We start from the raw sequence: 115,343 nt of genomic DNA on the forward strand, positions 1-115,343 counted from the left end.
CGCGCAAAGCGCGATGCCGGGCCCAACAGGAGGAGGCGTTTCGTAAGAAACGTCGACGACTGGCGGGAGGGTTTGTGGTTAACCCAGTGCACCTTCGGCAGCAGTCCGCACAGCGCGAATATTGTCGCCATAGACCGACGGGTTTGAAACTGACCCGCCTTTAAAAACTGCTGATCCGGCGACCAACACGTCAGCGCCTGCAGCGGCCACCAGAGGCGCTGTTTTGGGATCAACACCGCCGTCGATTTCGATATGCACCGGCCGGTCGCCGATCATCTCGCGCAAACGTTGCACTTTTGCGGTCATGTCGATGAATTTTTGCCCCCCGAAGCCGGGGTTGACGGTCATGACGCACACCAGATCAGTCAGGTCCAACAGATGTTCGACGGCCTCGGCGGGCGTCCCGGGATTCAACGCGATCCCTGCTTTCATTCCCGCAGCGCGTATCGCCTGCAGCGTGCGGTGCGAATGCGGCCCCGCTTCGACGTGCGCGGTCAGCACATCAGCGCCCGCATCGGCATAGGCTTGAATATAAGGATCGACCGGAGTGATCATCAAATGCACATCCATGACGGTCTTAACATGTGGGCGAAACGCTTTGACCGCTGGGGGACCAAAAGTGAGGTTTGGGACAAAGTGGCCGTCCATCACGTCCACATGAACCCAATCCGCCCCTTGCGCTTCGATGGCCTGAATCTCCTGTCCGAAATTTGCGAAATCGGCTGACAGGATCGAGGGAGCGATCTTGATGGAACGGTCAAAGCTCATGACTGGCCTCATGTGGGTGTGCTGTTGCGGTGGCGTATACCCTCGACTCGCGTCAATGCATAGGCCTGACTGCGGTGAATCTGATCGATAGATTCAACATACTAACCCGCCAGTTCAAAGCCTGCTCAGGCGCGATAGAAAAGATATCGATCGGGCGCGATGGTCTCGGGGCCTTCAACCTGCGCAAAACCCGTCAACGGTTGCCCTGAAATCAACAACCCACCGGGTCGCATGACCTGTTTGATCAAAGGGCTGAGGCGTGCCGCTTCCGCAACATCTTCGGACTTGATCCCGCGGCCGAAATCGTAGTGCGCCAGCGCGATTGTTTGGCCTGCGTCCGCCAGTTTACGCAACATCGGCTCAGCCTCACCCTGCAGGAAATCCTGTGCCGGTGGCGTGCTGTCGGGATGACACTGCAAGACGCGATCCATCACCCATATACGCCGAGAGGGCAGGATCTCTCGCAGATGATCATAGGTACGTCCGTTACCTAGCCCCAGGTCCAGAACGTCCCCTTCCATGGTGCCGATCTGTGCGGCGGCCCAGTTTAGCCCATCGCGTTGCGCCGTCAGGCGGCGCAGCATGGAATCCAGTCGGCTCATTCGGGCTCTCCTTGCGAGTTCAGTTGCGTGGTGCGGTCCAGGGTGTGCCCGGTCCATCAAGCAGCCTGTGCAACAGATCCTGTGTAAACGTCCAGATGTCCTGATCATGGACCAGATGATGCGTCAACACCCCAAATGCTTCGGCATTGTCTGCGCGACCGGTGCGTCGGTCATGCAGCAGCTCAACTGTCTGTGCGATCAGTCTGTCAGGGTCGATTAAACCGCGCGTCCCCCGCCAGTCGATTGGATCGAGATGTGTGTTTATCTGCGCGAGGCCGGGCGCTGCGAGCAGTATCTTTCGGGGGGTCGCCGTCGACAGAACCCGATAGCCCAGCCCGTGAAGTTGCATGGCGACTTTGGAGTCGATCCGGTTCCATGGCGGAACAAACATCGGTCGCAGGTGCGCACCAAACAATTCTCGCAACCGGGACAATCCAGCCTCGGCATCTGCAACTACCGCTTCAAGGGGCCGGTGCAGGCGAAATTCGGCTTTCTTCTCGTCTGCAGGCGCGTGGTTCTGATGCGCCCAGCCATGCACAACCGGGATCAAAACAGATTGATCTGACACATACTCTGCAAGTGCCGCTTGCGCATCACGCGGGATCACAGCCAGATGGACGGGTAGGCCAAGCGTGCCCGACATGGCGGATAGCTTTTCAAGCTGCGGTGTCACCGCAACTGCATCGTCATCACGCCACCACAAGGGCAGGGCCAATCCTGCGTCCTGCCACTGCTGCAACTCGGATTGCAATGTGTGCCAATCAGGCCTCATCGGCTAGCCTCGTACAAGCTCTCTGCAATTTCCACCGACCGGCGTGCACCATCAAACCCGTTGGTCATAGGGGGGCGTTCAGCACCCGAAATGACATGCTCCAGCGCATTGGCCAGCGAGCCGGCGGTCAGGTCAGAACTGTTAAGCACCTCGATCCCGTTCAACTGCGAAAGAGATCGCGCGCGCAAAGATTGCTCAACCTCTTTGCCATCATCGAAGGGGATCAGAACCGCCGGGGTACCGCTTTGCAGCAGGTCCATGGCGGTGTTGTAACCGCACATGCTGACCGAGGCGGCGGCAAGCGGCAGCATTTGGCGAAAATCAGGGCGGACGGTTTCAAGAAGAACCGATAAACCCTCGGCCATTTGCGAAAGCTCGGCGATCCGCGCATTGGCATCCTGCCCGCCCACCAACAGGCGCCAGCGCCAGTTGGGCATCTTTCGGGCGGCCTCGATGGCCGCTTGAAAGATCGGCTGGCCGACCGATCCGCCACCTGCGCTGACCAATATCTCGCCCTGGCCTATGCCATCCGGATGACTTGGCGCAGCACTTGGGGCCACGAAACCGGTGTAATGCAGGCGCGATGCCAGTTGATCCGAGACAGGCCAACTGACTTCAAGTTCGGTGATCTTGGGGTCGGAATGGACCAGAACGCCGTCGTAAAACTCTGCGATAACCTCATCCGTTTGGGTTACCTTTGCGGGCTTCGATGGCGGCGCAAGAATGTCACGGATCGAACCAAGGATGACGGGTGGCCGAGGTAGGTCTCGTGCGGCTTTCAATGCAGATTTGAACTCCGCGGCCAAAGAGCGCCGCCCGAACGGATAAAGCTCGGTGATCAGAACCTGCGGCCCGAAGCTGCTTACCGCCTGCGTCAGGGCGTTTGTGCGCGCAGCGAAGTAGGCCAAGTCGGCCACAGCGCCATTCTGATCAAGCAGGCGGGTGAAATCGGTGCCATCAGACCGCAGCGGCGGTAAATTCAGTAATGATAATCCACGTGTGCCAAGCTGAGGCGCAGGCATGCCACCCGAGACTACAAACACCTCGTGGTCCTGTTCGGCGAACGCGCGCCCCAATGTAAGGGCCCGGCTAAGGTGTCCGGTCCCTAACAGATGGGTAACAACGATCATCACCTTCATGGTCAAACCTCACGCGCAATCAATCGAACCGGTTCGGGTTCAGGCCGCATTTCGTCCAGGTTTACGATAAACAGTCTGTTGCGCTTGATCTTAAACGGCGCGGGGCCGGCAAAATTCCAGCCCCAGGCCTTGGCCAATATCACCCTCATGATTCCGATGTGGCAGACCGCAAGATTGTCTCCCTGCAACTCGGTCAACCATGGATTAAGCCTTGCCCATAATTCAGCCGGGCTTTCACCGCCCGGTGGCCGATAATCCCAGCCCCAGTCTTCGATGTGGCGATAACCGCTGTCGGGGATTTCGATCAGTTCGGCACCGCGCCGTCCCTCCCAATCGCCCCAATTCATCTCAGTCAGCGCCTGAGATGTTTTGGGCGCTTTATCCGATACCAACTGCGCTGTTTCAGACGCGCGGCTTAGCGGGCTGGACCAGATTGATGCTGCGTTCCATGGCGAAGGAAGGCAATACCCCGCAAGTTCAGCCCGGGCGTCGGCATCCAGCGGAATGTCGCTGCGCCCTTGAATGCGACCCGCGCGATTCCAATCCGTGTGTCCATGTCGCAGAAGGGCGAGGCGGGTCATCGGTTTTTCTCCAACAATGGGCGCACAGTGGTCCAGAACCGCTCGGTGGCGGATGGCATCAGATGGCGGTGCGCGACATAGGCGCGGGCACGATTGCCCTCAGACTGGCTCAGGTCGGGATGGTCCAGAAACCTCTGTATACGCGCGGCCAACCCTTTGGCACCCGATACGGTATCGGGATGATCGGAAGGTATCAGCACATCACGAACACCGGGGCGATCTTGTGCTGCGACGGGAACGCCGCAGGCCTGGGCCTCAAGATAGACCATTCCATAGGCTTCGTTGACCCCGGGCCAAACGAACAAGGACGCCTGGCGGTACAGGGCCTGCAACGTGTCCCGATCCAGCTGACCCAGAAACCGGACACGAGGTCCGAACCGCGCCATCAGCGCCTCGACTTCCAATCGGGCCGGGCCATCGCCTACCACGTCCAACGCCCAATCCCCTGTCAGATGTTCCAGCGTGTCGGCCAGAATGGCGTACGAGGCCAGCTTGTCCCCCGGCCGCATCATGCCCACGGTCAGCATCGGCCCATCACGGGTCGAAACAGGGGGCAATTCCGTGATGGGAAGAAACGGAGGCAGTTCCACCAACGCCTGCGTACCGAACCTTTCCCGTTCTAACGTGATCAGGTCGTTGGCAGTGTGGTAGAAAATCACCTGCGCGCTGTCGCACGCGTCATGCGCCGCTTGCGCAAAATCAGCCCATGGGCCTGCAAGCCGGCTGGTGGCGCGGGTACTTTCCAGCTGCACATACGGGATGTCTCTTGCGCGGCTCACGGCCGGGCCGAGCAGATCGGGGGCCTTGTAGTAGTTGTGATAAGTCACCCACAGGTTCGTGTCAGAGGGCAGTTCCTCAGCCAGTCGTGCAGCCTCGGTCGTTGCTTTGCGACGTAATTCGTCCTGAAGTGCCCGGTCGCCTGCCTTGTCGTAAATCCGCAATTGCGAGGCCAGCTCAACAATGTCTCCCTGAGCGCCGAGGGCCTGCATCAGGTTGCGGGCCATTTCGCGATCACCCGAGGGCTTGGGACTGTCGGGGGACTTCATCGGTGCATAGAAAGCCACCCGCGCCATCAGGGCTCGTCCGCGCACAAGGCGCTGAGCCGCTCGGACAAGCGACGTATGCCCGGGTCCATCCGGAAGTCGGCGATCAACCGGTTATACGCGGCCTCAGCCATCTCGGCCGTTCTGGTCGGGTTCCGGGCGAGACCCGCAATAGCCGAGGCAAGAGAGGTCGGGTCATCTGCTGACAACTGACCGTGAATACCGGATTCAATGAACTCCGGGATGGCTGACACCGGCGTTGACAGGATCGGGAGGCGCTGGGACGCGGCTTCCATCAAAACATTGGGTAAACCATCGCGGTCGCCGTCGGCAGCAATTCTGCTGGGCAGGACAAACAGATCAGAGCGGCGCATCTCGGCAATGACTTCCGGTTGATCGCAAGCCCCCATCCACGTGATCCGATCGGAAATCCCTGCGGCATCGGCTTGTGCGCTCAACTCATCGCCCAGATTTCCGCCGCCGATATGGGTCCAATGCCAATTCAGCGATCTGGGGAGTAGCGCGAAAGCTTGGAGAAGCCGGTCAAAGCCCTTCTTTTCGACAAGACGCCCGACTGACAGCATGTGAAAGGGTGCATCCTCTGCACGCGAACACTGCTGGGGAGGTGCAGGAAACCGCGACAGGTCCAGCCCATGATAGATCAGTTCTACCCGCGCAGGATCATCAGCCAGTTCGCGCAGATGTGCGGCACCAATGGCAGTACAGGTTGCCCCGAAGATGGCGCCGTGAGAGGCCAGTTGCAGCTTTTCCCGCTTTTCCCAGTCTGGTGAGGTCCAGATATCTTTGGCATGCGCCGAAAAACTCCAGGGCAGGCCGCGCATGATAGACGCATAGCGGGCGACCGAAGACGGTGTGTGCATGAAATGCGCGTATAGCGCCTGCGTTTGATCGGGCAGCTCTGCGGCCAACACGCAAGCCTGGCCAAACCGGCGAATTCGGTTGTGAGTCGGGTCTCGGCGAAGGTCTTGCCGCCAGACCTGATAGGCTTGGGCGTATCCCGACAGACGAGAGGCAATCTTGCGCGCAGCCACCAGCCGTGCGGGCTCGTCATAAAGGTATTCCGGCAGGTAATGCACCTGCCCCATGAAGCGATCGTGCAGAGGATGGCGCTTGGTATCGGTCGGGTGGCGCAACGACCAGATATCGAAGCTGTGCCCTGCCTCCTGCAAGGCCACCAATTCTTGCGCGATGAACGTCTCGGACAGGCGCGGCCAGCCTTTGACCAGCACCGCCAGCTTGGGGGGTTCGCGCGTCATCCGGTGGCGCGCTCTTGTTCCGCGCCTAGCAGCGCGTTTATGCGATGAGTGACGTAGCTTAGCCCGTCCAACAACCCTGCGCGAATGGCCTGCGAAGGCAGCGGCTGATGGGGCAAGGCGCGGATCGCGCGGATCATTGCATCCGCTGTCAGACCGTCACGGTTTTCATCCAGCATGCGTACCAGACCCAGATCCTCGGCGCGCGAGGCACGAATCCATTGCTCCAGCCGCGGCGTCGTGCGCGGAACAATGACGGCGCGTTTGTCGAAGGACAAAACCTCGCAGAAGGTATTGTACCCGCCCATGCAGACCACACCGGCAGCGCCCGCGAACAGCGTTTCGATCTGCGATTCAAAGCCAACGGCGGTCACACGGCCATTTAGGGCGGCGACACGGGTTTCAAAATCTTCGCGTAGTTCGCCTGACAGGAAGGGCCCATAGACCAGCACAGCGCGGGGTGACAGATCCGGGTCTTTTTCATATGCGGACAGCACCAAATTGACCATCGCCTTGCCATCCCCGCCACCACCAGGGGTGATCAGGATATACGGTTGTTCTGGTGGCTCACCAACCGGCCCAAGATCGCGACGTAGATACCCTGTCCAATGAATGCGCTGTTGCGTTGCCGGGCTGAGGGGAAGGCCTTGTGTAGGATCGTAGACCGATCGCAACCCATATACCCAGATCTCATCATAGAATCGTTCAGTCGCCGAGATCGCGTCCTTACGCTCCCATTCGGCGGCTAGTACTTCGGGCTCATCCAGAACGTCGCGCAGGCCCAGAACCAATTTGGTTGAGCAGGAGTTTTCAAGATACTCAAGCGTCGGCAGCAGCTCACCGCGAAAACCGGTAGGCTCTTTGTCGACGATCAGCACATCGGGGTCGAACTGTTCGACAGATGTCTGGATCAGGCTTGCGCGCAACTCGGTCACATCATCGATGCCCATGCCGATGGTCTGCGAAGCATACGAGCCGTCGGCGCGTTTGGTGACCCCGGGTAGACGGACATGGTCAACCCGACGCGGAAAAGTAAACCGTCCGGCAATGGGTGAACCGGTCAATATGAGGGCCGAAGCGCGTTGATCGGCTTGTGTTATGGCCGCAGCCAGCGCGCGTGACCGGCGCAGGTGACCCAGGCCGAACGTGTCGTGACTATATAGCAGGATGCGCGGTGCGCGGCCGTGATTTTCGTTTTTGATTCCTAGGCTCATGCCTTCGCCTGTTTCGGTTCCGGTGCAACTCCGCGCGTCTGCACCTGATTATCGTAATTCTGCCAGACCTTCTTGCCAAAGGCACAGATTCCGCCGTCCAAATGCGCCAAACATTGCGAATTGGCAACAGCATAATGCCACCGCCGGCAACAGGCGCACCTTGCGATATGCAGGCCGATGGTTCTTCATGCACAAGCCAATTCCGAGACCGGACGCCTCAGGTGGTCATATTCAATTTTTGTTGTCTTGGAAACACTTTATCCCATCCATTGCGTCAGGAACACGGGCTCTCACGATGTTGACACCGCGTGTGCGGATGATTTGAACAGCCTTCTGAGGTTCTATAGTCTTGGACGCAGCTACGAATTGGATGCGATATACGATGAAAATGAATGTTCTGGCCGGGCTGATTTTGGTGATTTGGGCGGCGATGCTGGCCAGTGCAACCGACGCGGTTGCGCAAACTTCGCTTATTCCGGGATACCCAATAGGATCAAGCGAGGAAACCGGTTCTTCAAGCTCTGCCGCTGATAGCGATCTGGCGGCGGCCATTCGTTCCGCTTCCGAGGCGGGCGCAAGCGTAATCGTAATCGACAGCGCCGGGCAGGTTGTATCGGCAGCGGGCAATAGCGCCGACGCGACGCCAGAGGCAGATAGCATTGATCACATGGCTGAGGGTTCTCAGCTGATGAAGGCGCAAGAGCGGTTCTCAAAGTTCCGGGATTCCGTACGCTCGCGGATGGAGGCGCTGCCCTATTCGGTCTTTGAGGTCCAATACATCCTCAGACAGACCAGTCCGGACGGGCGGATTCAGACCTATGTCGAGGTGTTGGTCCTGAACGTGTTGTTCCTTTTGCTGGGGCGTTGGTTGTCGATCGAAATCTACGGCAAGCGCATCGCGAAGCGTTTGGTGGTTGCGCGCATCAAGGAAAACCCGGTTGGCTATCGTGAAAAGATGCCTTTCCTTGTGTATCGTTTCGTGATGGGCATTGGCGGAACGATCTTTGCCATGCTCATGGCGCTGATCGTTGGCTATCTGTTCTTTGGTGAAGCGGAAGACATATCAATCCAGTTTACCGTTACGGCAATCTTTACCGCATTCTTCCTCTCGCGCACCGTCTCGGACTTGTGGCGGATGGTTCTGTCGCCTTACCTCAGCCAGTATCGCTTGCCGCCTTTTTCAGACCGGGACGCCAAGCGCCTGTATGTTTGGGCGTCAGCACTGGCGACCTATGACATCTCGGTTGTTCTGTTCTCGACATGGGTCGCGGATTTTGGGCTGAACTATAACGTCTATGCCATGGTCTATGGTAGCCTGACGCTGATCGGGGCGCTGGGCAACATACTGATGATCCTGTTCAATGCACGCGCGATCTCGAACGCTATTCGTGGCGGGCGTGCTCCGGATCAGGTGTCTTGGATACTGAAGTTCATCTCTTTCGCCTGGGCGCCGGTTCTGGTGCTTTATATGGTGTTCAGCTGGTTCAAACTGGCCGTTGATCTGGTGCTTGAGGTTCAGGATTCGATCCCGATCGTGGCCAGCAGCTATGCCATCTTTATGTCCGTCGTCGTGGCCTACGGCGCGATGAACTATCTGCTTGAAAGGTATTTTGATCGCAATCGCAGAATTGAGGTGATGAATGCCGACGCAGAAGCGGCTGAGCAGATCGAGGATGAGCTGGTGGCTGATACGCCGCAGGCCGAAAAGCGCAAACACGCCATTCTGACGTACGAAGACCTTGCCCGTCGTGTGGCAGGCATTCTGGCCTTTGTGGTGGGTCTCTATGCGCTGGTAGTGATATGGAACCCGCAGGCCAATTGGTCGGATGACTTGCCTATCGAGCGGGCGCTGGATGTGATGGTGATCCTGTTTATGGGTTACATTCTGTTTCACTTCTTCCGCGTCTGGATCGATAGCAAGATCGCGGAAGAGACGGATGACGGCGGTGCTGAAGCCGAGCTGGGCGACGAAGGAGGCGAAGGCGGGCAGAGCCGTCTTGCAACTTTGTTGCCTCTGTTCCGCGGGGCCATTCTGGCTGTGGTCGTTGTGACCATCGCGCTGATTGTATTGATGGAACTGGGGATCAATGTCAGCCCGCTGTTTGCCGGTGCAGGTGTTGTGGGTCTGGCCGTTGGTTTCGGGTCGCAAACCTTGGTCCGCGACATCTTCTCGGGTGCGTTCTTCCTGATGGATGATGCTTTCCGAAAGGGTGAATACATCGACATTGGTGATGTAAAGGGGACGGTCGAAAAGATATCGGTCCGGTCCTTCCAACTGCGCCACCACCTTGGTGCGCTCAACACGATCCCATTTGGAGAGATCAAGGTTCTGACAAACTATTCCCGCGACTGGGTAATCATGAAGCTGCCGTTGCGGGTGACCTATGACACCGATGTCGAAAAGGTGCGGAAGCTGATCAAGAAGCTGGGTCAGGAGCTGCTGAGCGATCCGGTGATTGGTGATAACTTCATTCAGCCGCTGAAATCGCAGGGTGTGATCGAGATGCAGGATTCGGCGATGATTATCCGGGTTAAGTTCATGACCAAACCGGGTGATCAGTGGCTGGTGCGCAAGAAAGTCTATCAGGATATTCGTGAGCTGTTTGCCCGTGAAGGCATCCGGTTTGCGCATCGGGAAGTCACCGTGCGACTGGCGGATGACAAAGAGGCCGAGGACCTGACTCCCAAACAACGCGAGGCTGTCACAGGGGCCGTTCAGGCCGCGATTGACGAAGACTATCTGGACGATATCGGCCCCGGCGGTGGCGATGATCGCTAGGAGGGCCCCCGCCCCTTTGGTTTGCGTCTCTGGCGAGACGTCAACCAAAGCGTTGGGCCGGGCCGCGCGTCCCGCGCGGCGGCAGCTTTAAGCGGTAAGTGACGGCCAAGTGGGCTGCGAAGTTCCCAGTTTGGACGCAGGCAAAGCCCAGTGCATCTTTGCGGATCCAACGGTTAGCGCCGGCTTCAATCGATAGCCGGGCCCCCACCCGGAAGGTTCGAGCGCATCCGCATAATCGACAGGCAGCGACTCGGTAATTTCGTCACCGGGCTCGCTCTTGGCGAGGGTGACCAGCAATTCGGCGGTGCGCGCCAGCGAGAGCCGGGCATCCATGACGGCCTGACCGGATGCGGCTTCGGCGAGCGCCGAGAGCAGGGCGGCTGCCATCAAGTAGCCAGTTGCGTGATCCAGTGCCTGAACAGGCAACGGAGTTGGCTTGTCGGCCCCCGCCCAACCCATCCCTGCATGTGCGATTCCGGAACTCATCTGTACAAGGCTGTCAAAACCGCGGCGCGCTGCCCAAGGTCCTTGCCAGCCATAGGCGTCTAGCGTGACTTCAACCCTGTTGGGGGCGAGCTGATCCCGCGTGTTTTTACCCAGACCGAGTGCGTCCAAAGCGCCGGGCCGATACCCGTGGACAAGTATGTCCGCTTGGGCCAGCAGCTCTTGCAGTTTTGCTTTTCCATCGGGTGATTTCAGGTTCAGATAGGCGCAGTGCTTGCCGAGAGAAATGTCAGGAATGACGCCAGGTTCATCCCAGCCGGGTGGATCGATCCTCAGGACCTCGGCGCCAAAACCCGCAAGTGTTCGTGTCGAGACTGGCCCGGCCAGAATGCGGGTCAGATCGAGCACACGCAGCCCAGCAAGAGGTAGCGCGGCAGTCGCCTGAGGCCGATCACGTAGTTGAATATTGCGTGGCCCCTGCCATCCGATCAACGGCTCGCGGGCCAATATGCGTCCTTGCGGATGGTCATGCCACTCAGAGCGGCTGCGCATTGCGGCAGCGACACCGCCCTCGGCGACAATCGCGGCTTCCAGTTCAGAGATGCTCCAATCCCGAACCGCGCGCGATACCAGCGCACGGTCCGACGCGACTTGCAAAACGTTCAGGGCGGCGGCGCGATGACTGGGCAGGTTGGTGTGCAGCCTGATCCACCCATCAGATGCCTGATAGTCGCCAGCAATCGCGTCCCAAAGGCTGGGCATATCCCACCCTTCGGGTTTGAAGGAAAAGCCATACCACAAGGAGGCCAGTCGATGATCTACGGCCACCTCCGGAGGCGCTGGCGCCAGGTTCAAGGCTGTCACAAGGCGCGACAGCTCCTGCCCGACTGCCGCAAAACTGGCCGTCGCCAGTTCCGAGACCGCAAAGGCGCTGGGCCGCGCACCCGCCCCATTGACCCTGTAGGTGTCAGGTGAGGGGAGGGCGGACAGCAAGCTCATTGCTGATAGGGATCAAGGCTGTCGCGCAACCCGTCGCCAAGGAAGTTGAAGGCCAGCACGACGACGATGATTGGCAGCATCGGGATCGCGGTCCATGGATAGATTTCGATTGAGGCGAGGTTCTGCGCATCGTTCAGCATCACGCCCCAACTGACCGCCGGGGCCCGCAGTCCAAGGCCAAGGAAGCTGAGGGCGGTTTCGCCCAAGATCATCGCAGGGATTGATAGCGTGGCCGAGGCAATCAGATGCGACATGAAATTGGGTAGCAGGTGCTTTCGGATCACACGACCGGAACTTGCGCCCATCATCTCGGCCGCACGTACGTATTCCTCTTCCCTGAGAGACAGGAATTTTGCGCGGACAGATCGGGCAAGGCCTGGCCAATCGAGAATACCGAGGATGATCGAGATGATGAAGAATACCGCGACCGGGCTCCAATTTGATGGCACCGCGGCGGATAAGGCCAGCCAGAGGGGAAGTTCCGGCAGAGAGCGCAAGATTTCGATCACACGGTTGATGGTCCAGTCGATGCGCCCTCCGAAATACCCGGCCATTGACCCGAACAGGATGCCGAGGAAGAAGGATACCGAAATGCCGATCAGGCCCACTGTCAGCGACAGTTGCGCGCCATATAGGATGCGGCTGAATACATCGCGGCCCAGACGGTCCGAGCCCCACAGAAACAGCGTGGCCCCTTCGGGTGCGCAAAACAGGTGCGTATCGGATTTTATCAGGCCTGCGAGTTTGTATTCTGACCCTTCGCAGAAGAACCGGATTGGGCGCGGGTCTTCCGTGTCAGCGACGAATTTCCACTGGAAAGTTTCAAGGTCCGCCTCTGCAACTATTGGATAAACGTAGGGGCCGATGAACTTCCCCTCATGAAACCAGTTGACCGACTGGGGTGGAGCATACAGGTGTTCTCCGTTCCGGTCATTGGGGCCGTAGGGGGCAATAAAGCCCGCAAAAGGCAGCATCAAGTAGCAGAGCAGCAAGAAGAGGCCAGAAATCAGACCCAGCTTGTGGGTCCTGAACTTGCGCCAGACCAGCACCCAATTAGGGGCATCGAGATCTGCGCGCTCAAGCTGCTGAATAGAGGCCTGCGGGTCAAATGGTGCGTCGTCGACATAGCGACCATCGAGTTTATCGGTCATGCTTCGCGCCCCTCGTAACGAATGCGCGGATCAAGCATGACCAGCAGGATATCGGAAATCATGGTGCCGATCAGCGTCAGCAGAGCCACGAACATAAGAATGAAGGCCGACAGGAACTGGTCCTGCGTTTTCAAGGCAGTCAGCAGGGTCGGGCCGATTGTTTGCAGACCCAGAACTACCGAGACCAAAACCGACCCGGAAACCATCGAGGGCAGCAGGTTTCCAATGTCGGCGACAAACGGGTTGAAGGCCACGCGCAATGGGTACTTCGTCAGCATCCGCGATGGGGACATGCCCTTGGCGATTGCTGTTTCGACATAAGGTTTCCCTAGTTCATCCAGCATATTGGCGCGCAGGCGCTGCATCATGGCCGAAGCACCCGAGGTTCCGATGACGAAGGTCGGAACGATCAGGTGGACAAGGATGGATTTCAACTTGTCCCAACTCATCGGTTGTCCCTCAAAGGAAGGGTCCATCAGTCCGCCGATGGGCAGGTTGAAATAGCGATGGCCATAGTAGAACAGGATCAGCGCCAACAGGAAGTTCGGGGTCGCAAGACCCAGATAGCCTACAAAGGCCGAGGTATAGTCGATCCACGTCCGTGATCTGGCCGCAGCGATGACCCCCAATGGCAGAGCAACGGCATAGACGAATAGAATGGCGGCCAGATTGACCACAACCGTCAACCAGAGCGTATCGCCCACGATCTCGCGCACGGGGCGGTCAAATTCGAAGGACCAGCCATAATTGCCCTGTAACAGGCCCTCGAACCCATGCGGTCCGGGCCAGAAGCCCATCCAGATCAGGTACTGCTCGGGCAACGACCGGTCCAATGAGTATTCCTTGCGCAGAAACTCGGCCTTGGCGACACCGGCGGACTGTCCTGAAGCCTGCAGTTCGGCGATCTGGTTGCTGAGATAGTCGCCGGGGGGCAGGTTGATGATCACGAAAATCAGAACCGACACCACCAGCAATGTCAGTAGCATCGTGAAAAAGCGATACACCGCGTAGCGCAGCATGACCATTTAGCTGCTCCTGAATTAGTCGGCGAAGAAGAACTCGTCGGGACGGTGAATGCCGAAGTGTGCGCCGGGTTCCCATGCCCACATGGCCTGCTCAGGCACATTGCGCAGCCGGTTCGACACGACAATAGGCTGCGGTGCGCCGTTCAGGATGCCGATCGCATAAAGCTGGTCGGCGTGAATTTTCAGCATCTCAGACCAGACTGCGCCGCGTTCTTCATCCGTGGAGGCGATTTCCCAATCGTGGGCAAGCTTCATGAGAAGTTCGGCCTCGGGCATGTCTGGTGGTTCGCCCGACCCTCCATTTGTCTGATAGTATTGGCCCCATTTAGGCCACGCCAGAAAGACCTGATCGGTCGGGGCGAGATAGGCCGGCGATGTGTGGCTTTGCGGAATGCCGTCATCCCAGCCGAACCAGACCGACGCCATTGTATTGCCCGAGAAGACCCGGTTGCGCAGAATGTCTCGATCCAATGGTCGCATGACCAGTTCGACTCCGATCTCACGCCAGGTATCCGTGACGATCTGCAGGGCATTTTCAACCTCTTGCCGCTCACCTGCGGTTTCGATGATCAGCTCCATCGGACGCCCGTCGGGCAACAATCGGATACCATCTTTGTCACGCTCGGTCAGCCCAGCCTCATCAAGCAGAGCATTCGCCTTGTCGATGTCATACTGTGCCCAAGCCTGCGCATTCGCTTCGTCGTAGAAGGGCGATGCGGGCAGAACCGACATCGCGCCGGGTTGGGCCAGCTTGAAATAGAGCGCCTGATTGATCGTCTTGCGATCAATGGCGAGCGACAGTGCCCTGCGTACACGTACATCGCGCAGAACCTCGCGCCATGCATCGTCAGTGTAATTCAAATTGGGATAAATCGCGATCTGCGACGCGACGCCTGTTTTCCACAGAAGCGTCTTGTATCCACCTTCAGCCTCGCCCTTTTTCAAGATCGAGGCATCGCGGAATGCCAATCCGCGACCTTGCAAGTCAGTTTCACCCGCATTTGCTTTGGCCGCAACCAAACCCGGCGCGACGATTTCCATTTCGACTACGTCGATATAGGGCAGCTGAACCCCATTTGAATCCACCCGATGGTAATAAGGGTTACGGACAAAGTTGTGCCGGATTTTCTTGCCCGAACTTGCGTTGAGCCATGGCTGCAACGTCGGCAGTTCATGATTGTCGTACTTATATAGATTGTCCAACTTGTTATGCAGCGCCGCCCAGCTTTTTACCCGCGCATCTTCGACCTTGAATGCCAGTTCTTCGGGGTCTGCAAACTTCTCGTGATACTGCTTAAGGAACTCAGACGGTCGATAGATAAAGGGCGGCCGCGCCTGAGCAAGTGATTGCAGGAAATTCGGGTTGGGGTCATCCCATTCGAATACAACTGTTGTTTCGTCGGGGAAGGTGACGGTGGGTGTTTTGCCTTCAACCAGCAGGAAATCTGGTGGGCCTGAAGGGCTGAGCAATTCGTTGTTGGCCACATCCTCCCACCAATACTGGAAGTCTTCGGATGTGAACGCGGATCCGTTTGACCATTTGTGGCCGGGTCGCAGGTTCAAAGTAAATTTGCGATTGTCTTCGTTTTCGAAAGAAGCCAGCAAATCCGGGACGATGTTGTAATCCTGATCGAAGCCCACAAGCCTTGCGTAGCCATAGACCACCATTTGCCGAATGTCTTTGGACCGGGTGACCATCGTGCGCAGTGTACCGCCGGGTACGCCGAATTCGCGACCTTTGGCGGCTAAGTCCACGATCAGCGGATCTTGCGGAATACGTTCAGCAACCGGTGGCAGGTCGCCGCTTTCAACCTCGGTTTGCCAGAACGCGTTTTCCTGAAGATTAGACGGAATTTCTGCCACAGCGGGCAGCATTCCTGCGATGGCCAGCGACGCGGCCAGAATCAATCGGTGAGTGGTCTTAAACATGGCAACGTACCTTATGGCCGGGCTCCAACTCTACCAAAGAAGGTATCACGGAGTCGGAAAATCGAAAGGCGTCATCCCAACTGTCGGGAGAACCGGCACCTAACGCAACCAGTTTCAGATCAATCGGGCGATTGATATCTGGTTCCGGCTGGGCGGCAATCAGTGCCTTGGTATAGGGATGACGTGGATTGTAGAACAGAGTTTCGGGTGGGGCTTGTTCCACCACAAGACCCCGGCGCATGACGGCGACCTCGTCGGCAATGCGCGCGACGACGGCCAGATCATGTGAGATGAACAGGTAAGACAGGTTCAGACTGTCCTGCAGTTCTTCGAGCAGGGTCAAAATTTGCTCTTGAACGGATACATCCAGCGCCGAGGTTGGCTCGTCACAAACAATCAGCGCCGGGTCCAGCATCATCGCGCGGGCGATAGATAGGCGCTGTCGTTGTCCACCAGAAAACGCATGCGGATAGCGTTTGAGCATATCGGCATTCAGCCCGACCCGCTGCAACATCGCGGCCGCTTTGTCGCGCTGCTCTGCCACGGTGCCGAGGCGGTGTATCTCCAACGGCTCGGTCATGGCATCCTGAATGCGCATACGGGGGCTAAGAGAGCTATAGGGATCCTGAAACACCATTTGCGCCTTGCGCTGAAACGCGGTGCGTTCGGTCCGTGTCATACTGTGAACCGTTATCGGTTCGGAATCCCTTGTTGTTCTGAACAGAACTTCGCCGCCCGGGTCGGGCAGTTCAGCGCCCAGAGCGATTCTGGCAGCGGTTGTTTTGCCAGACCCGCTTTCGCCAACGATTGCAAGCGTCTTGCCGCGCGCCAGCTTCATATCTACGCCCCGGCAGGCATGGATCAGTTTGTCGGCTTTCCAACCTTTGCTCGATCGCATCGTGTAGGTCTTTGAGACCCCGGTCATCTGCAGAATTAGGTCCTCGTCGGGCATCGGTATGCCGACGGCATCCTGATCGGGTATCTCAGGCGCAGCGTCGAACAGCTGCTGCGTATAGGGGTGCGCCGGATCGTTCAGAATTGGTGCTGCCGGGCCAGCTTCCATCACGCGGCCTTTGTGCATGACCACCACCCGCTCGGCCATGTTAGCAACTACACCCAAGTCATGGGTAACAAGGATCAGCGCCATACCGGTTTCGCGCTGCAGCTCTTTGATCAGCCCAAGAACCTGCGCTTGGGTGGTAACATCCAGGGCTGTGGTTGGCTCGTCCGCGATGAGCAATTCAGGCTTGGACACCATGGCCATGGCAATCATGGCGCGCTGGCGCATGCCGCCGGACAGCTCGAACGGATAGCTGTCGTAGGCGCGGGCAGGGTCGGGGAAACCAACCCTCTCAAACTGGGTCAGAACTTCTTTGCGGGCCTGTGCATCGGATGCGCCGCGATGCAACCAAAGAACTTCGCTGACCTGATTTCCGATTTTGTGAAGCGGTGACAGAGATCGCATCGGTTCCTGAAAAATCATAGAAACCCGATTGCCGCGAATACCACGCATCTGTCTTTCACTCAGTTCGATCAGATTAGCGGTGCCTTTGGAATCGTTCAGCGTGATCGTTCCGCTACGAATCTGGGCGGTACGCGGCAGAATACGCAGTGCAGCGCGACAGGAAATCGTTTTTCCCGAACCGGATTCTCCAACCAATGCAAGTGTCTGCCCGGGTTCGACCTCGAAGCTGACATCTTGGACAACGGATGGACCCGTGCCAAAGCCGATGCTGAGATCCCGAACGGACAACAACGCACTCATGCGGGTTTTCCACCCGTCTGGCCGCTAGAAAACATCGGCTTTGTGAACTCCCTGTCTTTTTTGAACAGTTTCGCGCGGTTGGGGCGGCGTAGTCAAACACCTTCTTCACCCGAATTGTCGCGGAATCGTGAAACTCGGGCCGTATGGCTACACAAAGTCTTGAGTTTTTGCCATCAAAGGCGCAATCGCCCCCTGACTGGTGTCGAATGATTTTGAAAGAGGTGCCCCGTGTCCGAGCAACAAAGCCGATTGGATCTGTTCATTGACCGAATGGTCTCGCAACGTGCTTGTCTGGACTTTGCCATCGCGCAGACCACGGGGCAGCCTGGTCCGGTTTTTGAGCTGGGATTGGGAAATGGGCGCACATATCACCACATGATTAAGCACATTCAGGACCGTCCTGTTTATGTTTTTGAACGGGCCGTTGCGTCTCATCCCGATTCGACACCGCCCGATGATCTGGTGATTCTCGGTGATGTGCGCGAAACATTGCCTGCTTCGGTTACGCGATTTGGCGCGTCAGCCAGTCTGATCCATGCCGATCTTGGGGGACACAACCGGCAAAAGAATGATGCGTTTGCCCGCCTCGTCTCACCTTTGATCGAACCGCTTTTGGCGCGGGGCGGACTGATGGTTTCCAGCGATCGAATGTATTTCGAAACACTGACCGAGGTGCCGCTGCCTGCAGGCGCGGTGGAGGGACGTTGTTTCATCTACCGGCGTTGATCTGCCATAGGGTCACTGTGTGATCCGACTCGCGCTGTAGTACCGGGCCGGTCTAACGTCTGAGGCGTGAAGCTTTGGAGGGGACCGTCAAAAATGCTGTTCTACGATTGCTCGACCGCGCCAAGCCCGCGCCGCGCCCGGATGTTTATCGCGGAAAAGGGGCTGAAGATTGACACCCGCGATATCTCAATCGCCAAGGGTGAACAGCTTAGTGATGCTTTCCGGGCTGTGAACCCCGGTGCAACGATTCCTGTGCTTGTTACGGATCAAGGTACCACGCTCACAGAAAATCTTGGCATCGCCGCCTATCTCGAGGCGCGCTTTCCGGAACCTGCCTTGATGGGGCAAACGCCAGATGAAAAAGGCGAAATTCTGATGTGGAATGCCATCGCCGAACAACAATGTGGCGCACCAATCGCGGAAACATTGCGCAACACCCATCCTTCGTTCAAAGATCGCGCGATTACCGGGCCTGCAAACCACGCGCAAATCCCTGAACTAGCGCAGCGGGGGGCTGAGCGGGTGCGTGCCTTCTTCGATTTGCTTGAGGCCCGTCTGCAAGTGAGCGGTTTCGTTGCGGGTGACATGTTTTCACTGGCCGATATCACCACATTTGTGTTTGTCGATTTCGCACGTGTCATCAAGATGCGTATCCCAGAAGAGAACACGGCCACACGCGCCTGGTTTGATGCCGTTCAGACACGCCCGAGCGCCCGGCTTTAAGCTGATCCGGGTGCTGTCCCTCGAACTGTACAGAAATGTCTAGACAGAAGTGAACAGTGCCTCTAGCGTCCTCTGCGAGTCATGCAGGGGAGCGCAGGATGAAATCTCAGTATCGTGTCGTAGTCATCGGTGGCGGCGTTGTCGGCGCCTCGGTTCTGTACCATCTCGCCAAGTTTGGCTGGTCAGATGTGGTCATGCTGGAAAGGCGGCGTTTGGCCTCGGGGTCTTCGTGGCACGCGGCGGGAGGCATCCATGCGCTGAACGCAGATCCGAACATGGCGTCGCTGCAGGCCTATACGATTGATCTGCTCAGCGAGATCGAAAAAGAGTCGGGTCAGAATATCGGCCTGCACATGACCGGCGGCCTGACGCTGGCGGGCACGCCCGAACGGTGGGAGTGGCTGCAGGCCAACTACCGCATTTTTCAGTCCATCGGCATTGACGACTGTGAGTTGTTGTCGCCAGAGGAGGCGCAGAAACGCTGCCCGATCATGTCCACCGACGGCGTGCTGGGCGCGATGTGGGCGGATCGCGAAGGTTACATCGATACAACCGGTACGGTTCAGGCTTATGCAACTGCGGCCAAGAAACGTGGCGCGGAATACTACGAAGAAACCAAGGTCGAAAGCCTGACACAGACTGCGGATGGTTGGGAAGTTGTGACCGACAAAGGCACTATCACTTGTGAACATGTGGTCAACGCTGCTGGCCTCTGGGCCAAACAGGTGGGGCGCATGGCCGGAGTGGAGCTGCCGGTTTCGCCGCTGAAACACCACTATCTGATCACCGATACGGTGCCTGAGGTGGCCGAGGCGGATTTCGAGATGCCGATGACGGTTGATCTTGAAGGCTTCACCTATATGCGACAGGACCAGAAGGGCGTTCTGGTGGGCATCTACGAGGTCGATCACGAGCACTGGGCTATGGACGGTGCGCCGTGGAATTACGGTGAAGAATTGTTCCAGGAACAGCTCGACCGGATCGAGAACGAGCTGACGCTGGGCTTTGAACGGTACCCGTCGATCCAGAATGTTGGCATCAAAACATGGGTGAACGGCGCGTTCACCTTCTCACCCGATGGCAACCCGCTGGTCGGTCCGGTCCCAGGCAAGCGCGGTTATTGGTCAGCTTGTGCGGTGATGGCCGGATTCCTGCAGGGTGGCGGCGTTGGTAAGACGCTGGCCGAATGGATGATCCATGGCGAGCCTGAGGCCGACGCATGGCCTATGGACGTGGCGCGCTATGGCGATTTCGCTCAGAACAAACGCTACATCCGCGAAACAACCGGTCAGTTCTATTCCCGTCGTTTCGTGATGACTTACCCGAACGAGCAACTGCCCGCAGGTCGCCCGCTGAAGATGGCCCCAGCCCATGATGCAATGACCGAGGCGGGGTGCAAATGGGGCGTCAGTTGGGATCTGGAAGTGCCGCTTTACTTTGCGCCCGAAGGCTTTGAAGAGACGCCGACGCTGAAACGCTCGAATGCGCACGACATCGTGGCTGAGGAGTGCAAAACCATCCGCGAAGGCGTGGGACTACTGGATATCTCGGGCTTTTCGCGCTTTGAGGTCACTGGGCCAAATGCCGAGGCTTGGCTGGACAGGATCATGGCGTCGAAACTGCCTGCACCGGGGCGTGCCAAACTGGCTCCAATGCTGGGTGAAAACGGTCGCCTCAAGGGTGATCTGACCGTGCTGAACTGGGGCGACGGGACCTGGTGGATCATGGGTAGCTATTATCTGCGCGCATGGCATATGCGCTGGTTCAATGATCACATGATGGACGCCGTGAATATCCGCGATCTGGGCGAGGAATATTGCGGTTTTGCCGTGGTTGGGCCGAAATCGCAGGCTGTGGTCGAGAAACTGGCCGAACAGGATATCTCGGGCCTGAAATTCATGGGCTGTGGCGACTTTGATATCGGTCTGGTGCGTGCCCGTGTGGCGCGTATGTCTGTGACGGGCGAAAAAGGGTATGAGATAAACTGCCGCTATGGCGACCACATCAAACTGCGCCGGATGCTGCTAGAGGCCGGGGCCGGGGACGGTATCCGCGAATGCGGATTCAACGCGATGCTGTCGACGCGGCTTGAGAAGAGCTTTGGTATCTGGTCTGCAGAATTCACTCAGCTTTACACGCCAGGCATGACCGGAATGGATCGCTGGATCGACTGGAACAAGGATTTCGTTGGCAAAGAGGCTGCGCTGGCTGAACGCGATGGCAACGGTCCGGCGCAAGTTCAAGTGACGCTTGAGGTTGACGCGCTGGATGCCGATGCCAGCGGGTATGAACCGATTTGGGCCGGGGAAGAGCGCGTTGGATTTGTGACTTCGGGTGGCTATGGCCACTACACGGGCAAGTCGCTGGCCATGGCTTTGGTCGACCGCGACAAGGCTGAACCAGGCACCGAGTTGTCGGTGCATGTGGTCGGTGTCGAACGCCCGGCCCGCGTGATTGCGCCGTCGCCCTATGACCCGCTTGGCAAAGCGATGCGAGGTTGACCATGTCGGACTTGGGCCAAAGACGCCGACGGCGCGGGCGCGGGACCGATGCCGCCCCGCAATCTAGTCGCGAGGTGAATTATCGCCAGTTGCGCAATCCGTTTCCACAGATGGAAGTGTTCCCGACGGATCAGATTGCAGATATGCACGACACCGCATTGCGCACACTGGAAGAGTTGGGCGTGAAAGTTCTATTGCCCGAAGCGCGGCGAATCTACGCGCAGGGTGGCGCCCGCGTGGATGAAGACAGCGAAATGGTCTTCATCGGGCGGGATATGGTTGAGGCTGCGGTGGCCTCAGCTCCGAAATCCATCGGCTGCCGGGCGGGCGCGCGGCACCGGGATTTCACTTTGGAGCTGGGCTCTTTGGTGTTCCAACCCGGGGCTGGCGCTCCAAACGCGACCGATCTGGAACGCGGTCGGCGGCCAGCGAGTGGGCAGGATTATCTGGAGTTCCTAAAGCTCACTCATCACTTTGATGTCTTCCAGATGATCTCACCGCAGGTCGAACCGCAGGACGTGCCAACCAATGTGCGGCACTATTTCACCACACAAGCGCAGATGGAGCTGACGGATAAGTTCCCGTTCTTCTTCTCGCGAGGCACGCCGCAAGTGATGGACTGCTTCGAGATGCTCTCGACGGCGCGAGGTCTGTCTGACAAGGAGTTCCGCGCTAACGCCCATTGTTACACGATTATCAACACCAACAGCCCGCGGACGCTGGATATTCCAATGGCTCAGGGGCTGATCGACTTTGCGCGCCATGGTCAGATGTCGATCATCACACCCTTTACCCTGATGGGCGCAATGGCTCCGATCACGGTGGCCGGGGCCATCACGCTGTCCCATGCCGAGGCGCTTGCGGCCTTGACGCTGACCCAGCTTACCAACCCCGGTGCGCCGGTGTGCTATGGGACCTTTACCAGCAATGTCGACATGAAATCAGGGGCGCCTGCATTCGGGACACCCTCGCATTTTCAGGCGTCTTTGGCGGCGGGCCAGTTGGCCCGGTATCTGGGCCTGCCCTGGCGGTCTGCGGCGGGGTCTGCGGCAAATATCAACGACGTTCAGGCCGCCAATGAAAACCAGTTCGGCCTGTGGGGCTGCCTGATGGCCGGGGCGACGGTCATCATTCATTCGGCCGGATGGCTCGAAGGTGGCCTGACCGTATCTTTCGAGAAGATGATCTGTGATGCCGAGGTGTTGAACATGGTGGCCGAGCTTTGTGCTGGGGCGCAGGCCCGTGGGGCTGAGATCGGCTTTGACTCAGCGCTGAGCGAGGTTGAACCCAGCGGACATTTCTTCGCCACGAGCCAGACAATGGAGCGCTATAATACCGCGTTTTATGAACCGCACCTGCATGACTACGCCAACTTCGGCACCTGGACCGAGCGTGGCGCGATCGACGCCAACCACCGCGCGACCGGTGTTTGGAAGGAAATCCTGGCAAATTTCAAAGCACCGGCATCAGATACGGATCGCCTTGGTGCGTTGAAGGATTTCATAGCGCGCCGTACAGAAGAGGGCGGCGCACCGCCGGAGAGTTGAATGAACACCAAACCCATCCTGCACCGGGACGATCCTGAAGCTGAACCACTGATTGGTAACGTCAAGGTCACGCGCGATGATTGGCTGAACGTGGCCATGGACGTCCTGATTTCGGACGGGGTCGAGCAGGTGAAAGTCATGAACCTTGCCGAGCGGATGGCGGTCTCGCGCTCATCATTCTACTGGTACTTCAAGTCGCGGCAGGAATTGCTGGATGCGCTGCTGGCGCGATGGCAGGCGACAAATACGGCGGCCTTGATCGCGCAATCCGAATTGCCTGCTGAAACGATCACGGCTGCGGTGTGCAATGTGCAGCGCTGCGTTGTGAATACCGAACTATTTGATACGGCGCTTGATTTTGCTGTGCGGGATTGGGCACGAAGATCGGGAAAGGTGCGGCGTATGCTGGACCAGTCCGATGCCCGTCGCCTGGCCGCGCTGCGCGCGATGTTCATCCGGTTCAACTATGATGAGACCGAGGCAGAGACGCGGGCGCGGGTGCTATATTATATGCAAATCGGATATGATCTGGCGCAGTTAAACGAACCACTGGCGATCAGGCTGTCGATGGTTCCACACTACCTTTATGTTTTTACAGGGGTCGAACCGCGACCCGAGGAAATCACCGAGTTCAGCGCGTATGCGAAACGTTTCTGGGAAGGGGCAGGACATGAACCAACCTGACGCAATCATCATTGGCACCGGTGTGATCGGAGCCGCCATCGCGTTCGAGATGTCCAAGGCCGGTTGGAAAACTCTGTCGTTGGATCGCAATGCGCAGGTTGGGCATGGCTCGACCGCAGGCTCTTGCGCGATAATTCGGATGCATTATTCGACCCTCGATGGAACCGCGTTCGCTTGGGAAGGCTATCACTATTGGCGTGATTGGGCGAACTATCTGGGCTTGCCCGACACAGCCGATTTGGCGCAGTTTCGTGAGACCGGTTGTTTGGTCGTCAAGACCGAGTCCAATGGGTTTCTTGAGAAACATAAGAAGTACAGCGCCGAACTGGATTGTCCGTTTGAAGAATGGACACCTGAGCGGATTACCGAACGTCTGCCGATCTATTCTCTGGACAGCTTTGCCCCGGCGCGGCGCATGGATGATCCGGAGTTCGGCCAACCGAACGGAGATCGGATTCAGGGCGCAGTATTCTGGCCGAAAGCAGGTTATGTGACCGATCCGGCGTTGTCGGCGCAAAACCTGATGGATGCCGCCAAGCTGCATGGTGCCGAAGTGCGAACGGGCGCAGACGTACGCGAAATCCTGTCGCAGCAGGGGCGCGTCGCAGGTGTCAGACTTGCCTCTGGTGAAGAAATCCACGCCAAAGTGGTGGTGAATGTTGCCGGTCCCGGGTCAGCGCTTGTCAACGAAATGGCCGGGGTTCTGGGTGACATGACCATTCAAACCCGCCCGCTGCGGCAGGAGGTGGTGCATGTACCCGCGCCCGAAGGATTTGATTTCGAAACGCAAGGAACAATTGTCTCGGATAGTGATATCGCGCTGTATTGCCGTCCAGAACATGGCAATCATATTCTGATCGGTTCCGAGGATCCGGCTTGTGATCCGCATCAATGGTGCGAAGATGATGTAAGCTATAACCACGATTTTACGGATCAATGGACCACGCAGGCCATGCGTTATGCCCAACGGGTCCCTAGCCTGGGGATACCCTCCAGAACCCGTGGGGTGGTGGATTTGTATGATGCCTCGACTGACTGGATTCCGATCTATGACAAGTCCAGCCTGCCGGGGTTTTACATGGCCTGCGGCACCAGCGGTAACCAATACAAGAACGCGCCGATTGCAGGCAAAATGATGGCTGAACTGATCGACTACGTCGAAGGCGGTGCGGATCATGACGACAAGCCGATGCAGTTTGAACTGCCTTACATTGGACGCACAATCGACACCGGTTTTTATTCCCGCAAGCGACCGGTCAATACCGATAGCAGTTTCTCGGTGCTTGGTTAACGCGCCATCGCGCGCGCGTTCTCATAGCTTTCTTCCCGTACTGGACCGAAACCGCGTATCTGGTCCGCAGCTGACAGCGCGTCCAGCCACTCGGCCTCGGAATGGGCGGAGGGGTTTGTCAGATACATGTCCAACAGCGATTGGTACCAGTTTAGGATATCTCGATGCAGTCGCGCTTCGGAGTGATAGCCGAAGGGGTTCAGGACCGAGCCGCGCAAACCACGTAGACGGGACAGTCCCCGCAGAACCGGGCGCATCCATGGGCCCAGTGCAAACTTGAGGGGGCGGCCCCGTTCGTCCTTGCGCCAGCTGAGCATTGGCGGGGCGAAGTGGTAACTGGTTTTGAAATCTCCCTCGAACTGTTGCTTCAGTTCGTTGTCGAAGTTTTGGGACGTTTGCAGCCGGGCCACTTCGAACTCGTCCTTATAGGCCATGAAGCGGAACAGGTTACGGGCTACGGATTCTAGAAGATCGTCGGATATTTTCGGGTTCGACGCGCGGATTGCTTCAATCTGTTGCGCATAGCGATCCGCATATGCGGCATCCTGATAATCTGTCAAAAACGCCACCCGACGCGCAATCACCTGATCCAAGGTGCCGTTTGCCTCTTCGGGTAGTGCCAGCCCGTGAATGCGGTCGGGGTCAGCCGCCAGACAACGCCCAAGAGCAAAGGCCAGCCGGTTTTTTTCGACGGCAACACCGTTCAGCAAGATGGCCTGAGCCAATGCAAAGTGCGATACCGGAACCAGCTCGTTTTGCCATGCATAACCCAGCAAAATGACGTTGGCGAAGACGGAATCCCCCAGTAGCGCCTCAGCTATTGCATTTGCGTCAAGGCTGGCGAGATTGTCCACCCCAACCACATCTGCGATCGCCTGTTCCCGCTTATCGACCCGCAATTGGGCATCGCGACGCAGGACAAGATCGCCGGTGGGCATCTCAGCCCTGTTCAGCACAACGCGTGTCCCGCGGGCATAATGAGTTGAGGCTTTGGGGGCCGAACTCACCACCACATCACAGCCAATCACCGAATCCGCAGCGCCTTGATCTATGCGTACTTGGTTAAGCGCATCCGGAGCTGCGCCAAGGCGGATGTAACTGAGTACCGTGCCGAATTTCTGCGCAAATCCGGTGAAATCCAGGACCGAGGCACCTTTGCCTTCCAGATGCGCGGCCATAGTGATCAGGGCCCCAACCGTGACAACCCCAGTGCCACCCACGCCTGTCACAAGCAGATCAAACGGTGTGTCCAAAGATGGAAGCTTTGGGTCCGGCAGGCCTGTTTCAAGCGCATTGAAGTCCATTTCGATGGCGCGCTTTCGTCGGGTTGCGCCCTCAACGGTCACAAAACTCGGACAGAACCCGTTCAAGCACGAAGAATCCTTGTTGCACGAACTTAGATTGATCTTGCGCTTGCGCCCCAGCGGGGTTTCTCGCGGCTCAACGCTCAGGCAATTCGATGCCACCGAACAATCGCCGCAACCTTCGCAGACAAGATCATTGATCCAGACGAACGTCGAGGGGTCCTCCATTGTCCCACGCTTGCGGCGGCGGCGTTTCTCGGTGGCGCAGGTCTGTTCATAGATCAGGACCGTGACTCCGGGTATGTCGCGCAGTTCGCGTTGCAGGCTGTCCATCTTTGCCCGGTCGTGGAATGTGGTGCCAGCCGGGAAATCGGATCGGTGAAACTTGGCAATGTTGTCCGAGACCAGCGCGATCCGCGCAACGCCTTCAGCCCGGCAGGTTTGGGCAATGCCTGCAACGCTGACAGGTCCATCCACTGGTTGCCCTCCGGTCATTGCGACCGCATCATTGTAGAGGATTTTATAGGTGATATTTGTCCCTGCCGCGACCGCCTGACGGATCGCCAGTGATCCAGAATGGTACCACGTCCCTTCGCCAAGGTTCTGGAAGATATGCTTTCCGCCATTGAATTGTGAGGCCACCACATGGGGTACGCCTTCGCCTCCCATCTGTGCATACCCGACCGTCTCGCGATCCATCCAAGATGCCATTACGTGGCAACCAATGCCGCTGGCAGCGGTAGAACCTTCTGGAACTTTGGTTGATGTATTGTGCGGGCAGCCCGAGCAGAAATAGGGTGTCCGTGTTGCGCCCGGGACGTTGATCACGGGCGGTTCTGTCTCAGTCAGTGCACGCGCTTTGGCAGGCAGGTTTTCTTCAGGGAAGAACGTGTTAAGTCGGGCGGCAACAATAGGGGCCAGCATCAAAGGGCTGAGTTCCCCGGTCCATGGGATCAGCGGTTCGCCATGGCTGTCATATTTACCTACCATCTTATGGGGTTTGTCGCCGGGCCAGTCATAGAAATATTCTTTGAATTGGCTTTCGATGATGCCGCGCTTTTCCTCGACGACCAGAACCTCGGCCTTGCCTTTCACAAAGCGCAACGCGTTGCGACGGGCCAGCGGCCAGACCATGCCAACCTTGTAGATGTCGATCCCCAAGCGGCGACAGGCGGCTTCATCAAGGTCCAGCAAACGCAGCGCCTCCATGAGATCGAGGTGCCCCTTGCCGGTGGTCACGAAGCCGAACTTCGCACTGTCGATGTCATAAATACGCCGGTCGATGGGGTTTGCTTCGGCAAAGGCCCGAACGGCGCGCAACTTGTGTTGGATGCGGGTCTCGATCTCGGGCGAGGGCAAATCGGCGGTGCGGACGTGCAAACCGAGTTCGGGCAAGTCGATCTGCGGCAGGGAAAAGCTGCGATCCGGGTGCAGATCGACGGACCGTGCGCTTTCGACCGTTTCCGAGACCGCCTTGAACCCGACCCACGTGCCTGAGAAACGGGACAGAGCGAACCCGTACTCGCCGAATTCCAAATATTCCTCGACCGAGGCTGGGTTCAATGTCGGCATGAACCACGACATGAAGGCCACATCCGACTGATGCGGCATCGAAGAACTGACGCAACCATGATCATCGCCTGCCACGACCAGCACGCCACCTTTTGGCGCAGACCCATATGCATTCCCGTGTTTCAATGCATCGCCTGATCGGTCGACACCGGGGCCTTTACCGTACCACATCGAAAAGATGCCCTCGACCTCGCAATGCGGGTCCAAAAAGGCCTGTTGCGCACCCAGAACCGCCGTTGCGCCGAGGTCTTCGTTCACGGCGGGCATGAACGTGATGCGATCCGTCTTCAGCCGGTCCTTTGCGCGCCATAGCTCAAGATCCAGCCCGCCCAGTGGCGATCCGCGATAGCCCGAGACAAACCCCGCCGTGTTCAGCCCGGCCTGACGGTCGCGTCGGGCCTGGTCCATCATAATCCGCGCCAAGGCTTGCGTGCCTGTTAGAAAAACCCGGCCCTGCGTCAGGGTATAGCGGTCTTCAAGCCGATAGGTGCGGGGAGAGGGTTCGTGGTGGCTCATTGCTGCGCGTCCATGGGTTTTTGTCCTTGGTGTTCGGTTATTTTAACCCCCCGCAGGTGAATTTCTGTTTCAAAGTTTGTGCGAGTTCTGCAAAATATGATAGGATTTACCAGATTTAGTTAAAATTACGGATGAATCTTTCCAAGATGGCCACTCTTGATGATCGGGATCGCCGCATTCTGACGCTGCTTCAAAATGACAGCCGGGTTTCAAATGCCGAATTGGCAGATGCAGTCGGCATGTCGGCCTCAGCCCTATGGCGCAGGGTGCGCGCGCTGGAAGAGGCTGGGGTGATCGAACGGTACGGCGCTTTGGTGAATCCTGCCGAGATGGGGTTGACGTTCGAAGCAATAGTGCATGTTCACCTGACCCGGCATGACCCGGACAAGATTGTCGACTTCATCCGGGCCGTCGAGATCAGCCCCGAAGTGCAGGAATGCTACGCCACGACAGGTCAGGCGGATTATCATCTGCGTGTCTTGTGCAGGAATCTGTCGGCTTACAACACGTTTCTGGAAGATTTCTTGTTTCGATTGCCCGCCGTCGCCAGCGCGCAAACGAATGTCGTGCTGCGGACGATCAAGCGGAACCGACCGGTGGTACCCTGAAGCTTAAGCCGCGAAAGCCACCCAAGCCCAGGCCATGCCAATATAAGTAAGGTTGTGAAACAACTGATCCAGACCAGCGGCACGCCAAAAAGCGGCCTGATTGGGTTGCAGCTGTTTGCGGTCAGAATAGTTGGCTTTGGCAAAGTCGATGTGGAAATGCACGATCCATTCCAACGCAGCGATGATCAGTATGAATTCAATCGGGGCGCGAAAGAGCGCGAAAATCACGACCGAACCCACAACATGCACAGCAGCATGTTGCGCGCGCCCCATGTGGAAATACGTGCCTCGCCCGGAAAGCATCTTGGGCGTCTGTAAATAATAGTCGGCGAACATGTGTTTGATCTGAAGCAGGCACAGCAACAGAAACACAGCGCCAAAGCTGGCAGGCAAATGAATCCTCCCGATATCGTCCTGAATCAGGAGATTAGGGGGTAAACGCGAAACGCGCAAATGAACTTGTTCACACAACGCAAATTAGGCGCAAATCGGAAATTCATTTGCGTCCGAGGATACGATTGCGGTAAATTCGGCCCGTTGTATTCACGCCAAAATCAGTGATTTGAGCGGCGGATCGTTAGTAGGGGCGGGTTCAATAGAACGATCGATCTTTCAGTTCATCTGGAAATACTCGAAGCGCGACCAGTTGATTTTGCTGGCCGTGACGTCGACCTTGTTTCCTTTGCTTTACCTGACGTTGGAGCTGCCCAAGCGCATCATCAATGACGCAATCGGCGCGACAAGTCAGATTGTCGATGTCTGGGGTTATAGCCTGACGCAGACCACTTTTCTGATGATCCTGTGCTTTGCCTTTCTGGCTGCGGTGCTGGCGCACGGGCTGATGAAGATGCGTATCAACACCATGAAGGGTGTTCTGAGCGAGCGTATGCTGCGTCGCTTTCGCTATCAGTTGATCAACCGCGCGCTTCGCTTCCCACAACCATATTTTGAGCGGGTCAGTCAGGGCGAAATGGTCTCGATGATAACCGCTGAAAGCGAACCGATGGGTGGGCTGATGGGGGATGCGATCAGTCAGCCCGTGCTGCAGGCCGGACAAATGATCACGATCCTGTCCTTTCTGTTCCTCCAAAGCGTTTGGTTCGGACTGGCCGCGGTGGCGTTGATCCCGCTGCAGGCCTGGTTGATCCCGCGATTGCAACGCCAGATCAATCTTCTGAACAAGAAGCGCATTCAAGAGGTCCGCGTTTTGGCTGCCCAGATCGGCGAGAACGCTGCCGGTGCTTCGACCCTGCGCGCCAATGGCGGTTGGCGTTACCGGCGGGCGATGATCTCGGATCAGCTGGGGCGCCTGTTCGCCATCCGCTTTGAGATCTATCAGAAGAAGTTCTTTATGAAGTTCATCAACAACTTCATATCGCAGCTGACGCCATTCATGTTCTACCTTGTCGGTGGCCTGCTGGTGTTGCAGGGGTCTGTTTCGCTGGGTGCTCTGGTGGCTGCGCTGGCGGCTTACAAAGACTTGAGCTCACCCTGGAAAGAACTGCTGACCTATTATAATCAAACGCAGGACATGTCGCTGCGATGGGATGTTGTGATTGATCGTTTCGCACCGGATGGAATGATTGATGAGGCCCTGTTTGACGGAGAGCCAGCGGATCGTCCACATCTGAATGGCGATATCGTACTGAATCAAGTCTCGGTTCGTGATATCGACGGCAATCAGGTTTTGGATGATCTGGACCTGACCTTCCCAGCAGGTAAAACGGTCGGCATTTCGGCCACCAGCGAGGAAGATCGCCATGCGCTGACCGAGTTGCTGACCCGCGAGATACTGCCAACCTCTGGCCGTATTGAAATCGGCGGCATCAATATGGCTGGCCTGCATCAAAGCGTTGTTGCCCAACGAATAGGTCTAGCAACCTCGCGCCCCATAATGTTTCAGGGCACGTTGGGTGAAAATGTGATGATGCCGATGCGGTCACATCCATTGTCCAAGTCCACCGAGGATCCGGATTTCCCCGAGACGCTGAGGGCAGGCAATAGTGCTGATCCATTCAACGCCGAATGGCTTGACCCCGGAATGGCGGGTTTTGACGATACGGCGCGGCTGCGCGATTGGTGGCTGAAACTGATCGATGGCATGGGCTCGGGCGCGGCGTTGTTTCAGCGCGGTGCCGAGCAGGTGTTTGATGCGAATGAGCGCCCGGAACTGGCAGCAAAGCTGGTCGAATTGCGCCCTCGGGTTCAGAAGGCGGTGCGCGAGGCCGGGCTTGATCAGCAGGCGCTGATTTTCGATCGCTGCGCGTATAACCCTGCGCTACCCGTTGCTGAGAACCTGTTGTTTGCCACCCCCTGCGTTCCGGTGACGCGACAATTGCTGGCACAGCAGACCGTGTTTCTGGGCCAGTTGCGCGAGTTGGGGTTGGATGAAACCCTGATCAGCCTGACACGCGACGTAATTGAGATGCTGCGCCAGATATTTGGGCTTGATGGAACAGATCATCCTTTGTTTCGCAAGCTGGGGCTTGAGGCCCAAACCTACGAGGCCGCGGTTGAATTGGTCGAGCAAACCCGCAAAGAAGGCGCAAACGGGCTGGATGACGAACAATTGGCTAGCTTGCTTTCGGTGCCATTTGTGATCTCGGCCGAGCAGATTGGCCCGGCGTTTTCGGATGAGCTGAAGAACCGCATTCTTGAGCTTCGCCACAGCCACTCGGCCAAATTGCTGGAACCCTTGCACGATGTATTCGTCCCGTTGGATGAAGATGCCTTTGCACCCGGTTTGACGGTTATGGAAAACGCACTGTTTGGCAAGGTCAGCCAGATCGGCGGTGCGCGGACCGACGAGGCGCGCAAACTGATCGTCGATGTTCTGGCCGAGAACGGGGCGCGACCGATGGTGGTGGAACTGATCTATGATGTTCCGGTCTCGATTGGCGGCCAGAACTTGCCTGCCGTATTTGCCGAACCGCTGGCCTTTACGCGCGCTGCGATCAAAAAGCCAGATATTCTGATCCTGGAAACCGCGCTTGCCAGCTATGATATGGAGACACAGGTCGCAGTTTATAAAAATCTGCGTGAATTGCTGCCCGAAACTACTGTAATCTATCTAAATGATGCGTTCGAAAATCCAGATGTTTTCGACATGTATGTTGAAATCCGTCAGGGCCGGGTCGTGACGGGTGAAGGCCCAACCGACGTCGACGGCGACGGTGCGGCGTCTGCCGATCTGGTACGCAAATTGCGTGCGCTTGAGCAGACCCCGTTGTTCTCTGGGCTCGACCGTCGCCAGCTTCGACTGCTGGCCTTTGGTGCGCGCTGGTTCGAAGCGAAACCCGGCCAGGTGGTGTTTCTGAAGGATGATCAGCCAACCGATGGCGCCTATGTCATCCTTGAGGGCGAGGCAGGATTGTACCTGCCGCGTTCGGGCGAGGCCGATCAACTGATCACTACGGTTGGTGCGGGCGCGTTGGTGGGAGAGCTGGGGTTGATCCGAAAAGAGCCTCGGGCGTTGAGCATGGTGGCTGAAACGGAACTGTCCTGCCTACGGATCGGTGAAGAGGAATTTCTGGCGGTCGTCGAGAACGATGCAGCCACAGCCTTTAAACTGTTGCAGGTCATCGCGGGGTATGTCTCGAACTGATCGGCTTGCTCGCCTGTCGATTGTTACCCTTCGGTTGCGGGTGCACCGCCTTGAAACGCATTCCCATTTGCATAGTCACATGGGGTTTCCTGCATCTGTAGGTGCAGCCCGTCACCTTTGTAGGGATGGGCTCGGGCAAGGCTTTCATCGACCTCGATACCAAGGCCGGGCTCGGTCGGAGGAGCGACGAACCCCTTCTCGACGCGGATGCTTCCCTTTATCAGTTGATCGTGGAATGGGGTCTCGATGCTTTCAAGCAGCAGCAGGTTCGGGATCGACGCCGCCAGATGAATATTCGCCGCCCACTCGATCGGTCCCGCATACAGATGGGGTGCCATCTGGGCGTTGAAAACCTCGGCCATTGCGGCGACTTTCTTCATCTCCCATATACCGCCAGCGCGTCCCAACGCAGGCTGAAGGATTTCGGCGGCCCCGGCGCGCAGGACCGCGCCAAATTCCGCTTTGGTTGTCATCCGTTCACCGGTTGCGACAGGGATACGGACATTGCGCGCCACACGGGCCATATCCTCGATCATGTCGGGGGGTGTGGGTTCTTCGAACCACAGCGGCGAAAAGGGTTCCAGCGCTTGGCCCAGACGTATAGCTCCGGCTGTGTTGAACTGGCCATGAGTACCGAACAGCAGATCGGCCTTGTCTCCAACTGCCTCACGGATCGCTTTGCAAAACGCTATCGACATTGAGATATCGGACATCGCGGGCATGTGTCCACCGCGGATCGTATAAGGCCCGGCGGGATCAAACTTGACGGCGGTATAGCCGCGCCGGACCATTTCAGCAGCACTTTCTCCGGCCTGCTCAGGTGAAGTCCAGAAGTCCGTCAGGTTATGCTGAGGAAGTGGGTAGAGATAGGTGTACGCCCGGATACGGTCGTTCATCCGCCCACCCAGCAGCGCATAGACCGGACGATCACGATCCTTGCCCAAAATGTCCCAGCAGGCGATTTCGAGCCCCGAGAACGCACCCATGACGGTCAGGTCTGGTCGCTGAGTGAAGCCGCTGGAATAGGCGCGGCGGAACATCAACTCGATATTCTCGGGGTTTTCGCCCTGCATGTGCCGTTCGAATACATCGCGAATGACATGGGTCATGGCTTCGGGACCAACCGAGGACGCGTAGCATTCCCCCCAACCGATCACGCCCGTATCCGTGGTGACCTTGACCAAAATCCAATAGCGCCCACCCCAACCCGGTGCCGGAGGCGCAGTGACAATGACATCGAGATCTTGCAGTTTCATCGGGTGTTCCTTTTGCGGGGTTCAGTCGCGATCAAACAAGATTACATTGCGTTTGGCCGCACCGGACTTGGTGTCTTCGATGGCCTCATTGATCTGCGACAGGGTCCAGCGACCCGAGATCAACTCGTCCAGTTTCAGCCGCCCCTGTTCATACAGATCGATCATCCACGGGATGTCGCGCTGGATCACTACATCGCCCATTTTTGAGCCCACCATGCCCTGGCCAAGCGCGGCCAGCACGACGGGTTCGTAGCTGGACATGTCACCAGAATGGGGCATCCCGATCATGATCGCCTTGCCGCCCCGACCAAGGTAACGCGGGGCCTGATCATAGGCCGGGATTGCACCAACAGTAATCAAGACGGCGTCTGCGCCACGTCCGCCCAGCGCCTTGTAGGCGCTTTTCCACGGCTCTTTCTGGCTGGCCAAAACACCATGGGTCGCGCCGAACTCCATTGCGATATCCAGCTTATCCTGTGTCATATCGACCGCAACGATACGGCGAGCTCCGGCAATACGTGCGCCTTGGATTGCGTTCAAGCCGACGCCCCCGGCGCCGATGACAACCACGTCCTGCCCGGGGCGAAGCTGGGCGGCGTTGACTGCTGCACCAACACCGGTGATCACCCCGCAGGACAGCAGGCTGGCAAGGTCCTTGGGCAGCGTTTCGGGAATGCGGACGATTTGTCGGTGGCTGACAACTACCTTTTCGGCAAAGGCCCCGCATGCCATGGCCTGTTCCAGCGCATCACCGTCGGCAGTCTGCAGCGGACCTTTCACCGTGTCATAAGGTGTTTCACAAATGGTGGGCATGCCACCGGCACAGGACGGGCAGGACCCGCAGGCGCGGATCAAGGTTACCACAACGGGATCACCAAGTTTGAAATCCCCTGCGCCTTCGCCAACAGCAGAAACGATGCCAGCCGCTTCGTGCCCGTAAACCGCGGGCAAGTGGCCGCCCCATGCGCCGCTTGCAAAGGAAATGTCCGAATGGCAAATCGCCACTGCATCCAGCGTTACCTCGACCTCACCCATGCCGGGTGGTGCGATCAGGATGTCTTCGATGACCAGAGGTTCGCCGAAGGCTCGGCATACGGCTGCTTTGATGGTTTGCATGTGTTTTCCCGCTCCCTAACGGGATCACGGTGACCCGTCCCGGCGGGACCTGCAAGGTGGAAACCGCCACGGATGTGTCGTTGTTCTGCCAAAGTGGGGTAGACGCAAAAGAATCCACCTATTGATAAGCATTGTGTGGGTCATCGGTTCAGTGTGCGACAACCAAACAGATCGGCGCAAGGCGTATCGGGGTCGGGACATCGACGGTGGCTGGCTACATTCGTTGCGAGATCTGGTGCATCAACCCGGCAAGATGCTCAGGATGCGAAAAAAACGGCGAGTGAGAGCTGTCTATCGTAAGGTGCATATCAGGGTCCGCGCAGCCCGCCATCTCGGCCTGATATTCGGTCGGAACGATTCGGTCATCGGTGGTTCTGATGTACCCTTTTGGAACGCGCGCGAAGTTATCGCCGACGTCTAGGGGGGTAGTCTGCGGTGCAATCGCCTGGGGGCACAGGCGCGCGAATGCATAGGCAACCACCTCGCGCGCGCAGTCGTGATAAAGCAGGTCGTGCACCTGATCCGGTACCACCGAATACGACAACCCGTCGCCGGATACTTCGACGGCATTTCCGATCAGTTGGCGTGGGGCTCGTTTGCGCATTTCGACCATAGATAGCCCGGATTTCGGAACATAGGCACTTAGATAAATCACACCACGCATGGCGTTCGGGTCGGTCTCGGCAGCCGCACTTACGGGATATCCACCCCACGAGTGCCCTAAGATGATGGTCTTTGGTGTCGAAGCCTTCAGCACGGCATCTCTGCACGTTCCAAGGGTTACATCGCGGATAGGCGTCGGGTCCGAGCCGTGGCTTGGCATATCGATGGCGCGGGCGGTATGTCCGAATGTGGTCAATTCCGGGATCAGATCGCGCCAGCACCAGGCACCGTGCCACGAGCCATGTACAAGCAAGAAATCTGCCAACAATCCCTCCTTCAAATATGTCCGATCTCGGTCAGAAAATCACCGATCAGTTGGGCAAAGTCCTGAGGGCGCTCGACGCAGGGCAGGTGGCCTGCCTTTCGGATTAGCGCAAAGCGCGAGCCAGGGATCAGATCGACCGTTTCGCGCACCAGATCGGGCGGGGTTGAGCCGTCTTCGCTGCCCGCAATCCCTAAGGTCGGCAGGCGCAATCCGCTGGTTGGCGTATAGAAATCGGTGCCAGAAATTGCACTGCAGCAGCCCAGATAGCCATCGACCGGTTGTCGGACCATCATGTTGCGCCAAAGCGTCATCTCGGCGCTGGCCCGAAATGATTTCGAGAACCACCGATCCATAGTGGCATCCGCCAGTGCCTCGATCCCGCCTTTACGGACAGCATCCATACGCTGCTGCCACATCTTGGGAGTGCCGATCTTGGCGGCCGTATTCGACAGCACCAGCGCGCGGATCTGATCCATACGCTTGACCGCCAGGCCCTGCGCAATCATGCCACCGACGGACAGACCCACGAATACGCAATCCTTGACCTCTAGATAATCCAGCAATTGTTCGGCGTCGCGCACCAGATTTCCCATGGAATAGGGCGCTGAGGGTGCTGTTGACAATCCGTGCCCGCGTTTGTCGTACCTAATGATGCGCAGGCCTTTGGGCAGTAGCGGCAATATCGGGTCCCACAGCCGCACATCCGTGCCCAGTGAATTAGCAAAAACGATGGGGGCGCCAGCGGCGTCGCCATCAATTCGGTAGTGTATCCGAACATCTTTGAGGTCAGCGATATGCATGTTTAGCGTCCCCGTCTGCTCAGGGCGTCGGTTAAAACGACTACGACCGGATTTTGCACCGGCTGTAAGCAATTGTCAGGTAAGGAATTCCAACGCCCGTTCAAAGATCTGCGGATCCACGTTGCCGCCCGAGGCGACTACGATCACCGCATCCCCATCAATCTGATCCTTGCGAAACAGGGCAGAGGCCAGCGAAACAGCTCCGCCCGGTTCCAGCACGATCTTCAGACGCAGAAACGCAAGGGCCATGGCGCGTAGGGATTCCTGTTCAGATACCGACAGACCAGGGCCGCAAAGCCGCTGCAGGATGGGAAAGGTAATCTGCCCCGGCTGTGGCGTCAGGATTGCGTCGCAGATGTTTCCCGAAGTAGCGTCGTTGCTTTGGATCGTCCCGCTTGCCAGCGAGCGTTTCACGTCTTCGAACCCTTCAGGCTCGCATGGACGAGGGCGCAGACCGGGCGCGTGACGCTCTAACGCCAGCGCGATACCAGATGTCAGCCCGCCGCCGCCACAGCAGATCAGCACGTCACCTTCGGTCACACCCAGCGCCCGTGCCTGACGCGCCAGCTCCAGTCCCGTTGTTCCCTGGCCAGCGATCACTTGCGGTTCGTCATAAGGCCGGATCAAGGTCAAACCGCGCTCGGCAGCCAATGCCTCGCCGATGTCTTCGCGGCTTTCGCTGGCGCGGTCATAAAGGACGACCTCACCGCCCAGCGCGCGGGTGTTTTCAATCTTCAGCTTCGGCGCATCCGAGGGCATGACGATGACGGACGAGATTCCATGTTGAGCCGCTGCATAGGCAACACCCTGTGCGTGATTGCCCGAGGAATAGGCGATGACGCCCCGGTTGCGCGCCGCTTCATCCAATGCCGAAATAGCTGACCACGCGCCGCGAAATTTGAAGCTGCCGGTGTGTTGCAGGCATTCGGGTTTGATCAGAACGCGGCGACCCGCGATTTCATCCAGAAAGGGTGATGACAGAAGCGGCGTCTCGCGTACGTGACCTTTCAGCCGCTCGGCGGCGGCTTCGATCATGTCTATGTTGCTCATTTGGCGTCCAGTATCTTGCGGATCAGGTCTAGGGATTGAGGCTCGTTCAGGAACGGGACATGTCCTCGGCCCGGCACTTCGGTCGAGATCAATTCGGGGTGGTGTGCGTGCATCATTTGCACTGTGGCCGCGCTTAAAAGGTCAGAGTTTGCGCCGCGGATCACACCGGTGGGGATCGTACGCAGGGCGTCGAACAAAGGCCACAGGTCCGGTGCCGGGGTGATGGCGGCCTGCTCGATCAGCGCTTGTCGCAATGCGGGGTCATAACGCAGCTGTAGCCCGGTATCGGTTTGAATGTATTGATGTTCTACCTGCAGTTTCCAGACGTCCTGAGCGATGCCCGGGAACTGTGGCGCCATCATCGTTTGCAGGACCTGCGCAGCCTCATCATAGGATTGTGAACTTGGGGGATTGCCGACATAGTCCATAATCTTGGCAATGCCGGCGGGTTCGATTACCGGGCCAACGTCATTTAATATCACACCTGCCAGCCGGTCAGGATGGCTGGCGGCCAAGGCCATGGCGATCAGCCCTCCGCGTGATGTGCCCAACAGAGCCACTTTCTTCAAGCCCAGTTGATCCAGCAGATCAACCGCATCCAGCCCCTCGCGCAGGATGTTGTAATTCATGTAGTTCGCATCAAAATCGGACTTGCCGCGCCCGCGATAATCCATCGCAATCATACGAAGATCACGCATATGTGGCGCAAGAAATGAAAAGTCGCGGCAGTTGCGCGTCAAGCCAGCCAAGCAAAGCAGAGGATGGCCCGTGCCGGTATCTTCATAGTACAGGCGTTTGCCGTCCGAGGTGGTGAAATATGCCATCAAAGCCCTGCCAATTGAGGGATCGTCGTCAGGTCTGGCAGCACATGTGCAGGTTTCCACGGCAGACGGTCCATTGGCTCGCCAGCGCGGTTGACCCAAGCTGTGACAAATCCATAGCCACTGGCCCCGGCAGCGTCCCACCCGTTTGAGCTGACGAACAGCACTTCATCGCGCGCGCAGCCGAAGCGGTTCTGCACCAGATCGTATACGCTGGCATGGGGTTTGAAGACCCCCACGCTTTCGACCGACAGAACATCACCCAGCACATCACCGATCCCGGCAGACTGCACCGCCCCGTTCAACATCGGGGGTGAACCGTTGGATAGGATGGCGGTCTGCAACCCACCGGCCTTCAGTGCCTTCAACATATCGGGGACCTCGGGATAGGCCTGCAATTCCCAATACAAATCGAGCAGACGCTGCCGAAGGGTGTTATCCCCCTGAAGGCCTACCGCTTCCAAGGCCCAATCCAGCCCATCTTGCGTGACATCCCAAAAGTCACAATGCGCATCAGCGACAGCACGCAACCATGTATATTGCAGTTGCTTCAGACGCCAGTGATTGGCCAACTCGGGCCATTTGCTAGCCAACGCTTCAAATCCGGGCTCTGTTGCGGCCTGCCTGGCGGCGGCGGCCACGTCAAACAGAGTGCCATAAGCGTCGAATACACACGTGGTGATAGCCATCCGATCCTCCCCTGATCGGGCGCAGGTAAACACAACCGGTTCCGGGGTTAAAGAGGGCAGGGTTTACAATGCTGTGTCAGCCTCTAGGCTGCGCCGTTCATTTCTTTTCAGGCCGGAGGCCATCATGACCGCAATCAAACAAGGCGACACGGTTCGCATCCACTACACCGGAACTCTGCTGGACGGCAAAGTCTTCGACAGTTCCGAGGGGCGCGATCCGTTGGAGTTTGCGGTTGGTTCCGGGCAGATCATACCCGGTCTGGACGCTGCCCTGCCGGGCATGCAGATTGGCGAGAAAAAGCGTGTCGAGATCGATTGCGTTGACGCCTATGGCCCGATCAATCCGGGCATGCGGCAGCAGATCCCGCGTGAAGGCATCCCGGATGACATTCCGCTTGAACCCGGCACGCAGTTACAGATGCAAACTCCTGACGGTCAGGCATTGCCAGTGACTGTCGTCGAGGTAGATGAGGCGACAGTGACCTTGGATGCAAATCATCCACTAGCGGGGCAAGATCTGGTCTTCGATATTGAAATCGTTTCGATCAACTGATGCTGATTGGATCAAAGGCCCGGGATATGTGACAACAACGGCTCAATCGCATCGCGCACGGGCGGTTGGGTCAGAAACACAAAGGCAATCAGCAGCGATGTGAGAATCAGCAGCAAAAGACGCGCACGTCCGCTTCCTGATTTGCGTTTCAAAGCTGGCGAGCGCGTGTTGCTCGCAAGGATCTGTTCAAGTTTGCTCATATCGTAATCCCTGCGGGGCAAAGATGTTCAAATCTTGGCACCCGCAGGGAAAGATATAGTCACATGGCCTCTGGCTGGGGCATGCCCAGAATATGATACCCGCCGTCGACGCGGATGATCTCACCCGAAGTATAGCTGCCGGCGTCGGACGCAAGATAAACGGCGGTGCCTCCGACGGCCTCCAGCGTGGCATTCGAACGCATCGGTGCGTTCTGGTCGCAGAACTTGTAGGTCTTGCGTGCACCACCAATAGCCGCACCCGCCAATGTTTTCATCGGGCCGGGCGAGATGGCGTTCACGCGAATACCCTCAGGGCCCAGATCGTTCGCCAGATAGCGCGTCGCCGATTCCAGCGCAGCCTTGGCGACGCCCATGACATTGTAGTTTGGTACAACCTTGTTCGATCCCTGATAGGTCAGGGTCAACAATGTGCCGCCATTGTCCTTCATCAGCGGATAGGCGCGACGGGCAACTTCGATGAACGAATAGGCCGACACATCCAGCGAGTGTTTGAAGTTTGCCCGCGTGGTGTTCAAGAATCGACCGGTCAGTTCGGACTTGTCCGAATAAGCGATAGCGTGGACAACAAAATCTATTGTTGGCCAGCGGGCGGACAACTCGCCAAACGCGCGATCCAGTGAATCATCATCGGTCACATCCGCATCGACCATGAAGTCGCTGCCCAAGCTTTGGGCCAGCGGTTCAAGCCGTTTGCCAAACGCCTCGCCCTGATAGGTGAAAGCCAGCTCAGCGCCTGCTTCGTGCATGGCTTTGGCGATGCCCCACGCGATAGAGCGGTCATTAGCCACGCCCATGATCAGGCCGCGTTTACCCTTGAGAATATCCGACATCTTGTTCACCCGTTATACTTCGACAGAACCATGGATCCGTTGGTGCCGCCAAAGCCGAAGCTATTGGTCATCACGCTGTCCAAGCCTGCGTTTTCAACCACTTGAGTTGCAATTTCACCGGGCAGGATGCCGTCGGCAAGTGTGTCGACATTGATCGACGGAGTAATGAAATCATGTTCCAGCATGAGCAGGCAGAAGATCGCCTCAAGCGCGCCCGCTGCGCCTTGCGCGTGACCGGTCATCGATTTTGTCGATGAAATCGGAGGCACACTGCCTTCACCAAAGATACGGCGTACGGCTTCGACTTCTCCGACGTCGCCCACTGGGGTCGAGGTGCCGTGGGCATTGATATAGCCGACCTTGCGGCCTTCGGGCACGGTCGACAGCGCCAGACGCATCGCGCGCTCGCCGCCTTCGCCGGATGGTGCCACCATGTCGTGCCCATCAGATGTCGCGGCATAGCCGGTTACTTCGGCATAGATTTTCGCACCGCGCGCCAGCGCATGCTCGAGGTCTTCCAGAACCACGATGCCGCCACCGCCGGAAATCACAAATCCGTCGCGGTTCTGATCGAATGCGCGCGAGGCTTTATCAGGTGTCTCGTTGTACTTGGACGACATCGCACCCATCGCGTCGAACAGGCAGGACAGGGTCCAGTCCAGCTCTTCTCCTCCACCTGCGAACATCACATCCTGCTTTCCCAGCATGATCTGTTCAGCCGCATTGCCGATGCAGTGCAGCGAGGTCGAGCAGGCCGAGGTGATCGAGTAGTTGATACCTTTGATTTTGAACGCGGTCGCCAAGTTCGCAGAAATCGTCGAACACATGCACTTTGGCACTGCAAACGGGCCGATCCGTTTGGTTGCGCCGGTTTTCAGCACGGTTTGGTGCGCAGTCAACATCGCGCTGGTCGATGGTCCACCCGAACCTGCCACCAGACCTGTGCGCGGATTGACCACCTGATCTTCGGTCAGCCCGGCGTCCGCGATGGCCTGATTCATCGCGATATGGGCATAGGCAGCACCCGGACCCATGAACCGCAGGGTCCGCTTGTCCACGTGATCGGCCACATCGATTTTCAGCGAACCGGCGATCTGGCTGCGAAAGCCGTGCTCGACCATCTGTTCGCTTGCTACGATGCCGGATTTGCCTGCTTTGAGCGAGGCGAGCACCTCTTCGGCATTGTTCCCGATCGAGGACACAACCCCCAGACCGGTGACGACTACTCGACGCATGTGCGTACTCCTTATTGCGGCCGGTCAGGCTCAGGCGTCTGACAGAACGACCTTCATATCCTTGACGTCGTATATCAATTCGCCATCGGCTTCGACGATGCCATCTGCCACACCCATGGTCAGGCGGCGCGTCTGGATCGCCTTTTTGAAATCAATCTTATAGGTCAGCATCTTCCGGTCCGGGCGCACCATGCCGGTCAACTTGACCTCTCCGACGCCAACGGCCATGCCACGTCCTTGCCAGCAGCGCCAGCCGAGGTTGAAGCCGGTCAGTTGCCACAAACCGTCCAGGCCCAGACAGCCGGGCATGATCGGATTGCCAGGGAAATGGCAGTCAAAGAACCAAAGCTCAGGTGTGATATCGAATTCGGCCAGCACATGACCCTTGCCATGCGCTCCACCGTCGCCGGAAATCTCGGTAATGCGGTCCATCATCAACATCGGCGGAGCCGGCAACTGCGCGTTGCCAGGGCCAAATAGTTCGCCGCGGGCGCATTTCAGCAGATCGTCCTTGTCAAAACTGCTCGGGAATTGGGCCATTCTGCCGCCTCTCCTGCCTGGGTCCGTTTATTACATCTGGCCTCGTCTATCACCCGTATGCAAGGTCCTGCAAGACCAGCACTCCATATCTTGTTGTGACTACAATACTCTTTGCGAATGAATTTCATTTGAAATTGCAGGCAGGGCGCACTTATATTAAGGGCAGCAAAACACAGGTATCGGATTCATGACACCTCAGAGCCGTGAGATCGCTGCAAATTGGTTGGTTGACGCAGGTTTGCGCCCCACGCGCCAAAGGGTTGCTTTGGCCGAATTGCTTGTGGGCGACGGTCTGCATCGTCATGTGACAGCGGAAAGCCTGTTTGAATCCGCAAAAGCCAAAGGTGACGCGGTTTCGCTGGCGACCGTATACAACACATTGCGGGCGTTTTGCGATGCCGGGGTGCTTCAAGAGATCACTGTTGACGGGTCCAAAAGCTATTTCGACACCAACACGCATGACCATCCGCATTTCTATTGGGAAGACGAAAGCCGTCTGAGCGATGCACCATCCGATCAATTGGTAATCCAACAATTGCCGGAAGCTCCTGAAGGCGTCGAAATCGCATCGGTCGATGTGGTGATCCGCCTGCGGAAGAAGTAACCTCTAATCCTTAAATAACAACGTAACCAACGCATGCTCAGCCTGCGTGATCAGCGGATCAGTCGGCCCCGTGCCATGCCGTGCCAATACAACAGATTCGGTTGCATCTGGATCGGTGATCGGCAGGCTTATCACGCGGACCTGATCATAACTGAAGCCGTTTTTAGGGCTGGTATAGCTTATCCCGATGCCTTCCCCATGAGCGGCCAGACTGCGCGAAAGCTCCAATGATTCCGCTCGGTGCGAGATTGTGGGGTTCAAACCTTTGCGTCTGAAAAGCGCGAGTACATGCTGTGCAGACAAACCCTCTTTAGACAGAATCAGTGGATATGACGCTAGCTCGGTCAGGGTGAGCTGATTGGCCGCCGCCAGTGTATGATCAGGTGAAAGCAGTGCGTGTGGGGTGCTGTCGAACAACTTCTTGCAGGAAAAACCGGCATCCATGCCGAGGTCATAGGTGAGTGCAAAATCGTATCTGCCATCGATCAAGCCGGAAATCAGGCCTTCGAACGTCTCAACCCCGTGTGTCAGGGCGACGTCGGGCAAAGCTTCTTGCAGGCGGTGCAGAGATTGGGCCAGAAGAAAGGGTGCCAGATCGACAAAGCATCCCAGGCGCAATCGGCGTTCGCCGGTTATCGGCTGCTTTGACTGTTCCAAAAGCGCAGCTCGCTTCAACAAGGCCTCGGCCTCTTCGATGAATTTGCGGCCCTGCGGGGTCAGCGCCATCGCGGCACCCCGTCTTCGGGCAAACAGTGGATATCCCAAACGTGATTCGACCCGGGTCAGCGCATTGGACAAGGCAGGTTGCGAGACATTTAGGCGTTGTGCCGCAGCAGACAGGCTGCCATGCCGACCGATGGCGCAAACATATTCGTATTGGCGCAGAGTGAGGTATAACATAGAGTTAATACCTAAATTGAAAGATATGATTTGAACAGATGTCTTATTCATGCGCAGATCGGGCGACAAATCTAAGGAGACCGCAATGACTCACCCTCTTGTTTCTCAGGCCATGATCGACAACTTCCAGACGGACGGCGTTGTGTTGGTTAAAGGCCTGTTCGCCGATCATATTGAAACCCTACGGGCCGGGGTTGCCGCGAATATGGCCGAGCCGGGTCCTTATGCTTCGGAGAACAGGAAAGATGGCGAAACCGGCCGTTTTTTTGACGACTATTGCAACTGGTCCCGTATCCCGCAGTTTCGTGAAGTGATCGAAAAATCTCCTGCTGCTGAAGTAGCGGCCGACCTCATGCAGTCGCAATCTGTGCAGATGTTCCATGACCATGTTCTGGTGAAGGAACCCGGAACCTCGATGGCAACGCCGTGGCATCAGGATGGGCCATACTATTTTGTGGATGGTCAACAGAATATCAGCTTCTGGTCACCGTTGGATCCGGTGAAACAAGCGACCTTGCGCTGCGTTGCCGGTTCGCACCGCTGGGAAAAAGAAGTGCTACCTACCCGCTGGGTCTCGGAAGAAGGTTTCTTCCCTGACGAGGGCCAGTACATGCCGATTCCGGACCCAGATGCCGAAAGGATGAAGATTGTAGAATTTGAAATGGAGCCCGGTGATGCAGTGGCCTTCAACTATCGCACGCTACACGGGGCCCGAGGCAATACTTCCGATAGCCGACGCAGGGCATTTTCGCTGCGATTGGTTGGTGATGATGCACGTTATGTCGAGCGTCCAGGCCGGACTTCGCCGCCATTTCCGGGACATGAAATGGTGCCTGGGCAAAGGCTGCGTGAGGACTGGTTCCCAGTTCTGCTACAGCGTTAGAACCTAGAACCACTGGCCCGATTCGATCAGGCCCAGATCCAGCAATTGGCGCGAATCCCACTCGAACGGAGTTGAATGGTTCCAGCAGAAGTTGGAGATATCGAACGTCGATCCGGCGTTCGTCTTCAATGCTTTGGCCGCCCGGAACGAACAGATCGCCGCGGTCAGGTTGTTGTGCCACGGGCAGGCGTAGGTGTTATATTCCGGCTCATTGAAAGTGTGATCAGGCAGAAGTCTCAGATCGGGTTTTGCTTTGAACAGCGAAATCCGATCGATCCGGCGTCGTTCATACGGGATATGATCTTCGAACCGCCAGCGCAGACCACCGGACATATCCAGTTGCCGCTCTAGCGGCTTGCCAGATGCGTCATGCCGCGTGTGGGCGTAGTATCCGGTCTTGTCCAGCATTGCGTGATTGGGGGCCACTCCGTTTGGATAGGCCGTCAGATCATTCGCATACAGATCGATCACATGGGTCAGCATGGCCTGGCGCCGTTCTTCAGAATGGAAGGCCAGTAACTCTCCGACCGAGCGGGTCTCGCAGAAAGGGTAGAACAGATATTCAGAGTTGTAGCAGTAGTATACCCATGCACCCTGAGCCGCCTGAATGATCCGATTGACGGCCTCAAATACGACGGTTCTGGGCGCGCAGGTCATCGTCACTCGATGAACCCTTTCCTCCAGCGCTTCATCCAGCGTGAATTCTTGGGGCAGGAATGTGATCACGGATTTGAACCCCAGCTTCAAATGATGGTGCAGCGTCCCTTGTAGCTCGACATCATCTTCGGCAAATATCAGTGCCACGGGTCCCTTGCTCAGGATCGACCGATCGGATTTCAGAAGGTGATCAAGGGATTCGTACTGCATCGTTGGTTTCGTTGCCGCCTTGCTGGAAATTCCCGCCAAATTCGGGTAATTGCGCCAGCATTGCAAGCGGCGTTCGATACGTATAGACGACGCCGACCCAGCGACTGCAAAGGCCAACCCATGTCTGAACCGAAAAAGCTGTTTATCAAGACCTATGGCTGTCAGATGAACGTCTATGACAGCGAACGCATGGCCGAAGCGCTGGGCGGACAGGGCTATGTCGAGACCAAATCGCCCGATGATGCGGATATGATCCTGCTAAATACCTGCCACATTCGAGAAAAGGCAGCTGAGAAAGTCTATTCCGAACTGGGCCGTTTCAAGGGCCTCAAGGCGGAAAAGCCGGACCTTAAAATCGGTGTCGCAGGTTGCGTCGCTCAGGCCGAAGGCGAGGAAATCATCCGCCGCCAGCCGCTTGTCGATCTGGTGGTGGGGCCGCAAAGCTATCATCGCCTGCCCGAGATGGAGGCGAAGACGCGCGCGGGTGAAAAGGCGCTGGATACCGAGTTCCCCGAAGAAGACAAATTCGAAAAGCTCAAGAACCGCCCCAAGGCCAAGCGCGGACCGACGGCATTTCTGACCGTGCAGGAGGGGTGTGACAAGTTCTGTGCCTTCTGCGTTGTGCCCTATACACGCGGGGCCGAGGTCAGCCGCCCGGCAGATCGCATCCTGCGTGAGGCCCGCGATCTGGTTGAACGCGGTGTGCGTGAGATCACGCTGCTGGGGCAGAACGTAAATGCCTATCACGGGGCTGGACCGGACGGAGACATGACCCTTGCCGGTCTGATCTGGGAATTGAACAAGGTCGACGGGCTAGAGCGCATACGCTTTACCACCTCGCACCCGAACGACATGGATGATGCGCTGATCGAAGCGCATGGCACCTGTGAGAAGTTGATGCCATATCTGCATTTGCCGGTGCAGTCGGGGTCGGACAAAATTCTAAAGCGGATGAACCGCAGCCATACGGCTGAAAGCTATCTGCGATTGATCGAGCGTATCCGAGAAGCGCGCCCCGATATTCTGATGTCCGGCGATTTCATCGTGGGCTTTCCGGAAGAAACGGAAGAGGATTTTCAGGCTACTCTGGATTTGGTCGAAGAGGTCAAATACGGCTACGCCTATTCCTTCAAATACTCGACGCGACCCGGCACACCTGCAGCAGAACGGCCACAGGTCGAGGCCGAAGTGGCGGATGCACGCCTGCAGCGCTTGCAAGGGTTGATCACGCGCCACCAGCGCGAGATTCAGGACTCGATGGTCGGAAAGACAGTTAATGTCCTGTTTGAAAAGCCTGGGCGGCAACCGGGCCAGATGGTTGGAAAATCCGAGTATCTGCATGCGGTTCACGTCGCGGACGCTGATATCGCGAGCGGCGACTTACGTAAGGTAAGGATAAAATCGTCTGGCGCGAACTCGCTGGGTGGTGAGTTGGTCTGATCCCTTGTGGCTGGCCCGCAAAGGGTTTTCGCCTTGAAATTTAACCCTTGATTTATGGCTTGGAACTATGTTCCGAGGAAGGCTAGATTTTTCTGGGCCGAATTTTGGGTGTCGACAAACGCACCGACCCCGCCTGACGGCCCGCCTTTGCGGAGGGTACGAGTAGTGAGCTGGATACGTTTTCCGAGTGTAAACCTTTCCCGTGTTTTGTCGGCGACTGTCGTGTTTCTATCTTGCGCTGCCCCGACTTTGGCCGGCGATGTCGTCGGGGAAGTCACTGAGCCCGACGTAATCTCGTCTCAGCGTTTCGCGCGCGACGTCAATGCGTTCTATCTGGGGGTCAGCGCCGGACATGCCTCGGGCGGTTCGGACGAGTTTGGCCTGCGCGTGAACGACGGGGACACGTTTGCTGCGGGCGACCTTAAGCCAAGCGGAAATTTCGCAGGTTTTCGCGGTGGCTGGCGCGGCATTCTGCCAGCCAGAGGTGGGCGCGACTATGTGTATGGGCTGGAAGTCGGCTATGACTTTGGCACGCTCGATGACATCACCTCGTCCCGATCCGGTGGGGCAGAGGTCAGCGGCAGATCCGCGATCTCGGATGTATTGTCCATCCGCTTACGGAACGGGCTGACGAACCGCAGCGGCAGTGTCCTATATTTCGTGACTGTGGGTTATGTCCGCGGCGATATCACCACGTCAGGCTCACTAACTGATGCGAGCGGGACCAGCCGATTTGAGAGCGAGGACCGCCGACAAGGTTTCTCGGCCAGCTTGGGCGCTGAACACAAACTGAACGAAAATTGGTCGATCACCGGCGAGATCGAGTATCTGCAGTTCGAATCAAAAACGGTCGAACTGGGTCCGTCATTCTCGACCAAATCGACGCCAAGCTATCGCGGACTACGGATCGGGTTGAATTATACATTCTGATACCCGTGCGATTGGCGTTCATAGATGGCTGTTTCAGCGTTCATCGGCGCATTTGTCATGCGGTGTGCAAATTTTGAAACTGCCGCTTGCGTCTACCTCTACAGTTTGTCTACGCTCAAGATGAAACGCCAAGACAGGAGAACGGATTGGCCATCGGTGCCCTGACCCCACCGCAAGATGACATGCCCCAGCGTGAGGCGCTTGTTGAATTCCCCGACAACAGATTATTGATCGATTTATGCGGTGAATATGACCGCAACCTGACCGATATCGAACAGAAGCTCTCGGTGCAGATTGTGCGACGCGGCAATCAGCTTGTCGTGCTGGGCGACGAGGATTCGCAAAAGCAGGCGATTGAGGTTCTACAGGCCCTCTATACACGGCTCGAAGGTGGGCGTGATGTGGAAGCCGCAGATGTCGACCGCGAGTTGCGCATGGGCAATTCCGAGGTCGGAACTGGCACGCGCGATGGTGACCAGCTTGAGATGTTCAAGGGTGGCACGGTCGAGATCAAGACACGCAAAAAACTGGTCGAACCGCGCACCGACGCCCAGAAGGCCTATGTACAGTCGCTGTTCAACAACGAACTGGCCTTTGGCATTGGTCCCGCGGGCACCGGCAAAACCTATCTGGCCGTTGCGGTCGGGGTGTCCATGTTCATTGGCGGGCACGTTGACCGCATCATTCTCAGCCGTCCGGCGGTCGAGGCCGGTGAAAAGCTCGGTTACCTGCCCGGTGACATGAAGGATAAGGTCGATCCCTACATGCAGCCGCTTTATGACGCGCTGAATGATTTCCTGCCCGGAAAACAACTTGCCAAGCTGATCGAAGAAAAGCGGATCGAGATTGCTCCGCTTGCCTTCATGCGCGGTCGTACGCTGGCAAATGCATTTGTGGTGCTGGACGAAGCGCAGAATGCCACAACGATGCAGATGAAGATGTTCCTGACTCGGCTTGGTGAAGGTAGCCGGATGGTTATCACCGGCGACCGGTCTCAGGTTGATCTGCCGCGCGGTGTGCAGTCGGGTCTCAAGGATGCCGAACGGTTGCTGAAAACGATCCCGAATATCAGCTTCAACTATTTCACCTCGAAAGATGTCGTCCGCCATCCGCTTGTCGCCGCCATTATCGAGGCGTATGAGGCCGATGCGGGGCGCGAAACCGGATAACTTTCAAGGCGCCGATTGAAGCTGGGCTCGGAGCCAAAGGTATGAATCTGGAAATCACGCTTGAGGATGATCGCTGGCGCGGGCTGGAGCCTTTGGCCACGCGCGCAATTGCTGCTGTTCTGGAGTATTGCGATCTTGAGGCGGATCAATGCGAAATCAGCTTGCTGGGCTGCGATGATGCACGGATCGCTGAATTGAATGCTGAATTTCGTGAAAAATCCACGCCGACCAACGTCCTCAGCTGGCCTGCCGAAGAACTGGCCCCGGATCGGGCGGGAGACACTCCGCCGGCTCCGCAACCTGACTTTACTGGCGAAATCGTGCTGGGCGACATTGCGATCTCTTATGACACCTGCGCGCGCGAAGCAGCTGAAGCCGGCAAAAGCACCGACGATCACGTGACGCATCTGATCGTTCACGGTACACTACATTTGCTGGGGTATGATCACATTCGTGACCTCGACGCCACTTTGATGGAAAGGGTCGAGGTCGAGATACTTGGCAAACTGGGTATAGATGACCCATATAATGTATGACATGGGCACCTTTGCCCGATCATTTGGAACAGGATAATGGGCGAAACAGACGGCAGTTCTAGGGCGGCGCATGGCGCGCATTCTCAGAACAGCAGCAATGACAGCGACGAAAGAGGCGGGCTTTTTTCTCGACTCATCGACGTATTTTCTTCTCAGGGCGAAGAGACCAGCCAGCTAAACGGGGCAGAGGTCGTCAGCGCTCAGCCAAGGGGCATGATCAACCTGCGCAGAATGCGGGTCGAAGATGTTGCGATCCCAACAGCCGAAATCGTATCGGTCCCCTCGACAACCCCGAAAGACGAACTTGTCCAGATTTTCCGCGACAGCGGCTTGTCACGCATTCCGGTTTACGATGGCACTTTGGATACGCCCTTGGGGTTTGTGCATCTCAGGGACTTTGCGCTGACCCATGGCTTTAACGGCAACTCCTCCGAGTTCGATCTGAGGTCGATGCTGCGGACATTGCTATTCGTGCCACCATCGATGCCAATTGGCGTTTTGCTGACTAAGATGCAGACAGAACGTCGCCATATGGCTCTGGTGATCGATGAATACGGTGGAGTCGATGGTTTGCTGACTATCGAAGATCTGATTGAACAGGTTGTCGGAGAAATCGCCGACGAACATGATGCCGACGAAGATCAGCTATGGATACAAGAGAAACCCGGCTGCTACGTGGTTCAGGCGCGTGTCCCACTTGAAGAGTTCGAGGCCGAGATTGGCCGCTCTCTGACCAGCCACGAAGATGTAGACGAAGAAGAGATCGACACATTGGGCGGTTTGGTCTTCATGCTCTCGGGGCGGGTTCCGGCGCGTGGTGAGGTTGTATGCCACCCCGAAGGCCCCGAGTTCGAGGTCATTGACGCAGACCCGCGCCGCATAAAACGGTTGCGTGTCATGCTGCCGGATATTGTTGCATGAACCCTGCCGAGGGGTGGCCCTTTTGGCTGCGATTGGTGCTGGCGGCGCTGTTGGGTGTCGCAGCGGCCAGTGGTCAGGCACCATTGGGATATTGGCCAATAAGCTTGCTGTCGCTGGTGCTGATAGCGCCGTTGTATCTGAGCACTGAGACAAATCGTCGAGCGGTTTTGCTGGGTTGGGTCTTCGCAACGGGCTATTTTGCGCACGCATTAAGCTGGATTATCGAGCCGTTTCTGGTTGATGTCCAACGCCATGCGTGGATGGCCCCTTTTGCTCTGATCTTCTTGTCGGGCGGGTTGGCCTTGTTCTGGGCGTTGGCCTTCGGAGTTTCGAAACGCATCGGTGGAGCGCCCGTCTTGCAGGGGGCTTTGCTGTCTGTAACGCTGGCGCTGGTCGAGTTTGCGCGTGGCTACATTCTGACCGGATTTCCTTGGGCAGGCATCGCGCAGATTTGGGTGGATACGTCGTTTGCCCAGACTCTGTCACTTGTCGGCCCTTATGGATTGGGAGCGCTGACACTGCTTGCCACAGTGCCATTGGGCGCAGCCTTGTTCAGTAATCGTACCCGAAGCGGCATCGTTGTACCGATCGCGTTGACCGCAGGCTGTGCGGTATTGGCTTTGATCTATGCAGCGAACCGACCTCCAGTCATGCCCTCTGGTCATATCGTGCGGCTGATTCAACCCAATGCACCCCAGGACCAGAAATGGGATCCTGCATATGCGTCAGTGTTTTTTGCACGCCAACTTGAATTCACAGCGGCCGAGCCCCGCCCGGACCTAATCGTCTGGCCGGAAACCTCGGTCCCGGCATGGTTGGGCAGCGCGCAGCCCTATCTTTCAGCAATTGGCGAAGCGGCACAGGGCGCCCCGGTAGTCCTGGGCATTCAGCGTGCCGATGGGCAGCAGATCTATAACTCGATGATCTATCTAAATGAGGAGGGTCAGCAAGACGGGCTATACGATAAACATCACCTGGTGCCCTTTGGGGAATACGTGCCATTTGGTGAAGTGATGGCACGTTTCGGTATCTACGGGATGGCCGCAACCACAGGGAATGGCTTTAGCGCGGGGCCAGGTGCCGCATTGATGGATGTAGGCGTGCTTGGCAAGGCGCTGCCGCTGATCTGCTACGAGGCGGTATTCACGCAGGATATTTTATCCGCGCCGGATCGTGCGGATTTTCTTTTGCAGATTACAAACGACGCTTGGTTCGGAACGCGTTCCGGCCCGTATCAGCACCTCGCCCAGGCGCAGATGCGTGCAATCGAACAAGGCCTGCCGATGTTGCGCTCGGCCAATACCGGAGTTTCGGCAATGATTGACCCATTGGGGCGGATCACCGAGGCGCTGGCGCTTGGGCAAGCGGGGTTTATCGACGCCGAATTGCCGCGTCCTCATGCCCCGACCGTTTATTCTCGAATTGGAGACAGTCCGGTACTTTTAGCTTTGTTGGTGCTATTTGCGCTGCTATGTCGGCACGCCCGGCGCGTAAACGACCAAATTCCGATTGACCCTGTCAAACGCTAAGCGTATTCGGTCGCACGCCTGTCACAACGGCTTCCTGACGTGGTGGGGTAAACTTAATGGAGCACATTCATGTCCCGACAGAATTATACTTTTACTTCGGAGTCCGTTTCCGAAGGACACCCGGATAAGGTCTGCGATCGTATTTCCGATGCAGTACTAGACGCATTCCTGCGCGAAGAACCCGAGGCCCGCGTTGCCTGCGAAACTTTTGCCACCACGGATCGCGTGGTAATCGGCGGTGAAGTGGGTCTGTCGGATCAGGACAAGCTGCATGATTATATGGCGCATATCGACGATATCGCGCGGGCATGTATCAAAGATATCGGCTACGAGCAGGACAAGTTTCACCACGAAACCGTCGAAGTGACGAACCTGTTGCACGAGCAGTCGGCCCATATCGCGCAAGGCGTGGATGCTGCCGATAACAAAGACGAAGGTGCAGGCGATCAGGGCATCATGTTCGGCTATGCCACGACCGAGACGCCAGCGCTTATGCCTGCGCCGATCCAATACTCGCATGCTATCCTTCGCCGTCTCGCTGAAGTTCGCAAAAATGGCAGTGAACCCGCCCTTGGCCCGGATGCAAAATCACAGTTGTCTGTTATCTATCGCGACGGCACGCCAGTCGGTGTCAGCTCAATCGTGCTGTCGACGCAGCACATGGATGAGGCGCTGACCTCGGGTGATATTCGCGCCATTGTCGAGCCCTATATCCGTGAAACCCTCCCTGACGGCTGGCTGACCGCCGAAACCGAATGGCACGTGAATCCCACCGGCAAGTTCGTCATCGGCGGTCCGGATGGTGATGCGGGTCTGACCGGTCGCAAGATCATCGTCGACACTTATGGCGGTGCAGCACCTCACGGTGGTGGCGCATTCTCGGGCAAAGACCCAACCAAGGTGGACCGCTCGGCGGCTTATGCAGCGCGTTATCTGGCCAAGAATGTCGTTGCTGCAGGGATGGCAGAGCGCTGCACCATTCAGTTGAGCTATGCGATTGGGGTGTCAAAGCCCCTCTCGATCTATGCCGACACGCATGGAACTGGCCAGATTGCCGATGCAGTGATCGAAAAAGCAGTTGGGCAGGTGATGGACCTGACTCCGCGCGGAATTCGCCAACATCTGCAACTCAACAAGCCGATTTATCAGAGGACCGCTGCTTATGGCCACTTTGGTCGTGAACCCGATGCGGACGGCGGATTTAGCTGGGAGCGCACCGATCTGGTGGACGCGCTGAAACAGGCGGTCTGATCAACAATTAGAAAAACGCGCCGGTTTCGGCGCGTTTTTTTGCAAGTCGGCGACCACTTGCAACAATTTCAGCCCCGCAGTAAGGGCTGCGCCATGAGTACAAAGACCCCACAACGCCCGCGCAGAAATTTTTATGGCCGCTTTAAGGGCAAAACCCTGAAGCCCAGTCAAAAGACTTATCTGTCGGAAGATCTTGCTGCCTTGTCCCCCGGTACGGTGGATTGGGACGGTAATCCTGAGCGCGATCCGCTCGATCTCGACGGTCTATTCAGAGGCAAGCCTGTCTGGCTTGAGGTCGGCTTTGGCGGCGGCGAGCATCTGGTGCATCAGGCTCAGCAAAACCCGGATATCGGCATCATCGGAGCCGAACCCTATATCAATGGTGTTGCGATGCTGTTGGGTAAAATCCGTCAGGCCCGTGTTGAAAACCTTGCCGTACATCCCGGGGACGCGCGAGACTTGTTCGACGTTTTGCCTGAAGCCAGCATATCGCGCGCTTTTCTGCTCTATCCCGATCCATGGCCCAAAACACGGCATCACCGCCGTCGGTTTGTCACACCTGAACATCTGGAGCCTTTGGCGCGCGCGTTGAAGCCAGGCTCAATCTTTCGCGTTGCCACAGACATCCCTGACTATGTGCGCCAAACGCTGGAAGAGGTGCCGCGGGCAGGCTTCGAATGGTTGGCCGAGCGTCCCGCCGACTGGCGTGAGCCGTGGGATGACTGGATTTCCACGCGCTACGAACAGAAGGCGCTGCGCGAAGGCCGTACACCCCATTACCTGACCTTCCGCCGCAAAGACTGATTGTCGCTGGACCAACCGGCCCCAATTCGCTAATCGGCCTGAGGACTGATAGCGAAAACAGGAGCCCCCATGTCCGGACACGGCACGCCCATCCCGATGACGTCGCAGCCTTGCGGCCCGCTGACAGGCACCGCAGAGGTGCCCGGGGACAAGTCGATCTCGCACCGGTCCCTGATCCTGGGGGCAATGGCTGTGGGAGAAACCAAGATATCGGGCCTGCTGGAAGGCGAGGACGTATTGGACACCGCTAAGGCCATGCGTGCCTTTGGGGCCGAAGTAACGGATCATGGCGGTGGTGAATGGTCGGTGCATGGCGTGGGCGTTGGTGGTTTTTCCGAACCAGATCAGGTAATCGATTGTGGCAATTCGGGCACTGGCGTGCGCCTGATCATGGGGGCGATGGCGACTTCTCCGATCACAGCGACCTTCACCGGAGATGCGAGCCTGAACAAACGTCCGATGGCGCGCGTCACCGATCCGCTGGCGCTGTTCGGAACCCAATCTGTCGGCCGAGACGGTGGACGTCTGCCGATGACCATTATCGGTGCTGCGGACCCCACCCCGGTGCGCTATGAGGTGCCTGTGCCGTCGGCGCAGGTGAAATCCGCCGTTCTGCTGGCAGGGCTTAACGCCCCCGGCAAGACCATCGTGATTGAGAAAGAAGCGACTCGCGATCATTCCGAACGGATGCTTGCGGGCTTCGGCGCAGAAATCACGGTCGAGGACACGGATGAAGGGCGCGTCATTACGCTGACCGGTCGGCCCGAGCTGAAGCCACAAGTCATCGCCGTGCCGCGCGACCCGTCCAGTGCGGCCTTCCCCGTCTGTGCCGCACTGATCACACCGGGCTCGGACGTGTTGGTCCCCGGTATCGGCCTGAACCCGACCCGCGCAGGCCTGTTCACCACGCTGCGCGAAATGGGTGCCGATCTGACCTACGAAAACGAGCGCGAAGAGGGGGGTGAACCGGTTGCCGATCTGCGTGCAAAATACTCGCCCAACATGAAGGGGATCAACGTCCCGCCCGAACGCGCGGCGTCGATGATCGATGAATACCCGGTGCTGTCTGTTGTGGCCGCAAATGCGACCGGCACAACAATGATGGGCGGCGTGAAAGAGCTGCGCGTCAAGGAAAGTGACCGGATCGACGCAATGGCCCGTGGCCTGCGCGCCAACGGTGTGACCGTGAACGAGGGTGACGAATGGTGGTCAGTCGACGGTCTCGGCATCGGCGGTGTGCCCGGTGGTGGGACCTGCGAAAGCTTCTTGGACCACCGCATTGCCATGTCGTTCATGGTCATGGGGATGGGAGCTAAAAAGGCGGTTTCGGTGGATGACGGCGGACCGATCGCAACGTCGTTCCCGATTTTTGAGCCTTTGATGGCCGCGCTCGGTGCCAAGGTCGAGCGTACATGAGATTCACCGTAGCTATCGACGGCCCTGCGGCGGCGGGCAAGGGGACGATTTCCAAGGGCGTTGCCGCGCATTTCGGGTTTGCGCATCTGGATACCGGTCTTCTCTATCGCGCAGTGGGGCGTCGTATGCTGCAAGGTGACGAACCGGTTGCAGCGGCTGGGTCCCTGACAGCAGAAGAATTGCAGCAGGGCGATCTGCGTACGGCTGAGATCGCACAGGCGGCCTCGAAAGTTGCGGTCATTCCTGAAGTCCGAAGCGCACTCGTTGATTTTCAGCGGGCGTTTGCCCGTCGCGCCGGAGGCGCCGTGCTGGACGGGCGCGATATTGGAACCGTGATTTGCCCAAACGCTGAGGTCAAACTGTTTGTCACCGCCAGTCCCGAAGTCCGGGCGGAACGGCGATATCTTGAGCTTTCGGCCAAAGGTTCGGACGTGTCACGCGAACAGGTGCTTGCGGATGTCAAAGAGCGTGACTCACGTGACGCGGATCGCAGCACTGCACCGATGAAACCTGCAGATGACGCCGTGCAGCTTGATACTTCAAACCTGAGCATCGAGGCCGCGTTGGCACGGGCGCTCGAAACGATAGAACAGAACCTGCCCGCAGCCTGAAGTGGCTGCGGACAAGGGTCCGTCAGTTACAATTCACCAACTGCGATGCTCTTGATATTGGCCCACTGGTCATCTGCGGTTTTAGCGGTGCTGGTGACGTCTTTCAGGAAAGCAGCGCGGGTATCAGCATTCAGGAACAGATACAGCTTGCCGTCTGCGATCAGGTACTGATCCGGGTCGCCGTCGAACTTTTTGCCAACAGACACCCCGAACGAACAATAGCCACCGTGCTGGGGCAAGTAAGCCGCCGGATTGGCCTCGAACGCTTCAAGGTTTTCCGCGCTGGTGAAGTAATAGGATGCGCCGTCATAAGTCGCCGAATGATTGGCGAAGCCTTCTACCGGATTGCCATTGTTGACAAGCGCGACCAGATCGACGCCATGGGCTGCCAGGGGTGCACCAGCCGCCGACAGGCCTTTGGAGACGTTGATTTCGTCTGCGGCAAAAGCCGGAGCTGCCAGGGCCAGAGTTGCGGCTAATGCAGTAAGTGCGAGCGATTTCATAGCAGGAATCCTTTCCATTTTGGTTCAAGGCTCGGGTCCGCCCCAAGCCAATGTCACTAAGTTAGGAAAGGCTCCTCGGACGGGTAATCGCAGATAGGCCGCAATACTTTGCAGATCGTTCGTAGATCAGGGCGTTTCGCAAAACTGATCACATAGCTTTGTTTGGCCACCTGTCCGATGGCCGCCTAAGCTTGTTGGACAACCGTAGGAGTGGCCCATGATCAGACTAGCCCTGTTTTTGTTCTTTCTTGCAGGTAGCTTAGCTGCGCAGCAATCAGATACGCCGGTGCCCGAGGCCGAACCTCCGATGACTTACGAGCGTCTGGGAAAAATCATCTTTGCGCTAGATCCCGAGGCGCAACCGATCGGGCCGGGGTTTGAGTTGACGATATCTGATGTGACGGTGCTGGTTGTCACCGATACCAATGCTGATCGCATGCGGGCGATGGTCGCGATTGGCAGTGCTGCGGATTTGTCGCCAGCCGATTTGCAACGGATGATGCAGGCAAATTTCGACAGCACGCTGGATGCGCGCTATGCGATCGCAAATGGCACCTTATGGGCTGCGTTCATTCACCCGCTTTCGCTGTTGCAAAGGGATCAGTTGATCTCGGGGCTGGCCCAGACTGTGAATATCGCCAACACCTATGGCACATTGTACACCGGTGGCGCGGCGGAATTCGGAGGGGGCGACAGCCATGATCTGCAGCGTGAGCTGATCGAAGAACTTCTGAAGAAGGGTGAGGAAATCTGACACTTGTCCAAAGTAGGCGCATAGCCTGAATTCTGATGACGAATGTGCCTGCGACCATGGGTGTCATAGGCTCTAGCTGGATGCTTGAAAGCTGTTATAGTCTTCCCACAGCTAAATAAGGGAAAGCTGCTGTTAAATCCCCAACACTCAAAAAAAGGGGAGGCAGCTACAAAATCCCAAGCCAACAGGGACAAAAAATATGAATAATCGTTTGCGTAAGATCACCATCGTGGGTGGTGGTACGGCGGGTTGGATGACTGCGCTCATCCTGGACATGGTGTTCTCCCGCACGTCAGCACCCAAGGATCGCCCACGCATTTGCTTGATCGAAAGCCCCAACATCTCGACTGTGGGTGTCGGTGAAGCGACGGTGCCGCGTATGCCGGTCACGCTCCGTCAGGCGGGCATATCAGAGCGGGATTTCTTCCGCGAAACCAACGCATCGTTCAAGTTGGGAGTTAAGTTCTGCAATTGGAACAACGACGCCAAGGGCAATCGGATCGACTACGTAAACCCGTTTGCCCATGGTCAATTGCTGGAGGGGTTGGAGGCTGCCGAGTATTTTCTGCGTTTTGGTAACGGGGATCGGGATTTCACGCAGTCAATCTCACCGCATGATGATCTGGCCCGGTTGTGCAAGGGTGCGCGTCCTTTGGGTGCACCTGAATTCGAGCAGCGGTTTGGCTATGCTTATCATCTGGATGCCGTGAAGTTTGCGGGCATGCTAACAAAGGTCTGCGCCAAGCGCGGCGTAGAGCATATTCAAGACGAAGTGCAATCGGTCGAATTGGACGAGCAGGGCAATGTCAGTCACCTGATGTTAGAGCGCAAGGGACGCCATGACATTGAGATGGTCATAGATTGCACCGGCTTCCGGGGGTTGATCATCAATCAAGCGTTGGGCGAGCCGTTCATGGATTACTCGGACTACTTGCCCAACGACCGTGCCATGGCCTTGCAGATCGAGCACCCTAACCCCGAAAAGATCGAAAGCGTTACACGCTCGACCGCGCTTGGTGCGGGTTGGACGTGGCGTGTGCCGCTCTACAATCGTGTAGGTACGGGATATGTGTATTCATCCGCGCATCGGACCGATGATCAGGCGGCGGACGAATATCTTGACTGGTTGGGCGACAGCGGCAAGGGGCTGACACCGCGCGTGATCCCCATGCGTGTTGGTCGTGTCCGCAATGCCTGGGTTAAGAACTGCTTGGCGATCGGTTTGTCTGGTGGATTTATCGAACCGCTTGAAAGTACCGCGATCCACATGATCGATCACGCGATCCGCTGGTTTGCCGAGCATCTGCCGACCCGCGATATCGAGCCCGCGCTGCGCAACCGATATAACCGGCAGATGAACAAGCTTTATGACGAGGTACTGGATTTTATCTGCCTGCACTACCGGTTGGGTAACCGCACCGATGATCAATATTGGATCGACGCCCGCACCGAGATGAAGATTCCGGATCGGTTGGCCGAGAACCTTGAGCTGTGGCAGCATCGTCTGCCGATGGAACACGATATCGAGTTTGCGACGCTGTTCAATTTCCGCGTCTATCAGACGGTTCTTCTGGGCAAACAGGTTTATGATACGGGCTATGGCGAAGGTATCCGTGATCGTCTGCGACCGCTGAAGAAACCGATTTGGTTCCAGTGGTGGAAGGGGGCAAAAATGGACCTTGCGCAGATCCTCAAGACCATGCCGGATCACAAAACCCTGCTGCGAGATATCCGGGGCGAGTTGGAGAAGCCTGCCTTTGGCAAGGCTGCAATGGGGCAGCCGACTGTCGCAATGCCGGGCGCGAAACCGGCACCCGTGGTGATCGAGAACATGCCAAACCTCGCTGAGATTCAAAGCGGCAAGAAGGATCTGCAACTGTTCTAGCGCCGCATGGTATCATTCGGCAGAACTGACAAAGAAGGCCGGGGATCGGATCGCGTTTGCTTCGATGCCCGGACCCGATGTTCGGATTTTGTGGGATTGGCCAGTGTTTAAGGGCTTTGCTCTTGCACATGACACGGAATCCGCCTATACGCGCGCTGTCTGAACAAGGGCGGTTAACGTCCGGATGACGTATCTGAGCAGGGCCGGGTTACCTCGGCCCTTTGTGTTTGTTAGCTCGGGCGCGTTCTGGATCACGCATTCAGGCATCATGAAACAAGACCGGCGGAGACAACCGCTCGGCCAGCAAAAACGTTATGTAAAGGAAAACAACGCCACATGGCTAACGCATCCATGGAGGAATTCGAAGCCCTCCTGAATGAAAGCTTCGAAATGGACACGCCCGAAGAGGGTTCTGTTGTCAAAGGCAAGGTTCTGGCGATCGAAGCCGGCCAAGCCATCATCGACGTAGGCTACAAAATGGAAGGCCGCGTTGATCTGAAAGAATTCGCAAATCCCGGCGAAGCCCCTGAAATCGCTGTAGGCGACGAGGTCGAAGTGTACCTGCGCGCCGCAGAAAACGCCCGTGGCGAAGCCGTCATCTCGCGCGAGATGGCCCGCCGTGAAGAGGCATGGGACCGTCTGGAAAAAGCATATGCCGACGACCAGCGCGTCGAAGGTGCAATCTTTGGTCGCGTCAAAGGTGGCTTCACCGTCGATCTGGGTGGCGCAGTTGCGTTCCTGCCCGGCTCGCAGGTTGACGTTCGCCCCGTGCGCGACGCTGGCCCGTTGATGGGTCTGAAGCAGCCGTTCCAGATTCTGAAAATGGACCGCCGCCGTGGCAACATCGTTGTTTCGCGTCGCGCTATCCTGGAAGAATCGCGTGCCGAACAGCGTGCCGAAGTCATCGGCAACCTGTCCGAAGGTCAGACCGTCGAGGGTGTCGTCAAGAACATCACCGAATACGGTGCATTCGTTGATCTGGGCGGCGTTGACGGCCTGCTGCACGTCACCGACATGGCATGGCGCCGTGTGAACCACCCGTCCGAGATCCTGACGATCGGCGAAACCATCAAGGTTCAGGTCATCAAGATCAACAAAGAGACCCACCGCATCAGCCTGGGCATGAAGCAGCTGCAGGAAGATCCGTGGGATCTGGTTGCTGCGAAATACCCGCTGGGCTCGGTCCATCAGGGTCGCGTCACCAACATCACCGACTACGGCGCGTTCGTCGAGCTGGAAGCCGGTGTCGAAGGTCTGGTTCACGTGTCCGAGATGTCCTGGACCAAGAAAAACGTCCACCCCGGCAAGATCGTTTCGACCAGCCAGGAAGTCGACGTCATGGTTCTGGAAATCGACGGCGCCAAGCGTCGCGTGTCTCTGGGCCTGAAGCAGACCCAGCGCAACCCATGGGAAGTGTTTGCAGAAACGCACCCCGAGGGCACCGAGGTCGAAGGCGAAGTCAAGAACATCACCGAATTCGGTCTGTTCATTGGCCTCGAAGGCGACATCGACGGCATGGTTCACCTGTCCGACCTGTCCTGGGACGAGCGTGGCGAAGATGCGATCCAGAACTACCGCAAAGGCGACATGGTTTCGGCCGTCGTCTCGGAAGTTGACGTTGAGAAAGAGCGTATCTCGCTGTCGATCAAAGCCCTGGGCGGTGACAAGTTCGCTGAAGCCGTGGGCGGCGTGAAGCGCGGTTCGGTCATCACCGTCGAAGTGACCGCGATCGAAGATGGCGGCATCGAGGTCGAGTACGAAGGCATGAAGTCGTTCATCCGTCGTTCGGACCTGTCGCGTGACCGTGCTGAGCAGCGCCCCGAGCGTTTCTCGGTCGGCGACAAGGTCGACGTCCGCGTCACCAACGTCGACAGCAAGACCCGTCGTCTGGGCCTGTCGATCAAGGCACGCGAGATCGCCGAAGAGAAAGAGGCCGTGGAACAGTACGGTTCTTCCGACTCGGGCGCGTCGCTGGGCGATATCCTGGGTGCAGCACTGAAGTCGGGCGACTAATTCCGGGGCGTATCCCAAACATGAAATTCGGCCTCGCACCATGGTGCGGGGCCGTTTTTGTTGCGAATCAATATCTTCCAAATAGTCGGCTTAATTTGCCTATCGTTCGCGCATGAAGTGTGGAAATCAGGCCAACGGGCAAAAATTCGCGTGAGATTGTCGCAAAATGCCGCCTTTGCTGGCAGAGTATCCGTTCCCCCGATCCGGGTTTTTTCCTATACTGTCAGAACAATAGGCTTGTCACATCGTCCGCCTGGGAGGGTATTGCGTATGATCCGTTCAGAATTGATTCAGAAAATTGCCGACGAAAACCCGCATCTCTATCAACGCGACGTCGAGCGGATCGTGAATACCGTTTTTGAAGAAGTGACCGACGCCATGGCACGCGGCGACCGCGTAGAGCTGCGCGGTTTCGGCGCGTTTTCGGTGAAAAAGCGTGACGCACGTGTAGGCCGCAATCCTCGCACTGGTGAGACTGTGCAGGTTGAAGAAAAATGTGTTCCATTTTTCAAAACTGGCAAGTTGCTAAGGGACCGTTTGAACGGTAAAGCCTAGCCTCATGATGCGCTACATTCGTTATGCTTTTCTGGCTGCATTGGGGATCGTTCTGGTCTCGGTTTCGCTGGCCAATCGCCAAATTGTTGAACTTAAGCTTATGCCGGATGCTTTGTCCGAGTTGCTGGGGTTCAACCTGTCAACCTCCTTGCCGCTGTTTCTGGTCGTGCTGGGTGGGGTTGTTGCCGGCCTGGTCATCGGCTTCCTGTGGGAATGGCTGCGCGAGCATAAACACCGCAAGGATGTGACCGTGAAGCAAGGCGAAGTGCGCAAGCTTGAGCGTGAAGTTAAGAAGCTCAAGAAAAAGCAGAATGAAGGTCAGGATGATGTGCTGGCCATTCTGGATGAGGCAAGCTGAGGCCCTACGATGCCCGCTGATATCCGAGTTAAAATCTGCGGCCTGACCGCCCCTGACCACGTGCGCGCTGCTGTGGATGCGGGTGCGGGATATGTTGGTTTTGTGTTTTTCCCCAAATCCCCGCGCCATGTTGAGCCCCAGACAGCTGCGACATTGGCACAGCAGGTGCCTGCGGGCGTCGCCAAGGTGGCGCTGACAGTGAATGCGACGGACGAGGATCTGGACCACATTCTTTCGATCGTGCCTCTGGATATGTTGCAACTGCATGGCAAAGAAAGTCCTGAGCGTGTGCAGCAAGTGCGTGACCGCTTCGGCCTGCCGGTAATGAAGGCCATTGGTGTGGCCGAGGCCGAAGACCTCGCGGCCATCGATCTCTATTCAGATGTGGCGGATCAGCTGTTGATCGACGCAAAGCCACCGCGAAACGCGGAGCTGCCTGGTGGTAACGGTTTGTCTTTTGATTGGCGCCTGCTGGCAGGTCGTAAATACTGGCGTAGGCCATGGATGCTGGCCGGAGGTCTGACCCCTGACAATGTCGCAGAAGCGGTGCGAATGACCGGCGCACAGCAGGTGGATGTCTCATCCGGCGTCGAAAGCTCTCCGGGTGTAAAGGATGCCGGGCTGATCCGCGCCTTTATCGACGCGGCAAGTTGATCTGATCTGCGCGAACCTGCGTATCTCCTCAAAATGGGGGAGAGCATGCTGGCAGTGATCGGCGGAGTTTCACTTAAACGATGGTATCACGGGCCCGAGTTCTTCTGGCGCGCTCATCAATCCTTGCGGCAGGCACGCGGTGACGCGCTGTGCCTGCATGCCGAGGTATTTGTGCGTCAAGGCTGTTATTTTTCATACACAGTCTGGCATGATGTCGAAGCTATGCTGACATTCGCATATTCCGGCCCTCATCGCCGTGTAGTACGCGCGTCGACCCGTCTGGCCGATATCAATGTGTTCTGTCAATTTCCCTGCATTGCTGTTCCAAGTCGAGTTCAGGCACTTCAGGTGTGGGAACAGCGCGCTCAGGCGGCGGAATGATACGTTTTGCGATGGCAAATCACTCCATCACCTCCTATGAACATCGGGTACGACGAGGGAGACTTCCATGGCCAACGATCTTTTTAATTCCTTCATGTCCGGCCCCGATGAACAAGGCCGCTTTGGCATCTTCGGCGGGCGCTTTGTCAGCGAAACGCTGATGCCGCTGATCCTGTCACTGGAAGAGGAATATGACAAAGCCAAGGATGACCCCACATTTTGGGCCGAGATGGACGATCTGTGGGCAAACTACGTGGGTCGCCCTTCGCCGCTCTACTACGCGGAACGCCTGACCGAACATCTGGGCGGCGCAAAGATTTACTTGAAGCGTGACGAACTGAACCACACCGGCGCGCATAAGATCAACAATGTGCTGGGCCAGATCATTCTGGCGCGGCGCATGGGAAAGACCCGGATCATCGCCGAGACCGGGGCAGGGCAGCACGGCGTGGCCACAGCCACCGTCTGCGCCAAATTCGGCCTGAAGTGCATTGTCTACATGGGTGCCCATGACGTTCAGCGCCAGGCCCCGAACGTGTTCCGTATGCGCCTGCTGGGAGCCGAAGTGATCCCGGTGACATCCGGCAGGGGTACGCTGAAAGATGCGATGAACGACGCTCTGCGCGACTGGGTGACCAATGTGCGCGATACCTTTTACTGCATCGGCACCGTTGCTGGCCCGCATCCTTACCCGGCGATGGTACGCGACTTCCAGTCGATCATCGGCAAGGAAGCCAAGGAACAGATGCAAAAGGCCGAGGGCCGTTTGCCCGACACCATCATCGCCGCCATCGGAGGTGGTTCGAATGCGATGGGCCTGTTCTACCCGTTCCTCGACGACAAGGATGTGAATATCATCGGTGTTGAAGCGGGCGGCAAGGGCGTGAACGAGAAGATGGAGCATTGCGCCTCATTGACCGGAGGTCGTCCGGGCGTGCTGCACGGCAACCGCACTTATCTGCTGCAGGATGATGACGGGCAGATTCTCGAAGGCTATTCGATCTCGGCCGGTCTGGACTATCCTGGCATTGGCCCCGAGCATTCCTGGCTGCACGACATCGGTCGCGCCAACTATGTCTCGATCACGGATAAAGAAGCGCTTGAAGCGTTCCAGTTGTGCTGCGCCACCGAAGGTATCATCCCTGCGCTGGAGCCCTGCCATGCGCTGGCGCATGTTATGAAAATCGCGCCGGAATTGCCCAAGGACCACCTGATCTGCATGAATATGTGTGGCCGGGGGGATAAGGATGTGCAGACCGTTGCACGGTACCTGAACTTTGATATGTCGGATACCGAAGGTCGCGCAGCGGACTGATCAGGCCCAACAGGCTTTGCGCCTTTGAGGAACTGTGCCAGTTTGCATTGCATGTGCAGTGTTTCCTCAAAGGCCGGACCCGACCGACTTGACCAGAAATACGATCAGGCCGCCCCGGGCTGGGCAGACAAGATGCGTCTGCTGGGGTATTTCGATGCCTATCTGGGTTTTCTATCCTCGGACCCGCAGGTCGAATTGGGCCGTAACGCACTGGATATCGGGTGCGGTACAGGAGCCTTTGCCGAAGCACGCGCCGTGATTCGGCGCGAAGGGCATGTGACGCTTTTGGAACCTTCGGCCCGAATGCTGCAACTGGCAGGGTCAGCGTTGCAACGGCGCGGTGGAAACGCCGAGACTGTCCAATCGCGCTTGGAAGAGTTCCATCCGGCATCCCGTTTTGACCGCCTGTTGGCTGCGCATGTTCTGGAGCATTGCGTTGATCCGATAGATGCTTTGCGCCGCATGCGCGATCTGGCTGAACCGGGTGCAACGCTTTGGTTGGTAGTCAGCAAGCCACATTGGTGTAATGCGATCATCTGGTTCCAATGGCGGCACCGAACCTATCGACCGGATATTGTGGCGGAGATGCTCGCGCGTTCGGGCTGGGATCTGCAGGCCGAGCATGGCTTTCCAACCGGGCCGCCGTCGCGCACGTCTCGCGGATATCGGGCGATCGCCATCTAGTGCTCGTCTTCAGCGCGCTGCATTTTTAGAATATGGAGAGGTACGATATCCAGCGCCCTCTGGTGCGTGGCTTCAAGGTGCACCTTGGGCGCGCATCCCTCGTCATGGGCTTGCAAAAAGCGCCCCGCACACAAGCACCAGCGATCACCAGGCTTGAGCCCAGGAAAATCGAATTCAGGCCGGGGTGTGCTCAGGTCATTTCCGACATATTTCGAATAAGCCAGAAACTCTGCCGTCATCACGGCGCAGACCGTATGGCTTCCCTGATCCTCGGGGCAGGTGTTGCAGGCACCGTCGCGAAAGAAACCGGTTAATGGTTTGCGCGAGCAAGGCGCGAGCACGCCGCCCAGAACATTGATGCTGTCTTGCTTCTGCATGATGGTATCTTACAGGCTTCGCGCAATTTTGCGGAACATTTCTATGTTCTGCTCACCGACACCGGGATCGCGGAACATTCGGTCTGCGCCCGTCGTGACAATCAAAACCCCACGTGGCTGGTCGAAGTAAATGTACTGCCCATACACGCCCCGCGCCATGAATTCACCTTCATGGGCACCGATCGGAATCCACCATTGATAGCCATACCCTATCTTGCCCGGTTCGGTCGGTGCGCTTGGCCAAGTAGCTGCGTCGATCCAATCCGCGGGTACAATCTGCCGTCCATCGCGTTCGCCATCCTGCAAAATCAACTGCCCGAACCGGGCAAAATCGCGCGTTGTGAAGTTGAGACCACCCAGAACAAATGCAACGCCTGCTCCATCGGTGATGTAATAACCTTCTCGCTCCAACCCCAGCGGTGCGATCACTTTCTCGGTCAGTAACTCTGCAACGCTGCGTCCTGTTGCCCCCCGGATGACCATTCCGATCACATGAGTATCGATCGACACATATTGCCATGTTTCACCCGGCGCGACGAAACTGTCCTTCAACGAAGCCGCGAAGTCGTCCAGTTCACCTCCCAGCGCCACGACGCGGCCCATGCGATTGATGTCGGAATTATAGTCCAAATAATCCTCGTCAAAGGTCACGCCGCTGGCCATGTTCAACACGTTGCGGATCGTGGCGGTCTCATAGGCGCTGCCCTTGAGGTCAGGTGCGTATTGCACAACCGGATCGTCGAGCGAGTTGATCGCGCCTTCATCCAGCAAAATACCGAGCAAGGCAGACAGATAGCTTTTAGCAATTGACCACGAGATCCTGCGATCATCCGGCCCGGTGTCCAGATAGTATTCTTCGAAGCGAATTTCTCCGTCCTGCATCACCAACAGGGATGTTACCGAGCGATCTTCGATCCACTGGTCTGTTCCATCGGGAAGATCGAAACCAGGCCCATACGGCAGCTCCCAGGTCGGGCCATTGCCACGCGACAGAGTGACCGTAAGAAAGGCTTCGTCCATATGCGAAAAGTTGTGGACGATCTTTTCTTCTGAAAACAGCGAATTCACCGCCATCAGGCGCTGGATTTCCTCGCGTTTCCAAAATCCGACAACCGCCGCTGCCAATGCCAAGGTCAACAGGATACGCAGCAGCCATCTGAGCGCTGTTTTCATTCGACACCTCTCTTTTCCTCTGACATTGGACTTTGGCCTGAGGCTTTGCGCAAGCGCAACGTTGCGGAATGATTATCTGAATTTATCCAGCAGCTTTTGCATGGCCGAACGCTCATCGGGCGCTGAAACGGCTTCGGCGGCAGCTTTGGGGGGCGTATCAGGTTTAGTGGGCTGCTTCGATGATCTGGGCGGAGCAGTGCGCAGGGCAACGGCATTCATGAATTTCCCGCTTTCGTCATCGGCAAGATAAGTGGCACCGTCCGAGACGCCGCGCAGCACGTCATCCAGCCAGTCCGCATCCGCCTTTGCAAAGTCGCTTAGAACATAAGGCGAGACCATTTCTTTGCGGCCCGGATGACCGATACCCAGCCGCACGCGATCATAGGCCGGGCTGATATGGTCGTGGATCGACCGCAACCCGTTATGGCCTGCGTGGCCACCGCCTGCCTTAACGCGCACTTTACCGGGTGCCAAGTCCAGCTCATCATGAAAGACGGTCACGTCCGTCGAGTCGAGCTTGTAGAAGCGCATTGCCTCTCCTACTGACTGGCCAGAGCGGTTCATGAAGGTTTGCGGCTTGACTAGCAGCACTTTCTGGCCGCCTAGACGTCCTTCGGCAATTTCAGCCTGGAACTTGGACTTCCATGGACCAAAGTTGTGATCTTCGGCAATTCGCTCTAACGCCATGAAGCCGATATTGTGCCGGTTGCGAGCGTATTTTGATCCCGGATTTCCCAAACCGACAAACAGTTTCATCGCTTTGTCCCTTACAGTCTCGCGTCGTTATCTCATTGCATGGATCAGGGGATGTTTTCCAGCCCCGTACACGCAAAAGAAAACGGGGCCCCAGATGGCGCCCCGTTTCAAATCTGGATTTGATCCGGATTTATTCTTCTTCCTGGCCGATGACTTCAACTTCATCTGCAGCCACTTCTTCCTCATCACCCTCTTCGTCGTCGCTGGTCGACAGACCGGTGGGTGCCGAGACGTTGGCGATCACGAAGTCACGATCGATGGTGGGCTTGGTGCCTTCGGGCAGCACAACCGAAGAGATGGTGACAACGTCGTTGATTTCCATGCCAGTAAGATCAACAGTGATCTTCTCAGGAATGTCACCGGCGGTGCAGAGCAGTTCAACCTCGGGGCGGACAACGGTCAGAACGCCACCCTTTTTGATACCGGGGGCTTCTTCTTCGTTGATGAATTCAACGGGGATGAACAGCGCGATCTTGGTGGTCCGACGCAGGCGCATCAGGTCCAGGTGGGTCGGCAGGTCTTTGACAACGTCACGCTGGACATCGCGGCAGATGACGCGCACGTCTTCGTGACCTTCGACTTTCAGGTTCCACAGGGTCGACTTGAACCGGCCTGCTTTCAGGCGCTTGAACAGTACGTTGAACGGGATCTGGATCGGCAGCGGCTCTTTATCGCCACCAAAAACAATGCCCGGAACCATGCCATCGCGGCGTGCTTGACGAGCGGCGCCCTTGCCTGTCCCCGTCCGTTCCAGAGCTACGAGATCAGGAATCTCTCCAGCCATGATAATTCTCCAATGTTAGGGCGGGCATCCTCCAAGGCTGTATGCCCGCGTGAAGCCGCGTCCTTAGCTTGATTCAGTTGGTTTGGAAAGGGCTTTTTGTAGCCCGAGGAATTTTGCGAGGCTCTGCCTCGCGCTCCGAGGTATTTACGGCCAGATGAAGGACGGATCCTCTGCTTCATCTGGCTGCAAGTACCTTGAACGAGACGCTCAATGGGCGGCCATGCGGCGTCTCCATCTACGTGGGAGGCGTAGGATCAAGCCTGCCAGCGACCGCCAAAGTCTTCCGGGACTAGAAGATTGTGGCGCCCAAGATCGGCTACGTTGCGTTCACCGCAAAGTGCCATCGTTGTATCGAGCTCTTTCTGGATCACTTCCAATGCTGTTGTCACGCCTTTCTGACCCATTGCACCCAGCCCATAGACAAAGGCGCGACCAATAAAGGTGCCCTTGGCCCCAAGCGCCAGAGCTTTCAGCACGTCTTGCCCTGAACGGATGCCGCTATCCAGATGCACTTCGACACCACTGCCGACGGCATCCATGATCTCGGGCAGAACCCGGATCGAGCTGAGCGCACCATCCAGCTGCCGTCCACCATGGTTTGAGACAACAATTGCATCTGCGCCAAGCTTTGCAGCCATTTTGGCATCTTCGGCATCAAGAATGCCCTTAAGGATCACCTTGCCGCCCCATTGTTCCATCAGTTTCTCGACTTTGCCCCAGTCGAGGCTGGGATCGAATTGCTCGGCGGTCCATGTGCCCAGCGAGCGCGTATCTGTGATGCTATCGACATGACCGACGATATTCCCGAATTCTCGGCGCTTGGCACCTAGCATCTCGATGCCCCAGGCCCATTTCGTCATCAGGTTGGCGATGGTCTTGGGGGTCAGCTTTGGCGGCGCAGATAGGCCATTCTTCAGGTCCTTGTGTCGTTGGCCAAGGATTTGCAGATCAAGCGTAATGACAAGGGCCGAGCATTTCGCATCCTTCGCGCGCTGGATCAGTCGCCCGACATAGTCCTGATCTTTCATAGTGTAGAGCTGAAACCAGAAAGGGGCCGAAGTGTTTTCAGCAACATCTTCGATCGAATTGATCGACATGGTCGACAGTGTGAAGGGTACACCAAAGGCTTCGGCGGCTTTGGCCGCTTTGATCTCACCATCCGCGTGCTGCATTCCTGTCAGGCCTACCGGAGCCAATGCAACGGGCATGGATACATCCTGCCCGATCATCTGCGATGCGGTCGAGCGCCCTGTCATGTCTACGGCGACCCGTTGGCGCAGGCGGATATCTTCGAAATCCGACGTATTCTCGCGGAAGGTTTGTTCGGTCCAGCTGCCGCTTTCTGCATAGTCAAAAAACATGCGCGGAACGCGACGCTCATAGATCCGTTTGAGGTCTTCGATATTGGTAATGACTGGCATTGATCAGGCTCTCGCAGGATTGGTTAAGTTTCTTTACCAATTATTTTGAAACACTGCAATGCCCGCTTGCTGCGGTTGGTTGCCGCGTGGTCAAAACAAAAAACACCGCAGTAGGCGGTGCGCCTGCTGCGGTGAAGAACCATCTGAAAATGGAAAGAAATTGTTAGGCGGAGTGCGCGCCATCTGACAGTGTTTTGACAAAATCCAGAACCTCGGTCACCGGTTTTCCGGAACCGATCTGGCTGACAATGGCAGATCCAACTACCGCGCCATCGGATACACTCGCGATGTTGCGAGACTTTTCTGGCGTATTGATGCCGAAACCGACGATCACGGGCAAATCAGTTGCAGCTTTGATCCGAGCGACCTCGGGCCCAACATCGGTTGCCTGCGCTTCGGCAGCACCGGTTATGCCGGTAATCGATACATAATACACAAAGCCGGATGTGTTTTGCAGTACGCGAGGCAAGCGTTGGTCATCGGTCGTCGGCGTCGCCAAGCGGATGAAGTTCAGCCCGGCAGCTTGCGCGGGCAGACAAAGCTCTTCGTCCTCTTCGGGGGGCAGGTCGACGACGATCAGCCCGTCGATCCCCGCTGATTTTGCATCTGCCAAAAAATTCTCGACACCTCGGCTGTAGATCGGATTGTAATATCCCATCAGCACGATCGGTGTGGTGTCATCGGATTCACGAAAGGCGCGGGCCAAATCCAGAGTGCGTTGCAATGTCATTCCACCATCCAACGCCCGTTGGCCAGCAGCCTGAATGGTCGGGCCATCGGCCATGGGATCGGTAAAGGGCAGGCCCAACTCGATGACGTCGACACCTGCGCCGGGCAAACCCTTCACGACCTCCAGCGAAGTGTCATAGTCGGGATCTCCGGCCATGACATAAGCTACAAATGCCTTTTTGCCTTGCTTTTGCAGGGCGTCGAATTTGGCGTCGATACGGGTCATCGGAAATCCTTGCACTCGGGTTTGGACCTGATGTGCAGAAACTTTCGCTGAAAATCAATCCCGCTTGGTGGGCTTCCGATCAGAAGGCGAAATGGTATCTCAGCAAAAGTGCATTTACACCTGGGTTGTCTTCCTGCGTGCTGGCGTTGGATATATGAGTGATAGCGGCAGACAGTTTGTTGCCGCTTTCCAGCGTATAGCCAAGGCCCAGTAAGCTGCGTATCTGAAAGCTGCCGCCCAGATCATTCAGTTCGTTGGATTCACTATAGTATCCCGGCATGACACTGCCCTCGATGAACCAACGGTCCGCAAAAGTGTAAAGCCCGATCAGGCCCGCGCCAACATGCGTGTCACCGTCGGTATCAACAGACAGGGCCGCACCCCAGGTGGCGCTGAAACGGGTCGCTTCGTAGAAAGAGCGATGCTGGTATTCCAGCGAAACAATCGCCTGATCTTCGCTCTCAGCGCTGGAATAATCTGCGTAGCCTGCTCCGAAAATGATGGATTGGGCTTGTGCTGCAGTAGCGGCTGTCAGCGCAAAAGCTAGAATAACAAGGGATTTCATTTTTACCTACTATGTCCGTCATTCGTTGGTATTGGTTTTATTGAGGAATGTAGGTGCATGTTTTCAATGGACGCAAGAACACAAATCGATGTCGATTTTGTGATGTGGCAGAATAGACTCGCGGCAGTGTTCAGGCACTTTGCCTTGCGCATTGCACCGGACCTGCCTAGAAGCGGCGCTCGAATGGTATCAGGAGGCCGTCATGGGCTTTAAAATGGGAATCGTGGGTTTGCCGAATGTTGGCAAGTCGACTCTCTTCAACGCACTGACCAAAACTGCGGCAGCTCAGGCGGCGAATTTCCCGTTCTGCACCATCGAACCCAATGTGGGGGATGTCGCCGTTCCTGATGACCGGCTGGATAAACTGGCGGCGATTGCGTCCTCGAAACAGATCATTCCAACCCGCATGACCTTTGTGGATATCGCGGGGTTGGTGAAAGGGGCCTCGAAAGGCGAGGGGCTGGGCAACCAGTTCCTGGCAAACATCCGCGAGACCGACGCGATTGCCCATGTGCTGCGTTGTTTCGAAGATGGTGACGTGACCCATGTGGATGGCCGCGTTGATCCGGTGGCCGATGCCGATACGATCGAAACCGAGCTGATGCTGGCCGATCTGGAAAGCATCGAAAAGCGTCGCGCCAATCTGGTGCGCAAGCTGAAGGGCAATGACAAAGAAGCGCAACAGCAGGACCGCCTGCTGGCCGAGGCGCAGGAGATGCTGGAAAACGGCAAGCCAGCGCGTCTGGTTGAAGTGTCTGATGAAGACGCCAAGGCATGGAAAATGCTGCAACTTCTGACCACCAAGCCGGTGCTTTATGTCTGCAACGTGTCCGAAGAAGAGGCCGCCGAAGGCAACGAGTACTCTGCCAAAGTCGCTGAGATGGCTGCAGCGCAAGGTAATGCTCATGTCATTATCAGTGCCAAGATCGAGGAAGAGATCAGCCTTCTGGAAGACGACGAGGCACAGATGTTCCTAGAGGAAATGGGCCTGGAAGAGCCCGGCCTCGACCGTCTGATCCGTGCCGGTTACGACCTGCTCAAGCTGGAAACCTATTTCACCGTCGGCCCGAAAGAGGCCCGGGCCTGGACCATCCGCACCGGCACCGCCGCACCACAGGCCGCAGGTGTCATCCACGGAGACTTTGAGAAGGGCTTCATCCGCGCCGAGACTATCGCCTATAACGACTACATCGCTGCCAATGGCGAGCAAGGTGCCAAAGAGGCGGGTAAGATGCGGGCCGAAGGGAAGGGCTACATCGTCAAGGATGGCGATGTGATGCACTTTTTGTTCAACACCTGAGAAGCCACCAAAGCAGCCACTGCTCAGCTCATAACCTCGGATTTTCTGCGAAGAACGGGCCGATATCGGGTTGCTCGTGTGTGAATGCCATTGTCCACTTCATGTTGTGGTGGGCTACGTAGATATCCGCGCCAAAAGATGTGAAATCTGGATATGTTTCTGAGACGCAGCGATACGACCATTTGATATCTTCATCAAAGATAACATACGCGGCAGGCCACTGGTTCTTATAGGCATTTAAAGCGTCATCGCCCGCCCGCGCGATTTGAAACCCGTAACTGAAACCATGCCAGCGAAAGCGATTGTGAATCCCGGAACCGGTTGATTTCTTTACGTTCCCGGCGAATGTCTGATGCCAGCATTGAACAACCTCACCACCTCCTTTGGAATTGAGAGGATCAAAATCGACGCATTCACGCACCAAGAAGTCCTCAATTTGGTTTCTCGTAAGGTTCATGGAATAATTCGGTTCTATGTTGTTGTTAAACCGGCATATCGCGCGTTATGGCGAAGTGTCAAAACCGCTCAGGTGGCAAGATGCGATCCTGTTAGTTTCATTTGGGCTGGAACAGCAGTTCGGCAGGCTCAACCACCCGAGTATTGCATGTATCTGAAGCGCCGATCCTGTGGCAGCCAACAAATTGACGATGCTCGCATCTCACACATTTCTCTCGTGCAGAAATGTGGTTAGTTTGGATTTTGACCTGATACTTGAGACAGCTCTAGATGATCGAAATCCGCGACCTGCAATTGCTCAGCGCATTGGCGCGGCATCGTCATTTCGCTAAGGCAGCTGAGGAATGCGGGATTTCACAGCCTGCGTTCTCGATGCGAATCCGAAACCTGGAGGATCGGCTGGGTGTCTCCATCGTTCGCCGTGCAAACCGATTTCAGGGGCTGACCGAAGAGGGCGAGATGATTGTTCAGCGCGCGCGGCGCATTCTCGACGACACCAAGGCTTTGGAACAACAGGTGCTCGCTGCAAAGGGTGAGATCACCGGCACGCTTATTTTGGGTGTGATCCCTACAGCGATTGCCTTCACCGGGCGTCTTACGAAGCGGTTGCGCGATGCGCATCCACGTATCGTGACCCGGATTGAAACAATGTCTGCAACGGCCATTCAGCACCGGTTGGACGAAGGAAGTCTGGATGCTGGCATCACTTATGGCGACAGTATCGGTACCGATCTACGGCAAGTGCAGCGCTTGTACGAAGAAACTTATGTCCTATTGGTCCCGTCGCATATGACCGATGAGACAGGCCCGATCCCATGGGCCCGCGTGGCCGAGTTTCCCCTGAGCCTGCTGGAACCACAGATGCAGAACCGGCGGATTCTGGATCGGATATTCGCCGAACAGGGCTTGCACCCGGATATTGTGGCCGAGACCAGCGGATTCACTGCCTCGATGGTCATGGCACGCGAGGGGCTAGCGGCCACCGTGATTCCACGCGTGCTGGTGCGGGCGCTGGGCGACCTGAAGGACACAAGGGTGCTGTCCCTGATCGAACCCGTGGTGAGCAAGCCGATTTGTCTGGCCACGCTCACTCGTGACCCGGAATTGCCCACGGTCGCGGCCTTACACACAGTGATGGCGTCTTTGCGGTGATAAGCTGTCGTTATCGTGCGATTGAAATATGCGATTTGACGATATGCTAGTCTGATGAGACACGGGGCCTCAATCGGAGGGCATCATGGCACCATTAGACACCAAGCCATCAGGCGCGCCAAAGGGCGTCTGGAAGTCAGGTAAAGGCAAGGGGCGGCACACGCCCAAAGGCCGTCAATTCTCGGACGAGGCACAAGCAGAAATTGCACGTCTGCTGGGCGACCGCCCGCGACGTCGCGATCTGCTGATTGAATTTCTGCATTTGATTCAGGACGCACACGGCCATATCAGCGCCGACCACATCGCCGCTCTGGCGGTTGAGATGCGGATCGGGCAGGCTGAGATTTACGAAACCGCTACCTTCTACGCCCATTTCGATGTGGTGAAAGAGGGTGAAACGCCTCCTCCGGCGTTGACGATCCGTGTGTGCGATTCGCTGTCCTGCGAATTGGCCGGTGCCCAGCAGCTGCAAAAAGCGCTGGAAGAGGGTTTGGATGCCTCGCAGGTCCGCGTTGTCCGTGCGCCCTGCATGGGACGCTGCGACACCGCTCCAGTGCTGGAGATCGGTCACAACCACATCGACCACGCGACCCCCGAAAAGGTGCAGGCCGCGATTGCGGCGAATGACACCCACGCCCATCTGCCCGATTACGAAGCCTTTGCGGTTTATGAAGCCAATGGCGGCTACGCCAAACTGAAAGAGCTGCGCGAGGGCGGCGATTGGGAGAAGGTGCAGGAAGACGTACTGTCCTCGGGCCTGCGTGGTCTGGGCGGCGCTGGCTTCCCGTCGGGCAAGAAATGGGGCTTTGTTCGCATGAATGAAGGCCAGCGTTATCTGGCTGTCAACGGCGATGAGGGCGAGCCTGGGACATTCAAGGACCGCTACTATCTTGAGCGCACGCCGCATGTCTTCCTCGAAGGGATGCTGATCGCCGCTTGGGCCGTCGAGGCAGAGACCTGCTTTATCTATATGCGCGACGAATACCCGGCAGTTCTGGAAATCCTGCGTCGTGAGATTACCGCGCTCGAACAAGCCGGGATCGTCGAAGAAGGCTATATCGACCTGCGCCGTGGTGCTGGCGCTTACATCTGCGGTGAAGAATCCGCGATGATCGAGTCGATCGAAGGCAAAAAAGGACTGCCGCGTCATCGTCCTCCGTTCGTGGCGCAGGTTGGGGTCTTTAACCGTCCGACCTTGGTGCACAATGTCGAGACGCTCTATTGGGTGACCAAAGTTTGCCGTGAAGGGCCTGAATGCCTTAACAGCACCGAAAAGAACGGTCGCAAGGGTTTGCGTAGCTATTCGGTCTCGGGTCGTGTCGCAAAGCCGGGCGTTTACCTTCTGCCCGCTGGCTCGACCATTCTGGACGTGATCGAGGCTGCCGGAGGTATGGCCGGGGGCCAGACCTTCAAGGCTTATCAGCCGGGTGGTCCATCCTCGGGTCTGTTGCCTGCATCGATGGATGACATCCCGCTGGATTTCGACACGTTGCAACCGCATGGCACCTTCATCGGGTCCGCTGCGGTTGTGGTTCTGTCCGATCAGGACACCGCACGCAATGCGGCACTGAACATGCTGCGCTTCTTCGAAGACGAAAGCTGCGGCCAGTGCACGCCCTGCCGTGCAGGCTGCGAAAAGGCGGTCAAGCTGATGCAAGCCGACAAATGGGATCAGGAACTGCTGGAAGACCTGTGTCAGGTCATGGGCGATGCCTCGATCTGCGGTCTGGGGCAGGCGGCCCCGAACCCGATCCGCCTGGTCATGAAACATTTCGCTGACGAAATCTGAGGGAGACAGCCATGCTTGATGCAAGCCCAAACAAGACCGTCACCTTCAACCTGAATGGCGAAGATGTCACCGTGCCCGAGGGCTGGACCATCTGGGAAGCCGCAATGGGGCAGGGGTTCACTATCCCTCACCTGTGTCACAAGCCGCAACCCGGTTACAAACCCGACGGCAATTGCCGTGCCTGCATGGTCGAGGTAGAAGGCGAGCGCACGCTGGTCGCCTCGTGCATCCGTCCGGCAGCCGACGGCATGGTGGTTAAGACCGACAGCGACCGGGCCGAGAAATCGCGCGCGATGGTCATGGAGCTGTTGGTCGCGGATCAGCCTGAGGAAGCGCACGACACCTCCAGCCACTTCTGGGATATGGCCAAGCTGAACCATGTCAGCGACAGCCGTTTCCCGGCGAAGGAGGCCGAGAAAATCCCGCTGTTGGATGACAGCCACGTTGCGATGCGCGTCAATCTGGACGCCTGCATCAACTGCAACCTCTGCGTCCGGGCCTGCCGCGACGTGCAGGTCAACGATGTGATTGGTATGGCCGGTCGTGGCCACACAGCGCAGGTGGTGTTCGACCAGAACGACCCGATGGGTGCTTCGACCTGTGTGGCTTGTGGTGAATGCGTGCAGGCCTGCCCGACCGGTGCTTTGATGCCAGCAACCGTACTGGATGACCAGCAGCGAGGCGACAGCAAGGACTACGACTCGGAAACGGAAAGCGTCTGCCCGTTCTGCGGCGTGGGCTGTAAGGTTTCGCTCAAGGTCAAAGACGGTAAGGTGAAGTATGTCGAGGGCATCAACGGCCCCGCAAACGAAGGTCGTCTGTGCGTCAAAGGCCGCTTTGGCTTTGACTACATTCACCATCCGCATCGCCTGACCAAGCCGCTGATCCGTCGCGAGGATGCTCCAGCCAAGGGATTGAACGTCGATCCCGGCAACCTGGATACCCATTTCCGTGAAGCAACGTGGGAAGAGGCGATGGATTTGGCCGCGACCAAGCTGATAGACTTGCGCGACGAAGACCCGCGCAGCGTTGCAGGCTTCGGCTCGGCCAAGTGCACCAACGAAGAAGCCTATCTGTTCCAGAAGTTCATCCGTCAGGGCTTCCGCCACAACAACGTCGACCACTGCACCCGTCTGTGCCACGCGTCATCTGTTGCGGCCCTGATTGAGAATGTGGGCTCGGGTGCTGTGACCGCGACCTTCAACGAGATCGAAAACGCGGATGTGGCGATCATCATCGGGGCCAACCCGATTGAAAACCACCCTGTCGCTGCGACCTACTTCAAGCAGTTCACCAAACGTGGTGGCAAGCTGATCGTTATGGACCCGCGCGGCGTTGGGATGCGCAAGTTTGCTGATGAGATGCTTCAATTCCGTCCGGGTGCGGATGTCTCGATGCTGAACGCGATCATGAACGTGATCGTGGAAGAAGAGCTCTATGACAGCCGGTACATCCACCGCTGGACCGAAAACTGGGAAGCCGAAAAAGAACACCTGCGCCAGTTCACGCCTGAGGCTATGTCGCCGATCTGTGGCATCGAACCGGATCAACTGCGCCGAGTGGCGCGCACCTTTGCACAAGCCAAGGCCGGTCTGATTTTCTGGGGTATGGGTGTCAGCCAGCACATCCACGGCACCGACAACTCGCGCTGCCTGATCTCGTTGGCTCTGATGACCGGCAATGTTGGTAAACCCGGTGCGGGTCTTCACCCGTTGCGCGGTCAGAACAACGTGCAAGGTGCCTCAGACGCGGGCCTGATCCCGATGTTCCTGCCGGACTATCAGTCCGTTAGCGACGACGGCATTCGGGCCAAGTTCACCAACGTCTGGAATGACGACCGCGACTTCTCGAACGAGAAGGGGCTGACCGTCACCGAGATCATCGATCAGGCTTATGCGGGCAAAATCAAGGGTATGTACATCCAGGGGGAAAACCCCGCCATGTCCGACCCCGATGTGAGTCACGCGCGCGACGCGCTGGCTAAGCTGGAACTGATGATCGTGCAGGATATCTTCCTGACCGAAACGGCGAACTATGCCGACATCATTCTGCCCGCCTCAGCGCTCTATGAGAAGAACGGCACCGTGTCGAACACCAACCGTCAGGTACAGCGTGTGCGACCTGCCGTTAACCCTCCGGGCGAAGCGCGCGAGGATTGGAAGATCACCGTTGAGCTGGCGCAGCGGATCGGTTTGAACTGGGATTATTCCGATGTTTCTCAGGTCTTTGCTGAGATGAAGCTGACGATGAATTCGCTCGACAACATCACGTGGGAACGGCTTGAGACGGAGACGATAACTTATCCGTCACTGTCCGAGACAGACCCAGGTCAGGCGATTGTGTTCGGCGATGGTTTCCCACGTGCGGATGGTCGCGCCCGGTTCACGCCAGCCAGTGTCATCCCACCGGATGAGGCCCCGGATGATGAATACCCGATGATCGCCACCACTGGGCGCCAGCTGGAGCATTGGCATACGGGGTCGATGACCCGCCGGTCCAACGTTCTGGATGCCGTGGAACCTGAAGCGAACTGCTCGATGAACCCGCGTACATTGAAACTGATGGGGATTGAGCCGGGCGATATGATTCGTCTGACTACTCGCCGCGGTTCGATTGAAATCATGGTGCGGGCCGACCGGGCGATTGCCGAGGATATGGTGTTCATCCCGTTCGCCTATGTCGAGGCGGCGGCGAATATCCTGACCAACTCGGCCATCGATCCTTATGGCAAGATCCCCGAGTTCAAGTTCTCGGCAATTCGCGTCGAAAAGATCGCAGACGCCGTCGCGGCAGAATAGTCTTCAATCAACTGAAAAAAGGCGGCCCTTTGGGGTCGCCTGTATTTTCAGTAGTCGCGTTCGAAAAAGATACCCAAACCCGTCTCGCCCCGGCCATCCACCGTGCCGCGAACCGTGAAGCTGTCGGTGACGTCGAGGTTCAAGTTCACCTCGGTGTCACCTTCGGTATTGACGGTGAAATCGGTGTAGAGATTGTCGCTTAGATATGCGCCCGCACCAAGGCTGCCGCCACCGCCCTCAGTCGCGCCAAGGTCGATAGTGTCCAGGCCCGTGGCCTCGCGCACCCCTTTGGTAGTATCCCCGCCGGCGCCGCTGAGTTGGGCCAATGAGGCCGCCATCTGCGCAATGACAAACGGTGACAGTTCTGAGAACCGGTTGCCGAACAAGAGCATTGCAAGCGCTTCCTCGGTCGGGCGTTCAGGATCTGAGAAAACGTCGACCTCGGGTGAGTCCAGCGGCCCGGCGATCTCGATCGTTGCGGTGCCGTCCGAGGTGCTGGAGGACGATTCAAACTCGATATATGGCGTCAGGTCACCCTGCAGAGTGACCACACCCTTAGTCAGCGCAAGGCGGCGACCAAGGATATCGATATTACCGCGGATAAGCTCAATCTGGCCTGACGGCACAACAGAAGTTGTAGTTCCACCAATTTGTATGCGACCGCCCAGTTCCGCGTTCACGCCGCGTCCTCGGACAAAAACTGCCTTGGGTGCAAGCAATCCGATGTCGAGCGACATGCGCGAGTTGCTTTTAGTCTCATCCTCGGTTTCCACCAGATTGGCGCGTTCCCGCGTTACAAAACCGGCACGGCTTTCGTTCAGGTGTTGGATCGTCGGAATTGGTGCTGCGCCAACTGCTCCTGCGGCGGCTGCAAGATTGATGTTGGTTTCGCCAAAGTTGATCTGCCCGGCCAGCGAACTGTTACCGGCCAATGCCCCGGTCAGGGCGATCTGACCGTTCAATGTGGTCTCATAGAGCAGCTTGTCTGTCAGCACGAGATTGTTGAGCGCCGTGGTTATCTGGGCGTTGAAGGGTGGGGTCAGATCAATCGGGCCGTTGACGGTAAACTCTCCGCCCGCGCGTAACCCACCCTGCAGTGCAATCGTGGCGCGGCTTTGCGCGATGTTTACGGAACCCCCGATGCCAGTGATTGTCTGTCCCACATCGGGCAAGGCCATCGACGCGCCGGATGTTGAAATCGTTCCGCTAAGCGCATCCAGCGCAGGTGCCCCTTTCAGGGCCAGATCGAACCGGGCAGTACCGGCCAGATTGTTGGGAGAGATAAATGCATTGGCGATACCGATGTTGACACCGCCCTGCATCTTCAGGTCCGCTTCGCCGCTGGTTTCGTTAAAGGTCCCGGCAACCGTTGTATTGATATCGGCGGGGCCATTAGCCTTTGCGTCGATGGTCCACATCCCGGCGTCGCGGCGGGCGGTACCACTGGCGGCGACGGTTCCGGGGAAATCGGGCACAAAACGTTCGACCCGATTCAGGCGGGCGTCAAAATTTAGATCCGCGGTGCCACCGGTTTCTACGGTTCCGGTTAAATTGGCGTACGAGCTATCAGGTCCCTGCAGGCGCGCATTGCCTTCCAAACCGGACCCTGTCGGGGCGACGTTGCCATCCAGCGTGAGCGGCCCGGACAATGTGGAAGATAGACGGCCGATGTCGTCCAGCATGGCCGAGAAATCGAGGCCACCGGCCTCCCGATCCAATCGGCCCGATGCATCTGCGGTCAGCGCGGTTCCGTTCAGACTGAAAGTGCGGATGTTCAGCCCCTGATCATCGTTGGCGGCATCCACGTTCAGCGTGGTTCGTCCCTGTACCAACGCATCTACGGCTTGGATACCCGTGGCAAGGTCGTCTGCGCTCAGGTTGCCTTTGATATCAAAGGCCTTGCTGCTTTGCGCGGCCCGACCGGTGACGTCGGCATCAATCGACCCGGCCAGATCAAGCCCGGCGAGGCCGGAGAACAAAGACAGGTCGGGGGCGTTCAGCTTGGCGCTTCCATCCACCGCGATGTTTCCGGTGGGGTCATCGATGGATGCGCCTACCTCAGCAGTAATAGCAGCACTTTTGACCGTGGCGTTTCGAATAACGATTTGGTTGCCCGAATGCGCACCGTCCAGATTGATTGATGTCCGGCCTTTCAACAGCGGGTCGAACTCGCTCATCCCGGTTTCGATATTTGTTCCGATCACGCTGGCTTGGCCGTCGAATTCCAACGTCTGTACGGTGCCTTTGCCATCCAGCCGGGCCTGTAATGCGCCCGCCAGATCACGCTGTGCGATGCCTGAGAACACCGCCAGATTTGGGGCGTTCACGCTGGCCTGACCGTCAATCGTCAGATTGCCATTTGGCGTCGTGACCGTGCCGCTGGCCTGCGCTGTCAGAGCGTCGCCGTTCACGGTGAAATCGCGAATTGTTACCCCTTCGGTGTCGCGTTTGGCATCCAGAACGATTTCGGTTTCACCCGTGATCATTGGATCAATATCGTCACGCCCGGTCACCAGATCACGACCATTCACCGTGACCTTGCCGTCAAAGCTGCGTTCCAGTGGCGAGCCCTTGCCAGCCACCTGTATCGAAGCTTCGCCACCAAGTTGAAGCTGAGCCAGGTCCGAGAACCGCGACAGGTCGGTCGCCTGCAGCAGTGCCGTGCCATCAACCTGCAACCCGGTCGCAAGCCCGCTGATCAACGCATCAGCGTCTAGGGTATAGTCGCTGCCGACCAGTTCGACCCCGGACAATTGCAATGTCTGGTCGCTACCGTACTCGAACTGTCCATCCAGTGTGATCTGATTTCCGACGGCGGCATTCAGTGCGGCATCTGTCAGATCAATGCCATCCAGCACAGCCTGCAGATCGCCATCGACCGACAGCCCGCTGGATTGATCTAGCGTGCCTTGCCCGCTGATCCGTGCATGATCGAGGTTCAGGTTGGGGGTTTCAATCTTGTTGGTCGTCAGGCTCAGGTCCCAGAGGTTGCCATTCTCGGTATTGTACAAGGCCGAAATCTGAGCCGCGCCGATTGACGTATCGCCGCCGCTGACGGGCAGAACGACCTTGTCACCTTCCGGCGGCGTGATACGACCTTGCAGGGCGACCAGTTTCAGAACACCACCCGAAGCAAGGCTGAGTTCGCTTTTGAGGTCCAGCGCTTCCGAGGTAATCTCGATATCCGATATATCCAGCGCCCCGTCAGAATGGGTGCGCCCATCTACAAACAGCCGTGTGTCGGTACCGAAGAACGTGTCCATCTCTTCGGCCAGAAACGGCGTCAGGTCGCCTCCGACATCGGCAGTAAACGCGATTCCATCGGAAGCGTTGCCACTCTCTTCGGCTGTGCGCAGTCGTACCTGACCGGACACGCGAAGCTGCTGATCGCTGCTTAGACCGATATCAGCATTAAAATCCGTTATCGGCCCCGAGCCTTTTGCAGTCAGCTCAAGCGGCGGGGCATCGGGGATGGACAGGGCCGTTGCGATCAGACCGCCTGATTCTTCGGCTACGGTCAAGTCCAGATCGATCTGGCGGCTGTCGTTCTGAAAGCCTGCTTTCAGATCAATCGTGTCCCCGGCGCGGTCCAGTCGGTCGATATCCAGCGTAGTATCCAGTGTTCCATCAGCCAGCGATAGGTTGCCGTTCACGGCAAGCTCGGCAGCGATGCCGATCAGCGGCTCACCTAAAGACAGGTCATCGACGCGCAGCTCTCCGATTTCGATCGAAACCGGAAGCTCAGGTAGTTGGAAGGGTTGGGTTTCGGCTGAAGGGGGCGGTGCGTCCTTTGTTGTTGTACCGGGTGCGCGGGCGATATCGATTTCCTGCGCCGATAGTGTGTTGACCGAGAACCGACCGCGCAGCAGTGCCAATCGGTTCCAGTCCAATTCAGCGTTTTTAATGGTGAGCCAGACGCCGTCGTCATCGGCGACTGTGATTTCCTGAATCGTCGCACGCGAACTTAAGGCACCTTCAAGGCCGATCACCCGCACATTCTGATCATCACCGGACAGGGTATCTTGCAGAAACTGCTCGATCATGCTGCCGCCCTCGTCCTGAGCGGTCGCCGCGATGGGAACGGTGATCGCTGCTGAACTTAGCAACAAGGGATATACAACGCGACGCATCAAAAGGCCTGCCCGATCCCGAGGTAGAATTGCAGCCCGTCACCCGTATCGCCCTGAACCGGCACCGCAAGGTCAAAGCGCAAGGGCCCGAAGCCGCCCAGATCATAACGGATTCCAAGGCCCGCGCCAGAATGCTCTTCCGCGCCGCTGCCGATGAATGAGGACGTGTCGACCACACCGTAGTCATAAAACCCAACCAACGAGATTGCGTCAGTGACTTTGCCTCGGACCTCGGCTGAGAGCCCCAGAAAGGATTTGCCACCGGCGACACCATCCCCGACGGGGATACCTAGGCTTTCAAATGGCTGACCCCGTACTGTACCGGCACCACCCGAGAAGAACAGGAAATCTGGAGTCACACCATCTGCCGGAGGTCCGAGGACCGATCCCAACTGCACCCGGCCTGCCAACACCAGCCGACCGGCGGTGCCCAGATCGTTATAGGCGCGACCGTCAAAGAACATTCTCAGGCCGGTATCCGACCCGGAGAACCCGACAAAGGGCATGACTTGCGAGTCTAGATAATAACCGCGCGTCGCGCTGACCTTGCTGTCGCGTTCATCCCATTCTGACCGGAACGGAAGAATGAAGTATCGAAACTTGCGCCCATCGCCATAGGCGTCATCTGCGTCCGACCATTGGAAACCTGCCGAGGCTTCGGCGTAGAGGCGGTCAGAGAATGTGCGGCGTGCACCATAGGCAAGCGAGGCGACGGTGACGTTGTAGTTTTCGGTATTGCGCCGTTCCAGCAGGGCGCTCCAGAATGTATTGTCGTCAGGGCCCAGACGATCAGGTTGATCCAGCCGCAGACCAATGCGTCCATCGATATCCTCGGCACCGCCGATATTGCGGATTGCCGCCTCGAACCGCAGCCTTTCGGCTCGCCGGAAAACGTTTCGATGGGTCCACGTAGCTGTAAGATCAACCCCGTCGCGCGAGGCAATCTCGGCCCCAAAGGTCAGGCGGCGCGGTGGCAGGTCTTCAAACGTCGCGTCGAAATCAAGCGTGCCATCCGGGTTGGGTTCTTCATGTTCCTTGAGCGAAACCGTAGCGAATGTGCCGGTACGCCGCAGGCGGGTGCCAACCTTTTGGACCTGTTCAGGCGAATAAACCTCACCCGACGGGAAGCCTGCGACTTTCTCGATCGACCGATGGCGGACATTTGTATCGCCCTGAATGATCATTTTGCCGAACCGCAACCTTGGCCCCGGAGCCAGATCAATTGTCGCGTCCAGCCGTGCCTGCGCATGGCGCGCTATTACTTTCTGATCTTCCACTTCCGCCTTGGCATGGCCTGTATCGCGCCAGCCCTGCACCCCGGCCGAAGCCGCCTGTTGGATCGCTCCGGTGGTCGCGGTCTTGCCCGTGGCGAACTCTTCGGGCAGTTCCGTGCCCGGTGCCAGCGGTTGCACGACAGCCGTTCCGAACTTGAACTTCCGTCCCGGTGTGACAAGGATGGTCGCCCGTTTGAATTGGGCTGGAACGTTCAGCGAATTGATTTTGGCGGCTTCCTGCCCGTCAAGCTTGATGCTGACGACGGGGCTGAAATAGCCTTCGTCGTACATGATCTGAACGATGGTGCGGTAGTCGGACAAAGCTGCCGACAGTATTTCCAGTGACGTATCAAGACCACGCGATTCCGAGGTGAAGATGGATGAAGTCTCTTCCAAGCGGTCGACCAGATCTTCAGATGCACCAGGGGCGGATAGGGTCGTTTCTAGCGCGGTAGCAAGATTGGGGGACAAGGCCACAAACGCACCAAAAAGCCAGCCTCTCAGATCGCTGCGCGGTCTGCTCCCTGTCATTGTCTGGCTCCAACTGCCCCAAGTCGAAATCGCTATGGCCGCGAAACAAAACGAATGCGGCGTGTTGAATTCATTTAGAGCATCTGACGGCGCTTAGGGGAAGAACTAAACAAAGTTCAGGTGTTTTTATTGGCAAACTCGTGTGCCAATCCGCTACAGACCGGCATTTCGGAACCAGCGAACAATCGCATCCCGGTCTTCAGGTTCCATATAGGTCACGTTCGCGGGAGGCATGGCATGTGTGACGCCGGATTGCAGATAAATCTGCTGCGCGTTCTGAGCAATGTCAGCTTTTGTTTCCAGCAGGACACCTTTGGGTGCCCACAGGATGCCTTCCCAGACAGGCTCGCGCGCGTGGCACATAGAACAGCGACCCAGAACTATGTCCTGTGCTTCTTCAAAGCCATCCGCTGATGCGAATTTCTGTTCGTAGGGAGTTAGTTGCCGGGCTTCGGCCTCTTCCAACGGGTCGTTCATCGAAGCAGTCGACAACCACATGATGGTCATGAACAGCAAAGCCGTTACCAACCAGGTCCAGGTTGGGTTTCCAGCGCGCGCATGGCGGGTGTTGAAATAGTGCCGGATCGTGACACCCATCAGGAAGACCAGCGCGGCGATGATCCAATTGTACTCGGTCGCAAAAGCCAGCGGATAGTGGTTCGACAACATCAGAAACACGACCGGCAATGTCAGATAGTTGTTGTGGGTCGAACGCAGCTTGGCGATCTTGCCGTATTTCGGATCAGGTGTGCGCCCGTTCTTTAGATCGTCCACCACAATGCGCTGGTTTGGCATGATGATGAAAAACACATTTGCGGTCATGATTGTGGCCGTGAAAGCCCCCAGATGCAGCATCATCGCGCGACCGGTGAATATCTGGTTATATCCCCAGCCCATAATCACCAGCAGCACGAACAGAAGAACCATCAGCAATGTCGGACGCTCGCCCAATCCCGACTTGCAAAGAAAATCGTAGACCAGCCAACCGACAGTCAGCGAGGCAGCCGAGATCAATATGCCTTGCCATAGCGCCAGATCCGCCTTTTGGGCATCGATCAGATAGAGCTCTCCGCCTACCCAGTAGACGATCATCAGTAGCGCGGCACCGCTGAGCCATGTGGCGTAGCTTTCCCATTTAAACCAGGTCAGGTGGTCGGGCATACGCTCCGGAGCGACGAGATATTTCTGGATGTGATAGAATCCTCCGCCATGGACTTGCCATTCCTCGCCGTCCGCCGGTCCGGGGATATCGCGGTTCAAACCAAGATCCAGCGCGATGAAGTAGAAGGATGATCCGATCCAGGCAATCGCGGTGATAACGTGCAACCAGCGCACGCCAAAACCAATCCAATCCCAGAACACGGCGAAGTCGTACATGCTTATGTCTCCGATTGCGTTGCGCCACACTAGGCAAACGGGCTTTTCTTCGGTATTCCCGTATATTGTCAAACTGTATCAAAAAAAACGATAAGATGTCCTATCTCGACAACATTCGAACCTTTGTCCGGGTCTATGACTTGGGCAGCATGTCAGCCGCCGGGCGGGATATGAGAATTTCACCTGCGGTGACGTCGGCGCGAATTTCGCAGTTGGAGGATCATCTGGGAGTACGCCTGTTTCAGCGCACAACTCGGAACCTGACACCAACGGAGCAGGGACGGGCGTTCTACCCCGGCGCGGTTGCGGTTCTGGATGCAGTTGATGAGGCAGAAGCCCAGGTCACGCATCTGACCGAAGCCCCCCGCGGGTCTCTGTTTGTTGCTGCGCCCTTGGGCGTCGGGCGCCGGTTATTGGCGCCTCATGTGCCTGATTTTCTGTCAGAATACCCTGAGATTGATGTGCGTCTAAGACTGACAGACCGTTCGGTTGATCTGACCACTGAAGGCTTGGATCTGGCTTTTTTCATCGGTCAGCCCGAAGACAGTACATTGCGCATTCGCAAGATTGCGGATTGCCAGCGTGTGCTATGTGCAGCCCCTGATTACGTGCGCCGATGTGGGATGCCAGAAGCTGGATCCGATCTGATTTCAGGCAAGCATGAATGCTTGAACCTGCGCTTCCCCGGCGCGGCAGAGTTTCAGTGGATGCTGGAAACACCCGATGGCCCGAAACGATTTGCTGTCTCGGGCAGGTATGAATGTGACGATGGTGATGTTTTGACCGATTGGGCGCTGTCCGGGCAAGGTATTGCCATGAAACCCGTTTTTGAGGTGTCAGAGCACTTGAAGGCGGGGAGGCTGATCCCGGTGGCGATGAAGACGCCTCCGGTTCCCGTGCAAATGGCCTGCCTGTATACGCATCGCCGCCATCAGGACCCGAAGGCGCGGCTGTTTATGGATTTCATGATTGACCGGATCGGCAAAGTGGTTCGAAGCGCCGAAGTCTAGGGCTAGCTGCCCCGGTAGGTCGAGTAGCCGTAGGGGGACAACAGCAGCGGAACGTGGTAGTGCGCGTCCGCATCGGACATGCCAAAGCGGATCGGCACCTGATCCAGAAACAGAGGATCATCGCCATCCTGACCCGTCGCGCGCAGGTAATCTCCGGCGAAGAATATCAGCTCATAAGTGCCGGTTTTAAAGTCGTCCTGCGGTAAGATCGGGCTATTGGTTCGGCCATCCGCGTTGGTTTCCATCTCGACCAGTTTACGGTGCGAGTTCCCTGACACTTTGTAGAGCGCGATTTTCAACCCCTCAGCGGGGCAGCCGCGCGCCGTGTCGAGAACGTGGGTTGTCAGATAGCCAGCCAAGGGTCTCTCCTATGTGTTTCTTTTGGTGTGCCACAGTCTGGGCCAAACCGCAAAATGGTTGAAATGCCGAAAGAAGTGGAAACAGTGTTCGGATTGATTTGATAATCAATAGACCGTTTCTGCGGTAAAGCTGTCAAAACACCTAATCGGACTGGAAGACCCTATGCAGCCGCCTCGTTACCCCCGCGATATGATCGGATACGGAGCCAACCCACCTGACGCCGCATGGCCTGGCGGGGCGAAACTGGCTGTGCAGATTGTGTTGAACTACGAAGAAGGTGGAGAAAACTGTGTTCTGCACGGGGACGCTGCGTCCGAGGCCTTCTTGTCCGAGATCGTTGGGGCGGCGCAGTGGCCGGGCCAGCGTCATTGGAACATGGAATCGATCTATGAATACGGCTCGCGGTCGGGGTTCTGGCGCCTGCATCGCTTGATGAAAGACCTACCGATCACCGTTTATGGTGTGGCTACCGCGTTAGCGCGTTCGCCAGATCAGGTTGCGGCGATGAAATCGGCAGGGTGGGAGATTGCCAGCCATGGCCTGAAATGGGTCGAGCACAAGGATATGCCTGAGGCAGAAGAACGGGCCCAGATCGCCGAAGCGATCCGTCTGCATGCCGAAGTCGTAGGGGATCGCCCGCGCGGCTGGTACACTGGGCGCTGTTCGGACAACACCGTGCGTCTGGTCGCCGAGGAAGGTGGCTTTGCTTATGTTGCCGATACCTATGCAGACGATCTACCCTACTGGATGCAAACCGGTGGTCGGGATCAGTTGATTGTTCCCTACACGCTGGATTGCAACGACATGCGCTTTGCGACGCCACAGGGGTTCAACGCCGGGGATCAGTTCTATTCATATCTGAAAGACAGTTTCGACGCGCTTTATGCGGAAGGCGAAGCTGGCGCGCCCAAGATGCTGTCGATCGGTTTGCACTGTCGCCTGATCGGGCGACCGGGACGCGTCATGGCGCTGAAACGGTTTCTGGATTACGCGCGCGGGTTCTCGGACGTGTGGTTCGCGACGCGATTGCAGATTGCCGAGCATTGGGCCGAAAAGCACCCGGCGGCTGAGCGTCCACAACCCTCGCAAATGGGCCGCGAAGAATTCGTCTCTGCGTATGGAGGTATCTTCGAGCATTCCGCTTGGATCGCCGAGCGCGCCTATGATCTGGAATTGGGCGCGGCGCATGACACGGCAGGCGGATTACACAATGCTTTGACCCGCATGTTCCGGTCCGCCTCAACCGAGGAACGGTTGGGCGTTTTGACGGCCCACCCTGATCTCGCGGGAAAACTGGCGCAGGCTAAGCGGCTGACACAGGAAAGCACGTCCGAGCAAGCCTCGGCAGGGCTTGATGCGCTGACGGATGAGGAACGCGCCACCTTCACCGAACTGAACCAGCGCTATACGAAAAAATTCGGCTTTCCGTTCATCATTGCCGTACGGGACCACAATAAGGCTTCGATCCTAAACGCATTCGAACGGCGCATCGAACAGGATCGCGAAACCGAGTTCGCCGAGGCCTGCCGACAGGTCGAGCGGATTGCCGAGTTCCGTTTGCGCGATGTGCTGCCCTCATGACTCAGATTGTCGTTGAACCGATCTCGGCTGAGGCTTTCGCGCCGTTTGGTGATCTGATCGATATCTCGGGCGAGCCCGACAAGATCATCAATCAGGGCCAGTGCGGGCGGTATCATGATCGGGCGAGGCTGGATTTCGCGGACGCCCGCGCGGGTATCAGCCTGTTCAACGCCAACCCACGCGAACTGCCTTATCAGCTAGAGATGGTTGAGCGTCATCCTGACGGCAGCCAGGCGTTCATTCCGATGACTCACCAGCCCTTTCTCGTGATCGTCGCCCCGGATGAGGAGGGGCAACCGGGTCGTCCTCGCGCGTTCATTACACAGCCAGGACAGGCGGTGAACTATCACCGGGGAACATGGCACGGAGTTCTGACACCCTTGCATGGACCCGGTCTGTTCGCAGTCGTTGATCGGATCGGGGAAGGCCCGAACTTGGAGGAATACTGGTTCAGCACACCGTACGAGGTGGTCAACCGCTGAAACCAGAACCGAAGCCGCCGGAGAAGCGGTAAGAACCCCATTGGATCTTAGGGAGGACAATGAGATCATGGCTGAAACTTCGATAGGGACGCCCGAACAGCTTCGGGACCCGAACTTCACACCCGCCTTGCACAAGGCGATACCGCTGGGCATTCAGCACGTTTTGGCGATGTTCGTCTCGAACGTGACACCGGCCATCATCGTGGCGGGTGCTGCCGGTTTTGGATTTGGGTCGAACTCCCCGGATTTTCCCGAATTGCTGTACCTGATCCAGATGTCGATGCTGTTCGCTGGGCTGGCGACCCTGCTGCAGACTATCACGATTGGCCCGGTTGGAGCGGCTCTGCCGATTGTACAGGGAACGAGCTTTGCGTTTTTGCCCATCATGATCCCTCTGGTCGCCGGAAAAGGCGTGGATGCCTTAGGGGCGCTGTTTTGCGGTGTCCTGGTTGGCGGCTTGTTTCATGCCTTTCTTGGCCTCTTCATAGGCAAGATACGGTTTGCGCTTCCGCCGCTGGTCACCGGACTTGTCGTAACAATGATCGGTTTGGCGCTGGTCAAGGTCGGTATTCAATACGCCGCTGGTGGTGTGCCTGCGATTGGCACCCCGGAATACGGATCGCTGCTTAACTGGTCGGCAGCTTTGGTTGTGGTTGTTGTGACGCTTGGCCTCAAGTTCTTTGCGCGCGGCATGCTTTCGGTGTCTGCCGTACTGGTCGGATTGGCGGTTGGTTACGTCTATGCTCTGATGGTCGGCATGGTGACGTTCGAAGCCATCGGCACAAGTTGGTCACGCGCCTCAGCTTTTGCTCTGCCCGTACCGTTCAAATATGGATTTGAGTTCTCTCTCGCCGCCGTGATCGGCTTTTGTCTCATGTCTTTCGTCTCGGCCATCGAGACTGTCGGTGACGTATCAGGAATCACCAAAGGTGGTGCAGGTCGCGAAGCAACCGACAAGGAAATCGCGGGCGCGACTTATGCAGATGGTTTCGGAACAGCGATTGCCGGTATGTTTGGCGGGTTTCCCAATACGTCCTTCAGCCAGAATGTCGGTTTGATTGCGATGACGGGCGTCATGAGCCGCCATGTTGTGACCTGTGGAGCTATCTTCCTGATCCTGTGTGGCCTTGTGCCAAAAGTCGGGGCAATTATCCGCACCGTGCCTATCGAAGTGCTGGGCGGTGGTGTGATCGTCATGTTCGGCATGGTGGTCGCGGCAGGTATTTCGATGCTGTCAGACGTGGATTGGAACCGTCGTAACATGGTGATCTTTGCGATTTCGCTGTCGATCGGTCTTGGGTTGCAGCTGGAACCCGGCGCGGTTCAGCACCTACCTGATACACTTCGTATCCTGATGACCAGCGGCCTGCTGCCCGCAGCGCTGATCGCCATTGTACTGAATTTGGTCCTGCCAGAAGAATTGGCCGAAGAATCGACTGAAGAGGTTTCAGGGGGTATGGCCGGTCACGGGGCGGGTAGCCTACCTCACGATTGAAGTCTTGAAGTAATCCGCAGCGTGCTTCAGCGCTGCGGATTACCCGGTGTTTGCCATTAGGCGCGCGACATCCAGCATGCGGGCTGAAAACCCCCATTCATTGTCGTACCAGCCAAAAACCCTGATCTGCCTCTCTCCAATCATGCGCGTCTCGGGCCCCGCCACCACCAGTGACTCAGGGCGGGACCGCAAATCAGATGACACCAAGGGCAGATCGGTCCATCCCAGCACGGCAGAAGCTGCGACCGCGTCGCGAAAGGCTTGGTCGAACTGCTCAGCGCTCATGCCACGTTCAAGCGTGGCGACAAGATCAACGGCAGATACGCTGGCCGTCGGAACACGCACCGCGGCCCCCGACACACGACCGGCCAGGTTTGGCAAGACGATATCAATCAAATGCGTCGCGCTCGAAGTCGTGGGCACCATCGACAATGCCCCGGCGCGCGATCGGGCTAGATCCCCGCGTGGCGCATCGACCATCGGCTGGCTGTTTGTATAGCAGTGGATGGTGGTCATGTGCCCGGACACAAGCCCGCCGATTTCATCAATCAGCTTGACGAGCGGTGCCAGACCATTGGTGGTGCAGGATGCATTTGAAACGATCCGTGCGCTGCCCAATTGATCTTCGTTTGCCCCCAGCACCAGTGTGACTTCGGCAGCGGGTGAAGGGCCGGAAATCAACACTTTATCCGCCCCAGCAGTCAAGCCCCGGCTGGCCACGTCGGATGTTCGCGCGATGCCGGTGCAATCGAGCATGACATCGACGCCGGACAGATCGACCTGTGCCAAATCGGCGCTGTGAGACATCAGAATAACGCGGCCATCGATATTCAGTGCTTCACCTTCGGTCGTGACCGAACCCTGATAGGGGCCAAACGTGCTGTCATATTTGAACAGGTATGCGCATGTTTCCAGCGGTGCGATATCGTTGATCAGCACCAGTTCTACATCCGAATGCTGCGGCAGGCTTAAGACCTGACGCAGAATGGTGCGGCCGATACGGCCGAATCCGTTGATCGCGAGTTTCATGCGCAAGCTATGGCAGGCAGATCAGGCGATCTCAATCAAAGTATTGTACCAATTTCAGTTGCAGCTGACCTGCGAAAAGAACTGGCCCGAAATGTTCTGGTACATGCTGGAATAGATCGCCTTGCAGCCGGTCGCCTTCTGTATCGCGGCCATTGCCTGGATGGTGCGAAGACGTGGCGGCGGGCCAAAGGGGTTCAAATTGTTGTTGTCCCGCGTCGCCCGATAAACCACAGGCGCGTCCGAGACCTGCGTCACCGCCCATGTGCGGCTCATGACGAAAACGGATTTGGTTTCTTCCTTGGCTGCGACCGGGGCGGCGTTGAACGCCGAAAGGCCAAGGGTGGCAACCAGTGCAATCATCGTACCGCGCAGTAACATCGAACAATCTCCAGTGCTGAAAACTCATTTGATTTCATCAGATTCCAGCGATTCTGTGAACCCCTTTACCAGAACTTGACCCGGTAAAGCCCCGATCGTCAGCTACCTAGACGGTACAGACAACGGCATGTGCCTATTCACATCCTTGTACAACAGATAGCGAAACCGTCCCGGTCCGCCTGCGTAACAGGCCTGTGGGCAGAAAGCGCGCAGCCACATGTAGTCACCGGCCTCGACCTCGACCCAATCCTGATTGAGCCGGTAAACAGCCTTGCCTTCAAGCACATAAAGGCCGTGTTCCATCACATGGGTTTCGGCAAAGGGAATCACGCCACCGGGTTCGAAATTGACGATGTTGACATGCATGTCGTGACGCAGGTCCTGCGGATCGGTGAAGCGGGTGGTAGACCAGCGGCCTTCGGTGCCGGGCATTTCGTTGGGTACCACGTCGCGTTCATTGGTGATGATCGGGTCAGGGGCGGGCAGGCCGGGCACTGCATCATAAGCCTTGCGCACCCAATGGAACCGGGCAACTGAATCGCCATGGTTGTGCAGCGTCCAGTCGCTGCCCGGGGGGATATAGGCATATCCACCGATCTCAAGAACATGATCCGCTTCGTTCAGGGTCAGCGTAACGCTGCCCTCGACCACGAAGATCACCCCTTGCGCATTTGGGTCGGTTTCAGGCGTATCGCTGCCACCGCCGGGCTGCACCTCCATTATGTATTGCGAGAATGTCTCGGCAAAACCACTCAAAGGCCGGGATAAGACCCAAAGACGTGTATTCTCCCAGAAAGGCAGAAAGCTGGTGACGATGTCGCGCATCGTGCCCTTGGGGATTACCGCATAGGCATCGGTGAACATGGCACGGTCGGTCAACAGTTGCTCTTGCCCCGGATGTCCGCCTGTCGGTGCATAATATTTAGGATGTGTCATCAAATGCCTCTGCTTCGTCTGGGCACAATATGAGGCGATCTCACGGGCGGACCTAGCGCCCGCCTTGCGAAAGGTTTGTTCGGGATAATTTGAAGGTGGCCAAGTGGGGCTTGGCCGCACACGCATAGAGGTATATCTATGGACGTGAAAGTCATTCAAATCGGCGAGGCCCTTTGATGAAAGCCTTTGTTTACACAGCGCTGGTTGCTGCACTTTTTCTAGGGGTGGGTGGAATAGCACAGGCTAAACCACTTTCCCGAATCATCGCGGAAATGGGGTTGAGCCCCGCTGACTTTGAGGTGTTGAACGACACCTCAAACGCGTTGCTGTCGACGGGCACTCCATCCGTGGGGCAGGAGAGGGCTTGGCTCAATCAGGACACCGGCTCGAAGGGGACAATCCGCGTGCAAAGCGTTCAGGGCAATTGTGTTATACTTCAGCACTTTGTGCAGCCTGAAGGTGCTGCACAGGCCCGCGATATCAGAACGCGCCGCTGCAAGACCGCTGATGGGAACTGGATCCTGACACCTTAAAGGCCGTTGCCTTGGCCAGCACCCGAACTAGCACAGCTGCACCCTTGTGATTTGCTCTAGCTAATTTTACCGCAGGCCCCCTGCTGGGCATCGCATTGATGCTGGACCGGGCTCAATTTGCGTGAATGACGTTCCGTCACTTAGCTGGACACGCTCATGGCCACTAAGCCATCCTCGGACCAAAGCCAAAGACCCGCATTGCGCCACAGGGAAGGAATAGACATGACCATGACTTTCGGATTGCGTGAGGAAAACCGCGCCCTGTTACAGCGGGTGAGAGATATGATTCACGACGAGGTCATGCCGCTTGAAGATGAGTATCAGGCAGAAATCAATAAAGGCGATCGTTGGAAATATACCGCGCGACAGGCCGAGATTCTCGAGGGGCTGAAAGCCAAGGCCAAGGCGGCGGGGCTTTGGAACTTCTGGCTGACAGACAGCGACAAAGGTTTTGGCCTCAGTACAGTTGAATACGCCTATTTCGCCGAGGAGATGGGCAAGACGCCCTTGGGGGCCGAAGTTTTCAACTGCTCCGCGCCCGATACAGGGAATATGGAGGTGTTTGAACGCTACGGGTCAGGCGCGATGAAAGAGCAGTGGCTGAAGCCTTTGCTCGACGGGCAGATTCGCTCGGCTTATCTGATGACCGAACCCGATGTGGCCTCATCAGATGCCACCAACATTTCGATGTCCTGCGTGAGGGACGGGGCCGAATATGTTCTGAACGGCGAGAAATGGTGGTCGTCTGGGGCGGGCGATCCGCGTTGCAGGGTCTATATCGTGATGGTCAAAACCGGCGGGGACGATCTGCCAAAGCACCAGCGCCAGTCGATGATCGTGGTCCCAGCAGACGCGCCCGGGATCGAAGTGCTGCGCCCGATGGAGGTCTATGGCCACGACGATGCGCCCCATGGACACATGCACATCCGTTTCACAGAAGTCCGGGTCCCAGCCGAAAACATTCTACTGGGTGAAGGGCGCGGGTTCGAGATTGCGCAAGGTCGCTTGGGGCCGGGCCGTATTCACCATTGCATGCGCGCGATTGGTCAGGCCGAGTCTGCGCTGGAGCAGATGTGCAAGCGTTCACTACAGCGCCAGGCGTTTGGGAAGAAACTGGCGCAGCTGGGGGCAAACTACGACATCATCGCCGAATGTCGGATGGAGATCGAAATGGCCCGTTTGCTGTGCCTCAAGGCCGCCTGGTACATGGATCAGGGCGATGCAAGGGCGGCGGCCCCATGGATCAGCCAGATCAAGGTCGTTGCCCCCAAGGTCGCGCTGAAGGTGATCGATGAGGCCGTGCAAATGTTCGGCGCACAGGGGATCAGTCAGGATACGCCCTTGGCAAATGCATGGACCCATGTGCGTACGCTGCGCCTGGCGGATGGTCCTGACGCCGTGCATCGCCGTCAGGTCGCGCGTGCCGAGTTGAAGAAATACACGCAGGAAAAAGTCTGAGGCGACAGAACCACAATGACATCGGATGTGTTGGGGAAGGCGTATTTCCACCAAAATGCGCAGGGTGTGTTTGTCGGAAATGACCCCACGCGCGGGCCTTGGTCAGCCGATCATTGCCATGCTGGGCCAGTCAGCGGATTGATCGTGCGGGCGGCAGAAACCGAAGTTGGCCCTGAGAAGATGTTGACCCGGTTGACCGTCGATCTGCTGCGTCCATTGCCTCTGGCTGGTTTGCGAGTCGCGGCAGAGACGACACGCCATACCAAGACGCTGGCGACCACACGGGTCACCGTACATGATCTGGACGACACGCTTTGCGCCACCGCCACAACCATGCATATGGTGCGCAAAGACCTTGGGGCCGTGCCCAATGTCGAACTGCCCGCGCCCAGGGTCGAAGATATGGTCGATGGCCCGTTTCCGATCGGTGAGATGCGCCATCAGTTGCCCGGTTTTGCCCATCACTCCCAGATCGGCTATCCCGCTGATGGCAAGCAAGGGGCAGGTCCGAAAACCGTCTGGATGCGTACACCTGCCTTGCTGGAAGGAGAGGACCCGTCGCCGATCCAAGCGCTCTGCCCGCTTGCAGATTGCGGCAATGGCATATCGTGGAACGCGCCCACATCTGAGATGGGTTTCATGAATACCGACCTGACTGTGCAAGTCCACCGCGAGCCTGTCTCGGACTGGCTGGCCTCTGACTCGATCTCGCACTGGCAACCCTCGGGGATCGGTATGTCGCAGTCAGTTCTTTTTGATACGCAGGGGCCAGTTGGGACGGCTTTGCAGACATTGGTCCTGTTCCCGCCGGAGTAAATGGCGGGATTCTGCAGCCTGGTGTTTAGTAGGATTGCCGATACCCGCTGCGCATTCTATCTTTGCAACATGCGCTGGCTTGCCTTCTCCTTGACCTGCCTTCTGCCGATACCGGCACTGGCTCATCCCCATGTTTTTATCGACACGGGGCTAGAGTTCATGGTCGATGACGCAGGCAACCTGACCCATGTGCGTGTGACCTGGGCCTATGATGAGTTCTATTCATTGCTGGTTCTGGAAGACATGCGACTGGATCAGGATGCAGATGGCGTGCTGACCGAGGCCGAAGAGCAGTTTTTAAGCGGCTTCGACGCGCAGTGGGTCGAAGGTTACAATGGCGATCTGGTCATTCGCATGGGCGAAACCGTGATCCCGCTTTCCGGCCCGCTTGAACCGCAGGCCACGACCGAGGATGCCCGCATCGTGACCACACATCTGCGCGCGGTCGAAGGAGACCCTGTTCCGGCGGATGCGCTGTCGATCAAAGCCTTTGATGAGAGCTTTTATACCGCATACGAAGTGACCCGCCCGGTTCTGGTTTCGGGCCCCACGACCTGTGAGATCGAACGGAGCGATCCGGATATCGACAACGAACTGGCCCAGATGCAGGCTTTTTTGCTGACGCTGGATGCCGAGTATGACCTTGAAGAAAACGATATCCCTCTGGTCGGTGAGAAATTCGCAACCGAGATTCGGCTTTCATGTCCAAATACCTGATCGTTCCCGTTGCCATCGCCTGCGGGGTGCTGCTGTGGTTCTGGGGCAGCGGTGGTTTTGACCATCTGGCCGCTTGGGCTGCCGGAGAGCAGCGCGAATTCCAAAACCAGATCGCCCGCGCCCTGCGCGCAGCACGCGCCGAGCAGCCCGAAGCTGTGGCAACGCTACTGACGGTCTGTTTTGCATATGGGTTTTTTCATGCCATCGGACCGGGCCATGGCAAGGTTCTGATCGGAGGATACGGGCTTGGCCGTCGTGTTGCGTTTTGGCGACTTTCTGCAATCAGTGTCCTGTCGAGCCTAGGGCAAGCAGTTACGGCGGTTGTGCTGGTTTATGCCGGGGTATTGGTATTCCAGATGTCACGCGAGTCGCTTGTAGGCACGACCGAACAGGTCATGGCACCGATCAGCTACGGCGCAATTGCCTCTATAGGCCTGTGGCTGGTTTTTCGCGCCATCCGCAGTTTTGCGCGGCGTCACAAAAACCAGGCCTCTCAAACGCACGACCACCATCACCATGCGCATGATCAGGAGCATCACCACAACCACGGAACCTGCCCGGATTGCGGCCATCGCCACGGCCCGACGGCCGAAGAAGTCGCTCAGGTCGGCAGCTTGCGCGAGGCGTTGATCCTGATCGCTGGCATAGCCGCACGCCCCTGTACGGGCGCGTTATTCGTGCTGATTCTGACATGGCAGATGGGTATCGCAATGGTCGGCATCGCGGGCGCATTCGCCATGGCTTTAGGCACCGCAACCGTCACCACTTTGGTCGGTTGGACATCCTTTGGGTTGCGCAGTGGGTTGTTGGCCTCTGCTTCGGCTACGCGCTTTGCATCGGTACTGGCCCCGACCATCGAACTGGTTGCGGGTCTTATCATCGCCGTGATTGCAAGCGGGCTGCTACTGCGGGCCTTGTAAACTTAGCCAAACACCGGTTCGGGATATCCTACCCGTGCCAGATACAATCCTTGCGGCGGGCAAACCGGCCCACAGGCCGCACGGTCAACCGCCTCAAGCGCATCGCGAACGTCTTCGGGCGTCCAAGCTCCGGCCCCCACGCGCTCCAACGTGCCAACAAAGCTACGTACCTGATTGTGCAGGAACGATCGGGCGCGAACATGGAAGTGGATTTCGGCGCCAGAGAAGCCCTGAACCTGTTCCACCCGCAACTCATCCAGTGTTTTGACCGGGCTGGCGGCCTGACAGATGGAGGACCGGAAGGTGGTGAAGTCATGCCGCCCGATCAGCATATCCGCCCCGGCTTGCATCGCCGCGACGTCCAGAGAATGATTGATCTGCCAGACCTGCCCCTTGTCGTGGGTTGCAGGTGCGCGACGCATCAGGATGCGGAACAGATATTGGCGCTCAAGCGCCGAAAACCGTGCGTGCCAATCATCATCCACCCGTGCGGCTTGCACGATGGCAACGGGCTGCGGCTTGAGGTGATAATTCAACGCCTCGGACAGGCGGAACGGGTCCCATTCTTTGACCAGATCGCAATGCGCCACTTGTCCTAGCGCGTGAACCCCCGCGTCGGTACGACCGGCGGCGGCGATTGTGTGGTCTCCGGGTTCGATCCGCGAAAGCGCTAGTTCGATCGCGCCCTGAACCGAAGGCAGCTCCTTTTGCCGCTGCCATCCGGCAAACGGTTCCCCTTGGTATTCGACTTGCAGCGCGTATCTGGGCATGGGGCGCTGGTATCGCGCCTTGGTCGGACGGGCAAGGGGGCGAAAGCTCTGGCAAGTGCCGCAACCGCTACCTATCTTGGGCAAAACGATAATTGCGGGGCGACAGCTTGGTCATCTCATCATTGGCAGACAGTCTGGTGCGCGGCGTCGAATCCGTGGGTGACCGTGTGTCCGAGACATTCTTCGAACCGGTCATCCGGCTGGGCGTCACGGGATTGGCGCGGTCGGGTAAGACAGTGTTCATCACATCACTGGTCGCCAACCTGCTGGATCGGGGCCGCATGACCGGTCTTGTGGCTCAGCAAGAGGGGCGTGTCACCGCCAGCTATCTGCAGCCGCAACCCGACGACACCGTGCCCCGGTTCGATTTCGAATCCCATCTGTCGGCGCTGACCGGACCAGCGCCGCACTGGCCGGACAGCACGCGTGCTGTTTCCGAGTTACGCCTGTCCTTCAAAGTCCAGCCCGCAGGTCTGCTTTCGGGATTGCAGGGCCCTCGAACATTGCATCTGGACATTGTGGACTATCCGGGTGAGTGGCTGCTGGATCTGGCCCTACTGGACAAATCCTATGAAGATTGGTCGCGGGACACGCTGGAACATATATCCAATCGCCCACAAGCAGGGGCATTTATGGCAAAGGTTCAGGCGACCGACCCAACCGCGCCACATGATGAGCCGCAGGCGCAGGACCTCGCCCGCAGCTTCACCGATTACCTTAATGCCGCGCGTGATGCCGGTTTCTATGACTGCACTCCCGGTCGGTTTCTTCTGCCGGGCGATCTGGCAGGGTCTCCTGTGCTGACATTCGCGCCGCTCCCGGTGTCGGGGGCGTCAATTCGGCGTTCACTACACCGCGAGATGGAGCGGCGGTACGAGGCGTACAAATCGCGTGTGGTCAAACCTTTCTTTCGCGACCACTTTGCCCGGATCGACCGGCAGATCGTTCTGGTAGATGCGTTGGGGGCAATCCATAAAGGCCCGCGAGCGGTCGAGGATATGCGCCGCGCGATGGCCGATATCCTGTCGGCCTTCCGCCCCGGTCGCAACGCATGGCTCAACAGGCTGCTGCTTGGCAAACGGGTCGAGCGTATCCTGTTTGCGGCCACCAAAGTGGACCATCTGCACCATCTGCAGCACCCGCGCCTGACCGCGATCATTGAGGCCCTGACCCGTGAGGCCCGCGACCGCGCCAGCTTTGCCGGGGCTGAAACTGCGGCCTTATCGTTGGCTTCACTTCGGACAACGACGGAAGAGATGCGCAGCCATAACGGCGTGGAATTGCCTTGCGTGCGCGGTACTCTGCTAGATAGCGGTAAGCAGGCGGCCTTTTACCCCGGTGATTTGCCCGAGGACCCTGCCCATCTGCTGGGCCCCGCGCGCAATGGGGCCGAGGGATGGCTGGGCGAGGACTATGGCAATATGGCCTTTGCACCCACACATTTGACCCTGAATCCCGGTGACGGTCCGCCACATATTCGGCTGGACCGGGCTGCGCAGTTTCTGATCGGAGACCGGCTGTGAACCTGATCCTTCGCCCCGCTCGCAGTACCGATGCCGGAACCACAGGCGCTATTCTGCATGAGTTCGCCCGCGAAAACGACTGGATGCCTGAACTGCATTCTGAGGCCGAGACCATTGCGTTTTGCGGCAAGATGATTGATCTCGGCTGGGTCACGGTGGCCGAAAAGCAGGGGCAGGTGGCCGGATTTCTGGCGTTGAATGGGGACGAAGTGCAGTCGCTCTATCTGGCGGCCTCGGCGCGCGGGCAGGGGATCGGGCAGCAATTGCTGGATCGCGCCAAAGCGCAGCGTCCCACGCTCAACTTGTATGCGTTTCAGGCCAATCCTTCCGCATGCCGGTTCTATGAGCGTAACGGCTTTGTCGAGGTCGCACGCGGCGATGGGTCCGAGAACGACGAAAACCTGCCCGACATCAGATATGTTTGGACGCGCGAGGAGTTGGTCGATGGCTAAAGGCCCCGTTTTGATTGATCTGGAAGACGATGCCTCGGCAGTTGATGTCTCGACCGCGCCTCCTGTTCCAGACATCGCGCCTCCGCAGGGACAGGCGATGCAGGCAGCGGTACGGTTTGTAGCGCGGAAACCTTCGGTTTTGGCGCGTTGGTTCTGGGGGCTGGCATTAGCCGTTGTGGGGGCGGTGGTCTCGGTCGCCGCATGGGATTTTGCCATCTCTCTGCTGGAACGCGCACCAATTCTGGGTTGGATTGTTACCGGCCTGATCGCCGCTCTGCTGCTGGTCGTGCTGATCATTGCGTTGCGTGAACTGGCTGCAATCAGCCGCCTATCCCGCGTAGACGGGTTGCGTCGCGCCGCTGATGCCGCATTGGCGGATGAAGACCTGTCGCAAGCTCGCGCCGTCACCAATCGCCTGATCACATTTTACAACGGACGCGACGAAACGCGCTGGGGTCGAGATCGCCTAAAGGAGCGGATGGGCGAACAATTCGATGCGGCAACCCTGCTGACCTTGGCCGAAGACGAGATTCTGGCCCCGCTGGATGCTGCCGCCAGCCGCGAGGTCGAGGCCGCAGCGCGGCAGGTCGCGACCGTGACCGCTCTGGTCCCGCTTGCTCTGGCGGATGTAGCGACGGCGCTGGCAAGTTCATTGCGCATGATCCGGCGGATTGCGGAAATCTATGGCGGTCGCGCAGGTTTCTTGGGCAGTTGGCGCCTAACCCGCGCCGTATTCGTGCATTTGGTGGCAACGGGTGCAGTAGCGGTTGGGGATGATCTGCTGGAACCGATATTGGGCGGCTCAGTCCTCAGCAAACTGTCCCGCCGGTTCGGCGAGGGGCTGGTCAACGGCGCGCTCACCGCCCGTGTTGGTGTTGCCGCGATGGAGGTCTGCCGCCCGCTGCCTTTCTCGAAACGCCACCAGCCCTCGACCCGTGGCATGATCAAACGCGCGCTCAGCGGGTTGTTCTCCAGGACTTGATCTGGCGCAAGGCCGTGCCTGAACCTGTCCTGCATAAACAGGACGGAGCCAGCCATGACCGAACACGGCCACAGCCAGCAAGAGATTTTCGAACGGATCAATGCGCCTCCGGGGCGTGGGGTTCTGCGCGATGTGGTTTATGGCGGCATCGATGGCTCAGTCACGACATTCGCGATCGTTGCCGGGGTTGCCGGGGCAGGTTTATCGCCTTTTGTCATCGTGGCACTTGGGCTGGCCAACGTGCTGGCGGATGGTTTCTCGATGGCGGCGGGCAACTACTCGGGAACCAAGGCCGAGCTCGATAACATCCACCGTATTCGAGCCATCGAGGAACGGCATATCAAGTTGTATCCGGATGGCGAGCGAAAGGAGGTGCGCGAAATCCTCGCACAAAAAGGCCTTTCAGGCAGCGTTCTGGATGACGCGACGGCTGAAATCACTTCGAACCACGACAATTGGGTCGACCTGATGATCGAGGGCGAATACGGGCTGGGCAGCGTCGACCCGCATCCCCTCAAAGCCGCGATGGCGACGTTCTTTGCCTTTCTGATCGCGGGGATGATTCCGTTGTTGCCGTTCCTCTTATCCGTTGCAGATGCGTTCACGGTATCAGCCTGGATGACTGCGGGCGTATTCTTTGCCATTGGCGCGATGAAAAGCCGGTGGTCGCTTGCCCCCTGGTGGCGATCAGGCGGAGAAACCCTGCTGATCGGGGGTGCGGCGGCAGCTATCGCCTTCTGGGTTGGCTCGTTGTTTCACCCCTGAATGGTGCTGTTGTCGCGGACGGGGTGATCAGGCTGGTCCTCAGAATCTGACCCGCTAGGGTGTTGTAAACCATTGCGAGGCACCTCGTGGCAACGGATCATCCTGAAAAAACTGTTTTGGTGCTAGGCGCTTATGGCTTTATCGGTGCTGCGGTCGTTCGGTCGCTGCATGCGGATGGCGCCTGTGTGAAGGGGCTTGTGCGCAGCCAGAAGACGGCTGAGAGGGTCCTTCCGGATATTGCGCTGATCTCGGGGGATCTACGTGATTTCAAGTCGGCGGCGGATTGACGGGGCTATCGCGGGCAGCCGAGATACTCTCACGCAATGGTTGGCCCATTGGGATTGCCAACACGAGCGTGGTGTTTTGGTCGATGATCAATATCGCGCTGGGGCTGGCAATCTTGTGGCGTCCGTGGGCCGCACGCGCTTGCCTCGCGCAGGCTGCAATCGCCGCTTTCTATCTGATCGCCGCCACGTTGACGGAGCCTGAACTGTGGCTCGACCCTTTGGGATCGTTGGTCAAGATAGCACCGGCTTTGATGCTATCACTGATCGCGCGATCCATGTTGGAGAGCCGCTGATGGACCCGGACCTGATCCTGCGTTGGCTGCACGTGATCGGAGCATGCGTTCTTCTGGGTACCGGCGCGGGTATCGCTTTTTTCATGCTTATCGCGCACCGAACGGCGGATGCTCGGGTGATTGCTCATACGGCGGGAATCGTGGTGCTGGCCGACACAGTTTTTACGGCCACCTCAGTCATTTTCCAGCTGATCACCGGCGTGTTGCTGGCCTGGCAACTGGGCTGGCAACTGGGCTGGTTGCTGTCGGAGGGTCGGATCGCGATATTACAGTTGCTTTACGTACTGACCGGCCTGTTCTGGCTGCCGGTGGTTTGGATTCAGGTGCGTCTGAGGGATTATGCAAGGCAGGCTGATCGGGATGGTACCTCCTTGCCAAGCAGTTACTACAAACTGTTCCGCAGATGGTTCGCTTGCGGTATTCCGGCCTTTGCCGCAGTGCTGGCGATCCCTTGGCTGATGCTGGCACGCCCTCACATCCTGCTTTTCTAGGCCGATTACCTGAGCAGCAGGCGGTATCCATGCGGATTTCCAGACTATAAACCAGCCTGTCTGCACGGTACGTTTGGCGCATCGCATCCCGGAGGTCTCGGTTGGAATCCTTGCTTGTCCTCGTTGGTCTGATCGTTCTGGCCATTCCTGTTTCGATCATCGCTTTGCTGATTGGTCAATCGCGGTTGCGTAAGCGCGTCGAACAGCTTGAGCGGCAATTGGCCAGGCAAATACCGGAAAGCGGCGCCGAAACCTCCAAAACATCAAGGCCGGAGCCGACGACGACGCAAACCAAGCATGATCCCTGGGCCGCGGCGAAAACCTCATCTACCAATGACGAAAGCCCATCGGATGCGCCGCAGGCCGTTGAGGCCGCCGATCCTCCTGCCACCATCGTTTTTCGTGAGGAAAAGATCGCTGCGCTGGGCGCGTGGTTGCGTGAGAACTGGTTCTATGCGGTTTCGGCGCTGTCACTGGCGTTGGCGGGGATTTTTCTGGTTCAGTACGGGGTTGAAAACGGACTGTTGCCACCGACAGCGCGCGTCATCGCGGCGTTGGTCTTTGGCCTTTTGCTGATCGGAGCGGGTGAAGTGATCCGCCGCCGCTTTGGCGACGATGAAAACTCATCTACTGCATACTTGCCGTCTGTATTCTCGGGCGCAGGTCTGGTGACCCTGTTCGGAGGGGTTCTGGCCGCGCGCCAGCTTTATGATCTGATCGGCCCCGAGGCCGCTCTGGCCGGTCTCGTTATCATCGCTCTGTTTGCGTTGGTCTTGGGATGGTTCCACGGGCCGCTGCTCGCCGCCGTAGGCCTAATCGGAGCCTTTGCCGCGCCCTTTTTGGTTGGAGGCGCATCGGACGATCCTAGTTGGCTTTATGGTTATTTCTTTATCATTGCCATTTTGGGCTTGGGTATCGATACCGTCAGGCGGTGGGCATGGATTTCCATTCTGACGCTAGTGGGTGCATACGGGGCGGCGTTTTTTCTGGTGCTGTCTTCCCCCTCCACGGAACCGGGGTATCTGACCTGTGTGACAGCACTGGCGCTGATTGCGATGGCGATACCCGTGCGCAGTATCTGGCCCGACCACACCGGCCCGATGATTGCCGAAGTCATTCGGCGACGGAAAGGGATTCCATGGCCCGTGTTTCCAACCCGAATTGCCTTTGGTGCGGTTCTCACCAGTTCCATCATCCTGTCGCTGCATTGGTCGGATTCAAGCGGTGAGTTTTGGCTGGGCGTTGCACTGTTTACCGCTTTGATACTGGCGCTGATCCTTTGGACAAAAGCTGCGCGTGCGTTGCAGGATGTGACGGTGCTGCCTGCGTTGGGTCTGATCTGGTTTGTTCTGCTGCACGGGTTGGACGGTGGCTCCGTGTGGCGCGGCTTTGCCGACACATACGTGGAAACGGCCGAGGCCGATTATCCTTGGGTAGTCACGCTATTGGTTGCCCTCGGGGCCTTGATCAGCGTGCTCGCTGCGTGGCGGTCCTTCCACGCCGGGCGCTACGCTGTGGTCTGGGCCGGGGGTGCAGCCCTATATGCTCCGACGCTGGCGATCGCGCTTGAAGTCGGTTGGCAGCCTGCAAACGTGATCGGAGCTTATGCGTGGGCCTTACACGCAATCGCAATAGGCGCGATGATGGTGGTTTTGGCCGAACGGTTTGCGCGGGCCGATGGTGAGAAACGGATGCGGCCTGCCCTGGCAACTCTGTCTGCGCTATCGTGCCTTAGCTTTGCCTGCATCATCGTACTCAGTTCTGCCGCATTGACCGTAGCACTTGTCGCCATGATTGTTGTGGCCGCGGCGCTGGACCGGCGATTTGTTCTGGCTCCGATGAGTTGGTTCATTTGGGCGGGTGTGTTCACGGTGACCGTACGGCTGGTGCTCGACCCGGGGCTCGATTGGGCCGAAACCGCGCCTTTGATCGAAATGACCTTGGTCTATGCAGTGGCGGTTGCCGGGTTCATCATGGGGTGGGCGTTGCTAAGGTCCTTGGACCGCCCGATTGCCTCATTGCTGCTTGAAAGCGCGGCCTGGGCAACGGCGGGAATACTGCTATCGCTCTTGTTGCTGCGTTGGCTGGAAAGCTTCGGAGAAGGCGGCGCGACAGACAGCCATTGGGGGCGGGGGCTGCTGGCGGTGATCTGGCTGCTGCTGGCTTTTGCACAAATACAGCGGTTCGAGCTTGGCGGTAAGCTGAACTACGCGCGTTACGCGCTCGCGGCGTTCTTTGCGGCACACGGCATGATGCGTCTGGTTCAGGCTTTGTCTGAGGCTAACCCGTTGCTCGACCCATTTGCCGATCCCGTGCTCGGCCCGCCGGTGCTGAACACGTTGGCGGTGGCCTATCTGTTGCCTGCGCTGGCCATCGGCTTCTCGGCTTGGCGCGTCGTGACGCAGCCCGTGCTACTGAAGCAGATCAGTTATGGGGTCGCCGGTGCCCTGATCGCTTTTTGGCTGGGGCTTACAATCCGTCATGTCTGGCAGGGGGCGAGTGGCATGTATGAAGGCAACGGCGTCACCCAGCCCGAGCTTTATTCATACACCATCACCTTGTTGGTGGTCGGCGCAGGGTTGTTCTACCAGTCGCTGGCCCGCCGGTCCGATTTGATGCGTAAGGCCGGTTTGGCCGTGATTGGCCTCGCGGTGGCCAAGGTGTTTCTGATCGATATTGCCGGATTGGGCGGGCTGATCCGGGTGTTTTCGCTGTTGGCGCTCGGTCTCGCACTGGCGGGTCTTGCATGGCTCAATCGCTGGGCCAAGCTGCGCCATTCGTCGCAAGACCCGGAACCTCTGGACCATTGAGAGCAGGCGTCCTATAAGCGCGGCCATGTTTGACCGGCTGGCCATCATTATTCGAATTATATCCCCGGCGCTCTGATATCGCGAGACGCCGGGCAAAGGTGCTTGAGTTATCGCACTGACCGCTTCGATCCATACACGACCAGAACATCCTGAGGACGCCCCAAATGTGCGCCGAAACACCTGACTACAAAGACACGCTGAACCTGCCGAAAACCGAATTCCCCATGCGTGCAGGCCTGCCCAAGCGCGAACCCGCATGGCTCGACCGCTGGGAAAAGATCGGCGTCTATGACCGCCTTCGCGAGAAAGAGGGCCGCAAGCCTTTTACCCTGCATGACGGCCCTCCTTACGCGAACGGCCACCTGCATATCGGCCACGCACTGAACAAGACCATCAAGGACATGATCGTTCGGTCCCATCAGATGATGGGCTACGATTCACGCTATGTACCTGGCTGGGACTGCCACGGTCTGCCCATCGAATGGAAGATCGAGGAACAGTATCGCAAGAAGGGCAAGAACAAGGACGAGGTGAACATCGTCGACTTCCGTCAGGAATGCCGCAAGTTCGCCGAAGGCTGGATCGACATCCAACGTGAAGAGTTCAAGCGTCTGGGTATCACCGGCAACTGGCCCGATCCCTACATCACGATGGACTATCACGCCGAGGCCGTGATCGCGGATGAGTTCATGAAGTTCCTGATGAATGGGACGCTTTATCAAGGCTCGAAACCCGTGATGTGGTCGCCCATCGAGAAGACGGCTCTGGCCGAGGCCGAGGTCGAGTATCACGACAAGGAAAGCTTCACCATCTGGGTGAAGTTCAAGGTTGTGAACACCGGCGATGTGACGCTGGACAACGCTTATGTGGTGATCTGGACGACGACCCCATGGACGATGCCTTCGAATAAGGCCGTGGTCTATGGCGAGGATATCTCCTACGGTCTCTACGAAGTCATCGGCCGCCCCGAGGAGTGCTGGGCGCGGATCGGTGAACGCTATCTACTGGCCGATGACCGCGCGGCGGATGTGTTTGCCCGCGCGCGTCTGGACGATACGATGTACCGCCGCCTGTGTGATGTAACGCAGGAGGATCTTGCCAAGATCCAACTGGCACACCCGCTGGCCGGGGCCGAAGATGGCAATGGCGAATGGGACGACATCCGCGATTTCCGCGCCGCTGAGTTTGTGACCGACACCGAAGGCACCGGCTTTGTCCACTGCGCGCCGTCGCACGGGATGGAGGAATTCGAGCTTTACCGTGATCTGGGGATGTTGGAACAGGTCATCACTTACAACGTGATGGATGATGGCAGCTTCCGCGCCGATCTACCGTTCTTTGGCGGTAAATACATCCTGTCTCGAAAGGGCGGTGAGGGTGATGCCAACAAGGCCGTGATCGACAAGCTGGCCGAGGTCGGCGGGCTGCTGGCGCGCGGCAAGATCAAGCACAGCTATCCGCATTCGTGGCGCTCGAAGGCTCCGATCATCTATCGTAACACGCCACAGTGGTTTGCCTCGGTCGACCGCAAGCTGGAGGACGGCATGGGCGAGATGGGCGACTCCATCCGTGAACGTGCCCTGCGCTCGATTGATGAACTGGTGAAATGGACGCCGCAGACCGGCCGCAACCGTCTATATTCCATGATCGAAACACGCCCGGACTGGGTTCTGTCGCGCCAACGCGCCTGGGGCGTGCCGCTGACCTGCTTCACCAAGAAGGGGGCATTGCCGACCGACGCGGACTACCTGCTGCGCAATGACGAACTCAATGCCCGCATCAAAGCCGCGTTTGAGAAGGATGGCGCAGACGTCTGGTACACGGACGGGTTCAAGGAGAAGATCCTCGACGGTATCGCGAACCCCGACGACTACGATCAGGTTTTTGACGTGCTGGATGTGTGGTTCGACTCTGGCTCGACCCATGCCTTTGTGCTGCGTGATCGTGAGGACGGGACCGCGGACGGCATCGCTGACGTCTATATGGAAGGCACCGACCAGCACCGCGGTTGGTTCCATTCGTCGATGCTGCAGGCTTGCGGCACCAAGGGGCGTGCACCATACCGCAACGTAGTGACCCACGGATTTACGCTGGATTCCAAGGGCAACAAGATGTCCAAATCGCTGGGCAACACCATCGTGCCGGAAGAGGTCGTTAAACAATACGGCGCCGATATCCTGCGCTTGTGGGTGGCTCAGACCGACTACACCGCCGACCAGCGGATCGGACCGGAGATCCTGAAAGGGACAGCCGACAGCTATCGCCGCCTGCGCAATACCATGCGGTTCATGCTGGGCTCGCTGGCGGACTTCACCGAAGCGGATCGGGTTGCGCCTGAAGATATGCCGCGCCTGGAGCGCTGGGTGTTAAGCCGACTGGCCGATCTGGATGAGCAGGTGCGCAAAGGTTATGCAGCATTTGACTTCCAGGGTGTATTCAGCGCCGTATTCACATTCGCCACGGTTGATCTGTCATCGTTCTATTTCGATGTCCGTAAAGACGCGCTTTATTGCGACGGTGACAGCCTACGCCGCCGTGCCGCGCGGACTGTGCTGGATATCCTATTCCACCGTCTGACCACATGGCTGGCCCCAGTTCTGGTCTTCACCATGGAAGAGGTCTGGCTGGAACGGTTCCCGGCCGATGATAGTTCGGTCCATTTAATGGATTTCCCTGAAACGCCCGCTGATTGGCGCCATGAAGACCTGGAAGCCAGCATGGCCAAAGTCCGCCGCGTTCGCCGCGCCGTGACCGCTGCGCTGGAAATTCAACGTCAGGACAAGGTGATCGGATCCAGCCTTGAGGCCGCACCGATCGTGCATGTCGAAGATCAGGAAACCCGCGATCTGCTTGCGACCTTCGACGTGGATGACATGTGCATCACTTCTGGTCTGGCTGTCACAGGCGATCCGGCTCCGGCCGAGGCGTTCCGTGTGCCGGAAATCGAGGGCGTAGCTGTAGTGTTCGAAAAAGCCCAAGGCGACAAATGCCAGCGCTGCTGGAAAATCCTTCCTGATGTTGGGCTGCACGCCCATCCGGGCGTATGCGGGCGATGTAACGAGGCGCTGAGCTGACATTCGAACGGAGCGCGAGAGAGAGATCGCTGATGCGAGGCTCTGCCTCGCGCTCCGAGGTATTTTTGGCCAGATGAAGAGGCGGATCGTCAGGATTCGGGTTGCAGGTGTGGTGAAACATCTGCAACCGTTCTCTTATGCCGATGATCGCCGTAGAAACTCAGTTTGGTTGCCTTGGTGTCGAAGAGACCAGCGGCGCCATCACGCGTCTTGTCTGGAATGGCCGTGACGAAGGTCTAGCCACCCCGGTTCTGCGAGAAGCGGCGGCGCAGTTGCGTGCCTATGACGAAGGGCGTTTGCAGCAGTTCGAACTGCCCTACCGGATCAAAGGATCGGAATTTCAGCGTCAGGTGTGCGATGCAATGTATGCTATCCCATTTGGTGATACGCGCACCTATGGCGAGTTGGCTAACGACCTTGGCTACTCGGCGCAAGCGGTTGGGCGCGGATGCGGAGGAAATCCCATCCCCATCATTATTCCCTGTCACCGGGTTCTGGGTGCAGATGGGAAGATGGTTGGGTTTTCAGGCCACGGCGGTGTTGAGACCAAAGTGGCTCTGCTGCGTCACGAAGGTGCTGCCAGCCTGTTGATCTGATCGGTACTTATCTGTTGCAATCGGAGCGGTACGGCCCCAACCTATATCGAATAGTGAATTTGAAGGACCGAATTGAATGACCGGCCAGATAGACCCCGCCGCACGTAAGAAAGCCATCATCGATCATCTGATGTCTTTGGAAGAACAGGAACTGGCAACCGCACAGGCACATTATGATGCCTTCCTTAAGGACTCACAGTTGGATGACCGAGAAGGGCATGACAAGGACGACATCGCTGCCTCGCGCGAGAATGCAGATCTGGCGGCCGCCTTTGATGCGCCTGTTCATGCGCATCACGCCAAGATTGACGTGATCGAGAACACCGATTTTGGCCTCACGGATACGGTGCAGCCCGGCGCCGTAATCAAGTTCAACAATCGCCGCTTCGTCGTATGTGTCTCAACGACTCGGTTTGAGGTGGACGGCAAAACCTACATGGGCATTTCGACCCAAAGCCCGATCTATCTGGCTATGGTTGGCCTGCAAGAGGGTGACGTGTTCACCCATAACGGGACTGAGTTCGAGGTTCAGGAAGTCTTGTAATCCCGGGCCTTGCGCGGCGGAATGATCTGCTGCGCAATACCGGCCGAGACCAAATACAAGCTGGTGATCACCAGCCCCCAATGGGCCCAGCTTTCGGGGTGAAAGTCGACCCAGGCGGCCCAGCCTGCAAAAAATGTCCACGCAAAAGCCATAGGCAATGACAGGGTGCGCCAACGCTCGGTCCGGACTGGGTGAATGAATTTCAGCGGCAGGAACATTGCGACAGACAGCAAGGTGACCAGCAGCAGGATGACCCAGAAGTTGGGCTCCAGGGCGAAGATCACAATGACGAACATGTTCCAGCAGCCTGGAAATCCAGAGAAGGAATTATCTTTGGTTTTCATGCGTGTATCCGCAAAGTACATCGCACTTGCAAAGGTGATGACGATGATTGCGAACCAGCCGGTCCAGCCGTCCATCAGACCTGACTTAAACAAGGCGAAAGCGGGAATGAAAACATAGGTCAGATAGTCGATGATCAGATCCAGCAATACCCCGTCAAACTCGGGTGCGTTCTTTTTGACATGATAGTGCCGCGCCAGCGGGCCATCGATGCCATCGACGATGAACGAGACAACGAGCCAGAGATACATCAGGCTCCATTTCTCTTCGACTGCGGCCAACATTGCGAGCATTGCGAAAACGGCACCTGTGGCGGTGAAGAGATGAACGGAAAGCGCTTTGAATCTGAGTGTCATGGTGGTGTCATGACGGAAGCAAGGCGCAGATGCAAAGCAAAAAGGGTCTTTGCTTCAGGCTTTTGGGTGCGTGCGGTTATAGACTTCCATCAACCGGGCCGTATCGACTGCGGTATAGGTCTGCGTGGTCGAAAGCGAGGCGTGACCCAAAAGCTCTTGGATCGCGCGCAGGTCGCCGCCCGCAGACAGCAGATGGGTGGCAAAGCTGTGGCGCATCGCGTGCGGGGTGGCTGTTGCGGGAAGGCCAAGTTGCATCCGTGCCTTGGCGACCACAGCCTGAATGATTCCGGGGTTGAGCGGGCCGCCCCTGACACCTCGGAACAACGCCTTATCAAGGGATTGCGGATGTGGGCAGAGGTGAAGATAGCGATCCACCGAAGCCCGAGCGGCAGGCAAGACCGGTACGATTCTTTCCTTATCGCCCTTACCCGATATGCGCAGCGTTTCTGGCAGAGGAGCGTCCACACCGGTCAAAGACAACGCCTCGGAAATCCGCAACCCGCACCCGTAGAGGAGCGTCACAACTGCAACATCCCGTGCAGCGACCCAGTCCGATGAGGATTGTAGCTCGACCGTGTCGATCATTGCGCGCGCGGCATCTTCGGCCAGAGGTCGGGGCAGTTTCTTGGTAAATTTGGGCGCTCGGGTGGACAGCACCGCAGTAGGTTCGAACCCTTCGCGTTCGGCCAACCAGCGATAGAAGGTTTTGACGGCAGAAAGCTTGCGCGCCAGAGATCGCGCGCCGACATCAGAATTGCGCTGCTCTGCCATCCAGGCCCGCATGTCAGAAACGCTGATGCGTTCCAGCGCGGCCAGCCCTTGGCGCTCGCTGTGATGCAAGGTCATGAAGGACAGGAATTCTGTCACGTCGCCGCGATAGGCGTTGAGCGTATTTTCAGACCGCCCCGCCAGCGCCCCCAGACTGTCCAGCCAATGCTGCAGAACATCGCGGCAGGCTGGGGAAATCAGGCTCACGACAGCCAGTGGCGCATAGAGCGTTCGAACACGCCGGCAAAAAAGGCAAGAAGATCAGTGCCAAGCTGAGGTGAGAAATGCCTCGGATCGCGCGCGCCCATAACAATCATGCCGGGTAGGCGGCCAGTGCCAAGATCGAGTTTCAGGCAGGCCTCGGATCGTAGCTGATCGGCTTGTTTACCGTAAACTTGCGGATTGGGATGGCGGATTTCGCGCAAGGTAACCTCGCGCGGCTGACCGTTGCGGTCAGCGGTTAGATAGCTATCGATAAAGCCGGGCTCAGCCACAGTCAGCACGCCGCCGAGCTGGTTCACCACCGGATCATCACGTACGACGGTTGTTTCGAGGACCAGAGTGATTTGATCGACACGCAGGATTTCGGCCACGTCATTGCCTAGCGCGCGCAGGAAATCCTCGAACACGGTGGGCTCCAACAGGCGAAGAATGGCGCGATGCACCTGATTTGTGCCCGCCAAGTTCTCATACGCCGCCGCGATGACTGAGCGATGAGTGTCCTCAAGGCGGTCAAGACGCGCCTCAAGCCGCTGCATGGCGATACCGCGCAGGTCGATAACGTTGTCACCACGCGCCTGCTCATTTGCAGCCACCAAGGCCTGCATCAGGTCTTTGTCATCCAGCACGGCGTCAGGCTCAGCCAGAATTGCGGCGCGGAGATTGTCCTTGAGTTTAGGATCGCTGCTCATGTCCCGTCCGGTCGTTTTTTTTGTTTGGCGGGCTTATAACATGGGTTGCTGGATTTGCCTTGGGAAAAATGCACGCGAAAGGCGAATTTCGTCGTTGCTGTGGCGGGCGCTCCCGCCTGCCCGGCGCTGATCAAAGATCAGCTTTTGCCGTTGGGCCGGGCGCGGTGCCTGATGGCACCGCGCGGCAATGCTTGGGATCAGAGGATTTTCTGACCTGTCTTGGCCCAGTCGGCCAGGAAAGTTTCAAGGCCTTTGTCGGTCAGCGGGTGGTCGGCCAGTTTTTTGATCACGCCCGGAGGTGCTGTAATCACGTCAGCCCCGATGCGGGCACTGTCGGTCACGTGGTTTACGGTGCGGATCGAGGCGGCGAGGATTTCGGTCTCGAACCCGTAATTGTCATAAACTTGGCGAATATCTGCGATCAGGTCCATGCCATCGAGGTTGATATCATCCAGACGTCCGATGAACGGCGAGATGAAGGTTGCGCCCGCTTTGGCCGCCAGAATCGCCTGATTGGTCGAGAAGCACAGGGTCACGTTGACCATCTGGCCTTCGTCGGTCAGTGTTTTACAGGTTTTCAAACCAGCCCATGTCAGCGGTACTTTGACTGCGATGTTGGGCGCGATCTTGGCCAGCTTACGGCCTTCGGCGATCATGTCTTCGGCCTCGGTGGCGACAACTTCGGCCGAGACGGGGCCGTCGACCAGATCACAGATCTCTTTGGTGACTTCCAGAATGTCGCGGCCCGATTTCAGGATCAGCGAGGGATTGGTGGTTACGCCGTCCACCATGCCCAGATCGTTCAGTTCGGCGATGGCATCGATCTCGGCGGTGTCTACGAAGAATTTCATGAGGGCAGTCCTTTGATGGGTTGGCCTTGGTCGCGGATGGCTTTACCTCAAAGAGACCCATGCTGGAACCCCCTGCGAAGGATATACCGTGAGCGCTAACGGATTTTTCGACGAAGGAGAGCTGGTTGCGGTGCTGACCACGCAGCCGCTGGACCGGACGTTGGATTACAAAGCGCCCGAGGGCGGGTGCTTTCTTGGGGCGTTTGTCGAGGTGCCTTTGGGCCCGCGCAAAGTCTTGGGTGTGGTTTGGGGGCCGGGGCAGGGTGGTTTTGATCTGGCCAAGGCGCGATCGGTGAACCGGGTGCTTGAGGTCGCGCCGATGCGTGAAGAAATGCGGGTGTTTCTGGGGAAAGTGGCTGACTACACCCTGACGCCGATGCCTGCGATGCTGCGGCTAGCAACGCGCGCGCCGGGGTTGGGCGATCCGCCCTCGATGCGCAAGGTTTATCGTTTGGGCGGTGGTCAACCGGACCGAATGACCGACGCACGAATGCGGGTACTTGAAGTTTTGCGAGACTATGGCGGCTTGGCCTTTACGCTGAAGGAACTGGCCGAGCAAGCGGGGGTCACATCTTCGGTCATCAAGGGGTTGGTCAAACAGAACGCTGTGCGTGAAGAGGACAGCCCGCGTGATCTTCCCTATCCTCATCTTGATCCTGAATTGCCGGGAAAGGACCTGACCGAGGATCAGGCGGAGGCCGTGATGCGGCTTCAGACCGGGCAACGGACGGGAGATTATGGAACGACTCTTCTGAAGGGGGTGACGGGCTCGGGCAAGACCGAGGTTTATCTTGAGGCGGTCGCCGAGGCCCTGCGCGTGGGGCGGCAAGCACTGGTCTTGCTGCCCGAGATCGCGCTGACGGCTGAATTTCTGACCCGTGTCGAGGCGCGATTTGGTGCGCGTCCGGCTGAGTGGCATTCGGGCGCGACCATGACCGAACGTCGCCGGGTTTGGCGGATGGTCGGTCAGGGTGATGCGCAACTGGTCGTTGGGGCCCGGTCAGCACTGTTTCTTCCATTTCGTGATCTTGGTCTCCTAGTTGTCGATGAAGAACACGACACCTCGTACAAACAAGAAGATGGGGTGCATTATAGTGCGCGGGATATGGCCGTTCTGCGTTCGGCCATCTGCGGTGCGCGGGTGATTCTGGCCAGCGCGACGCCTTCACTGGAAAGCTGGGCCAATGCCGAGGCGGGTAAATACGAGCGGCTTGACCTGACCTCGCGTTTTGGTGCAGCAGTCCTGCCCGAAATGAAGCCGATCGACATGCGCGCCGAGCAGATGCAGGCCGGGACTTGGATTTCCCCCTCGCTGCGGCAGGCGGTGCAACAGCGTATCGAACGCGAAGAGCAGTCACTGCTGTTCATCAACCGCCGTGGCTATGCGCCTGTGACACTATGCCGGGCGTGCG

General features: G+C 57.7%; 105 protein-coding genes and 1 riboswitch (1 of these 106 running past the window's edge). Of the genes, 56 read left to right on the forward strand and 49 right to left on the reverse strand.

Going from position 1 to position 115,343, the window contains the following annotated elements; all coding sequences use genetic code 11:
- Nucleotides 1-78: 78 nt before the first annotated feature.
- The 8 genes from rpe to ACR0AH_RS11595 form a co-directional block, all read right to left on the reverse strand.
- Nucleotides 79-768 carry a ribulose-phosphate 3-epimerase gene (gene rpe, locus ACR0AH_RS11560; protein ID WP_170511244.1) on the reverse strand — a complete coding sequence of 230 codons (690 nt, stop codon included), beginning with the start codon at nt 766-768 and terminating at the stop codon, nt 79-81.
- Between the two features lie 125 nt (nt 769-893).
- On the reverse strand, nt 894-1,370 hold the full coding sequence (locus tag ACR0AH_RS11565; protein ID WP_170511246.1) for a class I SAM-dependent methyltransferase: 477 nt from the start codon (nt 1,368-1,370) through the stop codon (nt 894-896).
- A gap of 19 nt (nt 1,371-1,389) precedes the next feature.
- The gene (locus ACR0AH_RS11570; RefSeq protein ID WP_480592043.1) at nt 1,390-2,142 is read right to left on the reverse strand and encodes a polysaccharide deacetylase family protein; all 753 of its coding nucleotides are present in this window, start codon (nt 2,140-2,142) and stop codon (nt 1,390-1,392) included.
- Nucleotides 2,139-3,281, reverse strand: a complete 1,143-nt coding sequence (locus ACR0AH_RS11575) for a glycosyltransferase family protein (protein ID WP_480592045.1) — start codon at nt 3,279-3,281, stop codon at nt 2,139-2,141. The genes ACR0AH_RS11570 and ACR0AH_RS11575 overlap by 4 nt, the downstream gene beginning before the upstream one ends.
- 2 nt (nt 3,282-3,283) lie before the next feature.
- On the reverse strand, nt 3,284-3,862 hold the full coding sequence (locus ACR0AH_RS11580) for a histidine phosphatase family protein (protein WP_170799697.1): 579 nt from the start codon (nt 3,860-3,862) through the stop codon (nt 3,284-3,286).
- Nucleotides 3,859-4,935, reverse strand: coding sequence for a glycosyltransferase family 4 protein (locus ACR0AH_RS11585; RefSeq protein ID WP_480592046.1), 1,077 nt, complete (start codon nt 4,933-4,935; stop codon nt 3,859-3,861). Before ACR0AH_RS11585 ends, ACR0AH_RS11580 begins: the two co-directional genes overlap by 4 nt.
- Nucleotides 4,935-6,182, reverse strand: a complete 1,248-nt coding sequence (locus ACR0AH_RS11590; protein ID WP_480592048.1) for a glycosyltransferase family 4 protein — start codon at nt 6,180-6,182, stop codon at nt 4,935-4,937. The genes ACR0AH_RS11585 and ACR0AH_RS11590 overlap by 1 nt, the downstream gene beginning before the upstream one ends.
- Nucleotides 6,179-7,393, reverse strand: a complete 1,215-nt coding sequence (locus ACR0AH_RS11595) for a hypothetical protein (RefSeq protein ID WP_170424455.1) — start codon at nt 7,391-7,393, stop codon at nt 6,179-6,181. Before ACR0AH_RS11595 ends, ACR0AH_RS11590 begins: the two co-directional genes overlap by 4 nt.
- 382 nt (nt 7,394-7,775) lie before the next feature.
- Here ACR0AH_RS11595 and ACR0AH_RS11600 point away from each other — a divergent pair, with 382 nt between their 5' ends.
- Nucleotides 7,776-10,172 carry a mechanosensitive ion channel family protein gene (locus ACR0AH_RS11600; protein WP_170397663.1) on the forward strand — a complete coding sequence of 799 codons (2,397 nt, stop codon included), beginning with the start codon at nt 7,776-7,778 and terminating at the stop codon, nt 10,170-10,172.
- An 87-nt stretch (nt 10,173-10,259) separates the two neighbouring features.
- On the opposite strand, the gene ACR0AH_RS11605 is transcribed toward ACR0AH_RS11600, so the two are convergent.
- The 5 genes from ACR0AH_RS11605 to ACR0AH_RS11625 are packed head-to-tail and all read right to left on the reverse strand — an operon-like array spanning nt 10,260 to nt 17,485.
- On the reverse strand, nt 10,260-11,615 hold the full coding sequence (locus ACR0AH_RS11605) for a CoA transferase (protein WP_480592050.1): 1,356 nt from the start codon (nt 11,613-11,615) through the stop codon (nt 10,260-10,262).
- Nucleotides 11,612-12,766 carry an ABC transporter permease gene (locus ACR0AH_RS11610; RefSeq protein WP_480592051.1) on the reverse strand — a complete coding sequence of 385 codons (1,155 nt, stop codon included), beginning with the start codon at nt 12,764-12,766 and terminating at the stop codon, nt 11,612-11,614. The genes ACR0AH_RS11605 and ACR0AH_RS11610 overlap by 4 nt, the downstream gene beginning before the upstream one ends.
- Complete coding sequence (locus ACR0AH_RS11615) at nt 12,763-13,791, reverse strand: ABC transporter permease (RefSeq protein ID WP_170397654.1); 1,029 nt, start codon at nt 13,789-13,791, stop codon at nt 12,763-12,765. The genes ACR0AH_RS11610 and ACR0AH_RS11615 overlap by 4 nt, the downstream gene beginning before the upstream one ends.
- Nucleotides 13,792-13,806: 15 nt before the next feature.
- Nucleotides 13,807-15,720 (reverse strand): ABC transporter substrate-binding protein, encoded by a 1,914-nt coding sequence (locus tag ACR0AH_RS11620; RefSeq protein ID WP_480592053.1) that lies wholly within the window; start codon nt 15,718-15,720, stop codon nt 13,807-13,809.
- Nucleotides 15,713-17,485 carry an ABC transporter ATP-binding protein gene (locus tag ACR0AH_RS11625; RefSeq protein ID WP_170397648.1) on the reverse strand — a complete coding sequence of 591 codons (1,773 nt, stop codon included), beginning with the start codon at nt 17,483-17,485 and terminating at the stop codon, nt 15,713-15,715. The genes ACR0AH_RS11620 and ACR0AH_RS11625 overlap by 8 nt, the downstream gene beginning before the upstream one ends.
- 228 nt (nt 17,486-17,713) lie before the next feature.
- Between ACR0AH_RS11625 and ACR0AH_RS11630 the strand changes: the two genes are divergently transcribed.
- The 6 genes from ACR0AH_RS11630 (at nt 17,714) to ACR0AH_RS11655 (ending at nt 24,957) form a co-directional block, all read left to right on the forward strand.
- Complete coding sequence (locus ACR0AH_RS11630; protein WP_480592054.1) at nt 17,714-18,211, forward strand: class I SAM-dependent methyltransferase; 498 nt, start codon at nt 17,714-17,716, stop codon at nt 18,209-18,211.
- A 93-nt stretch (nt 18,212-18,304) separates the two neighbouring features.
- Nucleotides 18,305-18,934 carry a glutathione S-transferase gene (locus ACR0AH_RS11635; RefSeq protein ID WP_170511268.1) on the forward strand — a complete coding sequence of 210 codons (630 nt, stop codon included), beginning with the start codon at nt 18,305-18,307 and terminating at the stop codon, nt 18,932-18,934.
- Nucleotides 18,935-19,032: 98 nt separating this feature from the next.
- On the forward strand, nt 19,033-21,435 hold the full coding sequence (locus ACR0AH_RS11640) for a GcvT family protein (RefSeq protein WP_170733310.1): 2,403 nt from the start codon (nt 19,033-19,035) through the stop codon (nt 21,433-21,435).
- A gap of 2 nt (nt 21,436-21,437) precedes the next feature.
- Nucleotides 21,438-22,982, forward strand: a complete 1,545-nt coding sequence (locus ACR0AH_RS11645) for a trimethylamine methyltransferase family protein (RefSeq protein WP_170424438.1) — start codon at nt 21,438-21,440, stop codon at nt 22,980-22,982.
- Nucleotides 22,983-23,666, forward strand: coding sequence for a TetR/AcrR family transcriptional regulator (locus ACR0AH_RS11650; protein ID WP_170397633.1), 684 nt, complete (start codon nt 22,983-22,985; stop codon nt 23,664-23,666).
- Entirely contained in the window at nt 23,653-24,957 is a 1,305-nt protein-coding gene (locus ACR0AH_RS11655; protein ID WP_170733309.1) for an FAD-dependent oxidoreductase, read from the forward strand. Before ACR0AH_RS11650 ends, ACR0AH_RS11655 begins: the two co-directional genes overlap by 14 nt.
- Here the strand turns inward: ACR0AH_RS11655 and ACR0AH_RS11660 are convergent.
- Nucleotides 24,954-28,349 carry an indolepyruvate ferredoxin oxidoreductase family protein gene (locus ACR0AH_RS11660; protein WP_480592057.1) on the reverse strand — a complete coding sequence of 1,132 codons (3,396 nt, stop codon included), beginning with the start codon at nt 28,347-28,349 and terminating at the stop codon, nt 24,954-24,956. The two genes, ACR0AH_RS11655 and ACR0AH_RS11660, sit on opposite strands and share 4 nt — an antisense overlap.
- A 146-nt stretch (nt 28,350-28,495) precedes the next feature.
- Between ACR0AH_RS11660 and ACR0AH_RS11665 the strand changes: the two genes are divergently transcribed.
- A complete protein-coding gene (locus ACR0AH_RS11665; protein WP_170733307.1) occupies nt 28,496-28,957 on the forward strand; it encodes an Lrp/AsnC family transcriptional regulator in 462 nt (153 codons plus the stop codon).
- A 3-nt stretch (nt 28,958-28,960) separates the two neighbouring features.
- Here ACR0AH_RS11665 and ACR0AH_RS11670 read toward each other — a convergent pair whose 3' ends face one another.
- A complete protein-coding gene (locus ACR0AH_RS11670; RefSeq protein WP_170397621.1) occupies nt 28,961-29,350 on the reverse strand; it encodes a DUF3307 domain-containing protein in 390 nt (129 codons plus the stop codon).
- Nucleotides 29,351-29,519: 169 nt separating this feature from the next.
- Between ACR0AH_RS11670 and ACR0AH_RS11675 the strand changes: the two genes are divergently transcribed.
- Nucleotides 29,520-32,561, forward strand: coding sequence for an ABC transporter transmembrane domain-containing protein (locus ACR0AH_RS11675; protein ID WP_170511501.1), 3,042 nt, complete (start codon nt 29,520-29,522; stop codon nt 32,559-32,561).
- A 23-nt stretch (nt 32,562-32,584) separates the two neighbouring features.
- On the opposite strand, the gene ACR0AH_RS11680 is transcribed toward ACR0AH_RS11675, so the two are convergent.
- The 7 genes from ACR0AH_RS11680 to ACR0AH_RS11710 form a co-directional block, all read right to left on the reverse strand.
- Complete coding sequence (locus ACR0AH_RS11680; protein ID WP_170733306.1) at nt 32,585-33,817, reverse strand: mandelate racemase/muconate lactonizing enzyme family protein; 1,233 nt, start codon at nt 33,815-33,817, stop codon at nt 32,585-32,587.
- A 21-nt stretch (nt 33,818-33,838) separates the two neighbouring features.
- A complete protein-coding gene (locus ACR0AH_RS11685; protein ID WP_170733305.1) occupies nt 33,839-34,933 on the reverse strand; it encodes a Zn-dependent alcohol dehydrogenase in 1,095 nt (364 codons plus the stop codon).
- Nucleotides 34,934-35,147: 214 nt separating this feature from the next.
- Entirely contained in the window at nt 35,148-35,861 is a 714-nt protein-coding gene (locus ACR0AH_RS11690) for an alpha/beta fold hydrolase (protein ID WP_170397608.1), read from the reverse strand.
- A gap of 11 nt (nt 35,862-35,872) precedes the next feature.
- Nucleotides 35,873-36,661, reverse strand: coding sequence for a 3-oxoadipate enol-lactonase (gene pcaD / locus ACR0AH_RS11695; RefSeq protein WP_480592060.1), 789 nt, complete (start codon nt 36,659-36,661; stop codon nt 35,873-35,875).
- Nucleotides 36,662-36,736: 75 nt separating this feature from the next.
- Complete coding sequence (locus ACR0AH_RS11700; protein ID WP_480592062.1) at nt 36,737-37,711, reverse strand: threonine ammonia-lyase; 975 nt, start codon at nt 37,709-37,711, stop codon at nt 36,737-36,739.
- Nucleotides 37,708-38,535, reverse strand: a complete 828-nt coding sequence (locus ACR0AH_RS11705; RefSeq protein WP_480592064.1) for an alpha/beta fold hydrolase — start codon at nt 38,533-38,535, stop codon at nt 37,708-37,710. The genes ACR0AH_RS11700 and ACR0AH_RS11705 overlap by 4 nt, the downstream gene beginning before the upstream one ends.
- Nucleotides 38,535-39,221, reverse strand: coding sequence for a haloacid dehalogenase type II (locus ACR0AH_RS11710; RefSeq protein WP_170733301.1), 687 nt, complete (start codon nt 39,219-39,221; stop codon nt 38,535-38,537). Before ACR0AH_RS11710 ends, ACR0AH_RS11705 begins: the two co-directional genes overlap by 1 nt.
- A gap of 124 nt (nt 39,222-39,345) precedes the next feature.
- Here ACR0AH_RS11710 and ACR0AH_RS11715 point away from each other — a divergent pair, with 124 nt between their 5' ends.
- Entirely contained in the window at nt 39,346-39,774 is a 429-nt protein-coding gene (locus tag ACR0AH_RS11715) for an FKBP-type peptidyl-prolyl cis-trans isomerase (protein WP_170818117.1), read from the forward strand.
- 11 nt (nt 39,775-39,785) lie between these two features.
- On the opposite strand, the gene ACR0AH_RS11720 is transcribed toward ACR0AH_RS11715, so the two are convergent.
- From ACR0AH_RS11720 to fabA, 4 genes are read right to left on the reverse strand one after another with little or no spacing between them, the layout of a single operon-like run.
- Nucleotides 39,786-39,974, reverse strand: coding sequence for a hypothetical protein (locus tag ACR0AH_RS11720; RefSeq protein WP_170397589.1), 189 nt, complete (start codon nt 39,972-39,974; stop codon nt 39,786-39,788).
- A 59-nt stretch (nt 39,975-40,033) separates the two neighbouring features.
- Nucleotides 40,034-40,825: an enoyl-ACP reductase FabI gene (locus ACR0AH_RS11725; protein ID WP_170397587.1), complete on the reverse strand. Its 792-nt coding sequence runs from the start codon at nt 40,823-40,825 to the stop codon at nt 40,034-40,036.
- Between the two features lie 5 nt (nt 40,826-40,830).
- Nucleotides 40,831-42,060, reverse strand: a complete 1,230-nt coding sequence (fabB, locus tag ACR0AH_RS11730; protein ID WP_170733300.1) for a beta-ketoacyl-ACP synthase I — start codon at nt 42,058-42,060, stop codon at nt 40,831-40,833.
- Between the two features lie 30 nt (nt 42,061-42,090).
- Complete coding sequence (fabA, locus tag ACR0AH_RS11735) at nt 42,091-42,600, reverse strand: bifunctional 3-hydroxydecanoyl-ACP dehydratase/trans-2-decenoyl-ACP isomerase (RefSeq protein ID WP_480592067.1); 510 nt, start codon at nt 42,598-42,600, stop codon at nt 42,091-42,093.
- A 187-nt stretch (nt 42,601-42,787) separates the two neighbouring features.
- Here fabA and irrA point away from each other — a divergent pair, with 187 nt between their 5' ends.
- Nucleotides 42,788-43,204 (forward strand): iron response transcriptional regulator IrrA, encoded by a 417-nt coding sequence (irrA, locus tag ACR0AH_RS11740; protein WP_170397577.1) that lies wholly within the window; start codon nt 42,788-42,790, stop codon nt 43,202-43,204.
- 3 nt (nt 43,205-43,207) lie between these two features.
- On the opposite strand, the gene ACR0AH_RS11745 is transcribed toward irrA, so the two are convergent.
- Nucleotides 43,208-44,104 (reverse strand): LysR family transcriptional regulator, encoded by an 897-nt coding sequence (locus ACR0AH_RS11745; protein WP_170733299.1) that lies wholly within the window; start codon nt 44,102-44,104, stop codon nt 43,208-43,210.
- Nucleotides 44,105-44,189: 85 nt separating this feature from the next.
- On the opposite strand from ACR0AH_RS11745, the gene ACR0AH_RS11750 reads away from it, so the two are divergent.
- Nucleotides 44,190-44,987 (forward strand): phytanoyl-CoA dioxygenase family protein, encoded by a 798-nt coding sequence (locus tag ACR0AH_RS11750; RefSeq protein WP_223117640.1) that lies wholly within the window; start codon nt 44,190-44,192, stop codon nt 44,985-44,987.
- A gap of 3 nt (nt 44,988-44,990) precedes the next feature.
- Here ACR0AH_RS11750 and ACR0AH_RS11755 read toward each other — a convergent pair whose 3' ends face one another.
- A complete protein-coding gene (locus tag ACR0AH_RS11755) occupies nt 44,991-45,854 on the reverse strand; it encodes a hypothetical protein (protein ID WP_480592069.1) in 864 nt (287 codons plus the stop codon).
- 120 nt (nt 45,855-45,974) lie between these two features.
- On the opposite strand from ACR0AH_RS11755, the gene miaB reads away from it, so the two are divergent.
- The 10 genes from miaB to cmk all read left to right on the forward strand — a co-directional run bounded on the left by miaB (nt 45,975) and on the right by cmk (nt 56,461).
- Nucleotides 45,975-47,294 (forward strand): tRNA (N6-isopentenyl adenosine(37)-C2)-methylthiotransferase MiaB, encoded by a 1,320-nt coding sequence (gene miaB / locus ACR0AH_RS11760; RefSeq protein ID WP_170647436.1) that lies wholly within the window; start codon nt 45,975-45,977, stop codon nt 47,292-47,294.
- A gap of 165 nt (nt 47,295-47,459) precedes the next feature.
- The gene (locus ACR0AH_RS11765; RefSeq protein ID WP_170511305.1) at nt 47,460-48,224 is read left to right on the forward strand and encodes an outer membrane protein; all 765 of its coding nucleotides are present in this window, start codon (nt 47,460-47,462) and stop codon (nt 48,222-48,224) included.
- A 146-nt stretch (nt 48,225-48,370) separates the two neighbouring features.
- Nucleotides 48,371-49,393, forward strand: a complete 1,023-nt coding sequence (locus ACR0AH_RS11770) for a PhoH family protein (RefSeq protein ID WP_170404555.1) — start codon at nt 48,371-48,373, stop codon at nt 49,391-49,393.
- A 41-nt stretch (nt 49,394-49,434) separates the two neighbouring features.
- Nucleotides 49,435-49,929 carry an rRNA maturation RNase YbeY gene (gene ybeY / locus ACR0AH_RS11775; RefSeq protein ID WP_170404552.1) on the forward strand — a complete coding sequence of 165 codons (495 nt, stop codon included), beginning with the start codon at nt 49,435-49,437 and terminating at the stop codon, nt 49,927-49,929.
- Between the two features lie 36 nt (nt 49,930-49,965).
- Nucleotides 49,966-50,850, forward strand: coding sequence for a hemolysin family protein (locus tag ACR0AH_RS11780; protein WP_170397541.1), 885 nt, complete (start codon nt 49,966-49,968; stop codon nt 50,848-50,850).
- Nucleotides 50,847-52,379 (forward strand): apolipoprotein N-acyltransferase, encoded by a 1,533-nt coding sequence (gene lnt, locus ACR0AH_RS11785; RefSeq protein WP_480592070.1) that lies wholly within the window; start codon nt 50,847-50,849, stop codon nt 52,377-52,379. Before ACR0AH_RS11780 ends, lnt begins: the two co-directional genes overlap by 4 nt.
- A 15-nt stretch (nt 52,380-52,394) precedes the next feature.
- A riboswitch (SAM-SAH riboswitch) is annotated at nt 52,395-52,443 on the forward strand.
- 5 nt (nt 52,444-52,448) lie between these two features.
- Nucleotides 52,449-53,630, forward strand: a complete 1,182-nt coding sequence (gene metK / locus ACR0AH_RS11790; protein ID WP_170511314.1) for a methionine adenosyltransferase — start codon at nt 52,449-52,451, stop codon at nt 53,628-53,630.
- A 93-nt stretch (nt 53,631-53,723) separates the two neighbouring features.
- Nucleotides 53,724-54,434, forward strand: a complete 711-nt coding sequence (gene trmB, locus ACR0AH_RS11795; RefSeq protein WP_480592072.1) for a tRNA (guanosine(46)-N7)-methyltransferase TrmB — start codon at nt 53,724-53,726, stop codon at nt 54,432-54,434.
- A gap of 69 nt (nt 54,435-54,503) precedes the next feature.
- On the forward strand, nt 54,504-55,850 hold the full coding sequence (aroA, locus tag ACR0AH_RS11800; protein WP_170397529.1) for a 3-phosphoshikimate 1-carboxyvinyltransferase: 1,347 nt from the start codon (nt 54,504-54,506) through the stop codon (nt 55,848-55,850).
- A complete protein-coding gene (gene cmk / locus ACR0AH_RS11805) occupies nt 55,847-56,461 on the forward strand; it encodes a (d)CMP kinase (RefSeq protein WP_170404536.1) in 615 nt (204 codons plus the stop codon). The genes aroA and cmk overlap by 4 nt, the downstream gene beginning before the upstream one ends.
- A 26-nt stretch (nt 56,462-56,487) precedes the next feature.
- Here cmk and ACR0AH_RS11810 read toward each other — a convergent pair whose 3' ends face one another.
- The gene (locus ACR0AH_RS11810) at nt 56,488-56,964 is read right to left on the reverse strand and encodes a YHS domain-containing (seleno)protein (protein WP_170511473.1); all 477 of its coding nucleotides are present in this window, start codon (nt 56,962-56,964) and stop codon (nt 56,488-56,490) included.
- Nucleotides 56,965-57,181: 217 nt separating this feature from the next.
- Between ACR0AH_RS11810 and ACR0AH_RS11815 the strand changes: the two genes are divergently transcribed.
- The 9 genes from ACR0AH_RS11815 (at nt 57,182) to ACR0AH_RS11855 (ending at nt 65,563) form a co-directional block, all read left to right on the forward strand.
- Nucleotides 57,182-57,718, forward strand: coding sequence for a hypothetical protein (locus ACR0AH_RS11815; protein WP_480592074.1), 537 nt, complete (start codon nt 57,182-57,184; stop codon nt 57,716-57,718).
- 199 nt (nt 57,719-57,917) lie between these two features.
- Nucleotides 57,918-59,603, forward strand: coding sequence for a tryptophan halogenase family protein (locus ACR0AH_RS11820; RefSeq protein WP_480592076.1), 1,686 nt, complete (start codon nt 57,918-57,920; stop codon nt 59,601-59,603).
- A 336-nt stretch (nt 59,604-59,939) separates the two neighbouring features.
- Nucleotides 59,940-61,616 (forward strand): 30S ribosomal protein S1, encoded by a 1,677-nt coding sequence (gene rpsA / locus ACR0AH_RS11825; protein ID WP_039532111.1) that lies wholly within the window; start codon nt 59,940-59,942, stop codon nt 61,614-61,616.
- Between the two features lie 270 nt (nt 61,617-61,886).
- On the forward strand, nt 61,887-62,171 hold the full coding sequence (gene ihfB, locus ACR0AH_RS11830; RefSeq protein WP_050603110.1) for an integration host factor subunit beta: 285 nt from the start codon (nt 61,887-61,889) through the stop codon (nt 62,169-62,171).
- A gap of 7 nt (nt 62,172-62,178) precedes the next feature.
- Complete coding sequence (locus ACR0AH_RS11835) at nt 62,179-62,529, forward strand: LapA family protein (RefSeq protein ID WP_170397774.1); 351 nt, start codon at nt 62,179-62,181, stop codon at nt 62,527-62,529.
- Nucleotides 62,530-62,538: 9 nt separating this feature from the next.
- The gene (locus tag ACR0AH_RS11840; RefSeq protein ID WP_480592078.1) at nt 62,539-63,183 is read left to right on the forward strand and encodes a phosphoribosylanthranilate isomerase; all 645 of its coding nucleotides are present in this window, start codon (nt 62,539-62,541) and stop codon (nt 63,181-63,183) included.
- 45 nt (nt 63,184-63,228) lie between these two features.
- Nucleotides 63,229-63,564, forward strand: a complete 336-nt coding sequence (locus tag ACR0AH_RS11845) for a hypothetical protein (RefSeq protein ID WP_170424385.1) — start codon at nt 63,229-63,231, stop codon at nt 63,562-63,564.
- Nucleotides 63,565-63,631: 67 nt separating this feature from the next.
- Entirely contained in the window at nt 63,632-64,879 is a 1,248-nt protein-coding gene (gene trpB / locus ACR0AH_RS11850; RefSeq protein WP_170397508.1) for a tryptophan synthase subunit beta, read from the forward strand.
- A 51-nt stretch (nt 64,880-64,930) separates the two neighbouring features.
- Nucleotides 64,931-65,563: a class I SAM-dependent methyltransferase gene (locus tag ACR0AH_RS11855; RefSeq protein ID WP_480592080.1), complete on the forward strand. Its 633-nt coding sequence runs from the start codon at nt 64,931-64,933 to the stop codon at nt 65,561-65,563.
- On the opposite strand, the gene ACR0AH_RS11860 is transcribed toward ACR0AH_RS11855, so the two are convergent.
- The 7 genes from ACR0AH_RS11860 to ACR0AH_RS11890 all read right to left on the reverse strand — a co-directional run bounded on the left by ACR0AH_RS11860 (nt 65,560) and on the right by ACR0AH_RS11890 (nt 71,594).
- Nucleotides 65,560-65,940 carry a DUF2237 family protein gene (locus ACR0AH_RS11860; protein ID WP_170397502.1) on the reverse strand — a complete coding sequence of 127 codons (381 nt, stop codon included), beginning with the start codon at nt 65,938-65,940 and terminating at the stop codon, nt 65,560-65,562. The genes ACR0AH_RS11855 and ACR0AH_RS11860 overlap by 4 nt on opposite strands.
- 9 nt (nt 65,941-65,949) lie before the next feature.
- Nucleotides 65,950-67,113, reverse strand: coding sequence for a serine hydrolase domain-containing protein (locus ACR0AH_RS11865; RefSeq protein WP_480592082.1), 1,164 nt, complete (start codon nt 67,111-67,113; stop codon nt 65,950-65,952).
- Between the two features lie 72 nt (nt 67,114-67,185).
- The gene (gene pth / locus ACR0AH_RS11870) at nt 67,186-67,869 is read right to left on the reverse strand and encodes an aminoacyl-tRNA hydrolase (RefSeq protein WP_170397497.1); all 684 of its coding nucleotides are present in this window, start codon (nt 67,867-67,869) and stop codon (nt 67,186-67,188) included.
- 130 nt (nt 67,870-67,999) lie between these two features.
- On the reverse strand, nt 68,000-68,653 hold the full coding sequence (locus ACR0AH_RS11875; RefSeq protein ID WP_170397494.1) for a 50S ribosomal protein L25/general stress protein Ctc: 654 nt from the start codon (nt 68,651-68,653) through the stop codon (nt 68,000-68,002).
- Nucleotides 68,654-68,907: 254 nt separating this feature from the next.
- The gene (locus tag ACR0AH_RS11880; RefSeq protein WP_170736549.1) at nt 68,908-70,074 is read right to left on the reverse strand and encodes an alpha-hydroxy acid oxidase; all 1,167 of its coding nucleotides are present in this window, start codon (nt 70,072-70,074) and stop codon (nt 68,908-68,910) included.
- A 163-nt stretch (nt 70,075-70,237) separates the two neighbouring features.
- On the reverse strand, nt 70,238-71,029 hold the full coding sequence (gene trpA, locus ACR0AH_RS11885) for a tryptophan synthase subunit alpha (protein WP_170424377.1): 792 nt from the start codon (nt 71,027-71,029) through the stop codon (nt 70,238-70,240).
- A 79-nt stretch (nt 71,030-71,108) separates the two neighbouring features.
- On the reverse strand, nt 71,109-71,594 hold the full coding sequence (locus ACR0AH_RS11890; protein ID WP_480592084.1) for an acyloxyacyl hydrolase: 486 nt from the start codon (nt 71,592-71,594) through the stop codon (nt 71,109-71,111).
- 202 nt (nt 71,595-71,796) lie between these two features.
- Here ACR0AH_RS11890 and ychF point away from each other — a divergent pair, with 202 nt between their 5' ends.
- Entirely contained in the window at nt 71,797-72,894 is a 1,098-nt protein-coding gene (gene ychF, locus ACR0AH_RS11895; RefSeq protein ID WP_170799757.1) for a redox-regulated ATPase YchF, read from the forward strand.
- A gap of 28 nt (nt 72,895-72,922) precedes the next feature.
- Here ychF and ACR0AH_RS11900 read toward each other — a convergent pair whose 3' ends face one another.
- Nucleotides 72,923-73,351 (reverse strand): DUF4275 family protein, encoded by a 429-nt coding sequence (locus ACR0AH_RS11900; protein WP_480592086.1) that lies wholly within the window; start codon nt 73,349-73,351, stop codon nt 72,923-72,925.
- Between the two features lie 269 nt (nt 73,352-73,620).
- On the opposite strand from ACR0AH_RS11900, the gene ACR0AH_RS11905 reads away from it, so the two are divergent.
- The 3 genes from ACR0AH_RS11905 (at nt 73,621) to fdhF (ending at nt 79,089) form a co-directional block, all read left to right on the forward strand.
- Nucleotides 73,621-74,502 (forward strand): LysR family transcriptional regulator, encoded by an 882-nt coding sequence (locus ACR0AH_RS11905; protein ID WP_480592088.1) that lies wholly within the window; start codon nt 73,621-73,623, stop codon nt 74,500-74,502.
- Nucleotides 74,503-74,587: 85 nt separating this feature from the next.
- Entirely contained in the window at nt 74,588-76,291 is a 1,704-nt protein-coding gene (locus ACR0AH_RS11910) for an NAD(P)H-dependent oxidoreductase subunit E (protein WP_480592090.1), read from the forward strand.
- 11 nt (nt 76,292-76,302) lie between these two features.
- Nucleotides 76,303-79,089 (forward strand): formate dehydrogenase subunit alpha, encoded by a 2,787-nt coding sequence (fdhF, locus tag ACR0AH_RS11915; RefSeq protein ID WP_480592092.1) that lies wholly within the window; start codon nt 76,303-76,305, stop codon nt 79,087-79,089.
- A gap of 47 nt (nt 79,090-79,136) precedes the next feature.
- Here fdhF and ACR0AH_RS11920 read toward each other — a convergent pair whose 3' ends face one another.
- The 3 genes from ACR0AH_RS11920 to ACR0AH_RS11930 all read right to left on the reverse strand — a co-directional run bounded on the left by ACR0AH_RS11920 (nt 79,137) and on the right by ACR0AH_RS11930 (nt 86,401).
- The gene (locus ACR0AH_RS11920) at nt 79,137-83,219 is read right to left on the reverse strand and encodes a translocation/assembly module TamB domain-containing protein (protein WP_480592094.1); all 4,083 of its coding nucleotides are present in this window, start codon (nt 83,217-83,219) and stop codon (nt 79,137-79,139) included.
- A complete protein-coding gene (locus ACR0AH_RS11925; RefSeq protein ID WP_170626495.1) occupies nt 83,219-85,024 on the reverse strand; it encodes an autotransporter assembly complex protein TamA in 1,806 nt (601 codons plus the stop codon). Before ACR0AH_RS11925 ends, ACR0AH_RS11920 begins: the two co-directional genes overlap by 1 nt.
- A gap of 153 nt (nt 85,025-85,177) precedes the next feature.
- Nucleotides 85,178-86,401 carry a urate hydroxylase PuuD gene (locus ACR0AH_RS11930; RefSeq protein WP_170397471.1) on the reverse strand — a complete coding sequence of 408 codons (1,224 nt, stop codon included), beginning with the start codon at nt 86,399-86,401 and terminating at the stop codon, nt 85,178-85,180.
- A 95-nt stretch (nt 86,402-86,496) separates the two neighbouring features.
- Between ACR0AH_RS11930 and ACR0AH_RS11935 the strand changes: the two genes are divergently transcribed.
- Nucleotides 86,497-87,411: a LysR family transcriptional regulator gene (locus ACR0AH_RS11935; RefSeq protein ID WP_170424363.1), complete on the forward strand. Its 915-nt coding sequence runs from the start codon at nt 86,497-86,499 to the stop codon at nt 87,409-87,411.
- Between the two features lie 2 nt (nt 87,412-87,413).
- Here the strand turns inward: ACR0AH_RS11935 and uraH are convergent, their stop codons facing one another.
- Nucleotides 87,414-87,770 (reverse strand): hydroxyisourate hydrolase, encoded by a 357-nt coding sequence (gene uraH / locus ACR0AH_RS11940; protein WP_170404478.1) that lies wholly within the window; start codon nt 87,768-87,770, stop codon nt 87,414-87,416.
- Between the two features lie 163 nt (nt 87,771-87,933).
- Between uraH and puuE the strand changes: the two genes are divergently transcribed.
- The 3 genes from puuE (at nt 87,934) to ACR0AH_RS11955 (ending at nt 91,329) form a co-directional block, all read left to right on the forward strand.
- Nucleotides 87,934-89,352: an allantoinase PuuE gene (puuE, locus tag ACR0AH_RS11945; RefSeq protein ID WP_170733284.1), complete on the forward strand. Its 1,419-nt coding sequence runs from the start codon at nt 87,934-87,936 to the stop codon at nt 89,350-89,352.
- The gene (locus tag ACR0AH_RS11950; protein ID WP_480592097.1) at nt 89,349-89,834 is read left to right on the forward strand and encodes an ureidoglycolate lyase; all 486 of its coding nucleotides are present in this window, start codon (nt 89,349-89,351) and stop codon (nt 89,832-89,834) included. The genes puuE and ACR0AH_RS11950 overlap by 4 nt, the downstream gene beginning before the upstream one ends.
- A 67-nt stretch (nt 89,835-89,901) precedes the next feature.
- Nucleotides 89,902-91,329: a nucleobase:cation symporter-2 family protein gene (locus ACR0AH_RS11955; protein WP_170511354.1), complete on the forward strand. Its 1,428-nt coding sequence runs from the start codon at nt 89,902-89,904 to the stop codon at nt 91,327-91,329.
- Between the two features lie 39 nt (nt 91,330-91,368).
- On the opposite strand, the gene ACR0AH_RS11960 is transcribed toward ACR0AH_RS11955, so the two are convergent.
- From ACR0AH_RS11960 to ACR0AH_RS11970, 3 genes are all read right to left on the reverse strand, one after another.
- The gene (locus ACR0AH_RS11960) at nt 91,369-92,358 is read right to left on the reverse strand and encodes a type I glyceraldehyde-3-phosphate dehydrogenase (protein ID WP_480592099.1); all 990 of its coding nucleotides are present in this window, start codon (nt 92,356-92,358) and stop codon (nt 91,369-91,371) included.
- A 54-nt stretch (nt 92,359-92,412) separates the two neighbouring features.
- Nucleotides 92,413-92,736, reverse strand: coding sequence for a hypothetical protein (locus ACR0AH_RS11965; protein WP_170397457.1), 324 nt, complete (start codon nt 92,734-92,736; stop codon nt 92,413-92,415).
- A gap of 102 nt (nt 92,737-92,838) precedes the next feature.
- Nucleotides 92,839-93,672 carry a bifunctional allantoicase/(S)-ureidoglycine aminohydrolase gene (locus tag ACR0AH_RS11970; RefSeq protein WP_170397455.1) on the reverse strand — a complete coding sequence of 278 codons (834 nt, stop codon included), beginning with the start codon at nt 93,670-93,672 and terminating at the stop codon, nt 92,839-92,841.
- A 176-nt stretch (nt 93,673-93,848) separates the two neighbouring features.
- Here ACR0AH_RS11970 and ACR0AH_RS11975 point away from each other — a divergent pair, with 176 nt between their 5' ends.
- The 5 genes from ACR0AH_RS11975 to ACR0AH_RS11995 all read left to right on the forward strand — a co-directional run bounded on the left by ACR0AH_RS11975 (nt 93,849) and on the right by ACR0AH_RS11995 (nt 98,116).
- A complete protein-coding gene (locus tag ACR0AH_RS11975; RefSeq protein WP_170404458.1) occupies nt 93,849-94,205 on the forward strand; it encodes a hypothetical protein in 357 nt (118 codons plus the stop codon).
- Between the two features lie 222 nt (nt 94,206-94,427).
- The gene (locus ACR0AH_RS11980; RefSeq protein ID WP_170626491.1) at nt 94,428-95,663 is read left to right on the forward strand and encodes an acyl-CoA dehydrogenase family protein; all 1,236 of its coding nucleotides are present in this window, start codon (nt 94,428-94,430) and stop codon (nt 95,661-95,663) included.
- A 15-nt stretch (nt 95,664-95,678) separates the two neighbouring features.
- Nucleotides 95,679-96,479 (forward strand): thioesterase family protein, encoded by an 801-nt coding sequence (locus ACR0AH_RS11985; RefSeq protein ID WP_170626490.1) that lies wholly within the window; start codon nt 95,679-95,681, stop codon nt 96,477-96,479.
- A 69-nt stretch (nt 96,480-96,548) separates the two neighbouring features.
- On the forward strand, nt 96,549-97,196 hold the full coding sequence (locus ACR0AH_RS11990) for a DUF1007 family protein (RefSeq protein ID WP_170565006.1): 648 nt from the start codon (nt 96,549-96,551) through the stop codon (nt 97,194-97,196).
- On the forward strand, nt 97,181-98,116 hold the full coding sequence (locus tag ACR0AH_RS11995) for a nickel/cobalt transporter (RefSeq protein WP_480592101.1): 936 nt from the start codon (nt 97,181-97,183) through the stop codon (nt 98,114-98,116). The genes ACR0AH_RS11990 and ACR0AH_RS11995 overlap by 16 nt, the downstream gene beginning before the upstream one ends.
- Before the next feature lie 2 nt (nt 98,117-98,118).
- On the opposite strand, the gene truA is transcribed toward ACR0AH_RS11995, so the two are convergent.
- Nucleotides 98,119-98,886 (reverse strand): tRNA pseudouridine(38-40) synthase TruA, encoded by a 768-nt coding sequence (truA, locus tag ACR0AH_RS12000; RefSeq protein ID WP_170397443.1) that lies wholly within the window; start codon nt 98,884-98,886, stop codon nt 98,119-98,121.
- A 107-nt stretch (nt 98,887-98,993) separates the two neighbouring features.
- Between truA and ACR0AH_RS12005 the strand changes: the two genes are divergently transcribed.
- The 11 genes from ACR0AH_RS12005 to ACR0AH_RS12055 all read left to right on the forward strand — a co-directional run bounded on the left by ACR0AH_RS12005 (nt 98,994) and on the right by ACR0AH_RS12055 (nt 110,703).
- On the forward strand, nt 98,994-100,409 hold the full coding sequence (locus ACR0AH_RS12005; protein ID WP_480592103.1) for a YcjX family GTP-binding protein: 1,416 nt from the start codon (nt 98,994-98,996) through the stop codon (nt 100,407-100,409).
- Nucleotides 100,406-100,861 (forward strand): GNAT family N-acetyltransferase, encoded by a 456-nt coding sequence (locus ACR0AH_RS12010; RefSeq protein WP_170596968.1) that lies wholly within the window; start codon nt 100,406-100,408, stop codon nt 100,859-100,861. Before ACR0AH_RS12005 ends, ACR0AH_RS12010 begins: the two co-directional genes overlap by 4 nt.
- The gene (locus ACR0AH_RS12015; protein WP_480592105.1) at nt 100,854-101,843 is read left to right on the forward strand and encodes a YcjF family protein; all 990 of its coding nucleotides are present in this window, start codon (nt 100,854-100,856) and stop codon (nt 101,841-101,843) included. The genes ACR0AH_RS12010 and ACR0AH_RS12015 overlap by 8 nt, the downstream gene beginning before the upstream one ends.
- A gap of 54 nt (nt 101,844-101,897) precedes the next feature.
- Complete coding sequence (locus ACR0AH_RS12020; protein ID WP_170733278.1) at nt 101,898-102,608, forward strand: VIT1/CCC1 transporter family protein; 711 nt, start codon at nt 101,898-101,900, stop codon at nt 102,606-102,608.
- Nucleotides 102,609-102,694: 86 nt separating this feature from the next.
- A complete protein-coding gene (locus ACR0AH_RS12025; RefSeq protein WP_480592107.1) occupies nt 102,695-102,895 on the forward strand; it encodes an NAD-dependent epimerase/dehydratase family protein in 201 nt (66 codons plus the stop codon).
- Nucleotides 102,892-103,188 carry a DoxX-like family protein gene (locus ACR0AH_RS12030; RefSeq protein WP_480592109.1) on the forward strand — a complete coding sequence of 99 codons (297 nt, stop codon included), beginning with the start codon at nt 102,892-102,894 and terminating at the stop codon, nt 103,186-103,188. The genes ACR0AH_RS12025 and ACR0AH_RS12030 overlap by 4 nt, the downstream gene beginning before the upstream one ends.
- A complete protein-coding gene (locus ACR0AH_RS12035; RefSeq protein WP_480592111.1) occupies nt 103,188-103,679 on the forward strand; it encodes a DUF2269 family protein in 492 nt (163 codons plus the stop codon). The genes ACR0AH_RS12030 and ACR0AH_RS12035 overlap by 1 nt, the downstream gene beginning before the upstream one ends.
- Before the next feature lie 101 nt (nt 103,680-103,780).
- Entirely contained in the window at nt 103,781-106,489 is a 2,709-nt protein-coding gene (locus ACR0AH_RS12040; protein ID WP_170733275.1) for a DUF2339 domain-containing protein, read from the forward strand.
- A gap of 164 nt (nt 106,490-106,653) precedes the next feature.
- Entirely contained in the window at nt 106,654-109,563 is a 2,910-nt protein-coding gene (ileS, locus tag ACR0AH_RS12045) for an isoleucine--tRNA ligase (RefSeq protein ID WP_480592112.1), read from the forward strand.
- Nucleotides 109,564-109,700: 137 nt separating this feature from the next.
- On the forward strand, nt 109,701-110,159 hold the full coding sequence (locus ACR0AH_RS12050; RefSeq protein ID WP_170397424.1) for a methylated-DNA--[protein]-cysteine S-methyltransferase: 459 nt from the start codon (nt 109,701-109,703) through the stop codon (nt 110,157-110,159).
- A 76-nt stretch (nt 110,160-110,235) separates the two neighbouring features.
- Entirely contained in the window at nt 110,236-110,703 is a 468-nt protein-coding gene (locus tag ACR0AH_RS12055; protein ID WP_170733273.1) for a hypothetical protein, read from the forward strand.
- Here the strand turns inward: ACR0AH_RS12055 and ACR0AH_RS12060 are convergent.
- The 4 genes from ACR0AH_RS12060 to fsa form a co-directional block, all read right to left on the reverse strand.
- Nucleotides 110,688-111,401, reverse strand: coding sequence for a CDP-alcohol phosphatidyltransferase family protein (locus ACR0AH_RS12060; protein ID WP_170397421.1), 714 nt, complete (start codon nt 111,399-111,401; stop codon nt 110,688-110,690). The two genes, ACR0AH_RS12055 and ACR0AH_RS12060, sit on opposite strands and share 16 nt — an antisense overlap.
- A gap of 54 nt (nt 111,402-111,455) precedes the next feature.
- Entirely contained in the window at nt 111,456-112,376 is a 921-nt protein-coding gene (locus ACR0AH_RS12065) for a tyrosine recombinase XerC (RefSeq protein WP_480592114.1), read from the reverse strand.
- Entirely contained in the window at nt 112,373-113,080 is a 708-nt protein-coding gene (locus ACR0AH_RS12070) for a DUF484 family protein (protein WP_480592116.1), read from the reverse strand. Before ACR0AH_RS12070 ends, ACR0AH_RS12065 begins: the two co-directional genes overlap by 4 nt.
- A 197-nt stretch (nt 113,081-113,277) precedes the next feature.
- Nucleotides 113,278-113,931 carry a fructose-6-phosphate aldolase gene (gene fsa, locus ACR0AH_RS12075; protein WP_170404410.1) on the reverse strand — a complete coding sequence of 218 codons (654 nt, stop codon included), beginning with the start codon at nt 113,929-113,931 and terminating at the stop codon, nt 113,278-113,280.
- 88 nt (nt 113,932-114,019) lie between these two features.
- Here fsa and ACR0AH_RS12080 point away from each other — a divergent pair, with 88 nt between their 5' ends.
- Nucleotides 114,020-115,343: the 5' portion of a primosomal protein N' gene (locus ACR0AH_RS12080; RefSeq protein WP_480592118.1), read on the forward strand. 872 nt of this gene lie beyond the right edge of the window; only the first 1,324 of its 2,196 coding nucleotides appear in the window; it begins with the start codon at nt 114,020-114,022; its stop codon lies beyond the right edge, outside the window.

This window comes from Ruegeria sp. AM5, assembly GCF_056540645.1.

Bases quoted from the DNA above. Each gene is read 5' to 3' on its own strand.
- ACR0AH_RS11635 (WP_170511268.1), top strand. From the start codon at position 18,305: ATGCTGTTCTACGATTGCTCGACCGCGCCAAGCCCGCGCCGCGCCCGG.
- trmB (WP_480592072.1), top strand. From the start codon at position 53,724: ATGAGTACAAAGACCCCACAACGCCCGCGCAGAAATTTTTATGGCCGC.
- ACR0AH_RS11875 (WP_170397494.1), bottom strand. From the start codon at position 68,653: ATGGCTGGAGAGATTCCTGATCTCGTAGCTCTGGAACGGACGGGGACA.
- ACR0AH_RS11595 (WP_170424455.1), bottom strand. From the start codon at position 7,393: ATGAGCCTAGGAATCAAAAACGAAAATCACGGCCGCGCACCGCGCATC.
- ACR0AH_RS11975 (WP_170404458.1), top strand. From the start codon at position 93,849: ATGAAAGCCTTTGTTTACACAGCGCTGGTTGCTGCACTTTTTCTAGGG.
- ACR0AH_RS11650 (WP_170397633.1), top strand. From the start codon at position 22,983: ATGAACACCAAACCCATCCTGCACCGGGACGATCCTGAAGCTGAACCA.
- ACR0AH_RS11705 (WP_480592064.1), bottom strand. From the start codon at position 38,535: ATGGCATATTTCACCACCTCGGACGGCAAACGCCTGTACTATGAAGAT.
- ACR0AH_RS11720 (WP_170397589.1), bottom strand. From the start codon at position 39,974: ATGAGCAAACTTGAACAGATCCTTGCGAGCAACACGCGCTCGCCAGCT.
- ACR0AH_RS11620 (WP_480592053.1), bottom strand. From the start codon at position 15,720: ATGTTTAAGACCACTCACCGATTGATTCTGGCCGCGTCGCTGGCCATC.
- ACR0AH_RS11820 (WP_480592076.1), top strand. From the start codon at position 57,918: ATGAATAATCGTTTGCGTAAGATCACCATCGTGGGTGGTGGTACGGCG.
- ACR0AH_RS11920 (WP_480592094.1), bottom strand. From the start codon at position 83,219: ATGCGTCGCGTTGTATATCCCTTGTTGCTAAGTTCAGCAGCGATCACC.
- ACR0AH_RS11600 (WP_170397663.1), top strand. From the start codon at position 7,776: ATGAAAATGAATGTTCTGGCCGGGCTGATTTTGGTGATTTGGGCGGCG.
- ACR0AH_RS11615 (WP_170397654.1), bottom strand. From the start codon at position 13,791: ATGGTCATGCTGCGCTACGCGGTGTATCGCTTTTTCACGATGCTACTG.
- ACR0AH_RS11990 (WP_170565006.1), top strand. From the start codon at position 96,549: ATGCGCTGGCTTGCCTTCTCCTTGACCTGCCTTCTGCCGATACCGGCA.
- ACR0AH_RS11745 (WP_170733299.1), bottom strand. From the start codon at position 44,104: ATGTTATACCTCACTCTGCGCCAATACGAATATGTTTGCGCCATCGGT.
- pcaD (WP_480592060.1), bottom strand. From the start codon at position 36,661: ATGCATATCGCTGACCTCAAAGATGTTCGGATACACTACCGAATTGAT.
- ACR0AH_RS11980 (WP_170626491.1), top strand. From the start codon at position 94,428: ATGACCATGACTTTCGGATTGCGTGAGGAAAACCGCGCCCTGTTACAG.
- ACR0AH_RS11950 (WP_480592097.1), top strand. From the start codon at position 89,349: ATGACTCAGATTGTCGTTGAACCGATCTCGGCTGAGGCTTTCGCGCCG.
- ACR0AH_RS11715 (WP_170818117.1), top strand. From the start codon at position 39,346: ATGACCGCAATCAAACAAGGCGACACGGTTCGCATCCACTACACCGGA.
- ACR0AH_RS11575 (WP_480592045.1), bottom strand. From the start codon at position 3,281: ATGAAGGTGATGATCGTTGTTACCCATCTGTTAGGGACCGGACACCTT.
- ACR0AH_RS11585 (WP_480592046.1), bottom strand. From the start codon at position 4,935: ATGGCGCGGGTGGCTTTCTATGCACCGATGAAGTCCCCCGACAGTCCC.
- ACR0AH_RS11570 (WP_480592043.1), bottom strand. From the start codon at position 2,142: ATGAGGCCTGATTGGCACACATTGCAATCCGAGTTGCAGCAGTGGCAG.
- fabB (WP_170733300.1), bottom strand. From the start codon at position 42,060: ATGCGTCGAGTAGTCGTCACCGGTCTGGGGGTTGTGTCCTCGATCGGG.
- fabA (WP_480592067.1), bottom strand. From the start codon at position 42,600: ATGGCCCAATTCCCGAGCAGTTTTGACAAGGACGATCTGCTGAAATGC.
- ACR0AH_RS11865 (WP_480592082.1), bottom strand. From the start codon at position 67,113: ATGAAAACAGCGCTCAGATGGCTGCTGCGTATCCTGTTGACCTTGGCA.
- ACR0AH_RS11985 (WP_170626490.1), top strand. From the start codon at position 95,679: ATGACATCGGATGTGTTGGGGAAGGCGTATTTCCACCAAAATGCGCAG.
- ACR0AH_RS11965 (WP_170397457.1), bottom strand. From the start codon at position 92,736: ATGTTACTGCGCGGTACGATGATTGCACTGGTTGCCACCCTTGGCCTT.
- ACR0AH_RS11725 (WP_170397587.1), bottom strand. From the start codon at position 40,825: ATGTCGGATATTCTCAAGGGTAAACGCGGCCTGATCATGGGCGTGGCT.
- ACR0AH_RS11970 (WP_170397455.1), bottom strand. From the start codon at position 93,672: ATGACACATCCTAAATATTATGCACCGACAGGCGGACATCCGGGGCAA.
- ACR0AH_RS12050 (WP_170397424.1), top strand. From the start codon at position 109,701: ATGCCGATGATCGCCGTAGAAACTCAGTTTGGTTGCCTTGGTGTCGAA.
- trpA (WP_170424377.1), bottom strand. From the start codon at position 71,029: ATGACCCGTATCGACGCCAAATTCGACGCCCTGCAAAAGCAAGGCAAA.
- ACR0AH_RS11780 (WP_170397541.1), top strand. From the start codon at position 49,966: ATGGGCGAAACAGACGGCAGTTCTAGGGCGGCGCATGGCGCGCATTCT.
- aroA (WP_170397529.1), top strand. From the start codon at position 54,504: ATGTCCGGACACGGCACGCCCATCCCGATGACGTCGCAGCCTTGCGGC.
- ychF (WP_170799757.1), top strand. From the start codon at position 71,797: ATGGGCTTTAAAATGGGAATCGTGGGTTTGCCGAATGTTGGCAAGTCG.
- ACR0AH_RS11860 (WP_170397502.1), bottom strand. From the start codon at position 65,940: ATGCAGAAGCAAGACAGCATCAATGTTCTGGGCGGCGTGCTCGCGCCT.
- rpsA (WP_039532111.1), top strand. From the start codon at position 59,940: ATGGCTAACGCATCCATGGAGGAATTCGAAGCCCTCCTGAATGAAAGC.
- ACR0AH_RS11855 (WP_480592080.1), top strand. From the start codon at position 64,931: ATGTGCAGTGTTTCCTCAAAGGCCGGACCCGACCGACTTGACCAGAAA.
- cmk (WP_170404536.1), top strand. From the start codon at position 55,847: ATGAGATTCACCGTAGCTATCGACGGCCCTGCGGCGGCGGGCAAGGGG.
- ACR0AH_RS11660 (WP_480592057.1), bottom strand. From the start codon at position 28,349: ATGAGCCACCACGAACCCTCTCCCCGCACCTATCGGCTTGAAGACCGC.
- ACR0AH_RS12035 (WP_480592111.1), top strand. From the start codon at position 103,188: ATGGACCCGGACCTGATCCTGCGTTGGCTGCACGTGATCGGAGCATGC.
- ACR0AH_RS11890 (WP_480592084.1), bottom strand. From the start codon at position 71,594: ATGAAATCCCTTGTTATTCTAGCTTTTGCGCTGACAGCCGCTACTGCA.
- ACR0AH_RS12020 (WP_170733278.1), top strand. From the start codon at position 101,898: ATGACCGAACACGGCCACAGCCAGCAAGAGATTTTCGAACGGATCAAT.
- ACR0AH_RS11750 (WP_223117640.1), top strand. From the start codon at position 44,190: ATGACTCACCCTCTTGTTTCTCAGGCCATGATCGACAACTTCCAGACG.
- ACR0AH_RS11925 (WP_170626495.1), bottom strand. From the start codon at position 85,024: ATGACAGGGAGCAGACCGCGCAGCGATCTGAGAGGCTGGCTTTTTGGT.
- ACR0AH_RS11910 (WP_480592090.1), top strand. From the start codon at position 74,588: ATGGCACCATTAGACACCAAGCCATCAGGCGCGCCAAAGGGCGTCTGG.
- trpB (WP_170397508.1), top strand. From the start codon at position 63,632: ATGGCCAACGATCTTTTTAATTCCTTCATGTCCGGCCCCGATGAACAA.
- ACR0AH_RS11640 (WP_170733310.1), top strand. From the start codon at position 19,033: ATGAAATCTCAGTATCGTGTCGTAGTCATCGGTGGCGGCGTTGTCGGC.
- lnt (WP_480592070.1), top strand. From the start codon at position 50,847: ATGAACCCTGCCGAGGGGTGGCCCTTTTGGCTGCGATTGGTGCTGGCG.
- miaB (WP_170647436.1), top strand. From the start codon at position 45,975: ATGTCTGAACCGAAAAAGCTGTTTATCAAGACCTATGGCTGTCAGATG.
- ACR0AH_RS11565 (WP_170511246.1), bottom strand. From the start codon at position 1,370: ATGAGCCGACTGGATTCCATGCTGCGCCGCCTGACGGCGCAACGCGAT.
- ileS (WP_480592112.1), top strand. From the start codon at position 106,654: ATGTGCGCCGAAACACCTGACTACAAAGACACGCTGAACCTGCCGAAA.
- ACR0AH_RS11680 (WP_170733306.1), bottom strand. From the start codon at position 33,817: ATGAAACTGCAAGATCTCGATGTCATTGTCACTGCGCCTCCGGCACCG.
- ACR0AH_RS11955 (WP_170511354.1), top strand. From the start codon at position 89,902: ATGGCTGAAACTTCGATAGGGACGCCCGAACAGCTTCGGGACCCGAAC.
- fdhF (WP_480592092.1), top strand. From the start codon at position 76,303: ATGCTTGATGCAAGCCCAAACAAGACCGTCACCTTCAACCTGAATGGC.
- ACR0AH_RS11960 (WP_480592099.1), bottom strand. From the start codon at position 92,358: ATGAAACTCGCGATCAACGGATTCGGCCGTATCGGCCGCACCATTCTG.
- ACR0AH_RS11655 (WP_170733309.1), top strand. From the start codon at position 23,653: ATGAACCAACCTGACGCAATCATCATTGGCACCGGTGTGATCGGAGCC.
- ACR0AH_RS11810 (WP_170511473.1), bottom strand. From the start codon at position 56,964: ATGAAATCGCTCGCACTTACTGCATTAGCCGCAACTCTGGCCCTGGCA.
- ACR0AH_RS11995 (WP_480592101.1), top strand. From the start codon at position 97,181: ATGTCCAAATACCTGATCGTTCCCGTTGCCATCGCCTGCGGGGTGCTG.
- ACR0AH_RS11700 (WP_480592062.1), bottom strand. From the start codon at position 37,711: ATGAGCAACATAGACATGATCGAAGCCGCCGCCGAGCGGCTGAAAGGT.
- truA (WP_170397443.1), bottom strand. From the start codon at position 98,886: ATGCCCAGATACGCGCTGCAAGTCGAATACCAAGGGGAACCGTTTGCC.
- ACR0AH_RS11610 (WP_480592051.1), bottom strand. From the start codon at position 12,766: ATGACCGATAAACTCGATGGTCGCTATGTCGACGACGCACCATTTGAC.
- ACR0AH_RS11625 (WP_170397648.1), bottom strand. From the start codon at position 17,485: ATGAGTGCGTTGTTGTCCGTTCGGGATCTCAGCATCGGCTTTGGCACG.
- irrA (WP_170397577.1), top strand. From the start codon at position 42,788: ATGACACCTCAGAGCCGTGAGATCGCTGCAAATTGGTTGGTTGACGCA.
- ybeY (WP_170404552.1), top strand. From the start codon at position 49,435: ATGAATCTGGAAATCACGCTTGAGGATGATCGCTGGCGCGGGCTGGAG.
- ACR0AH_RS11905 (WP_480592088.1), top strand. From the start codon at position 73,621: ATGATCGAAATCCGCGACCTGCAATTGCTCAGCGCATTGGCGCGGCAT.
- ACR0AH_RS11755 (WP_480592069.1), bottom strand. From the start codon at position 45,854: ATGCAGTACGAATCCCTTGATCACCTTCTGAAATCCGATCGGTCGATC.
- pth (WP_170397497.1), bottom strand. From the start codon at position 67,869: ATGAAACTGTTTGTCGGTTTGGGAAATCCGGGATCAAAATACGCTCGC.
- ACR0AH_RS11580 (WP_170799697.1), bottom strand. From the start codon at position 3,862: ATGACCCGCCTCGCCCTTCTGCGACATGGACACACGGATTGGAATCGC.
- ACR0AH_RS11930 (WP_170397471.1), bottom strand. From the start codon at position 86,401: ATGTACGACTTCGCCGTGTTCTGGGATTGGATTGGTTTTGGCGTGCGC.
- ACR0AH_RS11845 (WP_170424385.1), top strand. From the start codon at position 63,229: ATGCTGGCAGTGATCGGCGGAGTTTCACTTAAACGATGGTATCACGGG.
- ihfB (WP_050603110.1), top strand. From the start codon at position 61,887: ATGATCCGTTCAGAATTGATTCAGAAAATTGCCGACGAAAACCCGCAT.
- ACR0AH_RS11880 (WP_170736549.1), bottom strand. From the start codon at position 70,074: ATGCCAGTCATTACCAATATCGAAGACCTCAAACGGATCTATGAGCGT.
- ACR0AH_RS11590 (WP_480592048.1), bottom strand. From the start codon at position 6,182: ATGACGCGCGAACCCCCCAAGCTGGCGGTGCTGGTCAAAGGCTGGCCG.
- puuE (WP_170733284.1), top strand. From the start codon at position 87,934: ATGCAGCCGCCTCGTTACCCCCGCGATATGATCGGATACGGAGCCAAC.
- ACR0AH_RS11605 (WP_480592050.1), bottom strand. From the start codon at position 11,615: ATGAGCTTGCTGTCCGCCCTCCCCTCACCTGACACCTACAGGGTCAAT.
- rpe (WP_170511244.1), bottom strand. From the start codon at position 768: ATGAGCTTTGACCGTTCCATCAAGATCGCTCCCTCGATCCTGTCAGCC.
- ACR0AH_RS11840 (WP_480592078.1), top strand. From the start codon at position 62,539: ATGCCCGCTGATATCCGAGTTAAAATCTGCGGCCTGACCGCCCCTGAC.
- ACR0AH_RS12055 (WP_170733273.1), top strand. From the start codon at position 110,236: ATGACCGGCCAGATAGACCCCGCCGCACGTAAGAAAGCCATCATCGAT.
- ACR0AH_RS11815 (WP_480592074.1), top strand. From the start codon at position 57,182: ATGATCAGACTAGCCCTGTTTTTGTTCTTTCTTGCAGGTAGCTTAGCT.
- ACR0AH_RS11935 (WP_170424363.1), top strand. From the start codon at position 86,497: ATGTCCTATCTCGACAACATTCGAACCTTTGTCCGGGTCTATGACTTG.
- ACR0AH_RS11665 (WP_170733307.1), top strand. From the start codon at position 28,496: ATGGCCACTCTTGATGATCGGGATCGCCGCATTCTGACGCTGCTTCAA.
- ACR0AH_RS11835 (WP_170397774.1), top strand. From the start codon at position 62,179: ATGCGCTACATTCGTTATGCTTTTCTGGCTGCATTGGGGATCGTTCTG.
- ACR0AH_RS11900 (WP_480592086.1), bottom strand. From the start codon at position 73,351: ATGAACCTTACGAGAAACCAAATTGAGGACTTCTTGGTGCGTGAATGC.
- ACR0AH_RS12070 (WP_480592116.1), bottom strand. From the start codon at position 113,080: ATGAGCAGCGATCCTAAACTCAAGGACAATCTCCGCGCCGCAATTCTG.
- metK (WP_170511314.1), top strand. From the start codon at position 52,449: ATGTCCCGACAGAATTATACTTTTACTTCGGAGTCCGTTTCCGAAGGA.
- fsa (WP_170404410.1), bottom strand. From the start codon at position 113,931: ATGAAATTCTTCGTAGACACCGCCGAGATCGATGCCATCGCCGAACTG.
- ACR0AH_RS12060 (WP_170397421.1), bottom strand. From the start codon at position 111,401: ATGACACTCAGATTCAAAGCGCTTTCCGTTCATCTCTTCACCGCCACA.
- ACR0AH_RS12015 (WP_480592105.1), top strand. From the start codon at position 100,854: ATGGCTAAAGGCCCCGTTTTGATTGATCTGGAAGACGATGCCTCGGCA.
- ACR0AH_RS11710 (WP_170733301.1), bottom strand. From the start codon at position 39,221: ATGGCTATCACCACGTGTGTATTCGACGCTTATGGCACTCTGTTTGAC.
- ACR0AH_RS11685 (WP_170733305.1), bottom strand. From the start codon at position 34,933: ATGCAAACCATCAAAGCAGCCGTATGCCGAGCCTTCGGCGAACCTCTG.
- ACR0AH_RS11645 (WP_170424438.1), top strand. From the start codon at position 21,438: ATGTCGGACTTGGGCCAAAGACGCCGACGGCGCGGGCGCGGGACCGAT.